General features: G+C 46.0%; 83 protein-coding genes, 4 tRNA genes, 1 other RNA gene and 1 CRISPR repeat array (2 of these 89 cut by a window edge). Of the genes, 10 read left to right on the top strand and 78 right to left on the bottom strand.

Annotation, left to right across the window (positions count from 1 at the left end; genetic code table 11):
• From infB to DWX61_RS11525, 36 genes are all read right to left on the bottom strand, one after another.
• Positions 1-1,597 carry the 5' portion of a translation initiation factor IF-2 gene (gene infB, locus DWX61_RS11700; protein ID WP_330575510.1) on the bottom strand. 1,049 nt of this gene lie to the left of the window's left edge, so 1,597 of the gene's 2,646 nt are visible here — the first part of the coding sequence; it begins with the start codon at positions 1,595-1,597; its stop codon lies beyond the left edge, outside the window.
• Positions 1,598-1,687: 90 nt separating this feature from the next.
• Positions 1,688-2,005: a L7Ae/L30e/S12e/Gadd45 family ribosomal protein gene (locus DWX61_RS11695; RefSeq protein ID WP_118513657.1), complete on the bottom strand. Its 318-nt coding sequence runs from the start codon at positions 2,003-2,005 to the stop codon at positions 1,688-1,690.
• A complete protein-coding gene (gene rnpM / locus DWX61_RS11690; protein ID WP_015525795.1) occupies positions 1,992-2,270 on the bottom strand; it encodes an RNase P modulator RnpM in 279 nt (92 codons plus the stop codon). The genes DWX61_RS11695 and rnpM overlap by 14 nt, the downstream gene beginning before the upstream one ends.
• Positions 2,270-3,463: a transcription termination factor NusA gene (gene nusA, locus DWX61_RS11685; RefSeq protein WP_114001441.1), complete on the bottom strand. Its 1,194-nt coding sequence runs from the start codon at positions 3,461-3,463 to the stop codon at positions 2,270-2,272. Before nusA ends, rnpM begins: the two co-directional genes overlap by 1 nt.
• A gap of 41 nt (positions 3,464-3,504) precedes the next feature.
• Complete coding sequence (gene rimP, locus DWX61_RS11680; RefSeq protein ID WP_021650312.1) at positions 3,505-3,969, bottom strand: ribosome maturation factor RimP; 465 nt, start codon at positions 3,967-3,969, stop codon at positions 3,505-3,507.
• A gap of 224 nt (positions 3,970-4,193) precedes the next feature.
• Positions 4,194-4,624: a CRISPR direct-repeat array (repeat unit 33 nt; unit sequence TATTTCAATCCACGTTCCCGCGTGGGGAACGAC).
• A 160-nt stretch (positions 4,625-4,784) separates the two neighbouring features.
• Entirely contained in the window at positions 4,785-5,075 is a 291-nt protein-coding gene (cas2, locus tag DWX61_RS11675) for a CRISPR-associated endonuclease Cas2 (RefSeq protein ID WP_118513659.1), read from the bottom strand.
• A gap of 9 nt (positions 5,076-5,084) precedes the next feature.
• Positions 5,085-6,116, bottom strand: coding sequence for a type I-C CRISPR-associated endonuclease Cas1c (cas1c, locus tag DWX61_RS11670; RefSeq protein WP_118513661.1), 1,032 nt, complete (start codon positions 6,114-6,116; stop codon positions 5,085-5,087).
• Entirely contained in the window at positions 6,113-6,778 is a 666-nt protein-coding gene (cas4, locus tag DWX61_RS11665; RefSeq protein ID WP_118513663.1) for a CRISPR-associated protein Cas4, read from the bottom strand. Before cas4 ends, cas1c begins: the two co-directional genes overlap by 4 nt.
• Positions 6,778-7,689, bottom strand: coding sequence for a type I-C CRISPR-associated protein Cas7/Csd2 (gene cas7c, locus DWX61_RS11660; protein ID WP_118513665.1), 912 nt, complete (start codon positions 7,687-7,689; stop codon positions 6,778-6,780). The genes cas4 and cas7c overlap by 1 nt, the downstream gene beginning before the upstream one ends.
• The gene (gene cas8c, locus DWX61_RS11655; protein ID WP_118513667.1) at positions 7,686-9,422 is read right to left on the bottom strand and encodes a type I-C CRISPR-associated protein Cas8c/Csd1; all 1,737 of its coding nucleotides are present in this window, start codon (positions 9,420-9,422) and stop codon (positions 7,686-7,688) included. Before cas8c ends, cas7c begins: the two co-directional genes overlap by 4 nt.
• The gene (gene cas5c / locus DWX61_RS11650) at positions 9,419-10,081 is read right to left on the bottom strand and encodes a type I-C CRISPR-associated protein Cas5c (protein ID WP_118513669.1); all 663 of its coding nucleotides are present in this window, start codon (positions 10,079-10,081) and stop codon (positions 9,419-9,421) included. Before cas5c ends, cas8c begins: the two co-directional genes overlap by 4 nt.
• 16 nt (positions 10,082-10,097) lie before the next feature.
• Positions 10,098-10,538 carry a hypothetical protein gene (locus DWX61_RS11645; protein WP_118625417.1) on the bottom strand — a complete coding sequence of 147 codons (441 nt, stop codon included), beginning with the start codon at positions 10,536-10,538 and terminating at the stop codon, positions 10,098-10,100.
• Positions 10,522-10,989, bottom strand: a complete 468-nt coding sequence (locus DWX61_RS11640; protein WP_118625415.1) for a DUF3990 domain-containing protein — start codon at positions 10,987-10,989, stop codon at positions 10,522-10,524. Before DWX61_RS11640 ends, DWX61_RS11645 begins: the two co-directional genes overlap by 17 nt.
• 312 nt (positions 10,990-11,301) lie before the next feature.
• On the bottom strand, positions 11,302-13,437 hold the full coding sequence (cas3, locus tag DWX61_RS11635; RefSeq protein WP_118513780.1) for a CRISPR-associated helicase Cas3': 2,136 nt from the start codon (positions 13,435-13,437) through the stop codon (positions 11,302-11,304).
• 150 nt (positions 13,438-13,587) lie between these two features.
• Positions 13,588-15,375, bottom strand: a complete 1,788-nt coding sequence (locus tag DWX61_RS11630) for an amino acid ABC transporter ATP-binding/permease protein (protein ID WP_118625443.1) — start codon at positions 15,373-15,375, stop codon at positions 13,588-13,590.
• Between the two features lie 71 nt (positions 15,376-15,446).
• Positions 15,447-17,183, bottom strand: coding sequence for an ABC transporter ATP-binding protein/permease (locus DWX61_RS11625; protein WP_118625413.1), 1,737 nt, complete (start codon positions 17,181-17,183; stop codon positions 15,447-15,449).
• 7 nt (positions 17,184-17,190) lie between these two features.
• The gene (locus DWX61_RS11620) at positions 17,191-17,574 is read right to left on the bottom strand and encodes a YbaN family protein (protein ID WP_118625411.1); all 384 of its coding nucleotides are present in this window, start codon (positions 17,572-17,574) and stop codon (positions 17,191-17,193) included.
• Positions 17,575-17,599: 25 nt separating this feature from the next.
• The gene (locus DWX61_RS11615; protein ID WP_330575512.1) at positions 17,600-18,400 is read right to left on the bottom strand and encodes an ABC transporter ATP-binding protein; all 801 of its coding nucleotides are present in this window, start codon (positions 18,398-18,400) and stop codon (positions 17,600-17,602) included.
• Positions 18,390-19,397, bottom strand: a complete 1,008-nt coding sequence (locus DWX61_RS11610; RefSeq protein ID WP_118625409.1) for a FecCD family ABC transporter permease — start codon at positions 19,395-19,397, stop codon at positions 18,390-18,392. The genes DWX61_RS11615 and DWX61_RS11610 overlap by 11 nt, the downstream gene beginning before the upstream one ends.
• Positions 19,398-19,402: 5 nt before the next feature.
• The gene (isdE, locus tag DWX61_RS11605) at positions 19,403-20,551 is read right to left on the bottom strand and encodes a heme ABC transporter substrate-binding protein IsdE (protein ID WP_207664992.1); all 1,149 of its coding nucleotides are present in this window, start codon (positions 20,549-20,551) and stop codon (positions 19,403-19,405) included.
• On the bottom strand, positions 20,538-21,656 hold the full coding sequence (locus DWX61_RS11600) for a heme-binding Shp domain-containing protein (protein WP_118625407.1): 1,119 nt from the start codon (positions 21,654-21,656) through the stop codon (positions 20,538-20,540). The genes isdE and DWX61_RS11600 overlap by 14 nt, the downstream gene beginning before the upstream one ends.
• Complete coding sequence (locus tag DWX61_RS11595; protein WP_182433988.1) at positions 21,653-25,111, bottom strand: NEAT domain-containing protein; 3,459 nt, start codon at positions 25,109-25,111, stop codon at positions 21,653-21,655. The genes DWX61_RS11600 and DWX61_RS11595 overlap by 4 nt, the downstream gene beginning before the upstream one ends.
• Before the next feature lie 245 nt (positions 25,112-25,356).
• Positions 25,357-26,097 carry a VWA domain-containing protein gene (locus tag DWX61_RS11590; RefSeq protein ID WP_118625403.1) on the bottom strand — a complete coding sequence of 247 codons (741 nt, stop codon included), beginning with the start codon at positions 26,095-26,097 and terminating at the stop codon, positions 25,357-25,359.
• A gap of 95 nt (positions 26,098-26,192) precedes the next feature.
• Positions 26,193-27,152, bottom strand: coding sequence for a magnesium chelatase ATPase subunit I (locus DWX61_RS11585; RefSeq protein WP_330674674.1), 960 nt, complete (start codon positions 27,150-27,152; stop codon positions 26,193-26,195).
• Positions 27,149-30,604, bottom strand: coding sequence for a cobaltochelatase subunit CobN (locus tag DWX61_RS11580; protein ID WP_118625401.1), 3,456 nt, complete (start codon positions 30,602-30,604; stop codon positions 27,149-27,151). The genes DWX61_RS11585 and DWX61_RS11580 overlap by 4 nt, the downstream gene beginning before the upstream one ends.
• Before the next feature lie 158 nt (positions 30,605-30,762).
• A complete protein-coding gene (locus DWX61_RS11575; protein ID WP_118625399.1) occupies positions 30,763-33,516 on the bottom strand; it encodes an immunoglobulin-like domain-containing protein in 2,754 nt (917 codons plus the stop codon).
• A 320-nt stretch (positions 33,517-33,836) separates the two neighbouring features.
• Positions 33,837-38,306, bottom strand: a complete 4,470-nt coding sequence (locus DWX61_RS11570; protein ID WP_118625397.1) for an immunoglobulin-like domain-containing protein — start codon at positions 38,304-38,306, stop codon at positions 33,837-33,839.
• A 263-nt stretch (positions 38,307-38,569) separates the two neighbouring features.
• Positions 38,570-39,403: a hypothetical protein gene (locus DWX61_RS11565; RefSeq protein ID WP_118513693.1), complete on the bottom strand. Its 834-nt coding sequence runs from the start codon at positions 39,401-39,403 to the stop codon at positions 38,570-38,572.
• A gap of 10 nt (positions 39,404-39,413) precedes the next feature.
• Positions 39,414-40,247 (bottom strand): metal-dependent transcriptional regulator, encoded by an 834-nt coding sequence (locus DWX61_RS11560; protein WP_118513695.1) that lies wholly within the window; start codon positions 40,245-40,247, stop codon positions 39,414-39,416.
• Positions 40,248-40,400: 153 nt separating this feature from the next.
• Positions 40,401-42,104, bottom strand: a complete 1,704-nt coding sequence (locus DWX61_RS11555; protein WP_118513696.1) for an AAA family ATPase — start codon at positions 42,102-42,104, stop codon at positions 40,401-40,403.
• A 45-nt stretch (positions 42,105-42,149) separates the two neighbouring features.
• Positions 42,150-42,560 carry an HI0074 family nucleotidyltransferase substrate-binding subunit gene (locus DWX61_RS11550; protein WP_118513698.1) on the bottom strand — a complete coding sequence of 137 codons (411 nt, stop codon included), beginning with the start codon at positions 42,558-42,560 and terminating at the stop codon, positions 42,150-42,152.
• Positions 42,547-42,837, bottom strand: coding sequence for a nucleotidyltransferase family protein (locus DWX61_RS11545; RefSeq protein WP_118513700.1), 291 nt, complete (start codon positions 42,835-42,837; stop codon positions 42,547-42,549). The genes DWX61_RS11550 and DWX61_RS11545 overlap by 14 nt, the downstream gene beginning before the upstream one ends.
• 74 nt (positions 42,838-42,911) lie before the next feature.
• On the bottom strand, positions 42,912-45,158 hold the full coding sequence (locus tag DWX61_RS11540) for a DNA gyrase/topoisomerase IV subunit A (RefSeq protein ID WP_118625395.1): 2,247 nt from the start codon (positions 45,156-45,158) through the stop codon (positions 42,912-42,914).
• Positions 45,159-45,278: 120 nt separating this feature from the next.
• Positions 45,279-47,204 (bottom strand): DNA gyrase/topoisomerase IV subunit B, encoded by a 1,926-nt coding sequence (locus DWX61_RS11535; RefSeq protein WP_110102015.1) that lies wholly within the window; start codon positions 47,202-47,204, stop codon positions 45,279-45,281.
• Positions 47,205-47,490: 286 nt separating this feature from the next.
• Positions 47,491-49,395, bottom strand: a complete 1,905-nt coding sequence (locus DWX61_RS11530; protein ID WP_244790951.1) for a GGDEF domain-containing protein — start codon at positions 49,393-49,395, stop codon at positions 47,491-47,493.
• Positions 49,382-51,061, bottom strand: coding sequence for a GGDEF domain-containing protein (locus DWX61_RS11525; RefSeq protein ID WP_118625393.1), 1,680 nt, complete (start codon positions 51,059-51,061; stop codon positions 49,382-49,384). The genes DWX61_RS11530 and DWX61_RS11525 overlap by 14 nt, the downstream gene beginning before the upstream one ends.
• Before the next feature lie 212 nt (positions 51,062-51,273).
• On the opposite strand from DWX61_RS11525, the gene DWX61_RS11520 reads away from it, so the two are divergent.
• Both DWX61_RS11520 and DWX61_RS11515 read left to right on the top strand, forming a co-directional pair.
• Positions 51,274-51,345: transfer RNA gene (locus tag DWX61_RS11520), tRNA-Glu, on the top strand.
• 226 nt (positions 51,346-51,571) lie between these two features.
• On the top strand, positions 51,572-52,735 hold the full coding sequence (locus tag DWX61_RS11515; RefSeq protein WP_118625391.1) for a ComEC/Rec2 family competence protein: 1,164 nt from the start codon (positions 51,572-51,574) through the stop codon (positions 52,733-52,735).
• Positions 52,736-52,806: 71 nt separating this feature from the next.
• Here DWX61_RS11515 and DWX61_RS11510 read toward each other — a convergent pair whose 3' ends face one another.
• Genes DWX61_RS11510 through DWX61_RS11490 form a run of 5 tightly spaced genes read right to left on the bottom strand, consistent with a single transcriptional unit; the run spans position 52,807 to position 60,313 of the window.
• Positions 52,807-54,960 (bottom strand): RNA degradosome polyphosphate kinase, encoded by a 2,154-nt coding sequence (locus DWX61_RS11510; protein ID WP_118608261.1) that lies wholly within the window; start codon positions 54,958-54,960, stop codon positions 52,807-52,809.
• A 16-nt stretch (positions 54,961-54,976) separates the two neighbouring features.
• Entirely contained in the window at positions 54,977-56,512 is a 1,536-nt protein-coding gene (locus tag DWX61_RS11505) for a Ppx/GppA phosphatase family protein (RefSeq protein WP_118513710.1), read from the bottom strand.
• A 34-nt stretch (positions 56,513-56,546) separates the two neighbouring features.
• Positions 56,547-57,866, bottom strand: a complete 1,320-nt coding sequence (locus DWX61_RS11500; RefSeq protein WP_330672014.1) for an ATP-binding protein — start codon at positions 57,864-57,866, stop codon at positions 56,547-56,549.
• Positions 57,867-57,887: 21 nt separating this feature from the next.
• Positions 57,888-59,018 carry a prephenate dehydratase gene (pheA, locus tag DWX61_RS11495; protein ID WP_118608260.1) on the bottom strand — a complete coding sequence of 377 codons (1,131 nt, stop codon included), beginning with the start codon at positions 59,016-59,018 and terminating at the stop codon, positions 57,888-57,890.
• Positions 59,015-60,313: a bifunctional folylpolyglutamate synthase/dihydrofolate synthase gene (locus DWX61_RS11490; protein WP_118625389.1), complete on the bottom strand. Its 1,299-nt coding sequence runs from the start codon at positions 60,311-60,313 to the stop codon at positions 59,015-59,017. The genes pheA and DWX61_RS11490 overlap by 4 nt, the downstream gene beginning before the upstream one ends.
• A 252-nt stretch (positions 60,314-60,565) precedes the next feature.
• Here DWX61_RS11490 and DWX61_RS11485 point away from each other — a divergent pair, with 252 nt between their 5' ends.
• The 3 genes from DWX61_RS11485 to DWX61_RS11475 all read left to right on the top strand — a co-directional run bounded on the left by DWX61_RS11485 (position 60,566) and on the right by DWX61_RS11475 (position 62,391).
• The gene (locus DWX61_RS11485; RefSeq protein WP_118625387.1) at positions 60,566-60,967 is read left to right on the top strand and encodes a putative ABC transporter permease; all 402 of its coding nucleotides are present in this window, start codon (positions 60,566-60,568) and stop codon (positions 60,965-60,967) included.
• Between the two features lie 69 nt (positions 60,968-61,036).
• Complete coding sequence (gene pyrB / locus DWX61_RS11480) at positions 61,037-61,960, top strand: aspartate carbamoyltransferase (RefSeq protein WP_118513714.1); 924 nt, start codon at positions 61,037-61,039, stop codon at positions 61,958-61,960.
• Positions 61,954-62,391, top strand: coding sequence for an aspartate carbamoyltransferase regulatory subunit (locus tag DWX61_RS11475; protein ID WP_118513716.1), 438 nt, complete (start codon positions 61,954-61,956; stop codon positions 62,389-62,391). Before pyrB ends, DWX61_RS11475 begins: the two co-directional genes overlap by 7 nt.
• Positions 62,392-62,574: 183 nt before the next feature.
• Here the strand turns inward: DWX61_RS11475 and rnpB are convergent.
• From rnpB to DWX61_RS11420, 11 genes are all read right to left on the bottom strand, one after another.
• Positions 62,575-62,925, bottom strand: an RNA gene (gene rnpB / locus DWX61_RS11470) — RNase P RNA component class A.
• Between the two features lie 56 nt (positions 62,926-62,981).
• Positions 62,982-64,355 carry a sodium-dependent transporter gene (locus tag DWX61_RS11465; protein ID WP_118625385.1) on the bottom strand — a complete coding sequence of 458 codons (1,374 nt, stop codon included), beginning with the start codon at positions 64,353-64,355 and terminating at the stop codon, positions 62,982-62,984.
• A gap of 159 nt (positions 64,356-64,514) precedes the next feature.
• Positions 64,515-65,549 (bottom strand): selenide, water dikinase SelD, encoded by a 1,035-nt coding sequence (gene selD, locus DWX61_RS11460; RefSeq protein WP_243119177.1) that lies wholly within the window; start codon positions 65,547-65,549, stop codon positions 64,515-64,517.
• Positions 65,550-65,764: 215 nt separating this feature from the next.
• Positions 65,765-67,432, bottom strand: coding sequence for a nucleoside kinase (locus tag DWX61_RS11455; RefSeq protein WP_182433987.1), 1,668 nt, complete (start codon positions 67,430-67,432; stop codon positions 65,765-65,767).
• Positions 67,433-67,505: 73 nt separating this feature from the next.
• Entirely contained in the window at positions 67,506-68,288 is a 783-nt protein-coding gene (locus DWX61_RS11450) for a Nif3-like dinuclear metal center hexameric protein (RefSeq protein WP_118625381.1), read from the bottom strand.
• Positions 68,275-69,003, bottom strand: a complete 729-nt coding sequence (locus DWX61_RS11445; protein WP_270427262.1) for a tRNA (adenine(22)-N(1))-methyltransferase — start codon at positions 69,001-69,003, stop codon at positions 68,275-68,277. The genes DWX61_RS11450 and DWX61_RS11445 overlap by 14 nt, the downstream gene beginning before the upstream one ends.
• Positions 68,996-70,123, bottom strand: coding sequence for an RNA polymerase sigma factor RpoD (gene rpoD, locus DWX61_RS11440; RefSeq protein ID WP_021651146.1), 1,128 nt, complete (start codon positions 70,121-70,123; stop codon positions 68,996-68,998). Before rpoD ends, DWX61_RS11445 begins: the two co-directional genes overlap by 8 nt.
• Before the next feature lie 39 nt (positions 70,124-70,162).
• Positions 70,163-71,956: a DNA primase gene (gene dnaG, locus DWX61_RS11435; protein ID WP_118625379.1), complete on the bottom strand. Its 1,794-nt coding sequence runs from the start codon at positions 71,954-71,956 to the stop codon at positions 70,163-70,165.
• A 19-nt stretch (positions 71,957-71,975) separates the two neighbouring features.
• Positions 71,976-72,986, bottom strand: coding sequence for a deoxyguanosinetriphosphate triphosphohydrolase (locus tag DWX61_RS11430; RefSeq protein WP_022426754.1), 1,011 nt, complete (start codon positions 72,984-72,986; stop codon positions 71,976-71,978).
• Positions 72,987-73,275: 289 nt separating this feature from the next.
• Positions 73,276-73,360 (bottom strand) — tRNA-Leu (locus DWX61_RS11425).
• A gap of 27 nt (positions 73,361-73,387) precedes the next feature.
• Positions 73,388-73,472: transfer RNA gene (locus tag DWX61_RS11420), tRNA-Leu, on the bottom strand.
• 768 nt (positions 73,473-74,240) lie between these two features.
• Between DWX61_RS11420 and DWX61_RS11405 the strand changes: the two genes are divergently transcribed.
• Entirely contained in the window at positions 74,241-75,560 is a 1,320-nt protein-coding gene (locus DWX61_RS11405; RefSeq protein WP_118625375.1) for an ATP-binding protein, read from the top strand.
• Positions 75,561-75,675: 115 nt separating this feature from the next.
• On the opposite strand, the gene DWX61_RS11400 is transcribed toward DWX61_RS11405, so the two are convergent.
• The 14 genes from DWX61_RS11400 to purF all read right to left on the bottom strand — a co-directional run bounded on the left by DWX61_RS11400 (position 75,676) and on the right by purF (position 94,759).
• Positions 75,676-75,760: transfer RNA gene (locus tag DWX61_RS11400), tRNA-Leu, on the bottom strand.
• A gap of 270 nt (positions 75,761-76,030) precedes the next feature.
• Positions 76,031-76,357 (bottom strand): cupin domain-containing protein, encoded by a 327-nt coding sequence (locus tag DWX61_RS11395; protein WP_015525755.1) that lies wholly within the window; start codon positions 76,355-76,357, stop codon positions 76,031-76,033.
• 287 nt (positions 76,358-76,644) lie between these two features.
• Entirely contained in the window at positions 76,645-77,868 is a 1,224-nt protein-coding gene (locus DWX61_RS11390) for an LL-diaminopimelate aminotransferase (protein WP_118625373.1), read from the bottom strand.
• A gap of 6 nt (positions 77,869-77,874) precedes the next feature.
• Complete coding sequence (gene gatB, locus DWX61_RS11385) at positions 77,875-79,314, bottom strand: Asp-tRNA(Asn)/Glu-tRNA(Gln) amidotransferase subunit GatB (protein ID WP_118062614.1); 1,440 nt, start codon at positions 79,312-79,314, stop codon at positions 77,875-77,877.
• Positions 79,311-80,783, bottom strand: a complete 1,473-nt coding sequence (gene gatA, locus DWX61_RS11380) for an Asp-tRNA(Asn)/Glu-tRNA(Gln) amidotransferase subunit GatA (protein WP_118625371.1) — start codon at positions 80,781-80,783, stop codon at positions 79,311-79,313. Before gatA ends, gatB begins: the two co-directional genes overlap by 4 nt.
• A gap of 15 nt (positions 80,784-80,798) precedes the next feature.
• The gene (gene gatC, locus DWX61_RS11375; protein ID WP_110102034.1) at positions 80,799-81,092 is read right to left on the bottom strand and encodes an Asp-tRNA(Asn)/Glu-tRNA(Gln) amidotransferase subunit GatC; all 294 of its coding nucleotides are present in this window, start codon (positions 81,090-81,092) and stop codon (positions 80,799-80,801) included.
• A gap of 14 nt (positions 81,093-81,106) precedes the next feature.
• On the bottom strand, positions 81,107-82,438 hold the full coding sequence (gene aspS, locus DWX61_RS11370; RefSeq protein WP_022426749.1) for an aspartate--tRNA(Asn) ligase: 1,332 nt from the start codon (positions 82,436-82,438) through the stop codon (positions 81,107-81,109).
• 122 nt (positions 82,439-82,560) lie between these two features.
• Entirely contained in the window at positions 82,561-83,115 is a 555-nt protein-coding gene (locus tag DWX61_RS11365) for an ANTAR domain-containing response regulator (RefSeq protein WP_118513738.1), read from the bottom strand.
• A 38-nt stretch (positions 83,116-83,153) separates the two neighbouring features.
• Positions 83,154-84,476 carry a type I glutamate--ammonia ligase gene (glnA, locus tag DWX61_RS11360; protein WP_118625369.1) on the bottom strand — a complete coding sequence of 441 codons (1,323 nt, stop codon included), beginning with the start codon at positions 84,474-84,476 and terminating at the stop codon, positions 83,154-83,156.
• Between the two features lie 227 nt (positions 84,477-84,703).
• Complete coding sequence (locus tag DWX61_RS11355) at positions 84,704-86,191, bottom strand: glutamate synthase subunit beta (protein WP_118625367.1); 1,488 nt, start codon at positions 86,189-86,191, stop codon at positions 84,704-84,706.
• Positions 86,192-86,204: 13 nt separating this feature from the next.
• Positions 86,205-90,749, bottom strand: coding sequence for a glutamate synthase large subunit (gene gltB, locus DWX61_RS11350; RefSeq protein ID WP_118625365.1), 4,545 nt, complete (start codon positions 90,747-90,749; stop codon positions 86,205-86,207).
• A 5-nt stretch (positions 90,750-90,754) separates the two neighbouring features.
• Positions 90,755-92,383, bottom strand: a complete 1,629-nt coding sequence (gene pyrG / locus DWX61_RS11345; protein WP_022426745.1) for a CTP synthase — start codon at positions 92,381-92,383, stop codon at positions 90,755-90,757.
• A 469-nt stretch (positions 92,384-92,852) separates the two neighbouring features.
• Complete coding sequence (locus DWX61_RS11340; protein WP_118625363.1) at positions 92,853-93,077, bottom strand: HPr family phosphocarrier protein; 225 nt, start codon at positions 93,075-93,077, stop codon at positions 92,853-92,855.
• Positions 93,078-93,364: 287 nt separating this feature from the next.
• Positions 93,365-94,759, bottom strand: a complete 1,395-nt coding sequence (gene purF, locus DWX61_RS11330) for an amidophosphoribosyltransferase (protein ID WP_118513750.1) — start codon at positions 94,757-94,759, stop codon at positions 93,365-93,367.
• Positions 94,760-95,136: 377 nt separating this feature from the next.
• On the opposite strand from purF, the gene DWX61_RS11325 reads away from it, so the two are divergent.
• Complete coding sequence (locus DWX61_RS11325; protein ID WP_118625359.1) at positions 95,137-97,239, top strand: glutamine synthetase III family protein; 2,103 nt, start codon at positions 95,137-95,139, stop codon at positions 97,237-97,239.
• Positions 97,240-97,534: 295 nt separating this feature from the next.
• On the top strand, positions 97,535-99,259 hold the full coding sequence (locus DWX61_RS11320) for an ammonium transporter (RefSeq protein ID WP_118625357.1): 1,725 nt from the start codon (positions 97,535-97,537) through the stop codon (positions 99,257-99,259).
• Positions 99,260-99,468: 209 nt separating this feature from the next.
• Here DWX61_RS11320 and DWX61_RS11315 read toward each other — a convergent pair whose 3' ends face one another.
• From DWX61_RS11315 to DWX61_RS11275, 9 genes are all read right to left on the bottom strand, one after another.
• Complete coding sequence (locus DWX61_RS11315) at positions 99,469-100,119, bottom strand: trimeric intracellular cation channel family protein (RefSeq protein WP_118513796.1); 651 nt, start codon at positions 100,117-100,119, stop codon at positions 99,469-99,471.
• Between the two features lie 217 nt (positions 100,120-100,336).
• Entirely contained in the window at positions 100,337-100,849 is a 513-nt protein-coding gene (locus tag DWX61_RS11310; RefSeq protein ID WP_118513756.1) for a transcription repressor NadR, read from the bottom strand.
• Positions 100,850-101,041: 192 nt separating this feature from the next.
• Positions 101,042-101,896, bottom strand: a complete 855-nt coding sequence (gene nadC, locus DWX61_RS11305) for a carboxylating nicotinate-nucleotide diphosphorylase (protein WP_118625355.1) — start codon at positions 101,894-101,896, stop codon at positions 101,042-101,044.
• Between the two features lie 102 nt (positions 101,897-101,998).
• Positions 101,999-103,258 carry an FAD-binding protein gene (locus tag DWX61_RS11300; protein WP_118625353.1) on the bottom strand — a complete coding sequence of 420 codons (1,260 nt, stop codon included), beginning with the start codon at positions 103,256-103,258 and terminating at the stop codon, positions 101,999-102,001.
• 72 nt (positions 103,259-103,330) lie between these two features.
• Positions 103,331-104,236, bottom strand: a complete 906-nt coding sequence (gene nadA, locus DWX61_RS11295) for a quinolinate synthase NadA (protein WP_118625351.1) — start codon at positions 104,234-104,236, stop codon at positions 103,331-103,333.
• Between the two features lie 349 nt (positions 104,237-104,585).
• A complete protein-coding gene (locus tag DWX61_RS11290; RefSeq protein ID WP_118625349.1) occupies positions 104,586-105,506 on the bottom strand; it encodes a sugar phosphate isomerase/epimerase family protein in 921 nt (306 codons plus the stop codon).
• Positions 105,503-107,611, bottom strand: coding sequence for a cytidylate kinase family protein (locus DWX61_RS11285; protein WP_118625347.1), 2,109 nt, complete (start codon positions 107,609-107,611; stop codon positions 105,503-105,505). Before DWX61_RS11285 ends, DWX61_RS11290 begins: the two co-directional genes overlap by 4 nt.
• 45 nt (positions 107,612-107,656) lie before the next feature.
• On the bottom strand, positions 107,657-108,490 hold the full coding sequence (locus DWX61_RS11280; RefSeq protein ID WP_118625345.1) for a sugar phosphate isomerase/epimerase family protein: 834 nt from the start codon (positions 108,488-108,490) through the stop codon (positions 107,657-107,659).
• A 202-nt stretch (positions 108,491-108,692) separates the two neighbouring features.
• Positions 108,693-109,697 carry a Gfo/Idh/MocA family protein gene (locus tag DWX61_RS11275; RefSeq protein ID WP_118625343.1) on the bottom strand — a complete coding sequence of 335 codons (1,005 nt, stop codon included), beginning with the start codon at positions 109,695-109,697 and terminating at the stop codon, positions 108,693-108,695.
• Between the two features lie 594 nt (positions 109,698-110,291).
• Between DWX61_RS11275 and DWX61_RS11270 the strand changes: the two genes are divergently transcribed.
• Complete coding sequence (locus DWX61_RS11270; protein WP_118625431.1) at positions 110,292-111,575, top strand: O-acetylhomoserine aminocarboxypropyltransferase/cysteine synthase family protein; 1,284 nt, start codon at positions 110,292-110,294, stop codon at positions 111,573-111,575.
• A 289-nt stretch (positions 111,576-111,864) separates the two neighbouring features.
• Here DWX61_RS11270 and DWX61_RS11265 read toward each other — a convergent pair whose 3' ends face one another.
• Both DWX61_RS11265 and DWX61_RS11260 read right to left on the bottom strand, forming a co-directional pair.
• Positions 111,865-112,875, bottom strand: coding sequence for a GGGtGRT protein (locus DWX61_RS11265; RefSeq protein ID WP_015525727.1), 1,011 nt, complete (start codon positions 112,873-112,875; stop codon positions 111,865-111,867).
• A gap of 40 nt (positions 112,876-112,915) precedes the next feature.
• Positions 112,916-113,608, bottom strand: coding sequence for an iron-sulfur cluster assembly scaffold protein (locus DWX61_RS11260; RefSeq protein WP_015525726.1), 693 nt, complete (start codon positions 113,606-113,608; stop codon positions 112,916-112,918).
• Positions 113,609-113,854: 246 nt separating this feature from the next.
• On the opposite strand from DWX61_RS11260, the gene DWX61_RS11255 reads away from it, so the two are divergent.
• Positions 113,855-114,592 (top strand): TraX family protein, encoded by a 738-nt coding sequence (locus DWX61_RS11255; protein WP_118514902.1) that lies wholly within the window; start codon positions 113,855-113,857, stop codon positions 114,590-114,592.
• 123 nt (positions 114,593-114,715) lie between these two features.
• Here DWX61_RS11255 and DWX61_RS11250 read toward each other — a convergent pair whose 3' ends face one another.
• Positions 114,716-115,343, bottom strand: partial view of an LbetaH domain-containing protein gene (locus DWX61_RS11250; protein ID WP_021651109.1) — the 3' portion only. 41 nt of this gene lie beyond the right edge of the window; 628 of the gene's 669 nt are visible here — the last part of the coding sequence; its start codon lies beyond the right edge, outside the window — the gene reads right to left on this strand; it ends in the stop codon at positions 114,716-114,718.

Genomic DNA, 115,343 nt, shown 5'->3' with positions numbered 1-115,343 from the left:
CTTCTCCTGTATGTGCGGACACCGGAACAAAGATGGTGCTTCCGCCCCAGTCCTCAGGAATCAGTTCATACTCGGAAAGTTCCTGTTTTACACGCTCAACATTTGCACTTGGTTTATCGATCTTATTGATGGCAACGATGATCTCAACACCTGCTGCCTTTGCATGACTGATTGCCTCTACTGTCTGCGGCATTACACCATCGTCTGCGGCAACGACCAGAACTGCGATATCTGTAGCGTTGGCACCACGCATACGCATAGCTGTGAACGCCTCATGTCCCGGTGTATCCAGGAATGTGATCTTCTGGCCCTTGATATTTACCACGTAAGCACCGATGTGCTGTGTGATTCCGCCGGCCTCGCCTCTGGTTACGTTTGTATTACGGATAGCATCCAGAAGAGATGTTTTACCATGGTCAACGTGACCCATAACACAGACTACCGGAGGTCTCGGAACCATATCATCCTCGTCCTCTTCGTCCTCTTTGAGGAGCTCTGCGATCACATCCACCTTTTCTTCCTTCTCAGCAATGATATCAAAGCCAAGTGCGATCTCCTCTGCCTTTTCAAAGTCGATCTCCTGGTTTACGGTTACCATGACCCCTTCCATGAAAAGCTTCTTAACGATCACTGACGGCTGCATCTTCATCGCATCCGCAAGCTCACGGATAGTAAGCTTCTCCGGAATGGTGATCTCCTTGATCTCCGGTTTCTTCTCTTCCTGCTTCGGCTGTGGATTCGGTTTCTGAAGTGCTTTCGGAATTCTGGAATTCGGTCTGCGTCCGCCCTGATTTGGTCTGCGTCCGCCCTGGGTACCTTTCTCGAATTCTTTCTTCTTGTTCTTATTCTCTCTGTCACGCTCACGCTTGCTGTCCTTGGATGTCTTGGTCAGCTCCGGGGTGAATACAGCATCTGAAGAGCCACCGCTTCTTCTCTGTCCCGGACGCTGTCCGCCGCCCTGGCCACCACGGTTTGCTCCGCCGAAACGGTTATCTCCGCCTCTTCCGCCTTCGGAACGTCCGCCCTGGCCTCCCTGGCCACGGTTTGCTCCGCCGCCGAAACGGCTTCCTCCGTCTCTTCTTCCTTCAAAGCTTCCGCCCTGACCACCCTGGCCACGGTTTGCTCCACCGCTGAAACGGCTTCCGCCTCTTCCGTCATTCTGGCGTGGGCCTCTGTTTCCCTCGCCCTGTCTTGCCGGACGTCCCTCGCCATTCTGGGAACGGTTTCCGCCAAAACGATTTCCACCGTCTCTTCTTCCTTCGAAGGTTCTTCCGTCACGATTTCCGTCTCTTCTTCCTTCCGGACGGTTGCCCTGCGTTCTTCCGCCCTGAGTGCGATTCTGTCCACTCTGACCGTTTCTCTGCTCACCGGCCTCACCGTTTCTTGTGTTTGCTCCTGTGCTTCTCTGACCGCCGTTCTGTGGACGTGCCGGTCCCTTTCTCTCGCCCGCTGCCGGTTTTCTTCTTCCTTTACCGCCATCGCTGGCATTCTGTGCATGAAATACACGGATGATATTTTTTTTCTTTTTCGGTGCTTCAGACTTGTTACCCTCTGTATTCACCGTTGTTGTCTTTTCTTCTGTTTTTGGAGTATCCAATTGTCTATATTGCTCCTTTCCCGATCTGTTGAATTTATCTTTTATCATTTCTAACGTCAAACCTCCTTACAGACGCCTGTATCATGCAGGTTATCTGCCGGATTCTTTTTCCAGCGCCTTCATGATCGCCTTTGCAAAATTTTCGTCCTGCACGGCAAGGCTGGCACGGAATTCTTTGCCCATTGCTCTGCCCAGGCTCTCTTTGTCTGAAAGGAAATATAACGGAACTTCATAATAGGTACACATATTCCGAAATTTCTTTTTTGTGTTTTCGGAGGCATCATCTGCCACCAGTGCCAGGAAACCATTTCCTGTTTTTACGGATTTCTCTGTGGAAAATTCTCCGCTCACTGTTTTTCCTGCTTTTGTCGCAAGTCCGATGAGTGATAAAACCTTATTGTTTTTCAATTGATCCAAACTCCTTTTTGAGGTTCTGATACACTTCATCCGGAACTGCCATTTTCAAGGAACGCTCCAGGCCATGGTTTTTGATAGCCTTTTCCAGGCATTCCTCTGAGAAACAAAGGTATGCGCCGCGTCCGTTTTTCTTACCTGTAGCGTCCAGGATGATCTCATTCTCTGATGTCCTGAGAACTCGTATCATTTCCTTTTTGCTTTTCATTTCCCTGCAGCCGGTACACTGACGCATGGGAATCTTGGTTCTCGTTTTCATTATTCTTCGGCATCTCCATCTGCTGTTTCTTCAGCTTCTGTTTCTGTCTCTTCTGTATCTTCCTCTGCTTCTTCAATCTCTTCGGAAACAGCCTCTTCTGTCATTTCTTCCTCTGCTTCCTCGTGTTCCTCATCGTAATCATCGTAGAAGTCACCGGACTCTCTTGCCTGTGTCTCGCTCTTGATGTCAATCTTGAAGCCTGTAAGCCTTGCAGCAAGACGTGCGTTCTGTCCTTCCTTGCCGATAGCAAGGGAAAGCTGGTAATCCGGAACTACGACCAGTGCGGTCTTCTCATCCGGGTCAGCCATAACTGCGATAACTTTTGCAGGGCTTAATGCGTTCTCGATAAGGATCGCCGGGTTCTCATCCCAGTTGATGATATCGATCTTCTCACCGTGAAGCTCGTTGACAACCGCACCTACACGGGCGCCGTTCATACCAACACATGCTCCCACAGCATCTACATCCGGATCGTTGCTCCATACGGCGATCTTGGTACGGGACCCTGCCTCACGGGCAATGCTCTTGATCTCAACGGTACCATCTCTCACCTCTGCAACCTCGGACTCGAAAAGTCTCTTTACAAGACCAGGATGTGTTCTGGAAACCAGGATACGTGGTCCCTTCGGTGTGTCCTTTACCTCAAGGATGTAAACTTTTACTCGCTCAGTCGGCTGGAATGTCTCGCCTTTTACCTGCTCGTTCTCTGTGAGGACTGCGTCTGCCTTACCGAGGTTGATGCTGACATTTTTGCCCATTACTCTCTGAACAATACCGGTTACTACTTCTTTTTCGATTCCGTAGTACTGATCGTAGAGAACTTTGCGCTCTTCCTCACGGATCTTCTGAAGAATGACGTTCTTTGCGTTCTGAGTTGCGATACGTCCGAATTCCTTGGACTGGATCTCAACTTTCATAACATCGCCGATCTCTGCGTTGGTGTTTGTTTTCTGTGCATCCACCAGAGAAATCTCAAGAGCTGGATCCTCCACATGCTCTACAACAGTTCTGTCAGCGTAAACACTGAAGTCACAGGTCTCCGGATCGATCATAACGTGAACGTTATCTGCCTTTCCGAAATGGTTCTTACATGCCTGGATCAGTGACTGCTCAATTGCCTCCAGCAGTGTATCCTTACTGATATTTTTCTCTTTTTCGAGAACGTCCAGCGCATCTCTTAAATCTCTGCTCATTTTTCTTTTTTCCTCCTGAATTTTACAGATTCGATTCTCTTTTAGAATTCGATCGCGAGACGAATCAGGGCAATATCTTTTTTATCAAAGGTACGTTCTGTGCCGTCTTCATCGATTGTCACACTGTTACTATCATATGCATTTAAAATACCGCAGAATTCTTTCTGTTTCTCGATGGGCCGGTAGGTACGGATCTCCACCAGCTTGCCAAGACTTCTCTTAAAGTCTTTTTCTTTTTTAAGAGGCCGGTCAAGTCCCGGAGAACTGATCTCCATAATGTAGCTGTCCTCGATGAAATCCTGCTCATCCAGTATATCACTGAATGCACGGCTTACGTCCTCGCAGTCATTGACTGTGATTCCGCCCGGCTTGTCGATATAGCCTCTGAGATACCAGGTTCCGGCTTCCTTGACATACTCCACATCTACCAGTTCAAAGCCCCTGGACTCCACGATCGGTGTAAGGATCGCCTCTGTCTTCTGTTCATATTCTTCCCGTCTGCTCATGCTTCCCACCTGCCTTTCCTGTTTCTGCCTGTTTCTGAACAAATTCCTTCTCAGCAAATAGGAGCGGGCTCTCGCCCACTCCTATGCCAACAAGTTCTTAGTTTCGTTCATTGTAACACCAATGTTCGTTAAATGCAAGTATTAATTGCGATTTCCGGTTTTTGTGGTTTTTGTTCCCGCATAGGGAACACCCCATGTACCACACCGTTTGATTTCCTCTTTGTTATTTCAATTCACATTCCCGCGTGGGGAACGACTACGGGAGAGGCTCTGGCTGTATGTTGCATAGTTATTTCAATCCGCGTTCCCGCGTGGGGAACGACGAGCTGCCGGATCTTCGGAAAATTCATCTTTATCGTTATTTCAATCCGCGTTCCCGCATGGGGAACGACAACTTCCATTTGGTACGCCGAAATGCAAAGAGTGATTTCAATCCGCGTTCCCGCGTGGGGAACGACTATTTTTTAGAACAATTCAGGTTATGTATCGTCTATTTCAATCCACGTTCCCGCGTGGGGAACGACCTTCCAGAAGTTCCATGAATCCGAATTATAAATATTTCAATCCACGTTCCCGCGTGGGGAACGACACACAGAGGGAGATATTGTTGTACTCCGTTTGACATTTCAATCCACGTTCCCGCGTGGGGAACGACAGCAAATTTTCACAAATATTCTTTGCTTTTTTATGCAATAAATATAATTTTTCTACTTTTTATTATCCCTTCTCTCTTTTCTTTGGTGTTATTCGTTTTACTTTTCTGATATTTGTAGTGCGAATCCTACCGATATTTTATGTGTACTTCTGATTCGCACTTACATAATTAAAGGTTGATCTACTGGAATTCCATGTTCTATCCCTACATGTTCTATTTTAGTTTGATAATTATTTCCGAGGTAATAAAAACGTAAGCTATCTTTATTTTTGTCAATGATATCCGACAAAATCGCCTTCAAAGTAACACATTGCGCACTGTCCAAAATACATTCGAACACAGAATTTTGTACCCTTCTTCCGTAATTTGTACATTGCTTCGCTACCTTACGCAAACGTGTCCTTCCTGCAGCTGTCTCCGTATTTACATCATAGGTAATCAATACTAGCATTTTGTCACCTCATTTCCATAAAAATACCGGATAGCTATCCAAATCTCCTCTCAGATATCTTGCCAGCAGCATGGCCTGTACATAAGGAACCATTCCCCATTCTACTTTTTCTTTCAGAAATGGATGAGTAATCGTTTCTTTCTTTTTCTTCTGCCATTCTACCAACAGTTTTTTTCGAATCTCATCATCCATCAGAACAGCTCCGTTTTCTTTTTTAGTAAAATTTTTTCCACTTACGATCTTTTTGTTAACAAGTGACAGTACAAAACGATCTGCCAGTACAGCTCTTAATTCCTCTATCAGATCCAAAGCCAGTGAAACTCTTCCCGGTCTTTCTGTATGAAGATATCCAACATAAGGATCCAAACCTACACACTCCAGAGAAGAAGCAATTGTATTCGTCAGCAGCGTATATACAAAAGACAACATTGCGTTCATATTATCTAATGGCGGTCTTTTATTTCTTCCCTGAAATGAAAAATCCTTTTTCTGCTGCAAGATCATTTCATCAAAAACTCCAAAATAAACACTGGCCGCTTCTCCTTCAAATCCTCTTAATTGTGCCTTCGATTCGCATATTTGAATCAATTCCAACGTATATTTTAACTTTTCTGATGCAGTTTTTATTTTCTCCACCTCTACCTGCATACCATGATCTCTGGCACAACGTTCCAATACCCATCTTGCATTATATACCTTTCCAAGTATACAGTTTTTTGCAATTTCCAGGCTGATTGCAGAATCCAAACAACTTGCATACTGCTGTTCCCTCAGAAGCACATTTCCTCTTGTCTTTCCATTTACTCGAGCAAGAAATTTTCCCTGCGGTGTCATAAAACAAAGCGAAATGTTTCTTTCTGCACAAGCTCCCATAAGTGCCGGACTGACACCACGGTATCCAAAAGAAACGATTCCCTCCAAATTATGTAACGGAAGTCTTCCTTTTTCTTTGTTGTCTTCAAAAACAACAATATTTTCTCCATCCAGTCCCAGATAACTGTTCTCAGAAGTTACATACAATGTATTCAAAAGTTTTTTCATGTCTCCCCCTCCTCCAACATCCGGACTATATAGCTCTTTACAGAGGCTGGCTTATTTAATTTTGGAAGACAAAGTTCCTTTAAAGAACAAGAGCTACACATTTTGCCTGTTTTTACCTTTGGCGTATAACCTCTGTTATAATACTGATGCATTTCTTCAAACATATCCCTGACTTCATTCCTCAAATCATCTGTAATTTCCACCACTTCTCTGCGTCTTGTTTCCCCATAGAAAAGCGCTCCTACCGGTACTACTGTAGAAAGCATTTCTTCCAGGCATAAAGCCTGCGCTACAAGCTGCAATCTATCCGCATCTGTTGATTTAGACTTTCCTTTTTTATATTCTACCGGATAAACAGAATACATTCCTCTATGTCCATGAAGCCGTATTCCATCTTCACATTTATGAAATTCCACAAGATCACATTCTCCACTCACTCCCATAATTCTTGAAGAAACCGGCAAAGCTCTTACCAAAATAGTATCTTTTCTTTTTTCCGTCAAATATGGATCATGTACCTTCTGGTGCATCAGTTTTCCAACAGCTGTATGAACATTTTCTGCCCACTGCTGCTCAACATGGATCAATGCCCACTGTCTTCTGCAAAATTTAAAATGCTGTATACCTGATATCATCAAATAATCATCTTCTGTATACTCCATCAAATCATCCTTTTTACTTCAACAGATTCCGGTATTTTATCATTATGAATTTCAACTGTATAATCCTGATATCTTCTCGGATATTCTACATTTTCTTTTCGTGCTACTTCAACTGCATCAAACAATTTATATGCCGGACAATCTCCCAATTCTTTACTGTGCTTAAACACGATCAGTTCACGTACTGACATTTTTCCACGGGCTGCTGAATGGTCATTTTCAAACATATTTATGATCGCATCCCACAGAAGTTCCAGATCTTCTTCTGTAAATCCTGTTGTTTTTCGTGCAAGATTTGCAGATATAAAGCCCTCTGCGCGATACAATGCATATGGCACAATACTCTTTCTTCCCATTTCGGTACTTTTATTTTCGGCATCTTTTTCTGTTGTGATTGCCACACGGGTAATTGTAACTTCCTGACTGATCACCGGATCGATACTTCTCGCAAATCCGATCTGAACCGGTCCTCTCACCTGTCCACAGTTCAAAGAAGCTTTTACAAAAGTAGTCATTACCGCGCCGAAAGTTCTGATATCATAATAATTTTCACACATGTAATCCCGCAATTTTGAATCCACATCCGGATCATTTTTTTTCAGTTTTTTTAATGCTTCCGTTACTTTCTTATCATCTGCTTCTTTGATTCCAATATTTTCACATGCAGTTCTGTCACTTCGATTCAACGGAACATCTTCTTTAATATAAATTTTGTAACCCTGTGCATCCTCTTTTACTGTTTCCACATAATTTCTTATTTTTCTTTTCAGGCAGACATCCGTAACAAGTCCTAAGCCGCTTTCCGGATCTATTCTTGGCATATTTCCTGCATCCGGGTCTCCGTTTGGATTTCCATTTTCTACATCAAATAAAACTACAAACTCGTATCTGTTTTTAATAACTTCGCTCATCTATTTTCCCTCCCGTTTTCCCAAATACCTTCCTGTTTCTGGTGGTAATACCCTAAAATAAATTTCCCTTGTTCCTCCAATGACAAACGTTTTGGATAGGATTCCAGCTTACTCACCAATTCGCCCAAAAGATCTTCATATTTCCTTTTCAAATACCCCTTATCTCTTTCTATTTTTTTTATATGACTATTCTTCAACTTAAACAATACCGGAAATACCGATGCCGGTGTTGCACATGCTGAATTAAAGTAGCGATCCCGAATCGTTGATTTTATTTCCGGATTTGCATCCGTCTGAATTGACTCCAAAACAGCAAATACCCTTCCCAGTACATACGCCACGTCATTAGATTCTTCATTTAAACCCATGTAAATTTCTCCTTCCATATTTTTATAATTTTTCATTAAAAAAGCTTTAAGAATGGAAGCTCGTCCCCAGGTTATCCGCCCCTGCTCAGCTCGTATTCTTATCAATGTATCTGTATACAGACTTGCCGGATACCTTGTATTTTGTAAGACAGAAGAAAACACCATAGCAGCCATATTGGAAATCGGTTTTTTATCTCGAGAATTCAGATTTACAGTTTCTTTCAGCATGTCCTCTATTCCAATATATTCACGTTCTTCCCGTTTGGGTTTTACCATCTTCATTCGTTCATAATGGCATTCCAGATTCTTTATGATATTTCCAAATGAATTCTGGTAAAAAAATCTTACGGATAATCTGGCAGCATTTGGTGCCAGACATAAAATATAAAACTTCTGAGATGGATTTAATTCAATGTCATCAATTATGATCTGTTCATCTTTTCTGAGTTTTTCAAAAAATGTATGCACCTCATTTTGATTATCTTTTATCGGATTTAACAATGCCAGAAGTACATCCTGATATTCTTTTTTTGCCTCCTCTGCCCAGTACACAATGATAGAATCTCCCAGTGAAAATGTATATTTTCTTTGTGCCAGCAAATAATTTAATGCACTTGTATAAGCAAACTCCGCATACTTTCCAACAGGTGCATTATAGCTCTGTTCTTTTCCATAAGATTCAAATGATGGTGCATTAAAAGAAACCAAAGCTGCACCACTGGATTGTGCTCCCGGAACTCCTTTTATGTTCCTGTGAATTCTTGAAATCTCTGTTTTTTTTCCTGTTACCAGACAGATTCCATCCATATCTGTTTCCGATTGGTTACTGCTGGCATCCCATAGTCTTTCTATTTCATCGTCATCCTGAGCATATTTTTCATTCATACAGAATATAAGATTTCCACCATCTGTAATCTCTTCCCAATTTTCTAAAACAGCTGTATTCTCTTTTGCTTCTTCCGGATTCCATTTATGAAAGAACGCACATATGGCCCGTGACATTTCCCCGGAAGTATTTTCCAATAATTTAATATGCTTTTCTTTTGCCGCTTCAAAACACTCTGTAATTCTTTTTCCTGTACCGTTCTTATCAATTCCAAGAAGATATTTCGAATTGTCACATAGAAAATTCGCAGCGACTCCGGAAGACCGCGTAAGCATTGTCGGAACTGTCATTGTTTTGGAAATCCAAATCTGCTTTTTTCCTGCCTGAACCTGATCTTTCAACCATATGATATTTTTTATATTTCCATCTATGGATAAATTAATCCCATAAGAAACTTTCGCCTGACACCATCCTTGCCTGGGCAATTTTCCTTGTTTTTCCAGATTTTCATAGTATTTTACCAATGCCTGCAGTATCATCGAACCACCTCGCAGTTTCGCACATCTATCACGCCCTGTTTCATAATTGCCCGAAAAAACATGGGACTAAGGTTTTCTTCATCCGAATAATCAATGTCATACAGCATAAATCCAAAATCTTTTTCTTCCACATCATCATAGGCTGTATGGATTTCTTCTTCCTTGCACAATTCAAAATTTGCAGGAAATTCCCGACATCCCAAATACGGCATATGATAACATTGACCTCTCGTCAGTCTCCTCATAATGATATCCTTAAACTTCCCCGGATTGTCAGTTACATTTGCTTTTTCGGTCATTTCAAAATGGGCTTCAATAACATACTCTACATCACTCAACAATAATGATGCTCTCTGCACGATTTCCTCTTTACTACTACAATATAAAGGTTTCTTACTTCCATTATAAGCTTCAAGCATCTTGTTTCGAGATATTTTACTCTTCACTTCATTTCTTCTTACACTGGTAAATTTAATTGGTTTTTTTACATAAATTTTGTCTATACACCACTTCATACCGGGATGCCAGTAAATTGCTTCCAAAATCCCCCGGGCTGCCGATGGTGTTATCACATCATAAGAGCACCTCTCTACTTTCATCTCCGGTCTGGAAAACAATGCATAATCTCCCCAGACTCTGACTTTTACTCCCATCCCCATAAGCGTTTCCTCTTTTCTATAATATTTCTCCTGCTTTATAGCATTCCGCTATATATTCTCTCGACTGATAATAAAAATCTGTATTGTAGTCTGAAATATGTGCATCGATCCAGGAATGATAAATTTCCCAGATTCCTTTTTCGATTTCTGTATCTTGATAGATATCTTCTATTAATCTTTCATATACTTCTCCAATGTCCCAGTAATCCGGAACCGTGTATTTGCACATTGATATATTGTCAAATTTTCCTTCTGGGATCTTACATTGCTCTATAAACTCCGTAGCAACTTTTTCTATTGGTTCACAATGAAACACATCCGCATAGTTATATATTCTCTTTATATTTTTCCTGCCAAGATAATCTACAATTTCACATCGACACTGTTTTCGCATTCGTCCTATATATTCAATCAAACTACATGTAAAAAACAGATTGTTATTATTTTTCCTTGCCATACACAACCTCACTTCCTATAAATTTCAAAGTATCCAGTGCAGAGATTGTATGAAAACTGATCTGATGTGTTGGATATTTAAATTTTACCAGTTCCCAGAAAGCCGCTCTTGAAATCTTGCCATCCAGATAATTTTGCAAATAGTTATAAATCGTATCATCTGCCATTGGGCCTTCCACAATATCATATTGATGAGATTGTCCATTCCGACAGGAGATAATAAAATCCAGCCATTTTTCTGTCATTTTTTCAAATTTAAGAATTTTCAATTCTGTATTTTCTGTATACTCGTACTTATTGATATATCCTTTGTCACCATATCTTGTTGCCCACCGTTCTGCCTGTTTTTCAATATTTGTGCAATAGAAACCAAAATAAAAATCTTTGTTAAATCTGGCTTTCCTAATCTCCGGATACTCTACGATTTCTTTGCTTCCATGATATAAGGTCATATACAGCTCCTTTTTTCTGCAAATTTATTCTATTTCGAACAAATTATCTTTTATATTTTTCTGTTATTCTAAATATACTACACTCTTCTCAAATAAACAATACTTATCACTAAGATTTTATATTTAAATTTATTGAAATTTTTATATGTATATATTATATTTATCTTATGTCAGGAATTCTTTCCAAACCACTGGATTGAAATAACGCCTGTGGATTGAAATAATAACTTTAAGTATAACAGTCAGTAGTACGTAGAACCGGGAGATTAAAGCAAAAAGCTTTAATCCCCCGGTTCTATTTCACAACTGTTTTTAACTAAAAATTCCCATACCATAGTCAATCTCAAGATTCAATCCTGTCTCTTCAGAATATTGATCCAAATCTATAAGTTCATAAAAATCCTGCATATCCTCCGAGACCGGTCTCAACATGCCTGCATCATTATATTTTTCAAATTTCTGTACATATAAATTCACACAGTATTGTGCCGCCCGCCTCATTCTCGATTTTGTAAATCCTTTATTTTTCAGGTCCTGTAATATCTGTTTCGCCTCTTCTTCCTGATTCACAAAAATTGTTACCGTATTTTCCTCTATTAATTTAAACTCTCTTCCTACTGTAGCAAAATTATGCCATCCCCCATTAAGTTCTTCACAGATTTTCTTCTTATCCAAGCTTTCTCCCCGCATATGATAAAGCATTTCAAAGTATCTTGTCACTGTCTGCAGATCTTCACTCTTACATTCATCTGTAAGCAATGCTTTCGAAACATCTATCTGCTGTCTCTGTCCCGGAACTTTTTCTGTATCATCAAACTGGAAAATCACCACTTTACTTTCTTCTATTGTACGCTTTCCCTCTCGATTGCATCTTCCTGCCGCCTGAATAATTGAATCTATCCCTGCAATCTGCCTGTATACCGTACAGAAATCAAGATTTACTCCTGCTTCCACCAGACTTGTTGAGATCACAATACATTTTTTCCCTTCATTCAGTCTTTCTTTTATCTGCTTTAGCATACGTTTTCTGTGTTTTGGATACATGCTTGTAGACAAATGATAAACGCCTTCACCTTTGATCGCATTATAAATTTCCTGTGCTTTCTTTTTGGTATTGACAATACATAATGCCTGTTTTTCTTTTACCAAACGTTCTTTCAATATTTTTTCTGATAACTTCCCGGCATTTTCAAACTGAACTCTTTGAAAAAATTCAAACTGTTCCTCTGTTCTCGGACAAAGTTCAGTAATATGCTTTATATCTTTAAAAAAAGGCTCCAACGCCGGCTGTGTAGCGGTGCACAATACTGCACTTACTTTATAATTTAGTATCAGTTCTTCTATTGCCGCCAGACAAGGCTTTAAATAATCATTGGGAAGCATCTGTGCTTCATCAAATATGATCACGCTGTTTGCTATATTATGTAATTTTCTGCATTTGGAGGATTTATTTGAGAATAAAGATTCAAAAAACTGTACATTCGTTGTGACCACTACTGGCCTATCCCAGTTTTCTGCTGCAAGCTGCATTGCTCTTAACTCTTCCGAACCTTCATAATCCACATTACAATGATTTTCCAGAACATTTTCATCTCCCAGTATCTTCCGAAAAACATCTGCATTCTGTTCAATAATACTGGTATACGGAATTACATAAATAATACGATCCATATGGTGTTTTACCGCATGTCTCAATGCAAACGCAAGCGATGCAACGGTTTTTCCTCCACCTGTAGGAACCGTTAACCGAAAAAGTCCTTTTTCTTTCTCTCCTTTTTCAAGACAGGCTTTCAAAATCTCTGTTCTTCTACCATTCACACTTTCTTTTTCTGTATTTTCCAGCCATTCTGCTATGTATTTTTCCAGTTTATCCAAGAGCACCGACATCTTTTGCCCCTGCTGCCGTCCTGACTTTCCCTCTGTCATGAATTCTTCTGTATCAAGAAAATCTGCATCAACAAGGCAGGAATACAACATTCTTGTAAACATGCTTAATGAAAAATTTACATCCACCATTTTCCCTACATCAACCGGTGGTGTTTTCAACTCCGGAATCTGCACTTCGCTTTTGTATGCCTGAAAATCTTCTATTTTCTTCTTTCTTCTTCCAAGTGTCGTAGGTGAATTTCCTGCATCCATACTGGTTCCATAATCAGACAGCCCTGCATGATGTCCGGCAATACACATCTCTAGAAACGGATACATTCCTCCAAGTTCCAGACAAACTCTCGCTCCTGCTGTCGCATGATCCACCTTTATTTCTTCTCCATGGATTCTTCGTTGAAATTTATCACTGTATTTTCCAATATCATGTAACATTCCACAGCAATATCCCCAGTCACCTTTTCCGAAAACTTCAGCAAAATCTCTTGCTTTTTCTGCTGTTCCCTGCAAATGATCTAATATACTCTGTTCGCGTCCTTCATCACAATGTGCAATATATTTCATACTTATCTCTCCCACCATTAACCCCCTCTTAGCAAAATGCCCCGTCAGATTTCTCCAACGGGGCAAATAAATTTACTAACTCGTAAGCTACTTTCTTATAAGTATAATAACTTACACAATTGCAAAGTCAAGCAAAAAGATCACATCCCTTCACGACACTCTCCCATTCTCCATCTCATACACCACATCTGCAACGTTCATTGTAGAAGTTCTGTGCGACACCAGCACGACGGTACGGTTGGCATTATCTTCTTTCAGGGACTTCAGGATGATGCCTTCGTTCAGGGAATCCAGATTGGATGTCGGCTCGTCCAGAAGAAGGAGTGGGCTGTCGTGGAGGAAGGCTCTTGCAATACCGATTCTCTGCTTTTCGCCGCCGGAGAGTGTGTCTCCCAGTTCTCCGACTTCTGTGTCATATCCTTTTGGAAGGGTCATGATGAAGTCATGGATGGAAGCTTTTTTTGCGGCCTCCATGATTTCCTCACGGGTTGCGCCTGGTTTTGCGATGGCGATATTGTTTGCGATGGAATCGTGGAACAGGTGGGTTTCCTGTGTCACATAGCTTTCCAGATCCCGCAGCCTGCGTGTCGGGATCTCTTTTACATTTCTGCTATCTACGAAAATGCTGCCTGCACTTACATCCCAAAAACGCATCAGAAGCTTTAAAAGTGTGGATTTTCCGGAACCGCTGGCTCCATGGATACCGGTGATCTTACCCGGTGCAAGTTTCAGGGAGTAGTCGTCCAGGATGGTTTCATCTTCATATGCGAATGTCACATGAGAGGCTTCTGCACCTGTAAATCCATCACCGGATTCATCTTGTTTCTCCACATCATTAAACCTTCCAACTGCGTGAAACTCGATTCCATCCGGAATCTCCTCCACCAGTGGTTTCTCCTCCAGGAGCGAAAGCACACGCTCACCACTTGCCAGAGTCTGATTCAGGTTATTGGAAAGACTGGACAGTGCCACAACCGGGCCAAAAGATCCCATCATGGCAATGGTACAGGTCAGGATTCCGTCAAAACCGATCTCACCTTTTCCATAAAGATGGATCGTCAGCGCCAGCATTCCAAAGGACGCAAGCAGGATCATAAGATTGGTAAATGATCTCTGGGAACCTTCCATCCGGCTTAAGTCTTCCTGCATTCCTGCAAGTTTCCGGGAGCGGTCAGACATCTGGCCTTTTCTCTTTTCACCCTGATTGTACTGGATGGTTTCATCAAGGCCGCGGAGAGAATCCAGCACAAAACTGTTCAGCTCACCAAACTCCGTACGGAATTCCATACCCTTCTGACTTCCATGCTTTCCATTCCACAGGGGAATCACCACACCTACGATCAGATAGGCGGCCAGAGCCAGAACTCCGGCAAGCACATGATATCTTCCGATAAAAACTACCATGATCACAGAAGTCAGTGTTGCAATAGCAATGGGGGAAATGGTATGCGCATAAAAAACTTCCAGAAGTTCAATATCCGTGGTGATAATGGAGATCAGGTTCCCTTTGTCACGACCTTCCAGCTTCGCAGGGCAGAGCTTACGCAAAACCGCAAATACCTTATGGCGGATGATCGCCAGAAGTTTAAACGCGATAAAATGGTTACAATACTGCTCCACATAATGAAGAATACCACGGAGCACCGCAATCAGGATCATAACGGCAATGATCCCTTTCACAGAAGTTCCGGCAAGCCAGGTACTCCTTATAACAACCTCCGGAATACCAGGAATCCCGGCACCTGCTGCACTTCCTGCCAGGCCATGGAGGATCACCTGTCCTGCCAGGATGGTCAGGAAAATGGCACATAGGTATCCCACGGTTCCTAAAAGAATAGCCGCCAGCATAATATGGAGAAGGGGTTTTACCAGCCCGATAAGACTTCTCATGATAGCAATGGCACTTCTTCGCTTTTTCGCTGTATCTGTTCCCGCCATGGCCATATCTGTCTTCTGCCTGTATATATTTTTCTGAGTTTCAGCCATTTCACGTGCGTTATTGTCACTCATCACACATTTCCCTCCTTCCCATAATTTTCCAGCGCACTCTGGCTCTCATACAGATGACAATAATCGCCACCCAGGGCCATCAGTTCCTCATGCTTTCCGCATTCTCTGATCTCACCGTTCTTCAGGAAGTAGATCTGATCGGACTGTACCACATTGGCAAGTCTGTGGGAGATCAGAAGTACAGTCCTGGTTTTTGCCATCTCATGAATAACATCCATGATCAGCTCTTCACTTTCCACATCAATGTTGGAGGTGGCTTCATCCATAATGTACACAGGGGCATCCGCAAGAAGTGCCCTGGCGATCACAAGGCGCTGGCACTGACCCCCTGAAAGATTTCCTGCCTTTTCCAGAAGGACCGTATCCAGCCCGTTCTGGGTATCCAGAAATCCAAGGAGATTGACCTTCTTAAGGACCTCACGCATTTCCTGATCCGTGGCATCCGTTTTTGCCATCTGAAGATTTTCACGGACTGTTCCCTTAAAGAGATAACTGTTGTGGCGCACCAGAACCACATGTTCCATCAGGTCATCTTCGTGAACGTCCCCAAGGGCAACTCCTCCGATACGGATATCACCGGAAAACTCCCGGTTCTTTCCGGAAAGGATTCCCGCAATGGTACTCTTACCACAGCCGGACTCTCCAACCAGGGAAACAAAGCTTCCCGCAGGAACCTGAAGATCGATCCCACCAAGGATCTCACGGTCCTTCTCATAGGAAAAATGCACATCCCGAAAAGAAATATCCAGACCGCCCTCCGGCAGAGTCTTCTCTCCGGCTTTCGGCTCTGAAATATCCAATATCCGGAAAATCTTATCACTGGCAGCCATACCGTTCATGGCAATATGAAAAAAGGATCCAAGCAGCCGCAACGGCAGAAAAAACTCACTGGACAGAAGCACAATGCAGAGGGTTCCGGAAAGGTTTAAATTCCCATGTAGAAACTCCGTCACCGCCACCGCCATACCAATGGCCGCACCGCCGTAAGCCACAATATCCATCACACTGGTGGAATTCAGCTGCATGGTTAAAACCTTCATGGTGATCTGGCGGAACCGCTGGGACTCCGCATCCATCTCGTCTGCTTTCTGCTGGTCTGCCTGATAGATCTTTAGGGTAGTCAGACCTTGAAGATTTTCCAGGAAGGAATCTCCAAGTCCTGTATAAATGCTCCAGTATTTGTTAAGAAGCTTCCTGGCGATCTTCTGTACCACCACAATGGAAATGGGAATTAACGGCACACAGATCAGAAGTACCACGCTGGCTTTTAAGCTCACCCGGCAGAGGATCACAAAGAGTGTTACCGGTGCGATCAGGCTGTAAAACAGCTGGGGGAGATATTTTCCGAAATAGGTTTCCAGCTGCTCCACACCTTCTGTGGAAACCTGCACCACCTCAGAGGAGGAAACCTGCTCTCTGTAGGAAGCACCCAGCTTCAGCATTTTTTCATAAATTTTTTCTCTGAGGATCCGCTTTACATCCACGCAGGCCAGATAGGACGACCTTGCGCCCATCCGCTCACAGAAGAAGCGGATTACAACAACCAGAATCAGTGTGAGAACTGTCCGTTCCACACTTTCTGAAGTAACAGAACCGTAAATCACTTTTTCCAGCAGCTCTGCAATGGAAAAAACGGCGATCACCTGGGACAGCAGGGCAAGCCACTGCCACAGGATCGTATACACGATATATTTTTTTGCATGGGACAAAAGTCCCACCAGTCTTGTCTTGATCATTGGCTTCTCACACCTCCGGCTCCACAGTTTTTACCCTGAGGAAGAAATACAGAATGTGGCATACCCACACAACGGCTATGCAGATTCTTCCCACAGGCACATTTTTCATGCAGATAAATCCGATGGCCATCACTACGGTCACCATGCCGATGATCTTGCATTTGGTTCCAAGCGTCATGGCTCTTTTCTGCACAAAACTGTCCAGATGTTTTTTATAAAGGTCTGTTCCTATAAACCAGGTATGGAGCCGTTCCGAGCTTTTTGCGAAGCAGAACAGCGTTGCCATATAAAAGGGAACCGTAGGCAGGATCGGAAGGACAATTCCGATGGTGCCAAGTCCAAGGCAAAGAAACCCCAGCAGGATCCAGAATATTCTCAATGGATTTCTCATTTTCTTTTCCTTTCTCATATGCGCTTTAGACAGTTAAAACGAACTTACGTCCATCTACTCTTGCTACTTTCAGATCAATGCCATAAAGTTCATGGATGCTTTCCTCTGTGATCACTTCTTCCGGCTCGCCTTCCACGATGACTTTTCCACCGGCGAGACCGATGATCTTGTCGGAAAAATAGATCGACTGGTTGATGTCATGAAGGACCATGACGATGGTCATGCCAAATTCCCGGTTCAGCTTCCGCACAAGCTCCAGAATCTCGATCTGATAACGGATATCCAGATATGTAGTCGGCTCATCCAGGAAAAGGATCTCAGTTCCCTGTGCAAGCGCCATGGCGATCCATACACGCTGGCGCTGTCCGCCGGAAAGCCTGGATAATTCCCTCTCACGAAACTGGGAAACATTGGTCACTTCCATGGCCCAGTTCACATACCGCTCATCCTCTTCTCCACGGATCCCCATCATACCAAGATGAGGCGTTCTTCCGAAAGAAACCAGACGCTCCACGGTGATGTCATCCGCCGCCGTATTGTACTGATGTACAATGGCCACTTTTCTGGCAAATTCATTCAGACGCAACCTTGCGATGTTTTTTCCTCCCAGAAGGACTTTTCCCTTTGCAGGGTCCAGGTTTTTGGTCATCAGGGAAAAAAGTGTAGATTTACCGCATCCGTTGGCTCCCATAATGGTAGTCACCTTGCCTTTTTCTATCTTAAGGGACGCGCCTTTTAAGATCTCGTTTTTACCATAAGAAAAGCATACATTCTTTACCTCCATGGCAGGTCGTTTTTTTTCCGTATTCTGTGTATCAGTCACCATATTTTTTTGACCTCCTTAAGAGAATGATAAAGAACGGACCACCTACCACGCTCATCACAACTGCCGCACTGATCTCATAGGGAGCTGCAATGGTCCTTCCGATGGTATCTGCCAGAAGGAAGGTAAAGGCTCCCGCAAGTGCGGAAAATGGAACCAGTGCCCTGTGGTCACTGCCCACCAGGATCCTTCCGATATGTGGCACGATCAGTCCGAGGAAACTGATGGCACCTGCGATGGCTGTGGAAATACTTGCCAGAAGCACCGCGATCAGAGAGATCACGATTCGTGTGGCATTGACGTTCAGTCCCAGGCTTCGCGCTGTCTTATCTTCCAGAGACATCAGGTTGCACTCTCCGATAAACAGGCACGCCAGGAAAAGACCTGCTACAACATAAGGAACCAGTGTTGTCACATCATCCCAGGTTTTCTGGGTGATATTGGCCTCTACGATGGAAGCCACGCCGGACATATTTCCGCCGCTCATGCTGTTAAAAGCACTGGAAAGTCCAGTAAACAATGCATCTACTGCCACACCGGTGAGGATGATACGAAGGGGACTTAAGCCGCCCTTCCAGGAAAGACAGTAAACCATCAAAAAGGCGACCACGCCGCCAAAAAACGCTACCAGCGGGGTAAAGAAATACAGTCCCGGTGCAAAGGCTGTGATCAGAACTGCCGCAAAGCTGGCACCGCTGGAAATACCAATGATACCAGGGTCTGCCAGTGGGTTTTTAAGGACCGCCTGGAACAGAACACCGGAAACCGCAATGGCGGCTCCAGCCAGCATGGAAATGATGATACGTGGAAAACGAAGGTCATAGATGGTTGCCACTTCGTCAATACGCTCCACAAAAAGTCCTCTCATCAGCTCTCCGAAGGAAACCTTCAGGCTTCCGATATTGATGGCTGCAAAAAACAGCACCATCAGAAGCACCGCCATGAGCACAAAGGAGAGCACTGCACGGAGCCGCTTTCTTTTTTCTCTGTTTTCATCCATTTTTGTCACTTCTCCTTTTCTGTGGTCTTTTTGGAATCTTCGGCTGCAGTTTTTCCGGATGTGCCGGATTTCTGTGCATCTTCATATTTCTGGGTCGCATTGGATTTCTCTGCATTTTTCTGAGCGTTTTCACTGTTCTTTTTCGCTTTTTCCAGATCCTCGTCACTTTCCGGATAAAGGATCGGCTGCAGCTCATCCAGTGCTTTCGGATAACGGAAGGTTGCGCTCATTCCGAAATTTTCATAAGTCAGGTCATACACCCTGCCATTTTTTACCGCGTCGAAATGTTTCCAGATATCATTGGTCTTGAAATCTTCGTTAAACATCTCCACGACCTGATCCGGAAGTGCGTGAGCCGCACGGAGGATGATATCCGGTTCTTTGGTCTTCATATCTTCGGTGTTTACCGTAAGAAACTCCTGATCTGTATCTGTATAAACATTTTCGCCGCCTGCCAGAGCCACAAGACTTCCCACGTAGGAATTTTCGGTAGCAATGATATAGCTGCCCGGAAGCCCCATCAGGATCAGCACCTTGGGATGGTCTTTTCCCTCGTTCTTCTTTTTGTATTCTTCGTAGAAATCCTGAAACTCTTTTACCAGCGTGCCTGCCTGCTCTTCCCTGTCAAAAATCTCTCCCAGTTCCTGAATGGAACGGTACATTCCCTGTACACTGCGAAGATTCAGGAATGCCCAGTCCACACCGATGTTTTCGTACTTGGGTTCAAGGTCTGACTGAAGGGAGATCGGGCTTAAAATCCAGTCCGGTTTCAGGGAAGCCACGATCTCCATATCCGGGCTCATGGCTGTACCCACGGTGGTTGCATCCTTATAACGTTCCGGAATGGTGGAAATGCTGCTGGAGCATACCCCAGCCAGATCCAGTTCCAGTTTGTCACAGATATCCGCAACTGCCGGAGAAGTGGCTACGATCTTCGGGGATCCCTCCATGGATCGTACCTTGGCTTTTGCCACTTCCACTGCCTGTTTTTCCACAGGGTCCGTAATCTCCAGCATGGACTCCACCGTCTCTGTCTGTGCGGTTGTCTTCGTGCCTTCCGGATGCTGATCCACACAGCCGGTGAGAAGAAGGGACGCTGCCGCCAGGACTGTGACAAAAATTCCTCTGCTGATGCAGGATTTAATATTCATCATCGTCATCATCCTCTCCGCCCCATCTGCGCCAGTTCTTACGGAAGTACCAGATGATCAGTGCAGTTACCAGGATCAGGACCAGACCGGATCCTGTCACTGCCAGGGCAATGGCAAAGACCGTATTGACCCTTACGCTGCTTTCGCCGTCAGATTTCTTTTCCCCGGAAGTGGTGCTGTCCTCTTCCGCTGTGGAAAGATTTAATCCCTGGGCGCTGTTCAGTTCCTTGTCTGTATCGGACTCGTCAGAGCTTTTGGAAGCCGCTGCCTGTTTCTGTGCTGCCGCTACGGTGTTCCCGGAATTCATGGCATCCGCATTTCCTGTGGAGCCGCTTTCTGCAGTGCTCTGTGCAGCTGCTGCCTGGGTGGCCGCCGCATCATTCTGAGTTTTCTCCTCATTGTCCTGCGCAGCCTCATCCGTACTTTCTGTTCCGTCCGTTTCCTGGGTATCCGCTGTTTCAGAGGCTCCGGCTTCCTGGGCACTTCCCGTATCCAGGGTACTGTTGGCAACTGCCTCGCCGCTTCCGGAAGCCTCGGCAGATGCTGCTTCTTCTGTTACAAAAGCAGGATTCATACCCACACTGTTTCCCTCGGAATAATCGCTTGGATACAGATAAAATGTAACGTCTCTTCCCATCGGGGTTACATACATGCTGACCCGGACGATGCAGTTCTCGCTTGGAACCTGGATACAGATATCGGAGGTGGTTCCGTTGCTGTCTGAACCATTTGCGGTTACCGCGACGCCTGTGCCGGACCAGCCGGAATCTCCTACATTCTGTACGCTGAAACTGTGACCGGACGTATAATCGATCAGGCTCATGCGGATCGTCAGATAATAATTGCCGGAGTCCGTCACTTCCATCAGACCACTTGCATAAACCGCACCTTCTACCATACCCTGCCCGGTGGCATAGGATGCCTCACCGCCGGAGTCTTCAATCTCTCCTGTCACCGGATGGGAATAACACCGGTTAATGGTACAGGAATACACACTTCCCGACTCCGCGTGAACGGAAGTTACCGGAAATCCCAGGGTTGCCGCCACGAAGAGTACTGCCGCTCCAAAACAGGCCAGCAGATTTTTTTTCCAGTTTTTCTCTCTCATTTCTTCTTTCCTGCCTTCTTTCTCAGGCTTCCCCCTCTGCTCTTGATCTTATAGAAAACACCTGCCAGTGCCGCCAGTGCGCTGACGGATACCGGAACTGCCACTTTTCTCATATTTCCGGAAGACTCCCCGGTACCAGTCTCAGTATCTGCATAAGCTTCGCCGGAAGTGGTTGTCTCCTGATCCTGATCTGACGCATCGGAAAGGCCGCTGCTGGTAAGCTTTGTGGTTCCTGTATCTTTGGAATCCGATTTGCTGCCGATGCTCTTTCCGGATTTCAGCGCAGTAGTTCCTGCTGATTTTTTTGTGGATGTGGATTTGGTGGTGGTTCCGGAAGATTTCAGGGAACCGCTGCTCTTTAAGGAGCTTCCTCCAGACTTGGAAGTACTACCGCTTAAGGAACCGTTGCTGCCGAGTTTGGAACCGCTTCCGCTGAGAGAACCGTTTCCAGTGCTGTTCGTTCCATTGTTACTGCTGTTATTTCCGCTGTTGCTTCCGTCACCATTGTTGTCATCATTTTCGAAACCAGGATCCTTGCTGTCCGTCTTTTTCAGGGTGCTCCAGTCCAGTTTCAGGAAGGCAGGCTGGGTTCCGGTGCCTTTGGTAATGGAATCCATAATGGGAACAAAAACCTGCAGTGGCACATAACCGTCATTTTTTGCCTCATCAATCAGCGGGAATGTGACCACATCCGGATAATTGGTTCCGAAGTTATCTGTCACCAGCTTGCCGTTAGTGTATTTCTGATAGGAATCCACCGTTACATTGCCAAGAGAACCGGATGGTGCGCCATATTTATCCAGCTTGTAGCCGGTCTTAAAATATTTCAGGGTACCTAAGTATCCAAGCTGTCCGTTAATGGTCAGACCCTTGAAGTCCATGGTAATGGAATATTTTCCTTTCTTTACCGTCAGCTTTATGGTGTGATTGATGGCTTCGTTGGACATGGATGCGGATGTTTTGTCGATTTTTACCATGGAGCCTGTGACGGAATACACACCGTCCGCCAGGTTCTTCACATCCAAGCTGCTGTTGCTGCCGTTATTATTGCTGTTGTTGTTATTGTTGTTGCTGTTATTACCGTTATTATTACTGCTGTTCGAACTGCTGCCGGAAGACTTCTTCTTCAGTCCGCTGACTGCCTTGGAAAGCTTTTTGATCTGTGTATTGACCTGGCTCTGGGTGGCACTGCTGTTATCATAAACCGTCTTTGCGGCAGTGATCGCAGAGTTTAATGTCTTCAGTGTGTCAGCCGTATAGGTATCTTCCCTGCCTGCCATATTGGAAGCCGTGAGAAGCATCTCATGAAGTCCGGTCTTATCCACCTTTGTCTGGGAAGCCTTCTTCATGTTTTTCATCACATAATCCAGGATACCGGTCTGGGCATCGGTTTCTTCCTGGCTGGACTCTTTGTTCCCGTAAACCGCCTTTGCCGTCTCATAAACAGAACGGAGCACATCCATATCTGCGGCTGTATAATGGGCTGTATCTTTCAGATAAGTTTCCGCCTTTGTCAGCGCTTTTTTGATCTCACGGCGGTCCGTTCCCTGGATGATCAGTCCCTGGATGGCATTGTCTATGGCAGTGACACACTTGTTGACTTCTGTCTGAGAAGCCTCCTCATTGTCATAGACCTGACTGGCCTTATCTCTTGCCCGCTGTAACGCCTCACGGGTCGATGTTTCATACTCTACATCCGTCTCATTCAGATAACTGTCGGCGGTCTCGATGGCTTTCTTAAGCTCACTCTTATCAGAATCTACCTTGACCTTGGTCACCGCATTTACCGCCATGGTAAGGGCTTTTACCTCATTGTCCACAACGGTCTGGTCGATGTTCATGTTTTTATAAACTGCCTGAGCTGCCGCAATGGCATCTGCAAGCATGGCAAGCTGCTCACCGGCATAGCCCTGGCTGTCCTGTTTAAGGGATTTCTGGACATTCTGAGCGTTTGTGATCTGTTTTTTCAGGGCCGCCTTGTCCGTTTCCGTTCCGCTGATCTGTTTCAGGTCATTCCAGTCCAGATACAGTTTTGCATACTGCTTTCCGCCACCTGCATTGATGGCTTCCATGACCGGAACATAGATCCTGGTCCATACGATGCTCTGGTTCAGCTCTACCGGAATGGTTATGTAATGGGGATATTTTTTCCCTTTTACTGTGGCATCGGTGCCTTTTTTCGGATCGTTGTAGGAATCATAAATGTCATAGTAGGATTCCACACCCACTGCTTTTGCTGTGGCAGCCTCTGCCGCCGGAGCTTCATTCTCATCCAGAGACTGTGTTTCTTCCTGAGCCGCAGAAGCCTCTTCTCCAGTCGCTGCACCATCGCTGTCCCCGGAAGCTTCCTCTCCGTCCATAAAAAGTTCGTCTTCTGCTGCATCCTCTGTCTGTGCCTGAGAACTCTCTTCCGCAGCTTCCGTCGCTGCGCTCTGCGCCTCTTCTGGATCTTCAGCTTCTGTCTCCGCCGCATTCTGCGCCTCACCGGTATCTACAGCCTGGCCTTCCTCTGCAGCCGCATAAGGCAGGGTGTCTTCACTGGTAAATCCCGGAAAATACCACATGCTTGCCAGATAGCCGGTAAAATTCTGCTTGCCAAGCTTGGTAGTCAGGGACGTACATTCGATCCGCAGATGGATGTCATTTCCTTTTTTTATCAGCTGAAAGGGTTTTACCAGTGCTGAGTTTCCCATGGAAACCTGATCTGCGGTAGCATGGTGGAGCAGTCCGCCGATCTGGTATACCCCGTCATAAACCGTATTGGAGTCCGTCTTCTGATAAAGTGCCTCCGCAGCCGCCTGAAGAAGCTGGATATGCTTATCCACCAGACTCTGTGTGGCAGACGGGTTTGCAGCCACCTGCTTTGCAGACGCAATGGCAGACTTTAACTGCTGTACGGAAGCGTCATCTGAACCGGAAGTATCCACCGCTTCCGCCTGGGTGATCAGGTCACTTAACACAGTCTTGTCGATACCGCCCCCAAGGTTCTCTTCTGCCTGGGCCACTGCGGATGCCGCGCCGTCGGTCTCTGCCTGGGTGGCATTGCCATCCTCAAGCACAGCCTGGGCCTGGGCACGTACCTGATCCAGTACTTCATATCCATCCTGTGTGCCGTCTGTGTATGCAGCCGCCTCCGAAAGGACCGCCTCCAGAGAAGACTTGTCCGCCTGAGCCACCAGACCATTTTCCAGGATTGCCTGAAGCATCATTCCGCCTGCCCCAAGCTCTTCCTCTGTTACATCTTCTTTTGAAAGAAGGTTCTCCGCGCCCTCAAGAGCAGCCTGAAGGCTCTCACAGCTCTCCGGTGTATACCCGGAAGTATCTGTGTTCTTCGCCTCTTCGATGATCCTGGAAAGTTCACTCTCATCCATGGCATAAACGCCGGATGTGCTCCCCAGGCACAGTGCAGCCGCCATAAAAAACGCACTGCTTCGCTTAAATTTTTTTATCTTCATACCCATCATCCTCCTATGAGCACTTGTTAGCCATTGTTAACCGTATCATGAGGAAAAGTTAATGTCAACATACTATCGTCCAAACCGTGCTCACAGGGAACGGTTCGATGATCTCAAAAATCCTTTAAATCCGCCATGTTCCTGATTTTTCGACAAAAAAAAGACCGAAATTTTTTCATTTCGGTCTTTAATCAAGATCCCGGATACACCTGGATATCCGGCTTTTTTTCACACAGAGCTTCCGGTCAGAGCTTCACATATTTCCCGCCTGCCGCATCGGATAACTGTCTGGCCAGCCCCATGCCGAACACGGAATTTTCCGTATCGATTACCAACACCGGCACGCCTTTTCGTTTCAGCTCCTCAGCCGCCTTAAGGGCAAGAGACCAGGGCTTTCCCTCCCGGGTGTCAAAGTTGGCCTTGCCGTCAGTGAGCATCACCAGAATCCCGGTCTCTTCCGGATTCTTCCGTTTTTCCGTCTCCAGGACTTTCAGGGCCTTTCGGATCCCCATGGCAAGAGGTGTATTCCCTCTGGCCTTCAGCTCTTCCATGGGCCTTGCCGCAAAATCCACACTTCTGGTAAAAGGCAGGATCAGTTCTGCTTTCCGGTTCCCGAAAACCACCATTCCTGCCCGGTCCCTGTCGCTATACGCCCGCCGCAGAATGGAAAGTACCGCACTTTTCGCAAAAGAAAGCCTCTCTTTTGCCCCCTGGGAACGACTGGCATCCACCAGAAATAAAACAGACACCTTATTTTTTCTCCGGAAGCGTTTCAGCCGGAGGTCACACGCTCCGATCTCCCGGTCCTCTCCCCGGATCCTGCCGCTCTCCAGCGCCGCCCGGACGGACGCCGGAAGATCCACCTCACCGGCTCGCAAAATCTCTTCCTGACCGGAGGGGATCACCAGAGAACCACTGTGTTTCCCACCCGGAAGCCATTCTTTCCGGGACTGCTGCTCTCTTTTCAGAAAGATCTCCTGTTTCATCCCCTCCAGAACTTCCAGTACCGAATACTCTCTTCCGCTCTGTTTTACAGGAAGGAATACTTCTTCAGAATCTGCCCGTCTTCCTTTCCCCGGATCTAGTCACCCTCCCCGGAAGCTTCCGGCTCCCTGGAGCTCTTTTTCCCGGCGGAAAGAATCTCTTCCATTACCTGAGGATCCATCTGTCCGTCTTCCAGAGGATTTTTCCGCATCCGGTGAGGCAGAACATACCGGGCAGCCCGCTCAAGATCCTCCCGGGAAGCCTTTTTCCGGCCTTCCAGTGCGGCAATGGTCTGTGCAGTCCGGATCATTCCGATATCCGCCCGGTGGCCGTCAGTGCCGTAGGCAACACAGATCTGTGCCGCCAGCCTTAACAGCTCCTTTGGGACACGCACCGTCGGCAGAAGCTCTCTGGCACTGCGGATTCTCTCGGAAAGCTCTTCCTGAGACTCCTTGTACTTCCGGCAGAAATACCCCGGATTTTTCTCATAGGCCATCCGGTTCTCAATGATCTGCACCCGCTTATCCACGTCTGTCTCTGCTTCCACATCCACCACCATGCCAAAACGGTCCAGAAGCTGCGGCCGCAGGTTTCCCTCCTCCGGGTTCATGGAACCGATCAGTACAAACCGGGCAGAATGGGTACAGGAAATCCCTTCTCTCTCCACGGTATTGCGCCCCGTTGCCGCCGCATCCAGTAACAGATCCACGATATGATCATCCAGAAGATTGATCTCATCCACATAGAGGATATTTCCGTCTGCCTCTTTCAGAAGACCTGGCTGGAACTGTTTTTCCCCGTCTTTCAGTGCGGCTTCGATGTCGATGGTTCCTGCCACACGGTCTTCTGTGGCATTGGCAGGGATCTCCACCACCCGGCAGTCCTTCATAAGTCCCGGGATAGCACGCACCGCAGTGGTCTTGGCCGTTCCCTTCTGTCCACGGATCAGCACCCCGCCTGCAGACGGGTTCACCAGATTGATAAGGATGGCCTCCTTCATAGGTTCCTGGCCTACAATGGCCGTAAATGGATAATCATAAGTTTTTTCCCGCATCATTCTTCCGCCTCTCCTTCTGCCTCCAGATATGCCTCACGGATCTGGGACAGTTCTTCTTCTGTTGCCTCAAAATAGCCCCGGTTGCTGGCTTCCATCAGCCGCTCCATCATCTTCATGTATGCCCATTTGTTGCTTTGCTGCATCTGTTTCCGGAGTTTTTCATCCCCGGCATAGCACCGGGTCATCCGGGAAAAGGTCTCGCCTGTCACCGCATCGGTGGAGGCTGCAAACCCCATCACATTCTCAAACCGTTTCGCGATCTGCTGCACACCGTGATAATCATGGCGCATCATCCCCTGAATCCATTCAGGGTTTAGAAGCCTTGTGGCGATCCCACGCTCCAGAGAACTCTTAAGATCCTGCACCTTCACCGCCTCACCGGTGGTATCTGCCACCAGCATGACCGGTTTGCTGCCTTTTTTGTTCTCCACGGCTCTGGCAAGTCCGCCGTAAAATTCATAATAGTGATCCAGATCTGTCAGCTCATACTCCACATTGTTGCGCACCTGGGAAATAAAATCCACATGGTCATACTGCCCGGCCAGCACTTCTTCGGCTTTCACTCCTCGCCTCCGGAAGGAATACCCGTAAGAGAGATCCTCAGTAAAAGAACTTCCGATCTCTGCCGCATCCTTCCAGCTGCCTTTTCGCACAACATCCGTAAGCCGGGTTCCATACTCCCCTTCTTTTGGGCCAAAGATCCTGCAGGATGCCAGATCCCAGGCTTCCCGTTCCTCCATTTCGGGATGGGATCTCTGGAGCTCTTCTGCCATCTTTCTGGTATTTGCCGTAAAATAACTCTTTTCCGGTCCTTCCTCAAGCCGGAGGATCTGCCGGAGCATGGCATTTAAGTTATCGATCAGGTTTGGATACATGTCCCGGAAAAATCCGCAGATGTGGATCACCACGTCCATACGTGGCCGGTCCAGCTCCTCGGTGGGAATCACCTCCAGCCGGTCATCGTAACTGCTCTTTTCCGTTTTCAGGCGGATGCCCAGATAATACAGGATCTGTCCGATAGTCTCACCCTGGCTTCTGGAAGTCTCCAGTCCCCAGAGGATCAGCGCCGTAGTATCCGGATACGTTCCCGTCTTCTCATGATAAGCCTCCACCGAAAGCTGCGCCGCCTTCATTCCCCGCTCACAGGCCGTTCTGGTGGGCACCAGCCTTGGGTCAAACTGCACCAGATTCCGTCCGGAAGGCAGGATCGACGGATTCTTTACCACATCTCCTGCCGTTCCCACCGGAACATAGCCGCCGTCCAGTCCATGTACCAGCCCGTTAAGTTCTGTCTCGTTGATCTCGTGAAGACCATCGGTGATCAGACTGTTTTCATACTCATAAAGCCTCTCTTCCAGAAGATCCAGATCTTTTTCCGAGCAGTTTTCTCCGGAATCTCCTTCCAGAAATCCGCAGCTCTTCCCTGCTTTTGCGATGTTCAAAAGAAGATCCCCGCACCGCTCCGGTGCACTCTGGATGCTCTCCCGGTACTCTCCGATCATTTCCCTGAGTTCCTGATAATCTCCATACAGACCGCTCTTTTTAAGCTCCGGTGCCTGATAGCTTACAAGCGTTGCCAGGGAACGGCGCTTGGCGATCATGGCCTCCGAAGGATTTCCTATATAATAGTAATAGAAATGTGGGATCTCTCCCACCAGCTGATCCGGCCAGCAGCTTCCGGTCATGCCGTTATCTTTTCCGGGCAGAAATTCCAGTGTGCCGTGGGTGCCGAAGTGGATCATGGCGTCCGCCTGAAATCCCTCACGGATCCAGTGATAAAAGGCCTGATATTCCCCGGAAGGCTTCCGGTTCCGGTCGTGATATCTTCCCGGATCCCCGCTTTCTCCCTCCGGGTCGCGAAGGGGCTGCAGTCCCAGAAAAACATTTCCCACACAGATCCCCCGGATGGGATATTCTTCTCCCCCAAACTCCCAGGTGATCCCTCCTTCCCCTTCCTCGCACCATTGGGGCAGGTTGCAGTGTCCGCCTGTGACAAACACTTCCTGAAGCTCTTCGGGAGAGCGTCCCTCTGTATCATAGCCGGCCTCTTTCAGCCCCTCAAGCAGTCTGGATGCCGAGGCAAAGGTATCCAGAAATGCTCCTCCGAACACATTGCTCTCCCCCGGGGGATAATTATAAAAGATCACCGCCAGCCGCTTCTCTTCCCGTTTTTTCTTTCTAAGTTCCAGCATCCGGAAAAGGCGCGCCACAAAGATATCGACCCGCTCCGCTATGGGTTCCAGCTGTGGAAAGACAGAATCTTCTCCCTCTGTGCTTCCACTTCCCATAACCCCTACCGGAAATGTAAGGATCCCGCCGTCCAGCTCCGGAAGCAGGATGCTGATAAGAAACTCTCCGGGATTCACGGCATCCGCCCTCTCCCATTCCTCCCCGGAAGCTCTGGTCAGGCAGAAGGGTTTGAAATAGGGAACATCCAGTTCTTTCAGGATTTCCACCGCCTGATCCGCATCTCCACCCATGGGCCCTGCACCCAGGCGGAAGGGCATCAGATTGACCACTGCCGAAACCGGTGTTTTCTTCTGCATGAGAAATGCCCGCAGTTTCTTCAGATCCCCGTTCTCATTCTGGGAAAATGCAATAGGAAGCAGGTTGTACCTCTCTCCCAGTTTCTCTGCCAGAGCCTGTACTACCGGCAGAAAATCATTGGGATAGGAATGTCCGTAAAAAAGCAGAGCCACGGTTTCCCGCTGACTGTCAAAAGCCGCCTTCTTCCAGAATTTCGCCGGTGTATCCCAGGTTTCCATGGAAAAAGGATCTTTCAGATAGACGCCGTACTCCATGGTACAGGGTTTCTCCTTCGGGAGAAATTTTCGTCCGCCGTACTGCCGGAGGATAAGATACATAAAAGATTCCATATCTGTCCTGGTGGCCTGCTGCCAGTAATCGATCAGAAGAAACACGTTCTTCATATCCCGGGTGACACCAAAAGGCAGCACATTTCCCATCATCATTGCCATCCGCCGCATCCGGTGCATTTTTGTAAGTGCACCGGCGGATGATTTTTTCTCACCGGTGCCGGATACCTCTGTGCCGTCGGTCCCGGACGTCCCGGGCACATTCCCGGGATCTTTTTTCCCGCCGGAGCCTTTCATCATTTTTCCCATGGCACCCATGGAAAAAGAACCCAGGCGGATATAGTCCCTAAGTGCGTTTCCAATGACGATCCGGTGCCCCCTACAGGCTTCGAGGCCCTTTGCCACGATCTCCTGAAACTCTTCGGAAGCCCCCATGGTATCCACCACCGCCACATCTGCCGTAGCGATATCAGTTATAATCTTTTCCGGTTCCAGAACGTATCGCTGTTCCTGTCCCGCAACATAGAAACAGACGATGGTCAGATCATCCTCCGGGTACTGCTGTTCATAACGTTTCCGGAATGCCTGGATCTGCCGGAGAGCAGGTACGGAAACCGCTGTTATCGTAATCTTCATAAAATCCCTTCTCCTGTCTGTATCGATCTGTAAAAACTCCTCCGCTGTATCAAGTATAACATACCCTCTGCAAAAAATCCCCCTCTGTCCTGCCGTATGCCAGGGGAAGCATGGGCCGGATGAGGGGGAAATTTGTCAGGTTATCAATTTTTCAGAGCTTATTTCACTCTTACAGTAACAAGAACTGTCTTTGTTCCTGCATTGTAGTTTGCAGTCGCTTTTGCGGAAATCTTCACTTTGATCTTGTAGGTACCTTTCTTCAGGCCCTTCTTTACCGTGATCTTTCCGTTTGTCTTATTTACGGTAAATGCAGAGTTTCCTGCTGTTTTTGCATAGGTCAGTTTTCCCTTGCTGGTCACGGAAGTGCCAAGAGTGAACGCCTGTGCTTTCTTACGAAGTGCACTGTAGGAAACATTTTTGGATGTAATCTTTGTCTTCAGGACCGGTGCTGCCTTGGCAACTTTGACAGTCAGGGTCTTTGTGGCAGCTTTGTAACTGCTGGTCGCTTTTGCAGCGATGGTGATCTTTGCGGTTCCGGCAGCTTTGATAGTCACTTTACCTTTTCTGTCTACAGTGGCAACTTTTGTGTTGGAGGACTTGTAAGTCATGGCTGTCTTTGCCTTTGCTCCAAGGGAGAATGCCTTGTCACCGTATTTTTTGGAAACCACATTTTTGGTGTTCTTTACTGCAACTGTGATGCTCTGTGCTGCCTGTTTCTTGATGGTGGAAGGATCTGTCGGAGCCTTCTCAGTCTCAGCGAAATCTGCATCTGCATCTGTGGTCTCTTTCAGTGTGGAATAATCCAGGCGCAGATAAACGTTCTGTTTTCCGGAACCAGGAGTGATGGCATCCATGATCGGAACGAATACCTGAAGCGGGATCTCATTATTTCCTTCCAGAGCCTCTTCGCACAGCGGGAACGTAATATCATTAGGATAATCCGTTCCGAAATCATCCTTCAGAGTCTTTCCGTTAGAGAACTTCTGAAGAGAATTTACAGTTACCGGAACCAGAGTTCCGCTTGGCTCTCCTGTCTTGGAAACCTCATAACCACTCGCATAGTAGTTCAGATCCTTCAGATATCCCTTCAGAGAAGTGATGGTCAGGCTGTTGAAGTTCATGTTCACATATGGAACACCGTTCTTTACTACCAGTTTGATGTTGTGGTTGATGGCATTGTTGCTCATAGACATATCCACCTTGTTTACCTTTACCATCTCACCGCTAAGCTTGTAAACACCGTCGGAAAGCTTTGCAAGCTCTGTTGCGCCGGAATCCTCAGAAAGATTATAAAGAGTATCCCAGTACAGAGTAATGGTGGAATTGATGTTGAACTTACCTGCGTCAAAGTATACACCGGAAACTTCGCCGTTAAGGTTTTTCATAGCTTCCACATAGAGATATACGTTATTCACATAGGTCTGGCTGATGCCGTCAAGAGGAACTGTGATATCCGTAACAACCGTGCAGTCACCGATGGTCGGAGCTGTTGTGCTCTCTGTGGAATATGTTACGCCTTCTTTTGTAAGAGGCTGTGTAGTATCACCGTTTGGATAATATCCGTTATAGCCAAGAACATACAGCGGCTCTCCGGTCGTTCCGGAAACCATCTTGTAGGTCAGCCACATTTTTCCATCATTGTCCACACGAAGATATGCGCCGACTTTCTTGCTCTCGCCAACCAGTCCATGATCAACCACGTCTGTACGGTCTTTCATCTCGATGTAGTAAAGACCTGGCGCCGGTTTTTCTGTCGGGGCATCCGGGATCACTTCCTGCTCGATCTTTACACCAAGGGCATTCATGGTGGCGTTCTTTATGGCGTTGGAAGAATAGGTTGCTCCGGAAACAGTATCCAGATCGTTGAGCTTCTGGGCATCGTTCATATAGAGGCCGGTAAGCTTTTCCTTCATACCCTTTGTGCTGCCAAGACCATTGATGGCCTTGTTCAGGTACATCTGGTTATCGTCCGCATGGGTTCCCTTGAAATCATTTCCTGCAAGGGCAACATCGGTAATACGGCCATCCTTTACCGTCACCTGGGAGGTAACATTGTAATTACCAAACTGCTCCACCTCGGCTGTGCTGATCTCTGTAGTAAAATTCAGAGACGGATCTCCGGACTCCTTGGCTCCTGCATAGTCAATCTGAAGATAAGCATCCGGCGCATAGCCCATGGCATCTACATACATGCTTAAGTATACGCCTGTTGTGTTGTACGCATCTTTCGGAATGGCAAAGGAGATGGTTTCCGGAACTTCATGGTTTCCGTTTCCATCTGCCTTGGCTACCGTCTGTGCTGCCACGATATCCGCAGCCACCGTCTCCCCAGACGACTTTGTTCCCTGATAGATCTTGAAATCATAGGCATAATCGGTAAGCGTTCCCACGGTTACGCTTCGAAGGTTTGTGGAAATCTTCGGAGTTCCGTCTGCGTCAAATGTCAGGGTTCCGAATTTACCCGGGCATGCAACTGCCGCACTGTCCTGCTCCAGATTGTGGGCATTTTTCAGAGTCAGCGGAACGATGTAGGTTTTTGCAGTATCAAAAGCAACTCCGTTAAGAGTCACTGTTCCGGCTGCTTCTGCTGCCGGTGCGGTTCCATCGGTAAGGCCGAAAGGATCTGCCTCATCAGAATCGCTCTCTAACGTATCCTGGGAAAGATCCAGAGAATCTGCATCTTCGCTCTTCTCCAGCTCTACAGCGTCCCGGGAATCTTCTTCTTGGGATTCCTCTTCTGCCGGAGCTTTTGTCTCCGCTTCCTGCACATCGGTTTCTTCTTCAAAAAATCCCTGGTCCTGTGTCTCTTCTGCGCTCACTACGTCAGGCTGATCCTCTGCCATGGCCGTTACCGGAACCATGGAAGTTGCCATCATGGAGGCAAGAAGAACTGCGATTACTTTCTTTTTCATTCTTTCTCTGCCTTTCTGTTATTTGTGCTTTTGTGCCCGGACAAATAGCCGCTTGTTGTCTCAGGCTAACTCTATACTGGCATTGTAACCACGATTGTTAGTCTCAGTCAACTGTTTTTTCGCCTTTGGTTCCTTACGGGAACGGTTTTAAAATTTTAAAAATGCTTTAAATACAGGCTTTTCCGGACTTTCGGCACAAAAAAAGGCCGATTTTTTTTCATTTCGGCCTTTAATCGATATTGACAAAATCCCCCGGCTTTCAGGAGAAAAAGCCGAGGGATTTCACATAAGTGGAATCTGTTGATCCGAAGATCCGTAAATTATTTAACTCTTACAGTTACGGTTACAGTTCTGCTTCCTGCAGTGTAGTTGCCTTTTGCTGCGGATTTGATCTGAACTTTTACTCTGTAAGTGCCTTTCCTGAGGCCTTTTTTAACTGTGAGCTTACCGGTCTTGCTGTTTACGGAAACTGCTCTGGATCCGGAAAGTTTCTTGTAAGTTAAAGTACCTTTGCTGTTTACAGAAGTGCCAAGTGTAAATACCTGTGTTTTCTTCTTCAGAGCGTTGTAAGAAAGGTTCTTGGTTCCGATCTTTGTCTTGATGGTCGGAGCTTTCTTAGCGATCTTGATAGTCAGTACTTTGGCTGTTGCTGCTTTATAAGTGCTGGTTGCTTTTGCGTTGATGGTGATCTTTACAGTACCGGCAGCTTTGATGGTAACTTTACCTTTTCTGTCTACAGTTGCGATCTTTGTGTTAGAAGACTTGTAAGTTAAAGTAGTCTTCGCTTTTGCTCCAAGGGAGAATGCCTTGTCACCGTATTTCTTGGAAACCACATTTTTGGTGTTCTTTACAGAAACGGTGATGGACTGTGTTTTCAGCTTGACAAGTTTTGCCTTGGCATCGGTAAGAGCCTTGGTTGCTGCTGTTACCTCTGTATCGGAGAAATCTTCACCATTCAGGACTGTCTCTGCGGCTGTGATGGCTGCTTTGTATGTCTTGTAGGATGCTGCGGTGTAGTCTGCTGCTTTTACCTTTTTGGCTGCTGTGATGGCAGATTTCAGAGCGTTGATAGAAGTCTCTGTAGCTACCGGCTGAAGAGCGGTTACTGCATCGTTGAATGCTTTGATCTGCTCTTCTGTGATATCCTCATCGATTGTTCCATCCAGTGTGTCATAGAGATCTTTTGCTGCCTTGTAGCTTGCCTTAGTGTAAGCAGAAGCATCCAGAGCTTCAAAAGCTCTCATGTTTTTACCAAAATCTGTAGATGCTACTGAGAAAGAACCATCTTCGTTCTTGGTAATTGTATACTGGGCAGCTCTTACTGTATTTTCAAGAAGGGCCTGTCCATCTACAGCATTTCCGTCTTCATCCTGCGCTCCAAATGTCCATGTACTATCCTGAACATATGCAGCGCCGGAACCTATTGCCGGATTAATTACTGTTGTTCCAATAATTTTAGTACCATTGATAACGTATAATTTACCAATAGAAACATACTGAAGCACTGGTGTTTCACAAGTTACATTATCAAGAATCAGGCCAGAGTCAAAATTCTGCTGAGAAGTAAATGCCCATCCATTAGCCACCAATTTTCCACTCTTATCTGCAGAACTGTCAATCACACGGCAAGTTCCACTGAAAGAAACCATTCCCTGTGCAAGTGTCAGTGTATGTCCATTCAGATCCAGTGTCATATTCTTGTAGTTTGTTTCAGAACTTGTGCTGATATCTTTGTTCAGTTTTACTGTCTGTCCTTCACCGGCAAAAGAAACGATCAGGTCTGCTTTATCCTCTCCCAGTTTCTCTGCTTCACTGCCATCTGCATTGTAGATGGTTGCTACCGGATCTGCAACAGTTCCATCCAGATCATCTACCAGTGTATAATATCCAGCATAATCACCTTCTGTTACTTCTCCCAGTTTTTTATTTGCAGGAGTTTTGTATGAATTATTATTTACAAGCTTATTCGCACTCTTGAAATAACCACCTTCGATTACTACCGGTGCTCCAGACGAATTGATTGCATAGCCTCTCTTACCTTCAGAAGTGTAAACACCGCTTTTGATTGTTACAGTTCCTGTTCCGTATGATTTAACAGCTGCTCCACGGGAGTCATTAGTTGAAACATCCATGTTTTCCAGTGTAACATCACCATTACCACTAAAGGTTATACCATTGCTGATTTTATCAGCTCTGACCGTGAGTTCATCTGCTTTAATAGTAACACTACCACTTACTGTATTACCGGTAAATGTTGCAGCACCACCTTCATTACTATACTGACTATAGCTCCACAGTGTTGAATTTGTAACCGAAACTTTTTCTCCCACACAGGAGGAAACTTCCATTCCCTTATCAGATGTACAATTATCTACTGTCACATCAATTCCGTTGGACATATTACTAAAATATACATTATTATTACTTGTAGTATTGCCTACAGCTTGTAATGTATTAACCAGTGCACAGTTTTTCAGTGATACCGCAACACGAGGAAGTCCAGCCAGATAATTCAGTGAATTATAAGACATTGCATTTCCAATCTGTCCGTCAATCGTAACACCTTCTGCAGACAAGGATCCCTTTTCTACAGTAATGGAAGCACTGGAATTCGTATTGCTTACATATTTCTCACGGGTGAGCTTACCTGTTTTTTCCGTACTGCTGTCGATGATCGTTACATCACCTTTGATACGGATCAGGTTGTCTGCCTGGTTCAGTGCATGACCATTGAGATCCAAGGTACCGCCACGGATGATCAAGTCATCACTGAGAGTCACATCTGCATCCAGTTTTACAGTACTTCCTGCTTTCATGTTCTCAAGCTGTGTCTGTACATCCGGTGCGATCTCGTAAGTTTTTTCTACGGTAGAAGTTGCACTTGTATCATCGCTTACTTTCTTTACATTATTCCAGTCAAGGCCAATGCAGGCATCCTGATAAACGCCCATGATCTCAATGTGCATACGGGTTGCAACTACGTTCTGTTTCAGATCCGGCACAGTAAAGCTAATCTTGGTCGGTTTTCTCTTTCCTCCAAGGATACCCAATTTATCTACATGTGCTTTATAACGGGCACCTTTAGCAGAATTTGCAGTTCCATTGAGGAAATCCTGAGTATTTTCATAAATGGACCAGTCATCTGCACCACCGGACTGTGCAGATCCCAAAGCATCAGAAGTAACTGCTCCTAAACCAGTTGTAAGAGTTGCAGTTCCATCTTCATGGATTACCAGAGTTGCATCTCCTGTGAAGCATCCGGATGCCATGGATGTATGTTTCATGTAATCTTTGGTTGTATACTGCTGTGTAGCATCAATATGTCCTGCATTCAGAAGATTGATCGGAAGGCTGTAGGTTCCAGGTGTGAGTTTCTTTACGAAATCTCCACGTCCAACTGTCACTTCCATGGAAACTGCTATCAGTTTATCCATTGCTGTTTCCAGTTCATTGGCAGCACCTTTTACCTCATCTTTACTTCCACGATTGTCAATGACATCTTTTGCTCTCTGAATCACAGCTGCAAGGCCTGCCTCTTTCCAGCTGTCTTCCGTATAATCTTCCTCTTTCAGTGCCTCTGCTTCTGTAAGCTTCTGTAATAATACTGTTGTATCGTAAGCTTTTACCAGACGTCCTATCGGAGTGTTCAGAAAACTTTTCTTGCTTGCAAGAACCTTTTCTGTCTCACGGCCATTGATTGCTGTTTCCGCATTTGTGATCGAAGTCTGAAGATTTTTCCACCACTGCTGTACACTTTCTACAGTATAATCTGTTTCTACCATTGCTTTTGCCTGGTCAAGAAGTGCCAGAAGTTCTGCCGGGTCACCAGCTGCTTCAAGTTTGCTTACTACATCTGCCAGTGCAGTATTCGCCGCATCCACAGCCTCCTGAGATTCTTTTTTCTCCAGTGCTGCTTTGGCTGCTGTCTTAGCTGCATCAATGGCATCCTTATTTCCGTCCCAGGATGCCTTGGTGTATGCCATCTCATCAAGGGCATCTGCCTGTGCGATGGTTGCCTCCAGTGCGGATGTGTCTACTGCTGCGGCATCCTTCTCTGCGTTTGCATAATCAGCTTTCAGAAATGCATCCTGTGTTCTTCCTGCTGCCATAGTCATGGTTACATATACGCCGTCCTGGGCTTTATCCGGGATTGCGAATGTAATGCTGTTTACATTTCCGTCTTTATCGGTTGTATACTCTGCTGCTGTCGCTTCCGTTCCTACAGCTCCCTTGTATACCTTCCAGTCTGTTGCATAAACAGTCTGTCCCATCATGGTGATGGCCTGGATCGGTACGGTCAGTTTAGCGCTTCCGTCTTCTGCTACTACCAGAGTTCCTTTTCCTGCGATGCAGGCGTTTGCCATGGATGCTGCTGTGGTATCGTCTGCCTTCATCATGGATACCGTTACTTCGTAGCTGCCTTTTTCCAGATTGGTGTTTGTGCTTCCAAAACCAGTCTGTACCGTACCGGTAAGTTCAGCTGCCGGGCTCTCCTGTACCAGCGCCGCATCACTTTCTCCGTCAGAGAAGCCGTCCTCGACAGCAAGCTCAGCCTCTGCTGCGTCTTCTGTCTCTCCCTGCTCTGCATTCTCGTCGGTAGCAAGTGTCACGTCCTCTGTCTCATCGCCAGCTGCTTCCTGTACTTCTTCTGCAGCTTCCTCTGCAATGTCTGCGGAAGCTTCATCCTGGAAATCCACTTCTGCCGCAGATACCGGCACGATGGATGTTGTTGCAATCAAGGCTGCCATCGTACAGGATGACAGGCGAAGCCATAAATTCTTTCTTCTCATTTCTTTCCTCCTTATGTGGTAAGGTGTCGCACACCCTTCTTTTAAGCAGGCCAGGGCACATTCTCTCCTGTTACCCATGTCTAACTCTCTGCTGTCATTTAATCACAAGTGTTAGTTTGGGTCAACTATTTTTTCGTTTTCCGTTCCCTGCGGGAACCATTTATATTTTTCAAAAATCCCGTAAACATGGGCATTTCCGGATTTTTGGCACAAAAAAAAGCCGATTTTTTTTCATTTCGGCTTTTAATCGGTCTGATTATTTTCTACAGCCAGAACATCAGAAGTGCGGTGCTCTCCGGCATATGGGCTTTGCCTACGCTGCAGGTAACGGTGATGGAGACCATTCCCTTTACGTTTCCCAGGTGGGTCTTCATGAAGCGGCAGGCACTTAGGGGAATGCGAACTTTGCCCTCCCGGATGGCGGCTTCGTAGAGCTGGCCCTGGTCTACGTATTTCAGGGATGAGAGCCTTCCCCGCATATCTGCCCCGTCGATCCGGGAATGGGCGTGCATCTCACGGGTGGTCAATTCCAGCCAGCTTCCTCGGGTATTGTTCCGGATGCAGGCCAGATGCTCGAACCCGTTGTTTGCCATGGAAAGCTTCGTTGTGCCTTCTGTGTTCAGCTGATAAATGGCAATTCCTACTTCGAAGCGGCCTTTTTCCAGCACATGATCCAGATAATAGAGGCTTCCTTTTTCTGCATTTGTCTGGTTTCGGGATTCCTTTACCTGGCCGGAATTTCTGGTCATTGTCATGAGAAGGCTGTAATCTACGTTCTCAATGAGCTGTCTTGTTTTTTCGGGGATCTCGGATGCCGCGATCCCGATCCGTTCCAGATAGGCGCCGACTTCTTTCAGGATCCTCTGGTATGTTTTCAGTGCGCGGGTACCCTTTTCGGTAAATTCATAGCCTTCACTCAGGTATCCTGCACCAATGCATTCTTTAAAAAAGCGGCTTACCGGGCCATGGCTGACTCCGCAGGTATCGGCGATCAGCGCCACGCTGCCTCGTTTTTTGCCTATTTTTGCCAGTTCTGTCAGATAGCGAATCTGCAGCATGGATGGATGGAGCAGTCCTTCAGTGTTTTCTTTTTCCATAAGATTCCTCCTACCAGATATGTACATCCAGCTCCCGGCTGTTCCACTCCATGGGGTTCTCTCCTTCTCTGGCAAATGCCACCAGGGCGGTTCCTTCTATGACCGGATCGTGATGCCGGAGAAAATATTGAAATACGCCAGTAGGGATCAGCGGGTTGCCGTCTTTTTCGGCAGCTTTCATCCAGCCGGTCTCCGGATCCCGGTACCAGAGATCCAGACGGTTCTTGGTCTGGTCTGTGCGGAGGAGTTCGAAGCAGCTGTCTTCTTCTTTTACGTGGAGGCTGATCTGTTCCCGGTAGTCTTTAAATTCTGTGGTCAGTCTTCTCGGGCAGGTTTTTTCCATGTAGTAGATGCCCATCATGAAGGTGTAGTCTCCCGGTTCGTAGTAATACCGGAGGTCTGTTTTTTTCATGACACGCTCAAAGGTGCTTCCGTAGTTGATGAAATTATGGATCTGCTGCACGGTCTCTTCGCTTGCCACATGTTCCATGCGGCAGGCGTCTTCTTCTGCAGTTTCGCTGTTTACGCCTACATACTCCAGAAACTGGGTGAAGGTTTCATGACGGTGGCAGCATTCTTCTCCGCGGATGCATCCCAGCTCTGTAAGACGGACGTAGGATTTGTTTTCTTCTGTTTTTACATAGCCCCGTGCGGAGAGCTGTTTCAGATAGGCCAGCACTTCCCGCCGGGTCATCTCCATCCGCCCGCAGATCTCCGGAATGGTGATCCGGGCGTCCTTTTTTGCAAGAGAACAGAGCTCTTCCAGCATGTCTTCCTCGGTTTCTCTTTTGGAAGAAGGCATGCTGTGGCCCAGTTCTTCTGTGAAATCCTGATCATTTTTCATGGTTTTTCTATACTGAACTTTATTTGTATTTGCGGCTATGTTAGTTCAGGCTAATTGTTATTATAGGAGATGGGGAGGTTTTCTGTCAAGAGGGCAAAAAAATCCCCACCGCCCGGGGTTGGTTTGTACCTGGTCGGTGGGAATATATATTGCTTAATGATCTGTATCAACATCAGCAAGCATTACCCGGCATCTTTTTTTATAAAATGCAATCCCATATTTTAAAATATGTTCAACGCCTTCATCGAGAAGTTCTTCTTCGTACCGCCGCAGATTTATCTGCCGTAACGCTTCTCGGCAGGATTCATCCAGTTTTCCATCTTCCGCATATTTCAGTTCCAGAATAATGCCGGTTTCTCCATCATCCGTTTCTACCAGAATGTCACTGTAACCATCACCGAACTCTTTGTTAGAAGAAACGCTCCATGTATCCGCAAATCCCAGGATGCCAATCAGAATACCATGATAAAAATTCTCCTTCATCTGCCTTTTTACAAAGGTGTCACGAATACTGATGGTCTTTCTCAAATATTCTCCCAGCAGACGTTCCACACTCTTTGCGTCCCCGTTTCTCAGGGCCTGGCAAAAATTCCTCAGGGCTTCTCCGTTTTTGGGAACACTTTCTTTGAACAACTCCATGATCTGTGAAGTGAAGATTTTTCTGATCTCAACATTCGGGATCACCAACCGGAAGTTATCTCCGTCTGGCTTTCCCCTCTGGGTAAGATATCCCGTTGTGAACAGGACACTCCACAAATTATCAATGGAATCATACATATCTTTATATGTCAGTTCCTGATGGATTTCCTTCGTGATCGCCTCTCCTGCCACAAGATTTTCGATTTCCCGTCTGGTGGCTGCATGATCTGACTCCCGGATAAATCTTCGAACCGCCTCGTTACTGCTGGTGTTCAGCCAGTAATTCCTCGGCTGTGCATCCGGATCTGCTTTCAGAGTGTCACAGTAATTGATCACATCCCACGGGCAGTACACTCCGACATTTCCAAACTGATAACCATCATACCATTCTTTTACCTCATCATACCTGTCAGAAAAGCCGTAATAATCCAGCATATCCTTTACTTCCTGATCTGTGAAACCAAAGTATTCATCAAACTGTACGTCTGCCACAGACAGAACTTTAATATTGTTCAATCCTGTAAAAATACTTTCTTTTGAAATGCGCATACACCCGGTCAGTACCGCAAATTTCAGACTGTCATTTGTTTTCAGGGCATACTCAAACATATTTCGGATGAATATGACCATCTGATCATAATAGCCTCGCTCAAAAGCTTTTGCCAATGGCACATCGTACTCATCGATCAGCAGAATCACTTTGCATCCATGATGTTTTTCAAGAAGCTCAGACATAATTTTCAGGCTGCTGCATAAAAGATCCTCTCCCATATCTGCCCGCAGCAGAGAAGCAAACACTTTCTTTTCATAAGCGGTCAGACGTTCGCTTTCCAGAAGGTACTGAAAACGCCTCGCTTCACTCTGAATCACCTGCACCGCCATTGCACATGCCTTCTCGTAAGATTCCCCATTTATTCCTTTCAACGAAATTGACACTACCGGAAACTTTCCCATGTACTTCTCACAAATTTCCGTTTCCCCTGAGATTGCAAGTTTTTTAAATATTTCCTTATCTCCACCCGGTTCAAAGAAATATTTCAGCATACTCATATTCAAAGATTTTCCAAATCTGCGCGGGCGCGTAAAAAGATTTACTTTTGACCACTGCATCAGTAAATCCCTGATCAGATTCGTCTTATCCACATAATAAAACTCCTCTTTCTGCAGCTCTTCAAAATTTTCAATTCCTATAGGCAGCTTCTTTTTTTTCATTGTCATATGATCACGCTCCTGTTTGTCCTGTATCTTTCAGGATCACTGCTTTTACGTCCAGTCGCTCTCTGCTTCTGCCAGCTTCTCCTTCAATGTTTTCTCAAGAGCCACAAATGCCGGAATGAAGCTGTCACGGATGAGAAGGATCATCTCATCTACTTCCTGCTCATTATATATATGGACAGATGTGTTACGCTTTTTCAGCATGAGCAGCCACACTGCTGAATCGTTTACGAAGCCCAGCTTATAGCCAAGCTGCAGGATTTCTCTCGGTGAACCGGTGTCTGCTTCTTCTGCCCCGTGGAGCCGCAGGATCTCCTGAAGTGCTTTCCAGGTAAGCTCGAAAGTCAAGTTGAACTGTCCGATCACGCCGGTTCTGTAAATATCGTTGTTATCCGCAAGTTTGAAATCTGCATTTCTTAATATAGTAAGACAATTAGAAAAATTATCAAGCTTTTTCATAGATCACAACTCCATCCTTTTTAATTTCTTTTTTGAGTTCTTCAGAAATTGAATCATCTGCATTAATTACATCAAACATCAGAAGTGAATGGATATTTTCTTTGATATCCCAGTAAAAGGAATCAAAATCTCCTCCATATACAGCAATATCTACATCACTTCTTTCTGTATTGTTTCCTCTTGCACGGGACCCAAAGAGGATGATCTTTCTGACAGAATGTTTTGTGGCAAATGAAAATAGTTCTCTTATAACTCTTTCCGGAAGATCATATCGCATTTTTAACGCCTCCCATTTTCATATAACCCTATCATATCCTATCTGCCAGTTATCCGCAATCCTCTTCGCGTCTTTTATATCCTCGGCTTCACGCCCTTCGTATCTCTCTTGGCCAGCTTCACTTTATTCAGTACATACGGCTTATCATGATACTCAATGGCATATTCCTGGCGGCTTTCCAGGAGATAGGCGTGGTGGATACGGTCTTCGCCGGTAAGCTTCATGCCTCGGACACCCAGAGCGTTTTTCTTGGTGACGGAGATCTCGGTTTTCAGGATACGGAGGAAGTAACCTTTCTCAGACTGGAACACAACCTGATCCATCTCGTCGGCTGCTCCTACGAATACAAGGCGGTCATCCTCTGCAAGCTTGGTGGAAACAATGGTACGCTTGGAAGCACGGAACTCTTCTCCTTTTACCAGCTTGCACATGCCATTCTCTGTAACAAAGAGTACTGTGGAGGCTGCTACCTGACTCAGCGGTGCCACATAGAGGATCTGCTCGGAAGTACTGTCATAATTACCCAGATTATCTGCCGGAACACCTTTATCACGGAAACGCACCAGCGGAATATCCTCTGCCTTCACTGTGTGGAGCTTGCCGGTATCTGTAAAGATACAGATCTTGTCCGTATTCATGCAGGTAAAGACATAACGGCTCTCTGCATGAGCAGCTTCTTTATTACGCTCGTAGGCATTCTTGTCAATGAGACGCATATATCCGAAACGATCCATCAGGAAGCAGACTTCGGTCTCTTCCATCTTCTTCTCCTCATAAACAGCTTCCTCTGCATTTTCAATGGAAGTCTTACGCTTACTGCCGTATTCCTTCTTGATCTGATCCAGTTCACCCATGATCACTGCTGCCATGGAGTCATAATTATTCAGGATATCCTCATAAGCAGCAATGTTCTTCATGGTTTCCTCATGCTCCCTCATCAGAGCATCGATCTCCAGTCCGATCAGCTTGTAAAGACGCATGTCCAGGATAGCTGTGGCCTGTTTCTCTGTGAATTTCAGGGATCTTGCCGCTTTTTCGGATGTCTTGGTCTTGAATTTAATCCCTTCTGTGATACCGTCGGTCAGACATTTCTTTACCTGGTCGCGACTCTTGCTGCCACGGAGGATCTCGATGACCAGGTCAATGACATCACAGGCTTTGATAAGGCCTTCCTGGACCTCCCTTTTCTCCTGTTCCTTGGCAAGAAGGGTTGTATATTTTCTGGAATTTACTTCAAATACAAAGTCCACATGGTGAGCAATGATCTGCTTCAGTCCCAGTGTCTCCGGTCTTCCGTCTGCAACTGCCAGCATATTGACACCAAAGGTATCCTCCAGTCGGGTCTTCTTATAGAGCATGTTGGTAAGGTTCTCAACATCTGCGTCGCGCTTCAGTTCCAGAACGATACGGATTCCTTCTTTGGAGGACTGATTGGAAATATCCACGATATCTGTGGTCTTCTTGGTTTCTACCAGAGTTGCGATATCGTTTAAGAATTTTCCGATGTTGGCACCGATCATGGTATATGGGATCTCTGTGATCACCAGCTGCTGACGGCCGCCTTTTAATTTCTCCACTTCCACACGTCCACGGATACGGAGCTTGCCGGTTCCGGACTCGTAGATCTTTACAAGATCGTCCTTGTTTACCACGATGCCGCCGGTAGGAAAATCCGGTCCCTTGAGATAGCGCATCAGTCCTCTGGTGCTGATGTCGTTGTTCTTCATATATGCCTTCACCGCATCTACCACTTCACCCAGGTTGTGCGGCGGGATGCTGGTTGCCATACCAACGGCGATTCCGTCGGCTCCGTTTACAAGAAGGTTGGGAATACGCACCGGAAGTACTACCGGCTCCTTCTCTGTTTCATCAAAGTTCGGCATAAAGTCCACAACGTTCTTATCAAGATCTTCCAGAAAAACCTCCTGGGTCAGTTTCTCCAGGCGGGCCTCTGTGTATCGCATGGCTGCAGCTCCGTCGCCTTCAATAGAACCAAAATTTCCATGTCCGTCCACCAGTGTACGACCCTTTTTAAATTCCTGCGCCATGACTACAAGCGCATCATAAATGGAGCTATCACCGTGGGGATGATATTTACCCATGGTATCTCCTACAATACGGGCACATTTACGGTACGGGCGGTCGTAGCGGATGCCCAGCTCATACATATCGTAAAGGGTACGGCGCTGTACCGGCTTCAGTCCGTCACGTACATCCGGCAGCGCTCTGGAAATGATAACGCTCATGGCGTAATCGATATATGATTTCTGCATGATCTCCGCATAGTCAGTGCGGATGATATTGTCCTGTTTCGTATTCATTGTTCAATTCTCCCAATCTAATTCCGGGTTACAATTCTCGGTTTTTCTGTGACCTTCGCTCACAAAAACCACCTCGCAGAATATTCCCTATGAACAGTAACAAATCCTGCTCATTATCTATCAGATATCCAGTTCCGCATCTGTCGCGTGCTCATAAATGAATGCCTTACGCGGCGGAACATCGCTTCCCATCAGGATCTCTGTCACATCGGAGGCCATGCGGGCATCTTCGATCTCCACACGCTTCATCATTCTTGTCTCAGGGTTCAGGGTAGTCTCCCAGAGCTGCTGGGCGTCCATCTCACCGAGACCTTTGTATCTCTGGAGTGTGAAGCTTCCTGGTTTATGACTCTTACGGTATTTCTCAAGGGCCTTATCATCGTAGAGATATTCCTCCTGTCCCTTCTTCGGCATTACCTTATAAAGAGGTGGCATGGCAATATACACATGTCCCTCATAGATAAGCTCCGGCATAAAACGGTAAAACAAAGTCAGAAGCAGAGTAGAGATATGAGCACCATCCACATCCGCATCGGCCATGATCACGATCTTGTCATAGCGAAGCTTCGTGATATCAAAATCATTTCCGTAGCCCTCGGAAAAACCGCAGCCAAAGGCATTGATCATAGTCTTGATCTCTGCGTTGGCCAGCACCTTGTCGATGGTAGCCTTCTCTACGTTGAGGATCTTACCGCGGATTGGAAGGATTGCCTGATAGTTACGGTCTCTGGCTGTCTTGGCCGAACCGCCGGCGGAATCTCCCTCTACGATAAAGATCTCACACTGTGACGGATCCTTCTTCTCACAGTTGGCCAGCTTGCCGTTGGAATCAAAAGAATATTTCTGTTTGGTAAGAAGGTTTGTTTTGGCACGCTCCTCGGTCTTACGGATCTTGGCCGCTTTTTCCGCACAGGAAAGGACGGTCTTCAGTATTTCCAGATTTCGGTCAAAAAACAGTACCAGCTGTTCTCCTGCCACCTTGCCGGTGGCTCTGGATGCGTCCTGGTTGTCCAGCTTGGTCTTGGTCTGTCCCTCAAATCGGGGTGCCGGATGCTTGATGGAGACTACAGCAGTCATTCCGTTTCGGATATCTGCACCTGTAAAATTGGGGTCTTTATCCTTCAGTACACCGATTTCACGTGCGTAGGTGTTCATTACCGTTGTAAAGGTAGTCTTAAATCCGGTCAGATGAGTTCCTCCCTCTGCATTGTAGATATTATTGCAGAATCCCAGAACATTCTCACGGAACTCATTGGTAAACTGAAAGGCAACTTCCACCTGGATCCCGTCTGCCTCTCCTTTAAAATAAACCGGATCATGGAGCGGCTGTGCATTCTTGTTAAGGTCACGGATAAAGCCTACGATTCCCTCCGGCTCATGATACTCGATATCCTCAGGAGTGTCCCCTCTTCGATCCTCAAAATGGATGGTAAGCTCCGGATTCAGATAGGCAGTCTCATGGAGACGGCTCTTTACATCCGCTGCTCCGAATCTTGTTTTCTCAAAAATCTCCGGATCCGGAAGGAAATTCACGCAAGTTCCAGTACCTCTGGTCTTCCCTAATTTGGGGAGAAGTCCTGCTTCCAGTTCAATGGTAGGGATTCCTCTCTCATAGTGGTCATGATGTATATAACCATCACGGCTGATCTTAATATCCAGATACGTAGATAATGCGTTCACTACGGAAGAACCTACACCATGAAGTCCGCCGCTTGTCTTATATGCGGAATTGTCAAACTTACCGCCTGCATGAAGAGTTGTAAAAACAAGACGCTCCGCAGATATTCCCTTGGCATGCATATCCACCGGGATCCCTCGTCCATTATCTTCTACTGTACAGGAACCGTCCTTCTCAAGAACTACATGGATACGGCTGCAGTACCCTGCAAGGTGCTCATCCACCGCATTGTCTACGATCTCATATATTAGATGGTTCAGTCCCTTTCTGGATACGCTTCCGATATACATACCGGGGCGCTTTCGCACGGCCTCGAGGCCCTCCAGGACAGAGATACTGCCCGCATCATAAGTGTCTTTTTTTGCCATTCCACTGATTCCTTTCTTTTTATAATCGAACGTTTGTTTGTATTATACTCAAAATATATGTACTTGTAAAGTCCACATGATCATCTTTTCTCTGCAATTTTTCCAAAAGATACTCGTGGCAGTTCAAGGAACCGGTCTTCCGAAAAATCGCTTTCTTCAGCCGCCACAGCCTATCTATTCTATCAAAAGTATCTGTAAACTTCAAGCAATTTGTGTCTGTCAGAATGCAACAGGCGGAAAACCCTGCTTTTTATGGAAGCATGTTTTCCGCCTGTTTCTGATCATTTCAGGAAATTTTTTCCAGAAGCTTCTCCTCGCACAGGGGCCTGGAAAAATAATATCCCTGTATCATATCCACGCCCCATTTTTCCAGAAGCTTTACCTCCTTTTCGGTCTCAGCACCTTCTGCGATCACCTTATATCCCATATGCTGCAGGATCATGACAATGCTGCGATAAAAAGTAGCTGTCTGAGGATCGCTGCTGATCCCGGACAAAAGAGAACGGTCCATTTTTACCGCTGAAAACGGAATGCGAAGAACTGCGTTCAGATTTGCATAACCGGAACCGAAATCATCCAGACACATATGGATCCCCACTTCTGCAAAATCATCAATGGCTGTGCAGAAGCTTTCGCTGTATTCGGTTGCCACGTTTTCCGTGATCTCAAACTGAAAATATCCCGGATCTAATCCATACTCCTGTATGATCCCGATAAGCACATGGCTGTATCCGGGTTTCATCAGTTCGGAAGGAGAAAGATTGAATTTCACATTCCGGATCTTCTTCATGATATATTCATGTTCTTTTATAAAACGGCAGACCTTGTGAAGCTGAAGACATCCCACTGCAGAGATCATTCCCTGTTTTTCCGCGATCCCGATAAACACATCCGGCGGAATCATTCCCAGAGCAGGATGTTTCAGCCGACTCAGTGCCTCCAGAGTAATAAAATCCTTGTTTTTTATGGAATATACCGGTTGATAATATACCTCGAACAGATCCTCTTTCACCGCTTTCTGAAGAAAATGCTCCACTTCCTGCTCATAGCGGAAGCCCTCCAGGATCTTGCTGTCCGACTGGATCAGGACCGTATCCTGCCGGTTCTGTATCAGAGATATCATATATTCGATATAAGAAAGGATACTATCCTCTTTTTCCAGTTTTTCCGCATTCATGATCCCGCAGATCGCAGCATGGAACGACACCTTTTCGTTTTCGATAAAAAACGGCTTTTTCAGAAATTCTTCTATTCCGTCTCTGGCTTTTTCATAATCTGTCAGAGAGTCCAGCACTGCCAGAAAGCAATTGCCTGTGATACGAAAGATCTGCACCGAATCCGTGATCTCCCGGAACCCCTTCGCCGCCCGGATCAGCAGCTGATCTCCCACTCTGGTCCCGTAGATCCTGTTGATCTGCTTTATATTGCAGGCATCCACAGCAAGCAGATGAAAGCTTTCTTTTCGATAGAGCTTTTCTCCGATCCATTTGTCAAAATACTGTTTGTCAAATAAACCTGTCATACTGTCCGTATATTCACCCGGATTGTTCATGGTAAGATAGATCAGCCAAAGTCCTACAGAAAGTCCGAAACCGGTAAGCAGTATTCTTTCCGTGGCAATCTGAAGAAACAGGCAGGCTGCTTCGATAAACCAAAATCTCCATATGGTGCGCCGTGTTTCTTTTTCTGCTGTTTTTCCATAACGGAACATAAATGCAACGATCACCAGCATAAAAAAGAATACATATCCATAGATCAAAAAATGAAAACTTCCCCGGATAAATCTACCTTCCTGGTTAAAATAAAAAAGCCATCCCGTCCGTAAGTTTGCTGTAACTGCCAGCAGCATTGCAGCCGGCAGGACCACCCAGCAGGTTTTCAGCCATTTATATTTCTCCTTTTGTCTTCCGGTGACGATCCGAATGTAGCAGAAAAGCCCGTAAGTAAGTATGACATCACAGAAATAATAGAGAGTCAGGACCAGCGCTGAACCTCTGCAGCCTTCACTGCTGCCGCCTCCTGCGATTACCGCACTCAGCATATCCAACACCACGTAAACGCCGCTGAAAGCCAGAAAACATACAAAATTCCTGTTTTCCGCATTGTTCAGTCTTTTATGAGAAAAATAATGTATTGCGATCATCGTCACCAGAACAAGGGATGTAATCTGAAAACAGTTAATATACTCCATTTTTCAAATCCCCCTTCTTTTTGTTCTCATAAAGCTTCCTGTCTGCCTCATATTTCCATTCTCCCATGGATTTCAGAGAGCCATCCTTATTTCGCAGATGGCTGCCTCCCAGGGACAACGAAAAACGATGCCTGCATCCTCTCCCGATATTCCGGAGCTCTTCTCTCAGGCGTTCCGACCAGAATTCGTCCGGTACTTCCGGATCATAGACCAGAACCGCAAATTCATCCCCGCCGATGCGGTAGCAGGTTCCTTTTTCCCGGAAAACGTTCTCCACACATCTGGCAGAGCTCACCACCATCTCGTCTCCTGCAGCCCGTCCGTACTCTTCGTTGATCACGCGAAGCTGATCGATATCGATATACATAAGAAGGATATCCCGGTATCTGCCCATATCTGCGGAAATACTTTCCAATTTTTTCTCAAAATTAACTCTCGTCTCAAGTCCTGTCAGCCCATCCTCTCTGGACAGTCGTTCGTAAGCCTGGGATTCCAGACGGTAACGAACGTTATCTGTCATCAGCATGACTGCGTCTGCAATGACAAGCACAAGAAACACAAGATTTCCCAGTTCAAAAATAGATCCATAGTAGGAAATCTCGAACAGCCAGTACAGGATCAGTGCTATGATACCGCTTGCTCCCACGACGATATATGCAATGAGAAGCAGACGTATCTCACGCTGTTTATGCTTCCGGTACTCCCGGATCAGAAGTACCGCTGATATCAGGACCCACACAACCAGCAGAATATGCGTTACAAACAGCATATCCTTAAATTCAAAGGCTCCCAGGATCACCAGGACTCCCTGTAAAACAGCATTCAGATAAAATGTAAAGATTCCAAGATCCAGGATCCTGTATTTTTTCATGTTTCCGATGTTCTGCAAAAAACGCAGCATCGGAATTGCCAGCAGCATGAACATATAAAAAGAAATAAGACATAATGCTTCGGGGCATCTGCTGTAGCTCTGTGCCAGTGATGAGTCCGTCACCAGCCAGATACTGCACATCATAAGGAACAGTGCCACATCCCGGAACCGACTGTCCGGCATCTGCCTTATCCTCATATAGATGCAGATACACAGAGCGATCATACTTAATACGATCATGATCGCTGCCGCCCCTAAAGGAATGGCTGCTTTTCTGATCTGATACCAGGCTATTGCCCTTCCGGTTCCTATGCATACCGGTTCTATAACATATTTTCCTCTCTGAGGCGCAGAATAGCTAAACGTCAGGACTTTTCCCTCTGTGTCATTACCCAGAGCGGCAATGCACTGCACCTTGGAACGCATCTGCACATTTTTGGAAAACATGGCCTCCTTATATTCATACAGGATCTTTCCATTCAGGCGTATCACCAGATCATACTGGGCTCCTGTAGAAACCACGGTCATTCCTCTGCTTTCCGCTCCCAGACTTTCATTGTACAGGATCAGCTTTTCGCCTGTTTTTGCCGGAATTTCCGCAGGCAGGGTGATCTCCTGTTTTTTTCCGTCTTTTATGTAGTACCAACCTTTGTTAAGAAACTGTACACTGTCCTGATGCTGGATCAGCCCCCCTGTGTGGGTCGCTGCAAAGATCGCGCCAAAAACCAGCAGCACCACACCAAAAAGAACGGCTTCTACCTTCCATATCAAATTTTTCTTTTTTCTGTCATCCATACTCTTCCTCTTTATATTTTTTATTCCATTCCGTTTTGTATCTATCATATCATCAATAGATTTTTCCGTCAAAAAAAATGTCAAAAAACAGAATGAAAATTTTTTTCAAAAAAGTGAAAAAAGTGCTTGCATTTTGCAAGAAAGTATTATATACTAACGAAGTCGGTTGCGGAAAACAACAGAAAGCTAACGCAAACGACACAAATGAATATGGCCAGTTGGTCAAGGGGTTAAGACGCCGCCCTCTCACGGCGGAAACACGGGTTCGATTCCCGTACTGGCTATTAGTTGAAAGCAGTTAGGATTTTTATTCTGGCTGCTTTTTTTGTGATTGTTGTACTTCACTTTTTCCTGTTATCACTTTCAAACTTTGTTCTGAGCATTGCATGTAAAAATCTCGTTCTTCCTGTTTATCTGTTTTCTGTATTTTCACATATATTATTTTTGCATTTCTTTCTCTTCTGTTTTATAATTTCCCCTGAAAATACTTAAGATAAGGGGTGACTTCTCATGCATCACAAACGTTCTTTTCGCAGAAAGCTGCAGACGTTTTTTCTTTCTCTGCTGCTTGTTCTGCTGACAGTCGCAGGAGTTCCCTCTGCTGCTTATACAGCTGAGGCTGCTTCTGCTGACACAACAATGGCTGTACACTTTCTGGATGTGGGGCAGGGGCTTTCGATCCTGGTCCAGTCACAGGGGCAGAATCTCCTGTATGACGGCGGTGACCGGGAACATTCCAGTTTCGTGGTTTCCTATCTGCAGAAGCAGAATATTTCCATCATCGACTATATGATCTCCTCCCATTATGACGAGGACCATGTGGCTGGTCTTGTAGGATGCCTGGACAGCTTTTCCGTAAAAAATGTGATCGGTGCAGATTATGTACAGGATACAAAAATCTATCAGTCTTTTGAAAACAGTGTTGCCGCTCAGGGATTAACTGTGCAGCATCCGGAGCCCGGAACGGATTTTGCTTTCGGAGGCGGGAAATTTACAGTTCTTTCTCCTCAATCGATCAGCAGCAACGATAACGACAATTCTGTTGCGATCCGGCTGGAAAACGGAAACAACCATTTTCTTTTTACCGGGGATGCAGAATCTGCCGGGGAGGAAGCGATCTGCAATCTGGGGCTTGATCTTTCCTGCGATGTGATCGTTCCGGGACATCACGGTTCTGCCACTGCCACCACCTGGGATCTGCTCCAGCAGACTGTTCCGGAGTATGCAGTGATCAGCTGCGGCGCCGGTAATTCCTACGGACATCCTCATAAGGATACCATGGATAAGCTTGCTGATATGGGAATACAGGTATTTCGTACTGATGAGCAGGGCACGGTGATCGCAGTCAGCGACGGAAGCAATATCCAGTGGAACCAGAGTCCCTGTAATGATTATTCTGCCGGAGATGAATCGGATACCGGCACACAGCCTTCCTCCGCTTATAAGGATTCCGGTGCGTCCGGCTATGGATCTTCTGCTTCGGCTGCTGCAGATCCTCAGACCGGAGTGCAGGCTGATCCGGAGTCAGTGGGTGATATGGTCTGGATCTCCGCTACCGGGAGCAAGTACCACCGGATCCCTAACTGTGGAAATATGAATCCGGATAATGCCACAGAGATGACACGCTCCCAGGCTGAAGCTGCAGGGTATGAAGCCTGCAAGAAGTGTTATTAGAAACGTCCGCAGGCGCGCTGACGCAGGACAGCCTATCATAAATCGATATGACAGGCTGTCCTTTTCTTTTACTATTTTATAATATCCTCCGCCGGTTCAGCCGGTACGAAAACTCTCTTCTTTTCTTTTTTCTCCTTTTTTGCTGCCCTGGCCCGCTCGGTAGCCTCCCTGCAGAATTCCATCTGGGAATTTATCAGCGTTTTGCCACGTTTGTCCTGCTTCTCATACAAACCGGAGGGCTGCAGGATATGTGCTTTTACATTGTCACGGAATTCCAGATCCAGCACATGCATGATCTCTTCCTTGATCCGCTCATCTTCCACAGGGAAAACAATCTCCACACGACGGTCAAGGTTACGTGGCATCCAGTCCGCACTTCCCATATAGATTTCATCGGAACCGCCATTGCGGAAATAGAAAATACGGCTGTGCTCCAGGAAATTGCCGACGATCGAACGCACGTGGATATTTTCGCTGATACCCGGAATGCCCACCTTCAGGCAGCAGATGCCGCGGATCAGAAGATCGATCCTTACGCCACAGGAAGAAGCATAATACAGCGCTGCTATGATCTCAGGGTCACACAGAGAATTCATCTTTGCCGCAATGTGAGCCTCTTCTCCCTTTTTCGCATGCTCCGCTTCTCTTTCGATCATTTTTACAAAACGGTCCTTCATCCAGATCGGTGCAACGATCAGGCGATTCCAGCGCTTCGGCTCGGAATATCCGGAAAGCATGTTGAACACAGCAGTTGCATCCTCTCCAAACCGTTCGTCACAGGTAAATATACCGCAGTCTGTATAAAGCTTGGCTGTGGAATCATTATAGTTTCCGGTTGCCAGATGCACATATCTGCGGATCCCGTTTTCTTCTCTTCTCACAACAAGAGTGATCTTACTGTGTGTCTTCAGCCCCACCAGACCATAGATCACATGACAGCCTGCCTTTTCCAGCATTTTTGCCCAGACGATATTGTTTTCCTCATCAAAACGCGCCTTCAGTTCTACAAGAACGGAAACCTGCTTGCCGTTTTCTGCAGCCTGAGCAAGTGCCGCAATGATGGGTGAATTGCCGCTGACGCGATACAGGGTCTGCTTGATTGCCAGTACATCCGGGTCCTTTGCCGCCTGACGCACAAAATTCACCACCGGATCAAAGCTCATATACGGATGATGCAGGAACACATCACCCTCCCTGATCACCTGGAAAATATCTTTGTCATTCTGAAATGCCGGCACTGCTGCCGGTTTGTATTTCGGTTCCTTGAACTGGTCGTATCCGTCAATACCATAAACCTTCATCAGCATGGTCAGATCCAGCGGTCCGTTGATAAAAAAGATATCATCTCCATGAACCTGAAACTCCATTTTCAGAATATCCAGGAGTCGCGGATCCATCTTATCTTCCACTTCCAGGCGGATCACCTCTCCCCACTGGCGCTTTTTCAGCTGTTTCTGGATCTCAACCAGAAGATCCTCTGCTTCATCCTCGTCAATAGGAAGATCCGCATTACGCATGATCCTGTACGGATGGGCACAGATCACATCATAGCTTAAAAACAGCTTGTCGATGTTGCGCTCGATGATCTGTTCCAGAAGTGTTACGGTTGTATGGCCTTTTTTCTCAGATGGAATGATCACTACTCTTGGAAGTACAGAAGGCACCTGTACAGTGGCAAAATCAATCTCTTCTTTTCCTTTTTTGGTATCTTTTTTGGAAAGAAGTGCTCCGATATTCAAGGTTTTATTACGGATCAGAGGAAACGGTCTGGAAGAATCCATTGCCATTGGTGTCAGGACCGGATATACATTGTCCTCAAAATACTGATCCACAAACTCTTTCTGCTTCTCGGAAAATGCCTCGTGCTCAAAGATCACATGAAGTCCTGCTTTTTCAAGTGCAGGGACCAGAGACCGGTTTAATGTACTGTACTGTACGTGAACAAGCTCATGTGTCTGCCGGCTGATGGCTTTCAGCTGTTCCTTGGCTGTCATTCCTGCAATATCCGTTTTTTTGTACCCTGCATGAACCTGATCCTTCAAGGATGCAACACGGACCATATAAAATTCATCCAGATTGGATGAGGTGATACTCAAAAATTTCATTCTCTCAAACAGAGGCAGATTTTTGTCTCTGGCTTCACTGAGCACACGATCATCAAATTTGATCCAGCTCAGTTCTCTGTTTACAAAATATTCCGGTTTGTCAAATTCCTTAAATTTCATACAAAAGCCTCCTCCGTTATCTTTTTCCCTTCCGTCTCATTACAAGCCGGATGCCAAACACCTCTTCAAAAAATTCCTTTTTATCTTTCAGAAGTCCCAGCTCCAGCGAAACATCCCTTGCGGAATCCACCACCAGGTAAAGAATCCTGTCTTTTAAGGTTACATTAAGCGCTTTTACCTTCTGGTAATGGCTTCTGTCCATAGCATTGGCCAGACGGAGAATTGCGGTCAGCTTCGCAGTCAGGAGATAATTTTCCCTGCTCATGGATGTTTCACGGTTGATCTCTTCGTAGCAGCCGAATTCTCTGGTATTGTACCTTACCGCACTGGCGATCACCTGCCGCTCCTCTGTGGAAAGACCTATGATCTCCGTAGCCATGATGATTCGGTAAGAGCATTCTGCCACCTCACTCATACTGATATATTTTCCGCAGTCATGAAGAAGAACTGCGATCTGCAGAAGAAGCCGTTCACGTTTTCCCATGCCGTGGATCTTCCTTGTGCTGTCAAAAATATCCAGTGCCACATCGGTAGTTCCTGCAATGTGGTTCTTTCCGCTGGAGTACCTTTTGGCAATGTTCCTGGATGCCACCAGGATATCATTTTCAAAATTATGTACACTTTTCAGATATTTATTTTTTTCCGCATGGTCATAGGCGATCCCGTCCAGAAGAGAAACACCCGGGATCCAGAGTGCTTCTGCCTGAAAGATTTCTATAAAGTTTCGGATGATAACCATGTTCGGCACGATCAGAGACGCATATTCCGGTTCCAGCTCCATGGATTCGGCAAGGTCATGATCGGACATGTTTACAATGGTCTCGTATTTCTTCAGGAATTCCTCCTTTGTAATGATATTCTCTCCGGATCTGTCCTGAAAGATCGTATCTGTGAGAAAATCTCCCATCAGGATCAGATTTGAGATTTCCTTGTCTTTAAGATAAAGGCGTTGAAAGCTTATCAGATCATTTCGGATAAATTCCTCTATCAGCCGGTCATAATGTGGAGTTGTTTTCTCCAGTTCTTTCAGACGTTCGCGGATACGAAGACTTCCCATACGGATACTCTGGGTCAGCACCAGAGCATCTTTGTCAAAGAGAGAAATCTGCAGATTTCCTCCTCCGATATCCAGGATTGCCGTACCCTTCTGAATAGCCTTTTTGAAGCCGGATTCAATGGCAGCAATGGATTTATATCCCAGGAAATGCTGTTCCGCATTACTCAGGATCTCTACCCGGATACCAGTTCTCTGATATATCTGCTCCAGGATGATCACCGGATTTTCCAGCTCACGGAGAGAGCTTGTTGCACACGCACGCCAGCTTTCCACCCCAAATTCAGCCATCATGCGTTTAAAATCATTAAGGATCCCGCAGAGCTCATCCACAGTCTCCATCTCCAGCCGTCCTGCAGCGTAAGTTCCACGGCCCAGCTCCAGCTGGTAACGGACATCATTGATCTCCCGGAAGCCGATCCGCTTTGACATTTCAAATATCTTCATACTGACTTCATAGGAGCCTATATCAATTGCTGCAAAGGTTGTCACCGCCATAGTTTTTCATCCTTTCCCCCAATACATAGGTAAACTATTTCTTTTTTTCTTCCTCTGTTCCCACAATGTAATCAATAAACTGCTGTGCTGCACGTCCGGTCAGTCCGCCGTGAGAAATCTCCCACTGGTTGGCTTTCAGAAGCAGTTCCTCCTCCGGCATGGTAACTCCATAACGGGCTGCCAGTGTACGGACGATCTCCTGGAACTGTTTTTTGTCCGGTTTGCCAAAGTAGATACGAACCCCAAAACGATATACCAGAGAAAGCTTCTCCTGTACGGTATCGGAGGAATGCAGATCATTGTCATCTGCGATCTCCAGCTTGTCTGTGGCACGCTCACGGACAAGATTACGCCGGTTACTTGTGGCATAGATCAGGACATTGTCCGGTTTTTTCTCAAGCCCGCCCTCGATCACTGCTTTCAGGTATTTATATTCAATTTCAAATTCCTCAAAGGAAAGATCATCCATATAAATGATAAAACGATAGTTACGGTTTTTGATCTGGGCGATGACTTCATTAAGATCCTGGAACTGATGCTTATAGGCCTCAATGATACGAAGTCCCTGATCATAATACTGGTTCAGGATTCCCTTGATACTGGAAGATTTGCCGGTTCCCGCATCGCCAAAGAGCAGACAGTTGTTCGCCTTTCTCCCCTGTACAAATGCCTCTGTATTATCAATGAGCTTTTTCTTGGCGATCTCATATCCTACCAGGTCATCGATCTTCACATGTGCGATTCTTGTGATAGGCTGGATCTCCACCTTTCCCTCTTCATCGTGGCCGATGCGGAATGCCTTATGAAGGCCAAGCTTGCCAACACCGAAATCTTTATAGAAGGATACCATGTCATCCATAAATTCTTCGGTTGTGGTGGCTGCTGCCAGGGTTTTGCTCATCTGGCAGATCCGGTCACGGATCCTGGTGTTAAAGAGCTTGCTGTTCTCATCCGGTGTCTGGTAATCACAGATCACCCTGCAGCATACAGTTCCGAACACTTTGTCAAAGACCGTGATGTCAAAATCATACAGTTCCTTGAAAATCTGGAAATCATTTTTTGCCAGTTCATTAATGCTGCCCTTGATCGCTCCCCGGATCTCGCTTGCCATACTGAAAGCGTTCTCATGATTTACCAGAAGGAAGGTAAGATATGTATGCCAGATATTTCCGGAAAAGCCGTACATTCCTGCCAGCTCCACCAGCCCGTTGACACTTTTGAAAAACTGGTCTTCTCTTGCCTTGAGTGCTTCTTCATCAGCTTCATAAAGATTGATAAGCTCTGCCATATCGTTCAGTATCTCGCCGTTTGAAAATTCACGGTAAAGGATACATTCCTGAATTCTTGCCAACATAATAATTAACTCCTCTGTATCTTAATAATTTCCAAGAACACGGAGAACATTCGCCTCCGCCTCGATTCCTCTTAACGCATTTTCCACAGCGCTTTCGCCAAGCTTCCCCGTGAAATCCACGAAGAAACGGTATTCCCAGGATTTTCCCGGAATCGGACGGGATTCGATCTTGGTCATATTCAGACCGTTGTAAATGATATGGGAAAGCATGTTGTAAAGAGTTCCGCTTTCATGAGGCAGTTCAAAACAGATGCTGATCTTCCCGGCCTTTTCCTCATATTCCGGTTTCCTGCTTACAATAATAAAACGTGTGGAGTTTGCTTTTTCTCTGCAGATATTTTCTGCAAGGACCTTCAGACCGAATACCTCACCAGCCTCACGGCTTGCGATAGCTGCCACACCTTTGTCTCCCACTTCACTGACCTTTTTTGCCGCTCCTGCGGTGTTTTCCACTTCTTTCTTTTTCCAGGAAGGGTTTTCCTCCAGAAACGCTTTGCACTGGGCAAGTCCCTGGGGATGAGAGCATACTTCCCTGATATCCTTGATCTGTGCATCCGGCATTCCCAGAAGCACATGATCCACACGGATGATCTGCTCGCCCACGATATACAGCTTGTATTCCATAAGAAGGTCATAGATATCAGCCACGATACCTGCAGTAGAATTCTCAATAGGAAGTACCGCATAATCGGCCTTGCCATGGGTTACATCCTCCATAGCTGTCCTCCATGTTTTTACATGGTAGCTTTCAATATTTTTTCCAAAGTACTGCCGCATAGCCGCATAGCTGTAAGCTCCCTCTACACCCTGAAACACAACCGTTGCGTTTTCAAGGGGAACATGCTTCACAGTTGTGAAATTGCGCTCTCCGTAAATCCCATGCTCTGTCAACAGCTGGTACTGTCTCTTACGGCTGATGGCCATGATCTGACGGAAAAGCTCCTGCACGCCAAGGCTGTTAAAGTCCCCGTGGGCCTTGTTTTTCAGCGTATGGATCTTCTGGCTCTCACGTGCCGGATCCAGTACCTGCTTACCGGTTTTTATTTTATATTCAGCGACTTCCTCACTCACCTTCATTCGTTTTTCAAAGAGGCGTACAATCTCACTGTCGATCTCATCGATCTCGTCTCTGTATCTTTCCAAATCCGTCATTGGTTTCCTCCGTTATGGTTCCTGATAATTTCTGTAAGGTCCCCCAGGAACGCCAGGGAACCAAAAGCAATGATCACATCCTCTTTTCCTGCCAGATGATAGGCCTCTGCCACTGCAGCTTCGATGTTGTCAAAGGGTCTTACATCAGAATGAAATTCCCGCACCGCATCTGCCAGTTCCTGCGGGGTCAGAGCCCTGGGGTTATCCGGTGCAGCGATCGTCAGGATGGTATCTGCATATTTTTCTGTTTTCCGGATGACCTTTCGGTAATCCTTGTCACGGAACATTCCCATGATGTAGATGATCCTTTTCCCCTTAAAATACCGCTCAATGGACGCAGCCAGCATGTCTGCTGCTGCAGGGTTATGAGCTCCGTCAACCACAAAATCCGGTTCTGTCCCGAGAAGTGCAAATCTTCCTGGCCAGGTGGTACGCTTCAGTCCATCCTGTCTCTGGACCAGTGTTGTGGGATATCCCTGTTCATTCAGGATTTCCAATGCCCGGAGCGCTACCACCGCATTTTCCTTCTGATAGGCACCTGCCAAGGATATTGTATATTTTTCTCCTTTATAAAGAAAGGTCTGGCCGGTTATGGATGCTTCCAGTACCTCTGCGCTGTCCTGGTCTGCTGCCTCGTATGGCACATTCTGTTCTGAGCATATTCTTCGTATGACTGCCTCTGCCTCCGGCTGCTGCTTTACAGTTACCATATGACTGTTCGGTTTAATGATGCCGGCCTTTTTTTCTGCTATCTCGCCCAGGGTATTTCCAAGAAATGCCGTATGATCCATACTGATGGATACCAGAATGGAAAGAACTGTAGTACGTATAATGTTGGTGGCATCCAGATCGCCGCCCATACCAACTTCCATTAATACCAGATCGCATTTCTCATCCTGAAAATAAAGAAATGCGGCTGCAGTTTCAATTTCAAATACTGACGGATGCGGTTTTCCCTCTTTTACGATCTCATCGATCACCTCCGCGATCCTTGTCACATATGCTGCAAATTTCTCTCTGCTGACAGGTTCTCCGTTAACCTCCATCCTCTCTCTGTAGGAATAGACCGCCGGGGAAATATATCTTCCGACCCGGTAACCTGCACCTGATAAAGCGGAATACAGATATGCGATCACCGAACCCTTTCCGTTAGTTCCCGCTACATGAACATACTTCAGTTCATCCTGGGGATCTCCAAGCCGCCTCATCATCTCTCTCATATTTTCCAGGCCCAGAACAATTCCCTTTTTCAGTTCCGCGGCTCTGATGTAGGCACGACTTTCTTCATAATTCATCGTCTGTTTTCTCCTTCCGCATGTGTTGATGATCCATTACTGCTTTTTCACTTTGCAGTAATAATTTTGTTCATTATAACCCACGTGTATATTTTTTTCAAGGCAGGGAAGGCTATTAAAGACGCTTTTCCACGTTAAATATATGTAAAGTCCAGGCGGATATTCACAACCCCGCAGGGAACTTTCTTAATCCAGTTAAACTAACATTTTCCGGAAAGCGCAGGATTTCTGCTGATGAGAAGGAGCTTTAAAATGCAAAAGAAGGATTTTTTTCTGTGCGGTTTTACAGGCTGGTGTCTGGAGATCTTATGGACAGGACTGCACTCTCTTGTCACCGGACATTTTACTATGATGGGCAAAACCTCTCTTCTGATGTTCCCTGTTTACGGACTTGCAGCACTGATCCGTCCGGCTTACTACAAGCTTGCCCGCTTTCCGGTTATAGTACGGGGGATCATTTACAGCTGCGGGATTTTTTTCGTGGAATTTTTAAGCGGATCTTTTTTTCAGAAGCTTCACATCTGTCCCTGGGATTATTCTCATGTTCCGCTTCAGTATAAAGGAGTGATCCGACTGGACTATGCTCCTCTGTGGTTTTTTACCGGTCTCTTTTTCGAATGGCTTCTTCGACAAAATCCTCGGAAAGTCTCTTGAAAATCTCACAGTTATATTATATGATAACTGAAAGGAATCTTATTTCCAGTAAATAATTGGAGGTACAACATGAGACATTTAATGAGTCCTTTGGATCTCTCGGTCGAAGAGCTTGATAAGCTTCTGAATCTCGCCGACGACATCGGGAAAAATCCAAAAAAGTATGCGCATACCTGTGATGATAAAAGGCTTGCGACATTGTTTTACGAACCAAGTACACGTACACGTTTAAGCTTCGAAGCAGCCATGATGAATCTTGGAGGAAAGGTTCTCGGTTTTTCTTCTGCTGATTCCAGCTCCGCATCCAAAGGCGAGAGCGTTGCCGATACGATTCGCGTTGTTTCCTGTTATGCAGATATCTGTGCTATGCGCCATCCGAAAGAGGGTGCTCCGCTTGTAGCTTCTATGTCATCCAATATTCCGGTGATCAATGCCGGTGATGGCGGCCACCAGCATCCTACCCAAACATTAACCGATCTTTTAACTATCCGTTCCCTGAAGGGCAGACTTGACAATATTACCATCGGCCTCTGCGGTGACCTGAAATTCGGTCGTACCGTTCACTCTCTGATCGAGGCTCTGGTCCGTTATGAAAATGTGAAATTTGTTCTGATCTCTCCGGAGGAGCTTCGTATTCCAAGCTATATCCGTGAGGATGTTCTGAAACGCAACAATGTCGAGTTTGTCGAGGAGGAACGTCTGGAGGATGCACTTCCGGATCTGGATATCCTGTACATGACCCGTGTTCAGAAGGAACGTTTCTTCAACGAAGAGGATTATGTCCGCATGAAGGATTTCTATGTTCTGGACAAACAGAAAATGGAGCTTGCACCGAAGGATATGTATATCCTCCACCCACTCCCACGTGTTAACGAGATTTCTGTTGAAGTGGACTCTGATCCGCGTGCCGCTTATTTCAAACAGGCCCAGTATGGTGTGTATGTCCGTATGGCCCTGATTCTTACATTACTGGAGGTGGAACTGCCATGTTAAACGTAGGTGCTCTTCGTGAGGGTTATGTTCTGGATCATATCAAAGCCGGCAAAGCAATGACGATCTATCACGACCTGAAGCTGGATAAGCTGGATTGTACTGTTGCTATTATCAAAAATGCCCGCAGCAAGAAAATGGGAAAAAAGGATATCATCAAGGTTGAATGCCCCATCGAGGACCTGGATCTGGATATCCTTGGTTTTATCGATCATAATATTACCGTAAATATCATCAAGGACGAAAAGATCGTTGCAAAGAAAGAGCTGAAGCTGCCGAAGCAGGTTGTGAACGTGATCAAATGCAAGAATCCTCGCTGCATTACTTCCATCGAGCAGGGACTGGATCAGATTTTTGTTCTTGCAGATGAAGAGAATGAGGTTTACCGGTGTAAGTATTGTGAGGAGAAATATCGAGGTAAACGGAATAAATAGGAATTCAGGGATTCCTGCGGGAATTATTGACAAACGGACGCGTACGGCTCCTGCGAAGGCCTGAATATCGAAGCGGGGACCGGGCGCTGTGTTTTCATAGAAAAGTTTTTTACAAAAAAGCAACTGATATTTTACAGAACATATCTGCAAAATACAGTTGCTTTTATTATGTGCTTATTATCATACACAGTCAGACCGATAAGCCGGGTTATGTCGTTGGGTGATCATCTATCTAGGCCTTCCGTTGCCAGAAGGCTCCAGCGACCTACCTGAAAGCACGACGGGCCGCCGTATGGCTTTCTTCTCGGTCTTGCTTCGAATGGAGTTTACATGTGCCCGCTCTGTTACCACAGCGGCGGTAGTCTCTTACACTGCCTTTCCACCCTTACCCCGCAAAACGGGGCGGTTTATTTCTGTTGCACTGGTCTGGGAGTTACCTCCACCGGACGTTATCCGGCATCCTGCCCTGTGAAGCCCGGACTTTCCTCGTCTGGACCCTTTCGTCTGTCCAGCCGCGATCACCTGGCCTGGCTGCGCACCTGCTATTTTAACACAGGTGTATAGACTTGTAAAGTTGGAATTTATTTCTGCTACATGGAAATCCATCCAAATGCATTTGCCACAGAGCTGAAAAGAATAATTGCCGCAAAGATTGGGCAAAGATACCGGATCATAAAATTAAAGATTCGTTTTCTGCGGAAAGTGCCACCTTCCTGCAGTACTTCATCTTCAATCTTCTTTATACCGACTACTCTGGATATCAGAATACAGGTAGCAATCGCTGCAATCGGCATCATGACAGAGTTCGTCAGGAAATCAAAGAAATCAAGGAACTGCATTCCAATGACCTTAACACACGCCAGAGGACCATAGCCAAGAGAAGAAAGACTTCCGAGAACAACCATGATAACTCCGATAAATACTGTTGCCTTCTTGCGTCCCCATTTCAGTTCATCCTGAAAAGTAGATACTGCACTCTCAGTCAGTGCAATAGAACTGGTCAAGGCTGCACAGAGAACCAGTACAAAAAACAGGATTCCAACCAGAGTTCCAAATCCCATGCTTGCGAATACCTTCGGAATCGTAATAAACATCAGTGCCGGTCCTGCCTGTAACGTATCCGGTTCTCCACCGGAGAATGCAAACACTGCCGGAATGATCATTAAACCTGCCATCATTGCGATCGCTGTGTCAAAAATTTCTACATTTTGTGTAGAACCTTCAATAGATACATCCTTTTTCATATAAGAACCAAAAGTTACCAGAATACCCATTGCGATCGACAGGGAATAAAACATCTGTCCCATTGCCGCAACCACTGTCATCCAGGAGAAGTTTTTGATATTTGGTATCAGAAAATATTTCACGCCTTCCAGTGCTCCTGGTCTTGTTACCGAATAAACGACAATGACTATAGACAAAAATACCAGTATCGGCATCATTAATTTGGAAACTCGTTCCACGCCATTCTGCACACCTGCATAAATGATCACCAGCGTAAGCAGTGCAAAGAACAGGAAACAGGTTTCTGTAGAAAATCCATCCGCTATAAAAGCAGAAAAATATCCGTCTTCGGCAAGAGTCTGACTGCCTCCCTTTACATACTCCACCAGGTATTTAATTACCCAGCCACCGATCACGGAATAATACGGCACGATCAGAACCGGTATGATCGCATTGATCCAACCGCCCAAAGACAGCCACTTTGATTTACCAAAAGCTCCAAACGCACCTACCGGACTTTTCTTTGTCATGCGTCCCAGAGCTGTCTCTGCCACGATCATAGAATATCCGAAAGTCAATGCCAGAATGATATAGATCAGTAAAAAAATCCCACCGCCGTACTTTGCCGCCAGATAAGGGAATCTCCATATATTCCCAAGCCCTACTGAAGCACCGGCTGCAGACAGCACAAATCCGATCTTCCCGGAAAATGTACTTCTCTCATGTTTGTGTTTCTCCATAATTCTTCCTTTCCCGTCACATTTTTCATATTCTTTCTTTATGTCTTCTCAATTTCCGCCCATATGATGATACCACGCTTTTATCTCTCAGGCAAACAATATATAAAAAAATACAGAGCTTATATTTTCCTGCCAGGCGTCCGCTCGTCAATTCAAGCCCTACCGGAGCACCAACGTCCACTCCTGTCGATCCACAACCTCACCGATCACCCCGGCCTGCAAACCAGACTCATCCAACCGCTTCATAATCTCCGGCACATCCCTCTCCGGAACCGCCGCCAGCAATCCCCCGGAAGTCTGCGGATCAAACACCAGATCCTCCCTCCAGAGCTCTGCCACACTTTTCACTCCGGTTTTCTCAGCAAACTCCCGGTTCCTGTAAGCCCCACCCGGAATCAATCCCATAGAAGCAAACTCCTCCACATCCGGAAGCACCGGCAGCTTCTCCGTATCGATCACAATCGTCCGGTCACTGGCCACAGCCATCTCCGTAGCATGTCCCCCAAGACCAAACCCCGTCACATCTGTACAGGCATGAACCTCAAACTCTTTAAAAACCTCACAGGCATCTCGGTTCAGTTTCTTCATGGAATCCAAAACCGCCTTACGTGCACCTTCCGTCACCAGATCCGCCTTGATCGCCGTATTCACGATCCCCGCACCCAGCGCCTTCGTCAGGATCAGCTTATCCCCGGTCTGCGCTCCAAAATTCTTCCAAAACTTCCTCGGATCTACAAAACCCGTCACACTGAGCCCATACTTTGGTGTGTCATCCTGGATCGTATGGCCACCGGCAAGAACCGCACCAGCCTCCATCACCTTATCCGCACCACCACGCAGGATCTCCCCGAGGATCTCCACATCCATATCCTTCGGAAACGCCACAATATTCAAAGCTGTCTTCGGAGTTCCACCCATAGCATACACATCACTCAATGCATTGGCCGCCGCGATCTGCCCGAAATCATAAGGATCATCTGCCACCGGAGTAAAAAAATCCAGTGTCTGGATCAGTGCCAGATCTTCGGAAACCTTATAAACGGCCGCATCGTCTGAAGTGTCCGTTCCAATCAGAAGATCCGGATCACAGAACTTTGGCAGCCCGCCAAGAACTCCCGCCAGAGTCCCCGGTCCTACCTTAGCTGCACAGCCACAATTTGGAGCCAGTTTTGTCAGTTGTACTTTTTCTTTCATGATCACTTTCCCTTTCCTTTAAGCCCTGTAAATCCCGTCGTCTATCCGCAGTACCACAGAGGACTTTACCTTTTCCGATTCACCCTCAAAAGACTCCACACACCACAGATCCCATGCACAGAGAAATCCTGATCTTCTCATCTTTGCACCAACCGATATCTGCATTGCATAGAGCCTTATATCTACACATAGCTTTTTTTATTTATACAATTAATTTATACATTAAAACAACTACCGCCAATAAACTCTCTCAGAAGCGAATTAAATGGAACACCTTCACTGGGCACCGGCACAAAATAATCCAGGAACTTCAAAAGCCGCTTCGCCTCCTGATACTCAGGTTCACTCTTGTCAATTCCAAAAAGCAGCGGTTCCGCATAAACCTTCAGGCAGGCAAGCTCATACACAAGAGCAGAATTAAACATCACATCTGCTTCCTCCTGGAACGGAAAAATATTCTGCTCCTCGCCTCTCCGTACAGAAGGCCACCTTGCAATGGTATCCTTTGCGGAAGTTCCACGTGTACGTGCATCACGGACAATTCGGCGGATCAGCCTTCCATCCGTTGTGGGAATCCGGTTATGCTCATCAATGTTTAGCTGTGTCAGCGCACTGATATAAATCTTAAACTTACTCTCTTTTGGAAGGGCATAACTCAGTTTGTCATTAAGCCCGTGAATGCCTTCGATGACCAGGATATCATCTTTTCCAAGCTGAAGCTGGTCTCCTCGGTATTCCCTGCATCCGGTCTTGAAATTAAATGTAGGAAGATCCACAGTTTTTCCCGAAAGGAGATTCAGCATATCTTCATTAAACTGCTTCGTGTCAATAGCTTCCAGACACTCATAATTCTTTTCTCCGAATTCATCCAACGGCGTATGTTCACGATCCACAAAATAGTTATCCACAGCAATAGGATGCGGCTTCAGACCATGAGCAGAAAGCTGAATCGATAATCTGTGAGAAAAACTGGTCTTTCCGGAAGAAGACGGGCCTGCGATCATTACGAACTTTACATTGCCTCTTCTCCGGATTTCCTCTGCGATCGAAGAAATCTTGGCCTCATGAAGTGCCTCCTGGATCAGCATCAGGCTCTGCACACCTTCTCTTGTGATCCGGTCATTGAGATCTCCCACAGTGGCAACATCCAGCTTATCGCCCCACTCTTCCGATTCCTTCTGCACACGAAAGATCTTATCCTGGGGTTCAAAAGGCTCCAGCACATCCGGGTTCTTCTGCCTCGGAAGGATCAGCACAAAGCCTTCATCATAAAGCTGCAGATCAAAATACTTCACATAGCCGGAATCCGGTGCCATAAATCCGTAAAAATAATCCTCGAAATTTTCCAGGCTGTAAATATTCACTCTGGAAACCCGCCGATAACGGAACAGCTTTTCTTTATCATACATATGATGCCTGTGGAACATGGAAACGGCATCATCCGTGCTGACACTGCGTTTGCAGATTGGAAGCTTTTGGTCTACCAGTTCCCGCATCCGCACCTTCACCCGGTCAAGAAGCTCCTGATCCAGGGTAGCACTGCCTTTCATGGTAAAATAAAGAGCATTTCCAATAGAATAATGGATCACAACATGATCCACATTCTCTTTTCCGGCTACATCAAAAATTGCCTTCAAAAGAATAAAGATCGCACTTCTCCGATAGGTTTTTCGACCGGCACTGTCCTTTGCGGTTATAAATCCCAGTGTACAGTCATGCTGAAGCTTCTTGTGAAGCTCACGGAGCTTTCCGTTCTCAGTCACAAGGATCACCGGATACTCTGTTTTGCCCTCATAATCCCTTATGATCTCAGAATACGGTGTCATTTTGGGATATTCCCTTGTTTCTCCGTTTATGGTCACTTTAATCATTGTCTGTTCCATAACGATCACCTCCACAAGCTTATATTTGTACTGCTGTCACATATCATGAACGCGATCCTTTTACGATCTGTGTTCATAAAACAGTATATGGATTTTTCACACTGGCGCAGGTTGTCTTAAGAGCAGGGAATGCCTCATTCAGCTCCCTCTCCATAGCTTCCGCAAAAATATACTCCGTACCGTAATGTCCGGCATCTACGATCGCCAGACCATCTGCCATAGTATCGATGGCAGTATGATAATCAATATCTCCTGTCACATATACATCCGCACCGGCGGCCATCACATCACCGATCATACTCTTTCCGCTTCCTGTACAGATCGCCACAGTCTCGATCTTCCGGTCCAGATCACCGTAAACCCGCACATCCGGAATATGATTGCATTCTTTTACATATTTTCCAAACTCACCAAGAGTCATAACATGGGGAAGCTTTCCCACTCTTCCGAATCCCTCCGGCTGCTCCCCGGATCCATCGGTAACTGTAAGCACCCTTGTATCCTGAAGCTTCAGATGATCTGCGCTTAGATCTGCCATTCCGATCACATCATAATTGGTATGCATGGCAAAATACGGGATATCCTCCTTTATCAGACGGAGGATCTTTCTTCCGGTAAAGGTATGATTGTTGATCTTTTTGATCCCGGAAAAGATCATTGGGTGATGGGTAAGGATCATGTCCGCACCGGACGCAACCGCCTCATCCAACACCGGTTCTGTAAGATCCAGTGCAAGAAATACATGGGAAATCTCTTTCTGGTCATCTCCCACCAACAGTCCCACATTATCCCAGTCCTCCGCAAATTTTTGCGGATGGTGCTCATTCAGCCATTCGATCAGTTCATATGCTTTCATATCGTTTCAGAGCTGTATGGATCAGCTCCATTTCCTCCTTTACTTCTGCCAGACGAGTTTTTGCGGAAACAGATTCTGCCCCGGAAAGACAGGCAAGTATTTTCTTACGGATCATTTCCTCTCGGAGAAGATACTCTTTAAGGACCGGGTGACGTTTTTCCAGAAGGAGCGGTCCAAACCAGGCCTCTTCCTCTGTGTAAACAGTCTTTTTTCCCGAATTGTTGCGTACCGCTTTCATCATAGGATAAAATTTTCCGTCTTCTTTTATCATTTCTTCCCTTACGATCTCCCAGCCGATCTCAGAAAGAAAATGCCGGAAATGAGGAAGGTCCGACTGAGGCTGCAGGATCAGTTCCTGAAACCCCTCCCGGACCTTCGCTCCATCCTTCAATATCCTTTCCATCAGAGGACCACCCATTCCCGCAATCACCAGGGTATCACCTTCTCCCGGCTCAAGCTTCGCAAGCCCGTCGCTCAAACGGGTCTCTATGTAATCTTCAAGGCCATAACGGGTAATATTCTCCCTGGCTCTTGAAAGCGGTCCCGGACGTACATCCATGGCAATGGCTGACGGAACTGTTTTTTCACTGACAAGCCAGATCGACAGATAGCCATGGTCACATCCTACGTCTGCCAGCCGGTTTCCTTTTGTTACCATACCGGCAATAGCACGAAGACGCATGGAAAGCTGTACAGATATATTTTTATCAGTCAAGATAATCCTTCAGCTTGCGGCTGCGGCTGGGATGACGCAGCTTGCGCAGAGCTTTTGCCTCGATCTGACGGATACGCTCTCTTGTGACATTGAACTCTTTACCAACTTCCTCCAGAGTTCTGGCACGTCCGTCGTCCAGTCCGAAACGGAGGCGGAGGACCTTCTGCTCACGGTCAGTAAGCGTACTTAAGACTTCTACCAGCTGCTCCTTCAGAAGTGTAAATGCAGCTGCATCTGCTGGTACCGGAACATTATCATCCTGGATGAAATCGCCAAGATGACTGTCTTCCTCCTCACCGATAGGAGTTTCCAGAGATACCGGCTCCTGGGAGATCTTAAGAATCTCACGTACACGGTCCACCGGCATGTCCATCTCCTCAGCGATCTCCTCCGGCGTAGGTTCACGTCCAAGCTCCTGGAGCAGCTGACGGGAAACACGGATCAGCTTGTTAATGGTCTCAACCATATGCACAGGGATACGGATGGTACGTGCCTGATCTGCAATGGCTCTTGTGATAGCCTGACGGATCCACCAGGTTGCATAGGTACTGAACTTGTAGCCTTTTCTGTAATCAAATTTTTCAACGGCTTTGATAAGACCAAGATTTCCCTCCTGGATCAGATCAAGGAACAGCATTCCACGTCCAACATAACGCTTTGCAATGCTGACAACAAGACGGAGATTGGCTTCTGCCAGACGTTTCTTGGCAGCTTCATCACCCTTTTCCATTCTCTTGGCAAGCTCGATCTCCTCATCTGCACTTAACAGACTGACTTTACCGATCTCTTTCAGGTACATACGGACCGGATCCTCAATGCTGACACCTTCCGGTACAGAGAGGTCGATCTTATCAAGCTCTACCTCTTCTTCATCTTCCATCCCATCCATATCCATATCGTTATCAAGGAGGAGTTCGTCACCGCTGTTTTCTGTGATACGGAGAACGTCCACACCGCTGGCCTCCAGGAAGTCAAAAACCTTCTCCATCTGATCCACTTCCAGTGGAGAGTCCTTGAAAAAGTCGCTGATCTCCTGATATTCCAGCACATTCTTTTTCTTTTTCGCAAGTTCAAGAAGCTCTACAAGTTTCTCGCTGAATTTTGCCATATTCATTTCCATAGGTGCTCTATACCTCCATATAGTGTTTATATTTTATCCTTAATTGAAAGAAATATGCAGCTGCTGCCTCTTTCTTCCAAGGTCTTCCAGTTCTTTTTTTGCTTTTATCAGTTCCTGAAGCCCGGCCATGTCTGACGGGTCCCAGGTACGGTTTTTTTCTTTGAGGCTTTCTTCCTTGATCCGAAGCAGCGCATCGGAAAAAGCCCTCTGCTGTTCTCCTTCGTTTTCCAGATGAATGGTAGCGTTAAAAAGAGATGCCACCTCCCGCTGCTCCTCACTGTCTGTAAAGGCATTGAGAAGCTTTCCCGGATTGGTCTCTCCCTCCTTATGCTGGTCAAACAGCATCTGAGCTACCTCTTTATACAGCGGTACCACAAAATCGGAAGGGGAAATGTATTTTTCCACCTGTTCGAAAATACCCGGATAATTTACAAGCCAGGTCAGCATCAGCTTCTGTGCTTTGTCTGCGGCGGATTCCTTTTTCTTTGTTTCCGGAGTCCCGGACTTTGGCTGGATCCGTTTCTCTGCAGGCGTCCCCTTCAGAGCCAGTGTGTTGACCCTTTTCCGGATATCCTCCGTGCCCACTCCATAGCGGCCATATTCCTTTACGATGGCTTCTATATAAAGATTCCGCTCCAGTTCATCGGAAAGCTCCAGGAGCATCCCGGCACACCGCTCAAAAAACTGATTCTGTCCCTGGGGTGCATCCATGGCAAATTCCTGTTCCGCAATGTGCACACGGAACATAAAGCTGTCCATGGCATGATTGAGCCGTTCTTCAAAAGCCTCTGCTCCTTCATTCTTAATAAACTCGTCAGGGTCTTTCCACGGTTTCAGGCTTACTACCCTGGACGTTACCCCGGCTTCACGAAGGATCGGGATCGCACGAAGTGCTGCCCGGATCCCTGCACCGTCACTGTCATAAAGAAGCAGAACTTCCTTGGTGTAACGTTTCACAAGACTTGCATGTCCGGAGGTCAGTGCAGTTCCAAGCGACGCCACTGCATTGGTAAAGCCAGCCTGATGCATGGCGATCACATCCATATATCCCTCACAAAGGATCAGATAATTCTTCCTGGTGGTCCTGGCCACATTCAGCCCGTAAAGATTCCGGCTCTTATCAAAGATCTTCGTCTCCGGTGAATTCAGGTACTTGGGCTTGCCATCTCCCATGACACGACCTCCAAAACCAATGACCCGGTTGTTTACATCCATGATTGGGAAGATCACACGGTTCCAGAACTTATCATACATGCCTCGCCGCTCATCTACATTGAACAGGCCGGATTCCCTGAGAAGTTCATCACTGTAGCCCTTACCCTTAAGATATTTGTACAGATCATCACTATACTTGTCTGAATATCCAAGACCAAATTTACGGATGGTTTCCTCGGAGAGACCTCTTCCCGTGAGATATCCGTAAGCCGTCTTTCCGCCTTCTCTCCGGAGCTGATAATAAAAATACTGTGCTGCCAGCTTGTTGATCTCCAGAAGATTTGCTCTCTGTTCTGCTTTTTCTCTGGCTTCTCTGGAATACTCGATCTTTGGAAGCTCTACCCCTGCCCGGTCAGCCAGATGTGACAAAGCCTCACCAAACGAGTAATTCTCATATTCCATGATAAAATTGTATACGTTTCCTCCTGCCCCGCAGCCAAAGCAGTAATACATCTGCTTGGATGGTGTTACGGAAAAGGAAGGGGTTTTCTCATTATGGAAGGGACACAGCCCAAAATAGGAGCTCCCCTTCCGTGTCAGTTTCACATACTGGGATATCACGTCTACAATGTCGTTTTTCATTCGGACTTCTTCTATGATGTCATCTGAATATCGCATGCTTATCCCTCTTTTCCATTTAATAGACCTCCCAGGCTCTCGGTATATAGATCTCCCTGAATTTCTCCATGGAATACTGATCCGTCATTCCCGAAATATAATCACATACTGCCTGTTCCTTAGGTACTCCCCGGTATTCCACCAGTTCTCTGTATTCCCGGGACATTGCCTCCGGATGGTCGGTATAATATCCGTACAGTTCACTCAGCATCTGGATCACTTTATCCTCTTCTTTCCTGGCAACCGGATTCTCATAGACATTCCGGAACATCAGTGCCCGAAGCTCCATCATCGCCTCAAAAACATCCGGCGACATGGAGATGCTGTCTTTCCCCATACTGTTCTCTATAATATTATGTACGAAAGTATTCAGCCGTTCTCTCGTGGTATAGCCCAGAAAAGTTCTCATTGTGACCGGAATATCATCTTCTGTGATGATCCCTGCCCGCTGGGCATCGTCCATATCATGGTGGATATAGGCGATCTTGTCAGAAAAACGTACCACCTGTCCTTCCAGTGTGAAAGGATTTCCGCTGGTGCGGTGATTCATGATCCCATTGCGGACTTCCCAGGTAAGGTTCAGCCCGTTTCCGTTTTTCTCCAGTACTTCCACAACCCGGACGCTCTGCTTATAGTGGGCAAAGCCACCCGGATGTACCTGATCCAGCGCTCTCTCTCCTGCATGTCCAAAAGGCGTATGCCCCAGATCATGTCCCAGAGCGATCGCTTCCACCAGATCTTCATTTAAGCGAAGTGCCTTGGCAATAGTCCGGGCGATCTGCGATACCTCCAGTGTATGTGTCAGTCTGGTCCGGTAATGATCTCCCTGTGGTGCCAGAAACACCTGTGTCTTATCCTTCATACGGCGAAAAGCCTTACAGTGAAGGATCCTGTCTCTGTCTCTCTGATACGTTGTCCGCACATCGCATTCCTCTTCCGGGTGCTCCCGGCCTCTGGTATCTGCGCTGTGAGAAGCATAAGGACTCAAAAGCTCCCGTTCTCTCTGTTCCATGCTCTCTCTGATGTTCATAAGCATTTCCTCCACAGTCTGACAAACAGCGGCGACAAAATACCCTCTGTTAATTATATTCTACACAAAACCACAAATTCCTCTTTTCTGAAAAAATAATTCAAAAAATATTGGAGTTACGGTCTGATCAGCCCTTAAGATGTCCAAAATTATCCTATTGTATATGAAATGAATACAAATATATCACGGAAATCTTCCATTTCAGCTTCTCCGTCAGTACAGGCAGGCAATAATTTACTTTCATATAGCCAAAAACAGAGCTGCGATTCACAGCTCTGTTTTAAAGTCATGCGGAAGATGGGACTTGAACCCACACAAGCGCAATGCTTACAAGATCCTTAGTCTTGCTCGTCTGCCAGTTCCGACACTTCCGCATATCGCATTTCATTGGAAACTTCCAATGCGGAAGATGGGACTTGAACCCACACGAGCGCAATGCTCACAAGATCCTTAGTCTTGCTCGTCTGCCAGTTCCGACACTTCCGCATGACCGCATTTCCTTGGGATTTTTTATTTTCTCCCTCGCGACAAGTGATAGTATAGCAAAGTGGATCTTGTATGTCAACACCTTTTTTCAAAAGTTTTGTATTTTCTTGTTTTTTCTGTTATTTTGTCACTTTTATCTTTGGCCCTGCTCCTTTTGCTTTCAGGAGTTTTTTGTATGCAGTTACTTTGGATGCCGGCACTTTGAACGTACAGTTGGAATGTTTTCTATCCTGTATTTCCTTTTGAAAGAAAAAGCGCCCACTTCTGTCACAGATTCCCACACACCACATACAAAAAAGAATCCCGCCTGCAAAGGATATCCTGTAGCAGAATCAACCGTGCTTACAAACAGCAATCATCCAAACGGCAGATCCGATTCAAAAAAAACAGCATTCTTCTTTCTATTATCGATCGAAAAAAGGTATCTCTGGCATACTATCCTATGCAAAAGAAGGAATCCGGCTGTGATTCCGGACAAAGAGAGATTATACTCATTTTTTATTGCATTGTCTCGATGTGCTTTACTGTTGTTCCATTTGGTCAGGGATTTAAGGATATGTCTCCACCGACAAAAGAACTCATGAAGCTAACGCTGGAGCAAAAGCTGGCTCACGGTGGTCATCCGGTGCTTCTGTCTACGATGATAGAAGCATTCTCTTCTTGTAAAATGCAAAAATTGTCGAATTTTAATAGTTTCTGCATTTCAGTGCATAAACTTGTTTTTTCTGTAAGTTTATGCTATACTCTTTTCACAAGGAGGAATACCAAATGATAGATACTCACGAACTCAAAAAAAGAGATTTATACTTAAATAAGATTATAGCATTTCAAGATACCGAGCCAGTTAAGGTTGTAACTGGAATTCGTAGATGTGGCAAGTCCAGCCTACTCAAACTAATGACTCTTCATTTGAAAGAAACCGGAATCACAGACAACCAGATCCTTGAAATGAATTTTGAGTCACATAAATTTAAGAACATGACTAGCGATTCTCTCTACGAATACGTCAAGCAGCACATCCAGCCAGATAAAAGAATGTACCTTTTCTTTGATGAGGTTCAACGGGTTCCTAACTGGGAGGATGCAATCAACTCTTTCCGTATTGACTTCAATTGCGATATCTATGTCACTGGTTCGAATGCTTATATGCTCTCCTCTGAATATGCTACCTATTTATCAGGCAGATGCGTAGAGATAAAGATGCTTCCATTGTCTTTCTCTGAATTTTTAACATTCCATGATTTTGAAATAAGAGAAACCAAAAGTGCGTTAGGTGGCACACGCAAGCAAGCATTTGATAAAACCGGCGAACACTATGAACTCCGAGAGGTTTTCGATGCTTACATGCGTTTTGGCGGAATGCCGGGAATTGCTGATGTTGGACTGGACCAAGAAAAGGCTCTGGTGCTACTTGAGGGTATCTACTCAACTGTTATTATGAGGGATATTCTCGAACGTGAAAATCGCAGAGGTCAAAAGAGAATCACCGACCCTGTGCTTTTGAAAAAGATTGTCATGTTTCTTGCAGATAACATCGGAAGCAGTATTTCTGTTTCTTCCATTGGCAACACCTTAGTTAATGAAGGTCTTCTAGAAGATGGAAAGCGAAAAGGAACTCCAAGCGCTCACACCGTTCAGGCCTATGTGAATGCACTACTAGAAGCATACTTCTTCTATGACATCAAGAGATTTGATATTAAAGGAAAGGAATTCTTACGTACTCTTGGAAAATATTACATCGTTGATATCGGACTTAGAAACTATCTGCTTGGATTCAGAGACCGTGATAGCGGACATGCAATAGAAAATGTTGTTTACTTTGAACTGCTACGTAGAGGCTATGATGTCTCTATCGGCAAAGTGGATAATTCCGAAGTGGATTTTATCGCAACAAAAGCAGATGACAAACTTTATGTTCAGGTCACGGAATCCATGACCAGCGAAGAGGTTCGCAAACGCGAATTAGCACCACTCCAGAAAATCAGCGATAACTACGAAAAAATAGTTCTATCCTTAAATACCGGAATGGATTCTTCCTACGATGGTATTAAATCCATCAACTTGATTGATTGGTTGATTTCAGAATAAAAAAGAAATTTTTAAGAAGGGGCTGTCCTGAAAATGTAGTTCAGCGATAACCTATAGATAAGCAAAACAAAAAGCCCCGTAAACCATCAGATTTACAAGGCTCTCAAAATAATAATGCGGAAGATGGGACTTGAACCCACACGAGCGCAATGCTCACAAGATCCTTAGTCTTGCTCGTCTGCCAGTTCCGACACTTCCGCATATCGCATTTCTTTGGGATTTTTTATTCTCTCCCTCGCGACAAGTGATAGTATAGCAAAGTGCTTTTTGTATGTCAACAGTTTTTTCTAAAAAAATCCAAAAATATTTTTTGTTTATACAATTAATACATTTCGTTCAATACCAATCTGAGACAGCTAATCTTTCATCCCAGAATTTATACTCCGACACCGGTTACGCCTCAGTCGTAAAAAGAGCAGCCTCTTCAAAAAGGCCGCCCTTCTGTCTCACTTCTGTTTTTTCTATATGGATCAGTCAAAAATGATCAGTGCCATAAACACAAGATCTGTGTCGCCTGTATTTGTAAGACCATGTCCTTTTCCATCCGGTGTGATGGTGATGTCGCCGGCCTTTACCGGACGTTTCACACCGTTATCGTCGTACTCGCCTTCACCGCTTAAGATATAGTAGGTTTCTGTCTCGCCATGATGCTCATGGTATCCCAGAGAACATCCTTTTTCGATGGTAACCTGTGCGTAAAGTCCGCATTTTCCCTTCAGCTCGTCTCCCTCAAGAATGTCTTTGATGATCACATGGCCTTTACCGCCGCACATATTTTCTACTCTTCTGATACCCATGATAAAATCCCCTTTCGTGATTGCGTAAATTTGTGAATTTTTATGAACACAGGCTTTCTGCGGCCTGCGCCCTACTTCCTGTACAATTATAAATGATATGATAAATTTTCGCAATCCTTATTGTTATTTTCACAAATTAACTTACAGGCAAATTTTCCCCACTGTTTATTGCTTTTCGCAACCCTGCCGGGAGCTTCTATTCGCAATTGAAGCAGGATACTTCTTTGATTCGGTTAAAAAACGAAGCAGCTCTTTTCCAAAGACCTGCTCCGCAATTTATACCTATATTACAGATTTTTAATTCTCTCAATTGCCTCAAGTGTATTCTCATAGCTTCCGAATGCAGTCAGACGGAAATATCCCTCGCCATGTGCACCAAAGCCTGAACCTGGTGTTCCTACGATGTGTGCTTTCTCAAGAAGATAATCAAAGAACTCCCAGGAGGTCATCTGATCCGGTGTTTTCAGCCAGATGTATGGAGCATTTTTTCCACCGGACACGGAAAATCCTGCTGCGGAAAGTCCCTCCAGGATCGTCTTTGCATTACGCATGTAATAAGCGATCTGCTCCTTCAGCTGTGCTTTTCCCTCCGGAGAGTAAACAGCCTCGCCCGCTCTCTGTACAATGTACGGAGCACCGTTAAACTTGGTTCCATGGCGTCTTGCCCAGAGACTGTGAAGCTCTACGCCATCACGCACCAGTTCCTTCGGAACAATGGTAAAGCCAAGACGAACGCCTGTAAAACCGGCATTTTTAGAAAAGCTTCGAAGCTCGATGGCACAGGTTCTTGCACCCTCGCACTCATAAATGCTGTGAGGGACATCCTCCTCGGAAATATATGCCTCATATGCTGCATCATAGATGATCACGCAGCCGTTTTTGTTGGCGTAGTCAACCCACTCCTGAAGAGCTGCCTTTGTGATCGCACCACCGGTGGGATTGTTCGGGAAGCAGAGATAGATCAGATCCGGTACCTCATCTGCCGGAATTTCCGGAAGGAAACCATTCTCCTCCTTGCAGGGCATGTAGATCACACCATCAAAGTTCTCACGCTCTTTGTTATAAAGGCCAGTACGTCCGGCCATAACGTTGGTGTCTACATATACAGGATAAACCGGATCGCATACCGCAACCCTGTTATCCAGTCCGAAAATCTCCTGGATGTTTCCGGAATCACTTTTTGCTCCATCGGAAACAAAAATCTCGTCTGCGCTGATGTTGCAGCCTCTGGACTGATAATCATTTTTTGCAATGGCACTTCTTAAGAATTCATATCCGAGATCCGGAGCATATCCGTGGAAGGTTTCTGCGTGTGCCATCTCGTCTACGGATTTATGAAGGGCATCGATGATCGCCGGTGCAAGCGGCTGTGTCACATCACCGATTCCAAGACTGATCACAGAATCCTTAAATTCCGGATTGGCCTCCTTATATGCGCTTACCTTCTTTGCAATATTGGAAAACAGATAGCTTCCCGGAAGTTTTAAATAATTCTGATTTACTGTAACCATAGTATTTTATCTCCTTCTCTCAATTTCCTCTGCCAGTGCTTTTCTGACGCTGTCAGGATTTGCCTTGCCTTTCAGCTCTCTCATCAGCTGTCCTACGAAAAATCCCATAACCTTATCCTTGCCGCCCAGAAGCTCTGCCAGCGGTCCGGGGTTTGCATCTACGATCTTTTTCACAGTTTCGGTGAGAAGACCTGTATCTTCTACGATTTTAAGACCATTCTCTTCTATATATACAACCGGATCAATATCCTCGTCAAATACTTTTTCAAACACTTTTTTGGCATTCTGTGCGCTGACCTCTTTTTTTTCCACCATGGAAAGAAGATCTGCCAGATGCTTCGGTGTAAAGTTTACTTTTTCCGGATCAAGACCTTTGTCCTTTGTCAGGCGTAGAACTTCCACCATAAACCAGTTGGCTGCTTTTTTCGGATTTCCCAGAAGAACGGCTGTCTCCTCAAAAAGTCCTGCCAGATGTCTGGATTCCGTAAGGATTCCCGCATCGTAAGCCGGAAGCTCGTACTCTTTCTGATAACGTTCCATCTTGGCTTCACGCAGCTCCGGAATGGAAGCACGCAGCTCTTCGATCCATGCATCTGAAATATGAATCGGCGGAAGATCCGGATCCGGGAAGTAACGGTAATCCTTGGCATCCTCCTTGGAACGCATGGCATGAGAGGACTCTTTGTTATCGTCCCATCTTCGTGTCTCCTGAACAACGGCTCTGCCTTCTTCCAGAAGCTCGATCTGACGTTCTCTCTCTCCCTCGATCGCTCTCGCAATAGCCTTAAAGGAGTTCAGGTTCTTCATCTCCGTTCTTGTTCCGAAGGTCTCACTTCCCACCTCACGGACGGAAAGATTGACATCGGCACGCATGGAGCCCTCCTGGAGCTTGCAGTCAGAAACTCCAAGATACTGCATGGTGCAGCGGAGCTTTTCCAGATATGCGATGACCTCCTCGGAGCTTCTCATATCCGGCTCAGATACGATCTCGATCAGCGGTACCCCGCTTCGGTTGTAATCCACCAGTGAGCAGTCTTCCCACTCATCATGGATCAGCTTACCGGCATCCTCCTCCATATGCATCTCATGGATACGTACGGTCTTTTTGCCTGCGGAAGTCTCGATCTCAACAGCTCCGTCATAGCAGATCGGCAGATACAGCTGAGAGATCTGATAGTTCTGGGGGTTATCCGGGTAAAAATAATTCTTACGGTCAAACTTACAGTACTGATGGATATGACAGTTTGCCGCAAGACCTGCCTTGATGGCAAACTCTACCACTTTTTTGTTGAGGACCGGAAGAGAGCCCGGCATACCGGTGCAGACCGGGCAGGTATGTGTATTTGGTGCGCCTCCGAATTCTGTGGAGCATCCGCAGAATATCTTTGTTTTTGTGGCAAGCTCCACATGCACCTCAAGTCCTATGACTGTCTCATACTGTTTCATGCCTTTTTTCCCCCTTCCATTGCCGTTCCGAAATCACCGCGTTTTTTCTCATAGGCGTGTGCTGCGCGGAACAGGTTGTTTTCTTTGAAGCAGTCACCGATCATCTGGATTCCGATCGGAAGTCCTGCTGCGTCCTTTCCGCATGGAACTGTGATTCCGGGAAGTCCGCACAGGTTTACTGCTACCGTATAAATATCGCCAAGATACATGGCAAGAGGATCTTTCAGGCTCTCTCCCAGCTTCGGCGCCGTAAAGGGTGATGCCGGAGCAAGAAGAACGTCATATTTGGAAAAGGCCTGATCAAATTCCTTTTTGATAAGGGCTTTTGTACGAAGTGCTTTCAGATAGTAAGCATCATAGTAACCGGAGCTTAACACAAAGGAGCCAAGCATGATACGGCGCTTTACTTCCTCGCCGAAGCCTTCGGTTCTTGTCTTCTTGTACATATCATGAAGTCCCTCGTACTCTTTTGCACGGAAGCCGTACTTCACACCGTCAAAGCGCTCCAGGTTCGAGCTGGCCTCTGCACTGGCAATGATGTAGTAGGCAGGGATCATATATTCTGTTGTCTTCATGGAGAAAAATTCCACCACAGCGCCCATCTCGGTAAGGCCCCTCAGCGTATTCATAAAGGCCTCTTTTACCTCCGGGTTCAGTCCCTCTGAGAGATATTCCTTCGGCACACCGAATTTCATTCCCACGATCTTATCTGTCATAGAAGCGGAAAAGTCAAGATCCTCTCTCTTCATGGAGGTGCTGTCCTTGGCATCGTGTCCGGCGATGATCTCAAGAAGTGCCGCACAGTCCGCAACATCCTTTCCCACCGGTCCGATCTGGTCCAGAGAGGATGCATAGGCAACCAGTCCGTAACGGGATACCGTTCCGTAGGTCGGTTTGATTCCGGTAACACCGCAGTAGGAGCTTGGCTGACGGATGGAACCGCCGGTATCAGACCCCAGTGCCAGGTAAGTCTCTCCTGCTGCCACTGCCGCACAGGAGCCGCCGGAGGAGCCGCCCGGAACATGCTCCAGATCCCACGGGTTTCTGGTAACACCGTAAGCAGATGTCTCTGTGGTACTTCCCATGGCGAACTCATCCATGTTTGTCTTTCCGATGATCACAAGACCTGCCTGTTCCAGACGGTCAATAACCTCGGCATTGTACTGCGGCACAAAATCCTCAAGGATCTTCGATGCACAGGTAGTTGTTTTTCCCTTGATGCAGATATTGTCCTTAATTGCAACAGGTACGCCGGCAAGAGGTCCGGTATAGGTTCCGTCCTCAATGCCCTTCTGTACCTCTTTTGCTCTTGCATAGGCTTCTTTTTTGTAAGTATCAAGATAAGCGTGGACCTTGTCCTCTTTTGCTTCGATCTGATCAAAAACGTATTTCACACCGTCCAGGACGCTTATCTGATGCTGCTTGATCTTTTCCGCAAGCTGTAATGCGGTTAATTTTCCCAAATCCATGTCCTGTCTCCTGTCTTATCCAATTGTTTTCGGAACCTGATACTGGTTTTCTTTCTGCTTCGGTGCATTGGCAAGCATTGCCTCATGATTGTCTCCGTTTGTCACAATATCTTCACGGAATACGTTTTCGTCCTCAAAAATATGGGACATGGGCTCTACGGAAGAGGTGTCAAGCTCGTCCAGCTTGTCTACATAGTCCAGCATCTTCTGCATATCCTCTTTTGCTTTTTCCTTTTCATCCTCTGTCAGAGAAAGCTTCGCAAGGATGCAGACATTTTCCATTGTTTCATCATCGATTATCTTTGCCATCTTTTTTCTCCTTATTACGGCTCAAGTCTGTTCATATCACGCGGGAACAGACAAGTCTCACGAACATTTTCTTCTCCGAGGATCTGCATGGTAAGACGTTCCAGCCCGATTCCAAGTCCTCCATGAGGCGGCATTCCATGCTTGAAGGTATCCAGATACTGCTCCATACCCTCTTCATCCATACCACGGGCTGCGATCTTATCCTTCAGCATCTGATAATCATGGATACGCTGTCCGCCTGTAGTTACCTCAAGTCCCTTGAACAGAAGGTCAAAGCTTAATGTAAATTTCTCATCTGACGGATCATCCATTGCGTAGAACGGACGCTTCTTAGACGGATAATGTGTGACAAAAACAAAATCAGCATCATATTCTTCTTTAAAATATCTTCCGATCAGCGCTTCTTCCTCCGGCTCCAGATCATATGGGTTGCGGATCTTACGTTTATATTTTTCAGCTACCAGCTCTTTGGCCTTGTCAAAACGTACTGCCGGGATCTTGTCCACCTTCGGAAGCTCCACCTTCAGAATGGAAAGCTCATGGGCGTAGTCTTTCTTAAGAAGCTCTACTGCGTACTGGAGAAATCCGGTTTCCATCTCCATGATATCCTCAAATCCGTTGATATAGCCCATCTCAAAATCAAGGCTTGTATATTCATTCAGATGACGTTTTGTGTTATGCTTCTCTGCACGGAATACAGGGCCTGTCTCAAATACACGGTCAAAAACACCTACCATCATCTGTTTATAAAACTGCGGGCTCTGTGCAAGAACAGCCGGTTTATGGAAATAGCTCAGCTTGAACAGGTTTGCACCACCCTCCGCACCTCTGGCTCCGATCTTCGGTGTGTGGATCTCGGTGAACCCCTTCTCATAGAGGTAATCACGAAACGCCCGCACCAGAGCCTCCTGGATCTTGAATTTTGCACGCTCCTGCACATTACGCAGGGCAATAGGACGATAATTCAGCTTTGCCTCCAGGGAAGTGTTCAGCTTCCATTTGTCGATGGCCAGCGGAAGAGGCTCTGCAGGTGAGGAAAGGATCTCCACATGGCTGATGCGGAGTTCTCTTCCGTGAGGCGCTCTTTCTTCCTCATGAAGAGTTCCTGTAAGGCGCACACACATTGCCTCCTTCAGATCATGAATGGAAACATTTGTCTTGTCGTTTTCATATACGGTCTGAAAAAGCCCTTCTTTTTTTCGGAGTATCACAAATGCCACGTCCCCCATATTACGGATGCTGTGTATTGCACCTTCCACTGTCGCTTCCTGGTCTTTCATGCTCTCAGAAAGAAGCACATCCCAGGCACATTCTCTAGTCTTACAGATTCCATCCATAAATTCCATTCCCTCATCCTCCAATTCAAAGTAGTTTCACCGAATCAGGAAATTCCCTGAGGAATTTTCCCCGATCCGGTGTGATATCAGGCATTCAGCGCAGATCATTTCTGTCCGCTCTGTTGTTTTTTTTACACAGAGTCATATAAAAGCATCAGAACCATCTGGGCTGTCTCCACCATATTAGTCCCGGAATCCATACTGCATTTCTGGATATAGCGGTATGCGTCATCCTCGCTCAGGTGATTTCTTTCCATTAAAAGCATCTTTGCATTTGAAATATAATTCTGTTCTTTCCATGAACGCTGCTTCGGCTTTTTCTTATCTTTTTTCCAGCGCCTTTCGATCTGGGAAAGCATCATGCTCACCGTATTTACCAGATCTCCGGCTTTCAGAGGCATTCCCACGCATAAAATGGTGGTTGGTGCCTCACTGATCACTCCCTGGGAGGCCATAAGCAGCATTTCAAAATAATCCGGCATATAGTCCAGAAGATCACGATAGTACATATCCTGAAGATGATAGCCGCAAAGCAGAACGCCGCCATCAAGCTCCGAGATACTGGCAAGGGCGTTTGCACCCGAATTGCACACCGCCGCCACCGTGAATCCATATCGGTTAAGGACTGTGCGGATCTTTTTTGCATCTTCTATTTTCGGTAATGCAATCACGATACTCGTGTTCATAAGCCGCCACTCCCTTTCGTCCCATTATGCCTCGTTCATCAGATCCGATACAGATACTCCTCGATCTCCCAGTCGGAAATCTCCTGGGAATAACGCAGCCACTCTTTTCTCTTGGCCTGCGCATACTGTTCGCAGAAAGTCTCCCCAAGGATTTCTTTCATCCAGCTGCTGTCCTCAAACAGCGTGATCGCTTCCCGCAGGTTCTCCGGTAAATTCTCGATACCCTGTTCCTTCTGATCCGACTCGGAAAGAGAACGGTCAGAAGCTTTTGTAGGATAGATCTTCTTCTGGATTCCATCCAGGCCCGCTGCCAGGCATACCGCAAAAACAAGGTATGGGTTGGATGCAGCATCCGGGCTTCGAAGCTCGATCCTGGTATCAGCACCATTGACTCTCGGGATCCTTACCAGTGAATTCTGGTTATTTCTCGTCCAGGTCAGTTCTGTAGGCGCATCAAATCCAGGCACAAGACGCTTATAGGAATTTACAAGCGGATTGGTGATCAGAGTCATCTCACGGCTGTGAGCCAGAAGACCTCCGATAAAATAGTATGCCTCTTCACTTAATCTGGACGGATCCTCCGGATCCGCAAAAATATTTTTTCCATTTTTAAACAGCGAAAAATGGATATGCATGGCTGAACCATTTACTTCCCGTCTTGGCTTCGGCATAAATGTCGCATGAAGTCCATGACGTTTGGCTACAGTTCTTACTGCCATCTTAAAGGTCATAACTTCGTCTGCCATCTCACGTGCTTCTCCGTAATGAAGGGCGATCTCATGCTGTGCAGGTGCTGTCTCATGATGAGAGGATTCCACCTCAAATCCCATATCCTCAAGAGTCAGTACCATGTCACGTCTTGCATTTTCGCCTAAGTCCACCGGACTTACATCCAGATATCCGGCCTTTTCGTGAGAAACCGTTGTAGGCATTCCGTTATCATCAATATGAAACAGGAAAAACTCGCATTCCGGGTCAACATAGCAGGTATAGCCTGCCTCTTCTGCTGCCTGCGCTGTTTTTTTCAGAATGTATCTGGAGCTCATCTCATGCTCTGATCCGTCTGCACGGCGCATATCGCAGATCAGTCTTGCAACCTTTCCCTGCTGAGGACGCCATGGAAGAATTGAAAAGGTATTATAATCCGGATACAGGATCAGATCCGGCTCCTTTTCCCCCACAATGCCCGCAATATGAGAGCCATATACAACGCACTGGTTATCCAGGGCTCTTGGAAGCTCTCTTGCTGTGATCGCAATATTTTTCAGAGTTCCAAACATATCTGTAAACTGGAGGCGGATGAACTCTACGTCTTCCTCCTCTGCCATTGCAAGAATCTCTTCTCTGGTATAATTCCCCATAGTATTCTCTCCTTTATTTCCTCATCACACAAATAATTACCCTCAAAATCAGAAAAAGGGTGCACTTCAGAGAGCTTTCGCTCCTGAAGAACACCCTTGTTCATGGACGTAATTATAGCAATCGGTCAATTCTTTGTCAACCATTTTTTAAAAGGGGCAAAAGTTCAAAAGCTTTATCGCGGAAACACGAACAGTTTTTTGATCTTTTGCCCCTGGTATCTGTTATTTTACTGTAAATATGAATAGCTCATCAGTGATTCATCCACTGCTTTCGCAGCCTCACGCCCTTCATGGATCGCCCATACTACAAGAGACTGTCCACGATGCATATCACCTGCTGTGAATACACGGTCCACGCTTGTTGCATACTGCTCCGGTTTTGTTTCCACATTGGTTCTTGGTGTAAGCGCTACACGGAAAGCATCTGTCACATATTTCTCACTGCCAAGGAAGCCGGCCGCAATAAGGACCACATCTGCAGGGATCACTTCCTCACTGCCTTCAACCGGTACCATATTGAATCTTCCGGTCTTTTCATCCTTTACACTTTTCAGTTTTACGATCTTGGCCTTGCAGACATTTCCTTTTTTGTCCTTGACAAACTCGGTAACGGTTGTCTGATAGATCCGAGGATCATGGCCGAATACTGCAATAGCCTCTTCCTGGCCGTAATCGGTTTTCAGGACCTTCGGCCATTCCGGCCATGGATTGGAAGGAGTTCTTGCTGCAGGAGGCTGCGGCATCATCTCAAGCTGTGTTACAGATTTCGCACCCAGACGGATGGATGTTCCCACACAGTCATTACCGGTATCGCCACCGCCGATGACCAGAACATTTTTGCCCTTTGCAAGCTCATATGGGAATTTTGCAAAATCTGTATCCAGAAGACTTTTTGTTACCTGCTTCAGGAAATCCACTGCAAAGTAAATTCCCTTGGCATCTCTTCCCGGAACCTTGATATCTCTCGGATGAGAAGCTCCGCAGCAGAGAAGGACACGGTCATAATCCTTCAGAAGCTGTTCTGCAGTGATGTCAACACCAACATTGATATTGGTAACAAATTTCACGCCCTCCTCTTCCATCAGCTTCAGTCTGCGGTCAATGACCTTTTTCTCCAGTTTCATGTTCGGAATGCCGTAGCGGAGAAGTCCTCCGATACGGTCGTTTCTCTCAAATACAGTTACGCTGTGGCCACGGCGGTTCAGCTGCTGTGCTGCTGCCAGTCCGGAAGGTCCGCTTCCGATAACTGCGATCGTCTTTCCTGTACGGACAGGCGGAATCTGCGGTTTCACCCATCCTTCTGCATAGGCAGTCTCAATGATCGCTTTCTCATTCTCCTTTGTGCTGACCGGATCTCCGTTCAGGTTGCAGGTACATGCCGCCTCACAGAGCGCCGGACACACTCTGGATGTGAACTCCGGAAAACTGTGCGTCTTGTTCAGACGAAGGAATGCCTGTTTCCAGTTTCCTGTGTATACAAGATCGTTGGTCTCCGGAACCAGGTTGTGAAGCGGACAGCCGGAAGCCATTCCGCCGATCATCATACCTGCCTGACAGAAGGGAACGCCGCAGGCCATGCAGCGTGCTCCCTGAAGTTTCTGTTTTTCTTTATTTAACGGAATACGAAATTCGTTGAAATTCTGAATACGTTCCTTTGGCGGCAAAACCTTTGCCGTTTCTCTTTTATAATCTAAAAATCCAGTTGGCTTTCCCATTTCCTCATCCTCCTTAATGTTTCACGCCGATGCTCTCATAGAACGCTTCCATCTGTGCCTGCTGGCTGGTCAGACCTTTTTCTTCCAGCTTTGCACTTAATGTGATCATTCTCTTGTACTCATCCGGAATGAGTTTTTTGAAGTGAGGCAGATAGGAATCAAAATCAGCCAGCACCTTCTTACCGATCTCGGAGCCTGTTGCTTCCACATGAGCCTCGATAAGATCACGAAGCTCTTTTTTATCATATTTATTATCCACTTTTTCAATGGAGATCATTGCTTTATTGAGGTTCTTGTAAAGAACGTTATCCACATCAAGGACATAAGCGATACCACCGCTCATACCTGCTGCAAAGTTCTTTCCTGTTTTTCCAAGAACTACCACACGGCCACCTGTCATGTACTCGCAGCCATGCTCACCAACACCCTCAACAACTGCAACCGCACCGGAGTTACGTACTGCAAAACGCTCACCGGCAACACCGTTGATAAATGCAGTTCCGCTGGTCGCACCATAGAGTGCCACGTTTCCGACGATGATGTTCTCTTCAGCCTTGTATCCGGCCTTCTCCGGAACCTTAACGATCAGCTTTCCACCGGAAAGACCTTTTCCGAAGTAGTCGTTGCTGTCACCGGTCAGTTTCAATGTCAGTCCTTTCGGGATAAAGGCACCGAAGCTCTGTCCGCCTGCACCTGTACAGTTTACAGTTACCGTATCCTCCGGAAGTCCATTCTTATGATTTCTTGTGATCTCAGATCCGAGGATGGTACCAAATGCACGGTCTGTATTGGTAACGTTTACATCAACAGAAACTTTCTCACCCTTCTGGATCGCCGGTGCACATTTCCTGACCAGAACTTTTTCATCCAGAGTTTTCTCAAGATTGAAATTGTATACAGCCTTCGGATCAAAGGTTACTTTGCCCTTTCCTGCATATGGGTTATTCAGGATGGCACTTAAGTCAACCTTACCCTTATGCGGCTCCTGCACACTGTCAGAAACTGTAAGAAGGTCTGTACGACCTACCATCTCATCAATGGTGGCAATACCAAGACGTGCCATGTACTCTCTCAGCTCCTGTGCGATAAAGCGCATGAAGTTCTCCACATACTCCGGTTTTCCGCGGAATCTCTTACGAAGCTCCGGGTTCTGTGTAGCCACACCTACCGGGCAGGTATCCAGATTGCAGACTCTCATCATCACACAGCCCATCGTTACAAGCGGCGCTGTTGCAAAGCCGAATTCCTCTGCACCGAGGAGTGCTGCAATGGCAACGTCACGGCCGCTCATCAGCTTACCGTCTGTCTCGATACGTACACGGTTACGAAGTCCGTTCATGATCAGCGTCTGATGTGTTTCTGCAAGTCCAAGCTCCCATGGAAGTCCTGCATTATGGATAGAGCTTCTTGGCGCTGCTCCTGTACCTCCGTCATATCCGGAGATCAGAACAGTCTGTGCTCCAGCCTTTGCAACACCGGCTGCAACCGTACCAACGCCCGCCTCAGAAACCAGCTTTACGGAAATATCCGCATATTTATTGGCGTTTTTCAGGTCATAGATCAGCTCTGCCAGATCCTCGATAGAGTATATATCATGATGTGGCGGCGGAGAGATCAGACTGACTCCTGGTGTGGAATGACGGGTTTTTGCGATCCACGGATATACCTTCTTTGCAGGAAGATGTCCGCCCTCACCCGGCTTTGCACCCTGTGCCATCTTGATCTGGATCTCTCTTGCGGAAACCAGATAACGGCTGGTAACGCCGAAACGTCCGCTGGCTACCTGTTTGATCGCTGAGCACCGGTCATTGTCTGTTCCTGCAGAATCCAGACGCTCATCGCTTTCACCACCCTCACCGGTATTGGATTTTCCATGGAGATGGTTCATGGCAATAGCCAGTGTCTCATGTGCTTCCTGGGAAATAGAACCGTAGGACATGGCACCTGTCTTAAATCGTTTTACAATGTCCTCAACACTCTCAACCTGGTCGATCGGAATAGGCTCCTTGGCAAACTTGAAGTCCAGAAGACCTCTTAAGTTTCCATGTCCCTCGTCATCTACCAGCTTTGTATATTCCTTGAACATCTCATAGCTGCCCTGTTTTGTGGACTGCTGGAGAAGATGAATGGTACGCGGGTTATATTTGTGCTCCTCACCCTGGCTTCTCATCTTATGGGCACCTACGCTGTCCAGTGTAAGATCTGTGGCAAGTCCAAGGGGATCAAATGCCTCAGAATGAAGTTTTTCTACATTATCCTCGATATCTTCCAGTGTGATTCCGCCTACGCGGCTTACAGTTCCTGTAAAGTAACGATCGATCACATCCTGGGAAATTCCGATCGCCTCAAAGATCTGAGATCCCTGATAGGACTGGATAGTGGAAATACCCATCTTGGAAGCGATCTTTACGATACCGCTGATCACCGCATGATTGTAATCATCAACGGCTGCGTAATAGTCCTTATCCAGCATATGTGTATCGATCAGCTCATGGATAGTATCCAGTGCCAGATACGGATTGACTGCGCTTGCACCATATCCGAGAAGTGTTGCGAAATGATGAACTTCTCTTGGCTCACCGGACTCCAGGATCAGGGCAAGGGAAGTGCTCTTCTTTGTTTTTACAAGATGCTGATGTACTGCGGAAACCGCCAGCAGGGACGGGATCGGCATATGGTTCTCATCCACGCCGCGGTCAGAAAGAACCAGGATGTTTGCTCCCTCACGGAAGGCTTTGTCTACCTCTACGAACAGACGGTCAATGGCACGTTCGAGCTTTGTGCTCTTATAATATAAGGTAGAAATGGTCACAACCTTGAAGCCGTCCTTTTTCATATTCTTGATCTTTAGCATATCGGTGTTGGTCAGGATCGGGTTGTTGATCTTCAGCACCTGACAGTTCTCCGGCTTCTGGATCAGGAGATTTCCGTCTTTACCTGCATATACACTTGTAGAAGTAACGATTTCTTCACGGATCGCATCGATCGGCGGGTTTGTTACCTGGGCAAAAAGCTGCTTGAAGTAATCGAACAGCGGATAATGTTCCTTGGAAAATACTGCAAGGGGAGTATCATGTCCCATGGCTCCGATGCTTTCTGAGCCGTTTAATGCCATGTTTCGGATTGAAGTACGGTACTGCTCATAAGTATATCCGAAAGCTTTCTGAAGGCGTGCTCTCTCTTCCGGAGTGTATTCGACAACTCTTTGATTCGGGATCTTGATATCACGAAGCTGTACCAGATTGCTGTCCAGCCACTCACCATAAGGCTGTTTTTTCGCATATTTTTCTTTGAGCTCATTGTCATCGATGACACGACCCTGAACGGTATCAACCAGGAGCATTTTTCCCGGATGAAGACGTTCTTTTAATACGACCTTCTCCTCATCCACAGGAAGAACACCAACCTCGGAGGAAAGGATCATATAGCCATCAGATGTGATATAGTATCTGGATGGACGAAGACCGTTTCTGTCAAGAACTGCTCCCATCACATCACCATCTGAGAACAGAATGGACGCAGGGCCGTCCCATGGCTCCATCATGGTCGCATAGTACTGATAAAAATCTCTCTTCTCCTGAGAGATCGTATCGTTGTTTGCCCACGGCTCCGGAATTGTGATCATCACTGCAAGTGGAAGATCCATTCCACTCATAACCAGGAATTCCAGGGTATTGTCAAGCATTGCGGAGTCAGAACCATTGCGGTTAACTACAGGAAGGACCTTGTGAAGCTCATCCTTCAGATACGGAGACTCCATATTTTCCTCACGGGCAAGCATCTTATCGGCGTTTCCGCGGATCGTGTTGATCTCACCGTTATGTACGATGAAACGGTTCGGATGTGCTCTCTCCCAGCTTGGATTCGTGTTGGTACTGAAACGGGAATGTACCACTGCAATGGCAGACTCGTAATCCTGGCTCTGAAGATCGCCAAAGAAGGTACGGAGCTGTCCTACTAGGAACATACCTTTGTATACGATGGTACGGCTGTTCATGGAAACCACGTAAGTATTATCATTACTCTGTTCAAATTCACGACGTGCGATGTAAAGCATACGGTCAAAAGCAAGACCTTTTTCCACATCCTCCGGCTTTTTAACAAATGCCTGCATGATGCACGGCATGCACTCTTTCGCTTTATGACCGAGAACCTCCGGGAAAACCGGCACTGTACGCCATCCCAGAAGTTCCAGACCCTCTTTTTCCACGATGATCTCGAACATCTTCTTTGCCTGGGCACGTTTGATCTCCTGCTGCGGGAAAAAGAGCTGGGCTACACCGTATTCTCTCTCTCCGCCGATATCAAAGCCTTCTTTTTTACAGACCTTCTTAAAAAATTTGTGGGAGATCTGAAGAAGGATACCGACACCATCACCGGTTTTTCCTTCTGCATCCTTACCAGCACGATGCTCAAGATTCTCTACGATCTTAAGAGCATTGGCAACTGTATCATGTGTTTTCTTTCCTTTTATATTAACAACGGCTCCGATACCGCAGTTATCATGTTCAAATTCAGGGCGGTAGAGGCCCTGCTGCCGATTTACTACTTCTCTCATTTTTCTCATCCTTTCATTGCAGCTTCTTCTGCCGTCTTTTTATCAACTGCCGCCTGCACAAATCCACGGAACAGCGGATGTGCATGGTTTGGTCTGGATTTAAATTCCGGATGTCCCTGTGTTCCCACAAAGAACGGATGTCCGGCAATTTCGATCATCTCAACAATGTGAGCATCCGGGGATGTTCCTACAATGGACATTCCCTTTTCGTCCAGTTCCTTACGGAATGCGTTGTTTACCTCATAACGATGTCTGTGACGTTCCTGGATCTCTTTCTTTCCAAAAAGCTCATAGGATCTGGAGCCTTCTGCAAGCACACACGGATAGCTTCCAAGACGAAGGGTTCCTCCAAGATCTTCCACATCCTCCTGATCCGGCATCAGGGCAATGACCGGATGTGTTGTTTCCGGTGCCAGCTCAATACTGTTGGCATCTTCATATCCAAGCACATGGCGGGCAAATTCCACAATAGCCATCTGCATTCCCAGGCAGATCCCGAGGTATGGGATCTTATGAACTCTTGCATACTGTGCCGCAAGGATCATTCCTTCTGTACCACGATTTCCGAATCCCCCCGGAACCAGGATTCCATCTACAGAATGGAGAGTCTGATCCAGATTTTTTTCATTGAGTTCTTCGGAGTCCACCCAGGTGATATCAACCTTTGCACGGCAAGAGATCCCGCCATGCTTCAGTGCTTCCACAACACTCAGGTATGCATCATGAAGCTGTGTATATTTACCAACCATGGCAATCTTCACAGTTTTATCCGGATGGCGGAGATTTTCTACCATATTTTCCCAGTCTGTAAGATCCGGTTTGCGATTCTCCAGTCTTAAGCTCTGCAGTACTACGTCTGCAAGCTTTTCTCTCTCCATTGCAAGAGGAGCTTCATATAAATATTCCACATCCAGGTTCTGAAGCACATTGCTTACAGGCACATTACAGAACAGGGCAATCTTTCCACGGATATCCTCGGTAAGAGGATACTCACTTCTGCATACCAGAACATCCGGCTGGATCCCCATTCCCTGAAGTTCTTTTACACTGGCCTGGGTGGGTTTGGTCTTCATCTCTCCGGAAGCACGAAGATATGGGATCAGAGTTACATGGATAAGGATCGCATTGTCATGTCCCACATCATGCTGGAATTGACGGATGGATTCAAGGAATGGCTGGCTCTCAATATCACCGACTGTACCGCCAACCTCAATGATCGCAATTCTGTCTTCGTCTGCGGATTTTGCTCTGTAAAAACGGCTCTTGATCTCGTTGGTGATATGCGGGATCACCTGAACGGTACCACCGCCGAAATCGCCATGACGCTCTTTCTGGAGAACAGACCAGTAAATCTTACCGGTTGTCACATTGGAATTTTTATCAAGGCTTTCATCAATGAAACGCTCATAATGTCCAAGGTCAAGATCTGTCTCTGTACCGTCATCGGTTACAAAAACCTCTCCATGCTGAATGGGATTCATAGTTCCCGGGTCGATATTGATGTAGGGATCAAATTTCTGCATAGTCACCTGATATCCTCTGGCTTTCAGAAGGCGCCCAAGAGACGCTGCTGTAATTCCTTTTCCCAGACCGGAAACAACTCCACCCGTTACAAAAACATACTTTACTGCCATCTTCGATTTCCTCCTCCATTTTGTGTTCCACAACAAAAAGGCGTCCGGAACAGGTTCCAAGGGGTGAGAACTCCCCTGTGGTATCCGTTCCTGACGCCTTTGTCAGTTATCTTTCATATAAAATATGGTTTACTATAAACTATTTTTTTTTATTTGTCAATAACTGATTTGTTACTGTTCACTCCGTTCTCAGCAACACGCTTCGCGATGCACAGAATTTATGCTAATCGCATAAATTCGCGCGGTATGTCTCGGGTTTTCTGTGACCTTCACTCACAAAAAACACCTCGCGGAATATTACCAGTGAACAGTAACACTGATTTTTCATATAGTCTGCGGAATTTCTTCCTATGAAATGGTTGTAAAGAAAAAAGCAGACGCCTGCCGGGGATTTTCATCTGATCTCCCGTCTCTGCAGTCACGTCTGCCTTTTCTTTTTATGATATCCTATCTGTCTCTGCACTGTCTGTCAGGCAACTGCATATTTCTGAAGGAAGCAGTTAAACTCATAATCCTCTCCATGACAGGTTACTGTAAGAACCTTAGTCAGATCCATGCTGAGGATTCCAAGAATAGATTTTGCATCAATTAAAATTCTGTTATATGAAATATCTACATCAAAATCACATTTACTTGCAGCCTTAACAAATTCTTTAACATCCTCTGTCGCATTCAATCTAATTTTTTTAGACATAAATATCATCCTCTCTTTTATCTCGGCAAAAAACCGGCCTTATTTCGACCGCGCTATTTTCCTGTATTTTCCAGACCAGCGATCTTTTCTTATCTGGTCGTCCCACATTATGTCTCATATTGTCAGATTTGTCAAGTTGATGTTTTTTATCGTTTTTAAGAGTCCATCTATAAAAACCCAGATTTTGCATAACAAAATCCGGGTTTTTATATGTTTATTGTGTAGTTTTCACATTTTTGTTTTTCAATCCATTATTTTTTACTGTGAGATTAATTCCACATAGTTTATTAATCCTGTTTGATTTCTGCCGGTATTTCCATCGGATAATTGCCATCAAAACATGCTTTGCACAGCGGAAGTCCGCCTGCCATGCCTTCCAGATAATCGATCTGCATATAACCTAGGGAGTCTGCACCGATCATCTTACGGATTTCTTCCGTGCTGTGCTGTGCTGCGATCAGCTGGTCATTGGACGGCACATCGGTACCAAAATAACAGGGATGTAAAAATGGCGGGGAGCTGATACGTACATGGACTTCTTTTGCTCCTGCTTCTTTCAGCATGTGGATCAGATTGGCAATGGTAGTTCCGCGGACAATGGAATCATCCACCAGAACGATTCTCTTCCCCTTAACCACAGATTCCAGAACGCTCAGCTTCAGATGGACACTGGACTCTCGCTCCTGCTGTGTAGGCTTGATAAAAGTTCTTCCAATGTAACTATTTTTATAGAATGCAAAGCCAAACGGGATTCCGGATTCCTCAGAATAGCCTTTTGCTGCCGGAAGTCCGGATTCCGGTACACCGGTTACCAGATCCGCTTCTACCGGATAGGATTTTGCAAGAGATTTTCCTCCACGGATCCTTGCATCATAGATTTTCACGCCGTCCATGGTGCTGTCCAGTCTTGCAAAATAAATATATTCAAAAACACAATGAGCATGCTTTTTCTTCTCAGTCAGTTTGCTGGATTTCAGTCCGTTCTTGGTGATCGTGACGATCTCACCCGGTTCAATATCACGGATAAATTCCGCCCCTACAGATGTCAGCGCACAGCTTTCAGATGCAAGGACATAGGCATTATCTCTTTTTCCAAGACAGAGGGGTTTCAATCCGTAAGGATCACGAGCACCGATCAGCTTCCGAGGGCTCATGATCACAAGAGCATATCCTCCACGTATCTTCTCTACGGTTTTATGTACTGCTTCCTCTACAGTGGCAGAATGCACACGTTCCCTTGCAATATGGAACGCGATAACCTCTGAGTCGGTAGTTGTATGGAAAATTGCGCCTGTCTGGATCAGCTCCCATTTCAAAGCTTCTGTATTAACCAGATTTCCGTTGTGCGCAAGTGCCAGACTTCCCTTGATATAAGAAAGTACCAGCGGCTGTGCATTCTCTGCAACAGATTCTCCGGTTGTGGAATAACGAACATGCCCGATTCCGATATCACCATTCATATTATGTACAACATCTTTTCGCAAAACTTCGCTTACCAGTCCGAGATTTTTATGGAACTGTACGTTTCCTCTTTCTCCGTCCGTCCTTGAAACGGCCATTCCGCAGGACTCCTGTCCCCTGTGCTGCAGCGAAGTAAGACCATAATAAATAGATGGTGCAATATTCCCTCCATCCAGATCATAAATCCCGAATACGCCACATTCTTCCTTTACTCCTGACATATTTTCCTCCATCTGTTCTTTCCGTGTTGTGTGTCTTGGTTACTGGTCAAAAAGCTCTTTCTATAGAAATCAATGACTTTTCAACTGTATAACTACGATATCAGATTATAATAAAAAGACAAGATTTGTCAACCCTGCCTATTTTCCGACAGTCCCATCGCTCCGGTCGATTTTTTAGATTTTTTTCAAAAAGCTCTTGACATTATTTTATTTTGGTGTATACTGCATCACATAAAGCAAAGGCGCTTTGGATACGACAAGTATCTGAAGCGCTTTTTTTGTTTTCGGTCCGTTTATACCCGGCTCTTCCGGCTGCGGCCCTTATAAAATAATTAAAAATTATAATGAATGAGTGAAATCGAAAGGAGTGTACCTATATGGCACAGAGTATCCCTGAAATGTATGGCAGCCTTGTATTCAATGACAAAGTGATGCGAAGTAAACTGCCAAAGGACATGTACAAAGCATTAAAGAAAACAATTGAAAACGGAACTCATCTGGAACTGGATGTTGCAAATTCCGTAGCAGTTGCAATGAAAGAGTGGGCTACTGAAAATGGTGCGACACATTACACACACTGGTTCCAGCCGATGACAAACGTAACTGCTGAGAAGCATGACAGCTTCATCTCCCCTACAGGTGACGGACAGGTGATCATGGATTTCTCCGGTAAAGAGCTGGTAAAAGGTGAGCCGGATGCATCCAGCTTCCCGTCAGGCGGACTTCGTGCTACTTTTGAAGCAAGAGGATATACAGCATGGGATCCTACTTCACCTGCATTCATCAAAGATAAAACTCTTTACATTCCTACTGCATTCTGTTCCTACAGCGGAGAGGCACTGGATAAGAAAACTCCTCTTCTTCGTTCCATGGATGTTCTGAACAAAGAAGCGGTTCGTATCCTTCACATCCTCGGAAACAAAGAGGTCCGTCACATCGACACAACCGTAGGACCTGAGCAGGAATACTTCCTGGTTGACAAGGATCTTTACAAAAAGAGAAAAGACCTGATCTTCTGCGGCCGTACTCTTCTGGGCGCTTCTGCACCAAAAGGACAGGAAATGGAAGATCATTACTTCGGAGCCCTGAAGCCTCGCGTTGCTGCTTACATGCATGATCTTGACGAAGAGCTCTGGAAGCTTGGCATTCCGGCCAAAACAAAACATAACGAGGTTGCTCCTGCACAGCACGAACTGGCTCCTGTATTTGATACCACAAATGTTGCTGTTGACCACAACCAGCTGACCATGGAGATCATGAAGAAGGTTGCCGACAAGCACAACATGGTCTGCCTCCTTCACGAGAAACCATTTGAGGGAATCAACGGAAGCGGTAAACACAACAACTGGTCCATGAGCACAGACACAGGTGTAAACCTTCTTGATCCGGGAAAAACACCGGCAGAGAATACACAGTTCCTGGTATTCCTGGTAGCTGTCATCAAAGCCGTTGACGATTATGCCGATCTTCTCCGCGTATCTGTTGCAAGCGCCGGAAACGATCATCGTCTCGGAGCAAACGAGGCACCGCCTGCGATCGTATCCATCTTCCTTGGAGATGAGCTGACAGACGTACTGAAATCTATTGAAAACGATACCTTCTTCAGCAATAAGCATGCGATACAGATGGATATCGGAGCAAAGGTACTTCCGCACTTCATAAAGGATACCACAGACAGAAACCGTACTTCACCATTTGCATTTACCGGAAACAAATTTGAGTTCCGTATGCTTGGTTCTGCAGCATCTGTTGCAAACCCGAACATCGTACTGAATACCGCTGTTGCAGAGGTCCTTGCAGAATTCAGCGCATCTCTTAAGGATGTTCCGGAGGAAGAAATGGAAAGCGCAGTACATGCACTTCTTAAGAAGACCATCGAAGAGCATAAACGCATCATCTTTAACGGAAACGGCTATACAGACGAATGGGTTGAAGAAGCTGAGAAACGTGGTCTCTACAATCTTAAAACAACTCCGGATGCACTTCCGCATTTCATTGCTGAGAAGAACATTGAGCTGTTTACAAAGCATGGCATTTTTACAAGGGAAGAGCTCTTCTCCCGTTACGATATCTGGCTTGAGAACTATTACAAGACCATCAATATCGAATCCAACACTCTGGCTGAGATGATCCAGAAGCAGGTAATTCCTTCTGTATATACATATGTTGAAAAGCTTGCAGATACTGCAGCTGCAAAGAAATCCGTAGTAGCTGATATTTCTGTAGCAAGTGAAGCTGCTCTGATCTCCAAACTGAGTACACTTGCAGACACCATGGCAAAGGATCTGGAAACTCTGAAGGCAGATACAGCAAAAGCTCTTGCTTCTTCTGACGATGTACTTGCATGCTCTAAGGCTTATCAGGAAACTGTTCTGGAAGATATGGAAGTTTTAAGAAAATCTGCTGATGAGGCAGAGGCTCTGATCCCGGATGAGTTACTTCCATATCCGACCTACGACGAGCTGTTATTCTCAATCTGATCACGGATATCAGATAAAAATTTCATACGGTAAATACAGGGGATATCCCTTATGAACTCTACTTCATAATTCATTATCGATTTCCTCATCCATTAATCACACGATACAGATATCCCCTGTTTTACATATACCTATTTTGATTTCGTAAAGGCGCGGAAGAGAATTTCCTCTCTCCTGCGCTTTTTCGTTATACTGATGCTGGATAAATTCTGTCTATTTTTTCTGTCCGGTATTACAAAAATTCTTTCTATACATAATAATAGGAAAGAAAAAAATTGGGAAAGGGAGTGTTACTATGTATTCTTCAGTAAACACAACTTGGGTCCTCGTCGGCGCAGCACTGGTCTTCTTCATGCAGGCTGGATTCGCAATGGTCGAAACAGGATTCACAAGAGCAAAAAACGCAGGCAATATCATTATGAAAAACCTGATGGACTTCTGTATCGGTACACCGGTCTTCTGGCTGGTTGGATTTGGCATCATGTTCGGTGCAGGAAACGGTTTCTTCGGCAAGATCGGCGGAATCGCCTCAGAGGCAAACTACGGAAACGCAATGCTTCCGGATGGAGTTCCTTTCTGGGCATTTCTCATCTTCCAGACTGTATTCTGCGCTACCTCTGCTACCATCGTATCCGGTGCCATGGCAGAGCGTACCAAGTTCATCTCCTACTGTATCTACAGTTTGCTGATCAGTCTCGTTGTATATCCGGTATCCGGTCACTGGATCTGGGGCGGCGGATTTATCAGCCAGATGGGATTTCATGATTTTGCAGGTTCCTGTGCTGTTCATATGGTTGGTGGTGTTGCTGCACTCATCGGTGCCATCATCCTCGGACCTCGTATCGGAAAATATTCCAAATCCGGTAAATCCAGAGCGATCCCGGGACACAACCTTACTGTTGGTGCGCTTGGTGTATTCATCCTCTGGTTCTGCTGGTTCGGTTTCAACGGTGCATCTACTGTCAGCATGGAAGGCGACGCCATTGTAAGCGCCGGAAAAATCTTCGTAACAACAAACCTTGCCGCTGCTGTCGCTACTGTAACAGTCATGCTGATCACATGGATCCGCTACAAAAAACCGGATGTTTCCATGTCCCTGAACGGTTCTCTTGCAGGACTGGTAGCCATCACCGCAGGCTGCGATACCGTATCTCCTACATCTGCAGCTATCATCGGAATCCTCGCCGGATTCATTGTAGTATTTGGTATTGAATTTATTGATAAAGTTCTCAAAATTGATGACCCGGTTGGTGCTGTTGGCGTTCACGGTCTTAACGGTGCTTTCGGAACTCTTGCTGTAGGTCTTTTCTCCGACGGTGCAGGTACCGGATGGAAAGGTCTTCTCACAGGCGGTGGTTTCCATGGCTTCGGTGTTCAGTTTATTGGTATGGCTATCACGATCGCATGGGTTGCTGTTACTATGACAATCATCTTCCAGGTGATCAAACACACTATCGGACTTCGTGTTTCCGCTGAGGAAGAGATCGCAGGTCTGGATATGAAAGAGCATGGCCTCGCAAGTGCATACGATGGATTCTTTGTACAGGATACCATGACAAAGGCTCCGACTCCAATGGGAACTTCCGTAAAAGCCCCTGTTGTAAAACATGCTCCTTCTGCTCCTGCTGAATCTGTTCCTGAGATTCCTGCAGACGGCGTACATAAACTGACAAAGGTTGTTATCATCACACGTCAGAACAAGCTGGATGAGTTTATGCAGGCTATGAACGAGATCGGCGTAACCGGTATCACTATCACAAACGTTATGGGATGTGGTGTTCAGAAGGGTGCTCCAACCTACTATCGTGGTGTTGAGGTTGACATGAACCTCCGTCCAAAGGTTAAGATCGAGATCGTTGTAAGTCTTGTACCGGTTCAGAAGGTTATTGATACTGCCAAAGAAGTTCTTCATACCGGTCAGATCGGTGATGGTAAAGTCTTCGTTTACGATATTGAAAACGTTGTCAAGATCCGTACCGGCGAGGAAGGTTTCCTGGCTCTGCAGGATACAGACGCATAATCCTCTTATGATCAAAACAGATAAGATTTTTCTACGCAATATAAACCAAATATAAGATAAAAAGCTCCGGAACATTATTCCTTAAATGATCCGGAGCTTTTCATATATCCATTCCTGTTATCCGGCAGCAGCCCTTCATTATTTCAAACGGCTGCCTCATCTGACCATGCAGATCGGGTATCTGCATTTCGATATCAACATTTCTTTTTTTATTCTCTCCTCAGTCTCGGCAGATTCCACCGGTAATGTGCCGCCAGATACCGGATCAGGATCACTACTATCGTTCCGATCACCATGGCAGGCACTCCTCCCCACAGCCTGTATGTCCAGACACAGGCAATAGCCCCTACAATGGATGCACAGGCATAAATATGGCGCACAAAAATATATGGCGGTACTCCTGCCATCATATCACGGATCAGACCGCCTCCAACTCCTGTGACAGTTCCAAGAAATACAAGAAAAAATATTCTTCCCATATATCCCTGGGAAATCCCCTTATCAACACCCATGACGGTAAATACGCCAAGTCCAACCGTATCCATCACCAGCATCACCTTATCATAGACCAGACGGTTCCCGCCTTCCAGAAGCTCCTGTTTCCAGTACATCACTGCAAAAACAATACAGGACGTCACTGTTGCCACAATGGTATACAGCGGATTCTGAAACATCCCCGGTGGCACGATTCCCAGAATAATATCCCTGGTAGCTCCACCTCCCACTGCAGTTACCACGCCAAGAACGCAGACCCCGAAAATATCCATTCCTCTCTGTGCTCCCACCATAGCTCCGGAAGCAGCAAACGCAATAGTTCCTGCCATCTCCAGCATAAATGTAAACATACTCTGATAATCCATTTTCCCCTCCATACATGTCCGACCGTATTTTTTCTCACCCTCATATCTGCATCCTGTTTTCCCTGTCTGTACATTTCCGCAGGGTGCACATTTCTGCAGGGTGCAAGAAGGAACCCTGCCATGCAGGATTCCTTCTCCTATTTTCGTGATCACTATATTTTCATATTAACAGAATTTTCTCATTCTGTATATCTTTTCTTTTTGTTTCAGACTTCTGCTATTCTGCTTCGATCAGAAATCCTCGCCGTTTCAGCATATCCTGAATCATATCCAGGATTTCCTCGGATTCTGCTTCTACTTTATGATAATGATAATCAGATGTGATATTCTTCAGAGGACTGGACTTGCCGCTTCGGATATCCTCCATAAAATTCTCAACCTGGCGTCTGGAACTGATATTCAGTTCTGCCTCGATATGTCCGTAAATTCTGTGATTCACCATTACGTTGATCACTTTTCCGCCAAGATCCACAATCCCGCAGAGCTCGTTCTCCAGATCCGCATCTGTATGATGCACCTTGAATATCCGGCTCACAGTATGGGGAGCAGTAAAAATATATCCTCTGTTGGTGGAGATCACGTCATTCCCCTCCGCGCGTATCAACGCAATATCCTGCACGATCACCTGTCTGCTGACCTGAAATGTTCTGGCCAGAGCACTTCCTGAGACCGGCCGGTCACTATTTTTAATTTGATCCATGATCGCTGTCCTGCGTTCTGAACCAGTCATTTAAGTTCCCCTTTCCTGGCTGTGCCTGTACTTTTTGTTCCGGTACCTCTCTCCTTCATTCTCGCAATATCTCCCACCCGGTTCAGATATTACCTGTTATGCATCTGCTTCCGACAATTCTCGCTTCTTTTTTTCTGATATTCCGGATATTTCCTGTCACAGCACTCGGTATTTTGCAAAATTCTGTGATCTTCAGGAAAGCGGATGAAGATTCTTAAGCGAAATATCAAGGATCGGTGCGGAATGTGTTAATGCACCACTTGATACATAGTCTACACCAACATCCCTGATCTTTGCAATATTTTCTTTTGTAACATTTCCGGAACATTCTGTTTTCGCTCTTCCGTCAATGAGCTTTACTGCTTCTTTCATCATCTCCGGAGTCATATTGTCAAGCATGATGATATCAGCTCCAGCCTCAACAGCTTCTTTTACCTGAGCAAGAGTTTCCACCTCAACTTCGATCTTGCGGACAAAAGGAGCGTACTCCTGCGCCATTTTTACAGCATTCGCAACGCTTCCTGCTGCTCCGATGTGATTGTCTTTCAGAAGGACTCCATCTGAAAGATTATATCTGTGGTTCTGTCCGCCACCTACACGAACTGCATATTTCTCAAAAATACGCATATTCGGCGTTGTTTTTCTGGTATCCAGCAAAGTGATCCCTGTTCCCTCAAGAAGAGACGCAACCGAATGTGTGTAAGTTGCGATCCCGCTCATTCTCTGAAGATAATTCAGTGCCACACGCTCGCCGGAAAGAAGCACGCGGATATCTCCTGTAACTTTTCCCATTTTCTGACCTTTTTTTACTTCATCGCCGTCCTTACAGAACAGTTCCACTTTTGTGTCAGCATCCAGAAGCGTAAATACACGGCTGAAGATTTCCAGTCCCGCAATGATTCCATCCTCTTTACAGATCAGATCTACCTCTCCCGGAACTGCTTCTTTCATAACAGAGTTTGTGGTAACGTCTTCGCTTGAAATATCTTCCTTTAAAGCCTCCAGGATCAGGTGATCTACCTGAAGTGTCATTGTAATTTTATTCATTTTACAATACCTTCTCTTTCTTAATTATCATAGCAGCCCCGTTCTCTGAAACAAGGCTGCTCCCGTCTTTCATAATACGGATATTTATATTGCAGGCTGCATTCACGCCGCACCTGCAGCGCTTTTCTTTTCTGCTGAGATTGCTTTGGCTGCACGTTTTGCAAATACAAGACTTTCCAGCAGGGAATTACTTGCCAGTCTGTTCGCGCCATGTACACCGTTGCAGCTGGTCTCTCCCACTGCATAAAGCTGATCCATGCTGGTCTTGCTGTCAGAATCCACCCAGATACCGCCCATGAAATAATGCTGGGCAGGAACAACAGGGATGCATTCTTTTGTCACATCATAGCCTTCTTCCAGGCATCTCTGATAAATATTCGGAAAATGGTTCAGAATCGTATCTTCATCAATATTTTCCATGGAAAGCCATACATGGTCTGTTCCTTCTTTTTTCATTTCTTCCCGGATCGCATTTGTTACTACATCTCTTGGAAGAAGTTCATTGACAAAACGCTCTTTTTTGCTGTTATAAAGCACTGCACCTTCTCCGCGGACTGATTCTGAGATCAGGAATCTGCGGCCTGGTCTCTTGGAATACAGCGTTGTCGGATGGATCTGCACATAATCCAGATGTTCCAGACGCACATTGTGTTTTTTTGCAATATCAAGAGCATCCCCTGTAAGATGCGGATAATTGGTGGAATGAGCATATCTTCCTCCGATCCCGCCGCTGGCCAGGATCGTATCCTGTGCATAAATCTCTACCGGGATCTCTCCGCCAGGCTGGATCTCTTCCTGGGTTTTCACTGCTTTTCCGGCTTCCATAGCTTCGAGACGTACCCTGTTCGCTTCTGAAGAAACTGCCTTCAGGCCTGTACATTTGCCATTTTCCACAAGAATATCCTGCATGGTAGTATATTCCAGAATTGTTACATTATCAAGCTTCAGCACCTGCTGGAGAAGCTTTTCGGAAATTTCTTTTCCTGTGATATCCTCATGATAAAGGATCCTCGGTCTGGAATGTGCACCTTCTCTTGTATAGGCAAAATCATCTCCATCCATCTTGAAATCCACGCCATATCCAACAAGGTCATTAATGATGTCCCTGGAGCCTCGGATCATAATGTCTACCGACTCTTTTCTGTTTTCGTAATGTCCTGCCTTCATGGTATCTTCAAAATAACTGTCGTAATCATTTTCATCACGGAGCACGCAGATTCCACCCTGCGCCAGGAAAGAATCACTGCTTCTCATATCCTCTTTTGTGATGATCACGATCTTTTTATCCCGCGGAAGCTTCAATGCACTGAACATACCTGCAACACCTGTTCCTACGATCACTACGTCTGTTTTAATCCTCATTGCTTTTCGCCTCTCTGTCTTGATTTCTCTTTTCAGCCAACTCAGACAAATCTTTATACAAATGTGTTTTCTTTATTTTGCCAGTTCCAGCATCCGCTCCAGCGGTCTCTTCGCGTTTTCACGTGTCTCGTCTGTTACATGGACCTCATTCTCCCCGGTTTTCAGAACGTGGAGGACTTTTTCCAGAAGTACTTTTTTCATGTTTTTGCAGACCGGTACGGTTTCTGTGAAGTAGAATTTTTTATCCGGGCAGGTAGTTTCCAGCTTGTACTGAACGCCGCATTCTGTGCAGATTATAAATTCTTTGTTGTCACTTTCCTGTGCATATTTGATGATCCCCGATGTACTTCCGATGTAATCAGCCTGTTTCAGAACTGTCTGAGGACATTCCGGATGTGCCAGAACCAGTGCATCCGGGTGCGCTTCTTTTGCTGCTTTTACTTCTTCCGGATCCATAAATTCATGGACAATACAGAAACCTTCGTTATAAATAAAGTTCTTCTCAGGAACCTGTTCTGCAATAAAATGTGCAAGATTTCTGTCCGGGATAAAAAAGATGTTTTTGTTCGGAAGCGCTTTTACGATCTTTACTGCATTTGCGGAAGTAACACATACATCAGAAAGCTCCTTCAATGCAGCTGTGGAATTAATGTAACAGACAACTGCCACATCATCATATTCCTCCCGCACCTTGCGGATGCCTTCTTCTGTTGCCATATGAGCCATCGGACAGTCTGCATCCATGGCAGGCATCAGAACAGTTTTATCCGGACTTAATATCTTCGCGCTCTCTCCCATAAATCCTACTCCACAGAACACGATCGTCTTCTCTTTCGCGCTGGCAGCGATCTTGCTGAGATAAAAGGAATCTCCTATATAGTCAGCTACATCCTGCACTTCCGGACGCACATAGTAGTGTGCAAGGATGATGGCATCTTTTTCTTTTTTTAATTTCTGGATTTCTTCTGCAACTGTCATTATCTTTCACCTTTCCTGCAGGATTTCTTTTTTTGAATTCCTGCTTTTGCTGTACTAGTCTTTATTATGCAGATGCTTCTGATCTGCTTTTTAATTATCATGCAACTTTTTTCAAAACATCTTACACATAATACCACAGTACTTTACATGTGACAAGACAGTTGTTTGATATATGTAAAGTTTTTTTATAAAGAAAGGCATCAAAAACACGGTTTCCACAATGAAACTTTCATCCTGAAAACCGTGTTTCTGCACGCGTTCATTATTTTATCAGTCTTTTTCACCGTTCTGCGTACTGTCAGCTGCTCATTTATTGCAGCTTTCTTTCTGATCTGCCGCGATCACCCGATCATTTCCCCAGCAGTTCTCTCTCAATCCTCTCTCTTGCTTCCGGTGCCTGCTTATCCATCTTTTCCGGAAAACCAAACATGGAAACGCAGGCAATGTTATCGCCGCCGGCTTTCGGTGCATCCGGTTTCAGCTGCTTGCTGGCAAAATCCATTTCTCTCAATGTTTCAAAAATACCATCAAAATCCACATCTCCCTCACCCATTGCAAGATGCTGATGCACCGTCACATCCGCTTTTCCACGGCCATTCAGCCACGGCGGATTTAAAATGTACCTGCAGTCCATGGTCTGGTTAAAGGTATCCGCAAAAAGTACATGGGTCAGTTCATCTCCCGCATATTTCAGCATGGACCGCACATCACCTTTACCCTCATCGTAGAAGAAGCCGTGAGGAGAAGAATACACATAACCAAGGTTTGGAGAACGAAACGATTTCACCATATCACAGGTCTCATTATTCAACTCACAGAAATCATAAGGATGAGACTGGATTTCCACGCGGATGCCCTCACGCTCGATCAGCGGAAGCAATTCCTCCATGGATTTAAACCACATTCCATTGCAGATTTCCTGCTGGTTCGGATCACCCGAAAGTTCTGTATTGATAACCTTCACTCCCATATCTCCGGCGATCTGGATCATCCGTTTCCAGTTTGCAACTGCAAACTGTCTCTGTTCCTCCGTCGGACCAGACCAGCGATACACCACGATAAAAGAAGAAATCTCTACACCGGTTTCCCGCAAAGCCTGTCTGTATTCCCGCTCACACTCTTTTGAAAACAGTGGATGCTTATAGAACGGATTGATTCTCGGATGCGGGGACTGTTCAATATATTTATATCCCCAGTCCGCCACCTGATGGACCATACGGTTGATATCCATCTGTTTTGCAAGAACATCTACGTCAAATGCGATCTTCATGATGCATTCCCTCCTTTTTCCTCTTCTTTATTCCGGATATAATCCAGGATCAAACCGGCCGCTCCGGCTGCACCTGTTTTGGATACATTGATCACCATATCGTAACAATGAGGATCATCTCTGCGGATTCCGGTAAACTTCTCATAGTATTCATTTCGGATCTGATCACGTTTCTTCAGTTCTCCAAGAGACTGGCCTTTATAATATTCCTGCCCCTCTTTTTCCCGGTAATCATCATCTGCATAAACGAAAAAGCTGTATGTATGCGGCTCTCCACGAAGCACATAGTTGGCACATCTTCCCAGGAATACACCTGGTCTTCTCTCAGAAAGCTCACGGATGATCCGGCTCTGCACCTCAAACATCTGAACACCTGTATAATCTGCTGCCGCACCTGCCGATGAATGTCCATACGGAGAAAACGTAAGCTCAGAGTCCTCATAATTGTAGGAATCCAGATACTGCCTTACACTTTCCAGATCTGCTTTTTCCATACCGAACTTTTCTGCCATGAGGCAGATGATCTGACGATCATAAACCTTGCAGTCCAGTGCTTTTGCAACATCCTCGGCGATCTTTCTTCCACTGCTGCCATACAATCTTCCGATCGCCACGTTGATCCGGTTTCCGAAAACTGCCGGTGACGGCATGGACTGGATCTCACCCGGCACAGAGACGCTTTCATCTCCAGCTTCTCTCTGGATCAGTTCACGCATCATTTTGTCATAAACTTTGTCCAGCTGGTAGCATGCTGCGATCACAAACATCACTACCCAGATTGCTATCGGAACATACAGATAAAATCCCTTGATCACGCGGATTGCCTCTGCAGACTGCTCTGCCGCTGTCGCCTTTGTTCCGTCAAAGTATGCCGCGGAAAGAATTCCTCCCATGATAGCAGAAGTTAGTCCTGAACCGGCTTTCTGACCCATGCTCATAGATGAAAACATCAGCCCCTCCACACGCTTGCCTGTTTTCCACTGGCCATACTCAATAGCATCGCTTGGAAGAGAATACTGCACACCATAGAAAGGTGCGATTCCGATACCTCTCATGATACAGGTTACAACACCAAGCGAAACACTGGTAATATTCATCAGGAACAGAAGCTGTCCTGCAACGCCCAGGATGCAACCGGCACAAATGAGATTTCTTTTTCCATAACGGGGAAGCACCTTCGGCAGAAGGGCAATTCCTGCCACAGTTGCCAGTTTCTCAGCTGCAGAAAGAGGCATGACGAGGTCTACATTTCCAAGTACATACTGGCAGTAATAGGTAAGATCCGTTCCGATAATGATCTGATATGCGGTATAAAAGATCATCAGCCCCAGAGCGATAAGGAAATACCTATTGGTAACGGTTGCTTTAAATGCTTCCACAAAAGGAATATCTTCCTTTTCCTGTTTCGCTGCAGAAACACGCTCTGTACAGACCATATAAGTATTCACAAGTACACCGACAGAAATGATCGCATAACCGGCAGTTACCAGAATCCAGGCCATCTGCTGATTACCGGTAACATTTGCTACGATATTGATCAGCGGCAGCGTGAACGCAGTAATGATCATACTTGCCGTGATAGACAATACCATGCGGATGTTACAGATCACATCACGCTCACGGCGGTCACGGCTCATCAGAGAGCCCAGTGCATGGAACGGCTGACTGATAGCAGTGTATACAACCGTATTCATGATATTATAGGTAACAAAAGCATAAATGATCTTTCCCATATTTCCCATTGGCGGCATAGTGAACAAAAGCACCGCTGCCAGCGCATAAGGAACCGCAAGCCTTAAAATCCAGATCCTTGCCTTTCCATATCTGGAATGAGTCCGGTCGATAATAGTTCCCATCAGCACATCGGAAAATCCATCAAAAACACGGGACAATAGCATGATCATTCCTACCGCACCTGCTGATATTCCAACAACGTTGGTATAAAAATAGATCAGCAGAGTTGTAGTCATGGTATACATCAAGGTCAGTGCCGGATCGCCAAAACAGTATGCCAGCTTTTCCGACAACGGAACCTTGATGAATTCATTCAAGTCTTTCCCCTTCTGCTTGTAATTCAACAATTCAGGGATTCCCTTACCAGCCATAGTATCTACCTCCTATCGGTTTAAGGTCGGACCTTTCTGAATGAATTATCCGAAATATTTCTGTACAAAATCTCTGGTGACTTCTGCAGCTTTTTTCACGTTGTCCTCATGGCTCATCGCGTAGTACTCCGGACGGAACTCTTCGATAGTGCAAACGCCGTCAAAGCCGATCTCCTTCAGTGCAGCTGCGATTCCTGCATGATCCACAACACCCTCACCCGGCCACAGTCTCTTGTCGTCTCCGCAGGAGCCAAGCGGAAGATCCTCACAGTCATTTAAATGGTATGCAAAAATCTTCTTTCCATCCGCAGCTCTCAGGTCCTCAAGGCGGGAGCACATCTCATGGAAATGGAAGGTGTCCACAGTAACGCCTACATTATCTCTGTCTACTGCTTTTACCACATCATAGGCTGTTCCAAACTGGTTGATGGAGCAGTTCGGTGCACCGCAGAACTCCAGAGAAATTTTCATGTCTGCGCCAACCTTATCGGAAAGATAACGAAGACGTGCAACTGCTTCTTCTTTGATCTCACTGACAGATTTGTCTTTTACGTCGAAGCTCGGAACTGTGATCAGCATTTTCATTCCGATCGCTTTGGAAACCTGCAGGATAAAATCAACCTCTTCGTCGATTTCTTTTTCCCCTGCCTCATCTCTCTGGTTAAAGAAGATCAGAGTGTTATATGCCCATGGTTTCAGATGATGGTTCTTAAACCAGTCTGCAAGCTCTTCCAGTGTATGCTCTTTGAGATAATCCTTTACGCAGTCAAAACGGATCTCAATATAATCAAAGCCATATTTCTCACACATCTCCAGGTCTGCCATAAGAGACTGTCCTTTGCATTCCAGTGCAGTTGCTTCATTAAATCCTAATCTCATCTTCAATATCCTCCATATATTCTTACTTTTCAGCCAATTTTTCTGATCAATCTCACCGGCAGGTTTTCCGCCGCAGTTTCAACAAAGCCGAAGCGGAATCGGAGCCTGCCGGTAACTGCCGCCGCAGACTCATTGGGGAAGCCTGCAGCAATAAGTTGGTATGATAACTCACACTTGATGAGGGGGAGCTCGTAAAATATATTTATTTATAAAATTCCGGCTTCTCAACTGCTGTAACGATCTTCTCGATCTGTCCGGTTTCCTGCGCTTTTACAAGAGCATCTGCAGTGATCGCTGCCAGGTATCCATCCCATGCATTCGGTCCTGTGATCACTCCTGCCTCTGCGTTATCAACCCAATCCTGAACCTCTTTATCATAAGCGTCTTTAAATCTTACGAAGCAGTCTGTGTCAATAGCAGTGGACACTGCCGCATTCTTGCGGATAGACGGGTAAGCCGGCTGTGCCATTTTGAGTGCACCATCCTCGCATACAACTTCACAATTGATATCATATCCGAACTTGCAGTTTACAAATACTTCTACATCAATGCATACACCTTTTTTAGTACGAAGCATCATAATCTGCGGATCTTTCAGCTCAGAGTGGGAATATTTCGTCACTCTTGGCATTACTACCTGTGCTGATTCATACTCATCATCTACAAGCCAGTGAAGAACATCGATCTCATGGATTGCGGTATCGTGCACAGCCATTGGTGTGTTGTAATTGGTACCTACCTCCGGATTTCTGTGTGTACAGTGAAGGATCAGCGGCTCGCCGTACTCTCCTGTTGCAAGTGCTTCCTTGATCTGCTGGTATCCCTTGTCATAGCGTCTCATAAATCCAAGCTGGATGAGGTGTTTGCCGGCTGCCTCCTCTGCCTTTACTACTTTCAGGCAGTCCTCAGCAGTTGTACATAATGGTTTCTCACAGAAAATCCTCTTACCGGCCTCAATTGCCTGAAGAAGAGAATCTACATGTGCGAAGCCCGGAGATACGATAAATACTGCATCTACGTTCTCTGCATTGATGAGCTCCTTACTGTCTGCATAGACTTTTGCTCCGCAGATCTCGGCTGCTTTCCTGGCACTTTCCTCAAATACATCGGAAACAGCTACTACTTCTGCTCCCTGGATCTTCTCTGTCAGTCTTCTGATATGATCTCTTCCCATTCCGCCGCATCCGATAACTCCTACTCTTAACATTTTAAATTCCTCCGTTCATTTTTTTATTTTTTATTGTTTTCTGTTTTTGTGTTCTTTTTGATGATGTTATATTATCATTTTGTGCACGTGAACGCAATATCTTTTTTGTACAAAATTTCCATTTTGTTTTTATGCGATTTTCACCATTTGTTACTTTATTCACATATTTTGTTTGTTTTACAGTGTTTTTTCGGCATTTGCTCATATTTTCGAATCTATAAAATGACTTACTATGTTATTACGAACGTTGATCATATGGCATTTTATCATGTGCACCAGAACGCAATATTTCATTTCCCCTATAGCCTAGTAGAGTTTATGTAGAATATTGTTGTATTTCAACACATAAAGAGTTATACTTATATGTAGTTTTATTTAAAATACACAACTGTACTTTTCATATTTTATTTAGCCGAACTATAAGGATCAAAGCTTCTCTCAGAAATCCCTGAAACGCATAATACAGGAATGAAGTATCCGGAAATACAGGAAGCTTCCTTAATCCAGATCAATGGGGTATCCGCATCTGAAGCAGCAAACTTCCCTGATTCGGTTAAATTCATACGAAAAACACAGCAGAAAGGACTTATCCCTATGAGCGACTATAATTTAGAGACTAAATGTATCCACTCCGGCTATACCCCATCCAAAGGCGAGCCCTGTGCACTTCCTGTCTATCAGAGTACCACTTACAAATATGACACCACCGACGAAATGGGCCAGTTATTTGATCTGAAGGCAGACGGATATTTTTACACCCGTCTCCAGAACCCGACCAACGATGCCGTAGCCGCAAAGATCGCAGATCTGGAAGGCGGTGTTGCTGCAATCCTGACTTCTTCCGGACAGGCAGCCAACTTCTACGCAGTTTTTAATATCTGTGAGGCAGGCGATCACGTTGTTGCCGCTTCTACCATTTACGGAGGAACCTTCAACCTTCTTGCCGTCACCTTCAAGAAACTTGGCATTGACTGCACCTTTGTTGATACCGATGCAACAGAAGAAGAGATCGCTGCCGCATTTAAACCGAACACAAAGGTTCTCTTTGCAGAAACCATCGCCAATCCGGCTCTGGTCGTCCTGGACATCGAGAAATTTGCACACGTTGCACACCAGAACGGCGTGCCTCTTATTGTGGATAACACCTTTGCCACACCGGTAAACTGCCGTCCCTTCGAGTGGGGTGCAGATATCGTTACCCACTCCACCACCAAATATATGGACGGACATGCCGTTCAGGTAGGCGGCGCCATTGTCGACAGCGGTAACTTCGACTGGGATGCCTACGGCCATAAATATCACGGCCTGACAGAGCCGGATGAATCCTATCACGGCGTCATCTATACAAAGCAGTTCGGAAAAAAAGCTTACATCACTAAGGCTACTTCCCAGCTGATGCGTGATCTGGGTTCTATTCCGTCTCCGATGAACTGCTTCCTTCTAAACCTCGGTCTGGAAACGCTTCCGCTGCGTGTTGAACGCCATTGCTCCAACGCCCAGAAGATTGCAGAATACCTGAACGCACACGAAAAGGTTTCTCATGTAAATTACGCAGGACTTCCGGAGGATAAATATCACGCACTGGCTCAGAAATATATGAAGGATGGTCGTACCTGCGGCGTTATCTCCTTTGAACTGACCGGCGGCCGTGATGCAGCAGTCCGTTTTATGGATAGTCTGAAGCTTGCCACCATCGCAACTCACGTTGCCGCTTCCATCACTATGGTCCTTCACCCAGCCAGCCATACCCACCGTCAGATGAACGATGAGCAGTTGGTTGAAGCAGGAGTTTCTCCAGGAATGATCCGTCTTTCCATTGGTATCGAAAATGTGGATGATATTATCAAAGATCTGGAACAGGCACTGAAAAATGCATAAATAACCAATTCAAAAAAGAAGGATACATCTGCTCATGCATGATGTGTCCTTCCTTTTTATGATATATTTTCTCCGAATCTCAATTATGGCATTTCCGCAAATTACCTTCATCCTGTTCTGAGCGGCTTTCTTCTGGCGCATAAATTCCAAAAAAAATGTTAGCCACGTGTTCACTATTACTGTTTTTCCGCACTTTTTAAGAATATTTTGTTCTATTTTTCTCCAGGCACAAAGAAAGGCGCAAACCCTTGAGTTTGCGCCTTTTCCTATGCTTTTCAGCCTATGTGTTTTAGAACTTTCCAGCGTCAGCAGCTTCCTGTACGGAAACAGCTACAGCAACTGTCATACCAACCATCGGGTTGTTTCCAGCGCCGATAAGACCCATCATCTCTACGTGAGCCGGTACGGAAGAAGATCCTGCGAACTGAGCGTCAGAATGCATACGTCCAAGTGTATCAGTCATACCGTAGGAAGCAGGACCTGCTGCCATGTTGTCCGGATGAAGTGTACGTCCTGTACCACCACCGGAAGCAACGGAGAAGTATTTTTTACCTTTCTCGTTGCACTCTTTTTTGTATGTTCCTGCTACCGGATGCTGGAAACGAGTCGGGTTTGTGGAGTTTCCTGTGATAGAAACATCAACGCCCTCTTTCCACATGATAGCAACACCTTCCGGAACGCTGTTAGCGCCGTAGCAGTTAACTTTTGCACGAAGACCCTCGGAATAGGATTTACGGAATACTTCTTTAACCTCGTTCTTATATGGATCATACTCTGTCTCTACATATGTAAAGCCATTGATACGGGAGATGATCTGAGCAGCGTCTTTTCCAAGACCGTTCAGGATAACACGAAGAGGTTTTTTACGAACTTTGTTCGCTTTCTCAGCGATACCGATCGCACCCTCAGCTGCTGCGAAAGACTCATGTCCTGCAAGGAAACAGAAGCAGTCTGTCTCTTCCTCAAGGAGCATCTTTCCAAGGTTTCCGTGTCCAAGACCTACTTTACGTGTGTCTGCAACGGATCCCGGGATACAGAAAGCCTGAAGGCCTTCTCCGATAGCTGCAGCTGCATCAGCGGCTCTTCTGCAGCCTTTTTTGATTGCGATTGCAGCACCTACTGTGTAAGCCCAGCAAGCGTTCTCGAAGCAGATCGGCTGAATGCCTTTGATCTGATCGTAAACGTTCAGTCCTGCGTCTTTAGTGATTTTCTCAGCTTCTTCGATAGAAGCGATTCCATAGCTGTTTAAAACAGAATTGATCTTGTCAATTCGTCTCTCATATGATTCAAATAAAGCCATTTCCTGTAACCTCCTGATATTTTTACCTTACGAAGTGTAATTACTCTTTTCTTGGGTCGATGATCTTAACAGCATCTGCAACACGGCCGTACTGACCTTTTGCTTTCTCCCATGCTGTGTTCGGGTCATCACCTTTCTTAATGAAGTCAGTCATTTTTCCAAGGCTTACGAACTGATATCCGATGATCTCATCGTTCTCGTCAAGAGCGATACCTGTAACATAACCCTCAGCCATCTCAAGGTAACGAGGTCCTTTTTTCAGAGTTCCATACATTGTACCAACCTGAGAACGAAGTCCTTTTCCAAGGTCCTCAAGACCAGCTCCTACTGCAAGTCCGTCCTCGGAGAATGCAGACTGGGAACGTCCGTAAACGATCTGAAGGAAAAGCTCTCTCATAGCTGTATTGATTGCATCACATACAAGGTCTGTGTTCAGTGCCTCCATAACAGTAAGTCCCGGAAGGATCTCAGAAGCCATAGCTGCAGAATGAGTCATTCCTGAACATCCGATTGTCTCAACAAGTGCCTCCTGGATGATTCCCTCTTTAACGTTAAGGGAAAGCTTACATGCACCCTGCTGCGGAGCACACCAGCCAACACCGTGTGTAAATCCGGAGATATCCTTTACTTCTTTTGCCTGAACCCATTTTGCTTCTTCCGGGATCGGAGCGGCACCATGATGTACGCCCTGTGCCACTGGACACATTTCTTCTACTTCGCGTGAATAAATCATTTTAAAACTCCTTTCAAGTATAGATTGACCGATGTTATTGAGAAAAAAAGTTCTATAACACCCTACGGCTATTTTCTCACAAAACCTTTGTTTCGTCCAGTCATATTTGATAAAATTTTGCCATAAAACGCATAATATTGGTAGTTATTCCGGCAGCATTGCATGCCCAACTGTCAAATATTTCTGGCAACTACCGTATGTATGTGATAATATATTAGCAAGTTCGACCCGGGAGGTATATTTTTCATGAATGCATCTGTGGATTATGTTTTTCCAGAAAAATACCGTATTCTCAGCGGAAGCGCTCTGAAGATGATCGCGGTCATCACCATGCTGATCGATCATATCGGAGCTGTGCTGCTCAGTATGTATCAGCCCGCACAGAAAATCCTGTTTACGCTTTTCGGCAGAGAATATAACGTATATCTTATTTTCCGTGATATCGGCAGGGCTGCTTTTCCCATCTTCTGTTTTCTCCTGCTGGAAGGCTTCCGGCATACACGGAGCCGGTTCCGCTATGGAAGAAATCTTCTTTTTTTTGCACTGCTCTCAGAAATTCCGTGGAATCTGATGTTTACAAATACGCTGCGTTACGAAAGACAAAATGTGTTTTTCACGCTTTTTCTCGGATATCTGGCCTTTTGTGCCATCGAATATTTCCTGACCAGACCTTCGATGCAGCTTCTCTGCATCCTGGGACTGCTTGTTGTTTCCATTTTTCTGAAAGCAGACTATGGATGGCGGGGCTATATCTTCCTGCTGATCATGTACTATATGCGAAACGATAAACCAGGCCAGGCAATCCTCGGGAGCTGCTGGCTTTACTATGAATGGAGGGCCGCTTTTGCCTTTCTGTCCATTAACCTGTACAATGGAAAAAGAGGCTTCATCCGCGGAAAATCAGCAAAATATTTCTTCTACTGGTTTTACCCAGTCCATATTATGGGACTGGTCATACTCCGACAGCTTTTGTTTTTATCTTAATCCCGCCCTCTCCCTGTCGGTTCAGCCTTCCACAACCAATACCGTTGCATCCATCACCCCATCAAAAAAGGCTGCACTCTCTCAAAAGTGCAGCCTAAATGCATGTCCGGAAAAATCTGTTTCTTATTTTTTCTTTACGATCTCTTTTGCATTTTTATAAATGGAATCTGCAGGAACACATCCACGTACCGGTGACAGCGGGTAAATATTGGAATTCCGTCCGATCACAGTACCTGGATTCAACACAGAACCACATCCGACTTCAACATGATCTCCGAGCATCGCTCCGAATTTCTTAAGACCGGTTTCGATCTTTTCATCCCCGTCTTTTACGACAACCAGTTTCTTGTCTGATTTTACATTGGAACAGATCGATCCGGCACCCATGTGGGACTTATATCCCAGCACAGCATCTCCAACATAATTATAATGAGGAACCTGAACCTTGTTAAACAGCACTGCATTCTTAAGCTCTGTGGAATTTCCCACAACTGCGCCCTCACCAACGATAGCCTTGCCGCGGATAAATGCACAGTGGCGCACCTCGGCGTCTCTGCCAATGATAGCCGGTCCGGTGATACTTGCAGTCGGCGCAACTGTAGCGGATCTTGCGATCCATACATTTTCGCCTTTCTCCTCATATTCAGAAGGATCCAGTGTTTTTCCAAGCTTAATGATGAAATCTCCGATTTCCGGAAGAACCTCCCACGGATAGGTTTTTCCCTCAAAAAGTTCTGCTGCAATGGTCTCA

Origin of the sequence: Ruminococcus sp. AF20-12LB, from assembly GCF_003478985.1 — a bacterium.
GTDB lineage: Bacteria > Bacillota > Clostridia > Lachnospirales > Lachnospiraceae > Blautia_A.
The sequence above is the reverse complement of the archived record's forward strand: the minus strand, read 5'-3'. Positions and strand labels throughout refer to the sequence as shown.

What these genes read in the sequence shown, in the direction of transcription:
- DWX61_RS11290 (WP_118625349.1), bottom strand. Translation starts at nt 105,506, where the DNA reads ATGAAGATCGCATTTGACGTAGATGTTCTTGCAAAACAGATGGATATC.
- DWX61_RS11570 (WP_118625397.1), bottom strand. Translation starts at nt 38,306, where the DNA reads ATGAGAAGAAAGAATTTATGGCTTCGCCTGTCATCCTGTACGATGGCA.
- DWX61_RS11540 (WP_118625395.1), bottom strand. Translation starts at nt 45,158, where the DNA reads ATGAATACGAAACAGGACAATATCATCCGCACTGACTATGCGGAGATC.
- DWX61_RS11320 (WP_118625357.1), top strand. Translation starts at nt 97,535, where the DNA reads ATGTATTCTTCAGTAAACACAACTTGGGTCCTCGTCGGCGCAGCACTG.
- DWX61_RS11545 (WP_118513700.1), bottom strand. Translation starts at nt 42,837, where the DNA reads ATGCGATATGATCTTCCGGAAAGAGTTATAAGAGAACTATTTTCATTT.
- dnaG (WP_118625379.1), bottom strand. Translation starts at nt 71,956, where the DNA reads ATGCGATATTCAGATGACATCATAGAAGAAGTCCGAATGAAAAACGAC.
- DWX61_RS11550 (WP_118513698.1), bottom strand. Translation starts at nt 42,560, where the DNA reads ATGAAAAAGCTTGATAATTTTTCTAATTGTCTTACTATATTAAGAAAT.
- isdE (WP_207664992.1), bottom strand. Translation starts at nt 20,551, where the DNA reads ATGATGAATATTAAATCCTGCATCAGCAGAGGAATTTTTGTCACAGTC.
- DWX61_RS11625 (WP_118625413.1), bottom strand. Translation starts at nt 17,183, where the DNA reads ATGATCAAGACAAGACTGGTGGGACTTTTGTCCCATGCAAAAAAATAT.
- DWX61_RS11280 (WP_118625345.1), bottom strand. Translation starts at nt 108,490, where the DNA reads ATGAGATTAGGATTTAATGAAGCAACTGCACTGGAATGCAAAGGACAG.
- cas7c (WP_118513665.1), bottom strand. Translation starts at nt 7,689, where the DNA reads ATGAGCGAAGTTATTAAAAACAGATACGAGTTTGTAGTTTTATTTGAT.
- rpoD (WP_021651146.1), bottom strand. Translation starts at nt 70,123, where the DNA reads ATGGAAATGAATATGGCAAAATTCAGCGAGAAACTTGTAGAGCTTCTT.
- DWX61_RS11590 (WP_118625403.1), bottom strand. Translation starts at nt 26,097, where the DNA reads ATGAAACAGGAGATCTTTCTGAAAAGAGAGCAGCAGTCCCGGAAAGAA.
- DWX61_RS11515 (WP_118625391.1), top strand. Translation starts at nt 51,572, where the DNA reads ATGCATCACAAACGTTCTTTTCGCAGAAAGCTGCAGACGTTTTTTCTT.
- DWX61_RS11600 (WP_118625407.1), bottom strand. Translation starts at nt 21,656, where the DNA reads ATGAGAGAGAAAAACTGGAAAAAAAATCTGCTGGCCTGTTTTGGAGCG.
- DWX61_RS11450 (WP_118625381.1), bottom strand. Translation starts at nt 68,288, where the DNA reads ATGAAAGCATATGAACTGATCGAATGGCTGAATGAGCACCATCCGCAA.
- DWX61_RS11455 (WP_182433987.1), bottom strand. Translation starts at nt 67,432, where the DNA reads ATGGAACAGACAATGATTAAAGTGACCATAAACGGAGAAACAAGGGAA.
- nusA (WP_114001441.1), bottom strand. Translation starts at nt 3,463, where the DNA reads ATGAGCAGAGATTTAAGAGATGCGCTGGACGTTCTCGAAAAAGAGAAA.
- cas3 (WP_118513780.1), bottom strand. Translation starts at nt 13,437, where the DNA reads ATGAAATATATTGCACATTGTGATGAAGGACGCGAACAGAGTATATTA.
- DWX61_RS11255 (WP_118514902.1), top strand. Translation starts at nt 113,855, where the DNA reads ATGAATGCATCTGTGGATTATGTTTTTCCAGAAAAATACCGTATTCTC.
- gltB (WP_118625365.1), bottom strand. Translation starts at nt 90,749, where the DNA reads ATGAGAGAAGTAGTAAATCGGCAGCAGGGCCTCTACCGCCCTGAATTT.
- DWX61_RS11525 (WP_118625393.1), bottom strand. Translation starts at nt 51,061, where the DNA reads ATGGATGACAGAAAAAAGAAAAATTTGATATGGAAGGTAGAAGCCGTT.
- DWX61_RS11630 (WP_118625443.1), bottom strand. Translation starts at nt 15,375, where the DNA reads ATGGCGGGAACAGATACAGCGAAAAAGCGAAGAAGTGCCATTGCTATC.
- cas1c (WP_118513661.1), bottom strand. Translation starts at nt 6,116, where the DNA reads ATGAAAAAACTTTTGAATACATTGTATGTAACTTCTGAGAACAGTTAT.
- gatA (WP_118625371.1), bottom strand. Translation starts at nt 80,783, where the DNA reads ATGGATTTGGGAAAATTAACCGCATTACAGCTTGCGGAAAAGATCAAG.
- DWX61_RS11645 (WP_118625417.1), bottom strand. Translation starts at nt 10,538, where the DNA reads ATGGCAAGGAAAAATAATAACAATCTGTTTTTTACATGTAGTTTGATT.
- rnpM (WP_015525795.1), bottom strand. Translation starts at nt 2,270, where the DNA reads ATGAAAACGAGAACCAAGATTCCCATGCGTCAGTGTACCGGCTGCAGG.
- DWX61_RS11610 (WP_118625409.1), bottom strand. Translation starts at nt 19,397, where the DNA reads ATGGATGAAAACAGAGAAAAAAGAAAGCGGCTCCGTGCAGTGCTCTCC.
- DWX61_RS11475 (WP_118513716.1), top strand. Translation starts at nt 61,954, where the DNA reads ATGTTAAACGTAGGTGCTCTTCGTGAGGGTTATGTTCTGGATCATATC.
- DWX61_RS11465 (WP_118625385.1), bottom strand. Translation starts at nt 64,355, where the DNA reads ATGGAGAAACACAAACATGAGAGAAGTACATTTTCCGGGAAGATCGGA.
- DWX61_RS11500 (WP_330672014.1), bottom strand. Translation starts at nt 57,866, where the DNA reads ATGTTGGCAAGAATTCAGGAATGTATCCTTTACCGTGAATTTTCAAAC.
- nadC (WP_118625355.1), bottom strand. Translation starts at nt 101,896, where the DNA reads ATGAATAAAATTACAATGACACTTCAGGTAGATCACCTGATCCTGGAG.
- DWX61_RS11270 (WP_118625431.1), top strand. Translation starts at nt 110,292, where the DNA reads ATGAGCGACTATAATTTAGAGACTAAATGTATCCACTCCGGCTATACC.
- DWX61_RS11310 (WP_118513756.1), bottom strand. Translation starts at nt 100,849, where the DNA reads ATGACTGGTTCAGAACGCAGGACAGCGATCATGGATCAAATTAAAAAT.
- DWX61_RS11565 (WP_118513693.1), bottom strand. Translation starts at nt 39,403, where the DNA reads ATGGAAAAAGAAAACACTGAAGGACTGCTCCATCCATCCATGCTGCAG.
- gatC (WP_110102034.1), bottom strand. Translation starts at nt 81,092, where the DNA reads ATGGCAAAGATAATCGATGATGAAACAATGGAAAATGTCTGCATCCTT.
- selD (WP_243119177.1), bottom strand. Translation starts at nt 65,549, where the DNA reads ATGAAAGAAAAAGTACAACTGACAAAACTGGCTCCAAATTGTGGCTGT.
- DWX61_RS11575 (WP_118625399.1), bottom strand. Translation starts at nt 33,516, where the DNA reads ATGAAAAAGAAAGTAATCGCAGTTCTTCTTGCCTCCATGATGGCAACT.
- DWX61_RS11555 (WP_118513696.1), bottom strand. Translation starts at nt 42,104, where the DNA reads ATGACAATGAAAAAAAAGAAGCTGCCTATAGGAATTGAAAATTTTGAA.
- DWX61_RS11300 (WP_118625353.1), bottom strand. Translation starts at nt 103,258, where the DNA reads ATGAGGATTAAAACAGACGTAGTGATCGTAGGAACAGGTGTTGCAGGT.
- DWX61_RS11595 (WP_182433988.1), bottom strand. Translation starts at nt 25,111, where the DNA reads ATGAAGATAAAAAAATTTAAGCGAAGCAGTGCGTTTTTTATGGCGGCT.
- DWX61_RS11355 (WP_118625367.1), bottom strand. Translation starts at nt 86,191, where the DNA reads ATGGGAAAGCCAACTGGATTTTTAGATTATAAAAGAGAAACGGCAAAG.
- DWX61_RS11615 (WP_330575512.1), bottom strand. Translation starts at nt 18,400, where the DNA reads ATGGTGACTGATACACAGAATACGGAAAAAAAACGACCTGCCATGGAG.
- DWX61_RS11485 (WP_118625387.1), top strand. Translation starts at nt 60,566, where the DNA reads ATGCAAAAGAAGGATTTTTTTCTGTGCGGTTTTACAGGCTGGTGTCTG.
- DWX61_RS11285 (WP_118625347.1), bottom strand. Translation starts at nt 107,611, where the DNA reads ATGGCTGGTAAGGGAATCCCTGAATTGTTGAATTACAAGCAGAAGGGG.
- DWX61_RS11430 (WP_022426754.1), bottom strand. Translation starts at nt 72,986, where the DNA reads ATGAACATCAGAGAGAGCATGGAACAGAGAGAACGGGAGCTTTTGAGT.
- DWX61_RS11315 (WP_118513796.1), bottom strand. Translation starts at nt 100,119, where the DNA reads ATGGATTATCAGAGTATGTTTACATTTATGCTGGAGATGGCAGGAACT.
- DWX61_RS11530 (WP_244790951.1), bottom strand. Translation starts at nt 49,395, where the DNA reads ATGGAGTATATTAACTGTTTTCAGATTACATCCCTTGTTCTGGTGACG.
- cas8c (WP_118513667.1), bottom strand. Translation starts at nt 9,422, where the DNA reads ATGATACTGCAGGCATTGGTAAAATACTATGAAAATCTGGAAAAACAA.
- pyrG (WP_022426745.1), bottom strand. Translation starts at nt 92,383, where the DNA reads ATGGCAGTAAAGTATGTTTTTGTAACGGGTGGAGTTGTTTCCGGTCTG.
- aspS (WP_022426749.1), bottom strand. Translation starts at nt 82,438, where the DNA reads ATGGAATTTATGGATGGAATCTGTAAGACTAGAGAATGTGCCTGGGAT.
- pheA (WP_118608260.1), bottom strand. Translation starts at nt 59,018, where the DNA reads ATGACGGATTTGGAAAGATACAGAGACGAGATCGATGAGATCGACAGT.
- DWX61_RS11340 (WP_118625363.1), bottom strand. Translation starts at nt 93,077, where the DNA reads ATGTCTAAAAAAATTAGATTGAATGCGACAGAGGATGTTAAAGAATTT.
- DWX61_RS11275 (WP_118625343.1), bottom strand. Translation starts at nt 109,697, where the DNA reads ATGTTAAGAGTAGGAGTTATCGGATGCGGCGGAATGGGAAGAGATCAT.
- DWX61_RS11260 (WP_015525726.1), bottom strand. Translation starts at nt 113,608, where the DNA reads ATGATTTATTCACGCGAAGTAGAAGAAATGTGTCCAGTGGCACAGGGC.
- DWX61_RS11490 (WP_118625389.1), bottom strand. Translation starts at nt 60,313, where the DNA reads ATGAATTATGAAGAAAGTCGTGCCTACATCAGAGCCGCGGAACTGAAA.
- DWX61_RS11535 (WP_110102015.1), bottom strand. Translation starts at nt 47,204, where the DNA reads ATGGCAAAAAAAGACACTTATGATGCGGGCAGTATCTCTGTCCTGGAG.
- nadA (WP_118625351.1), bottom strand. Translation starts at nt 104,236, where the DNA reads ATGACAGTTGCAGAAGAAATCCAGAAATTAAAAAAAGAAAAAGATGCC.
- DWX61_RS11580 (WP_118625401.1), bottom strand. Translation starts at nt 30,604, where the DNA reads ATGAAGATTACGATAACAGCGGTTTCCGTACCTGCTCTCCGGCAGATC.
- cas5c (WP_118513669.1), bottom strand. Translation starts at nt 10,081, where the DNA reads ATGGGGATGGGAGTAAAAGTCAGAGTCTGGGGAGATTATGCATTGTTT.
- DWX61_RS11510 (WP_118608261.1), bottom strand. Translation starts at nt 54,960, where the DNA reads ATGAAATTTAAGGAATTTGACAAACCGGAATATTTTGTAAACAGAGAA.
- DWX61_RS11620 (WP_118625411.1), bottom strand. Translation starts at nt 17,574, where the DNA reads ATGAGAAATCCATTGAGAATATTCTGGATCCTGCTGGGGTTTCTTTGC.
- gatB (WP_118062614.1), bottom strand. Translation starts at nt 79,314, where the DNA reads ATGAAACAGTATGAGACAGTCATAGGACTTGAGGTGCATGTGGAGCTT.
- DWX61_RS11505 (WP_118513710.1), bottom strand. Translation starts at nt 56,512, where the DNA reads ATGGCGGTGACAACCTTTGCAGCAATTGATATAGGCTCCTATGAAGTC.
- cas2 (WP_118513659.1), bottom strand. Translation starts at nt 5,075, where the DNA reads ATGCTAGTATTGATTACCTATGATGTAAATACGGAGACAGCTGCAGGA.
- DWX61_RS11405 (WP_118625375.1), top strand. Translation starts at nt 74,241, where the DNA reads ATGATAGATACTCACGAACTCAAAAAAAGAGATTTATACTTAAATAAG.
- rimP (WP_021650312.1), bottom strand. Translation starts at nt 3,969, where the DNA reads ATGAGCAGACGGGAAGAATATGAACAGAAGACAGAGGCGATCCTTACA.
- DWX61_RS11640 (WP_118625415.1), bottom strand. Translation starts at nt 10,989, where the DNA reads ATGACCTTATATCATGGAAGCAAAGAAATCGTAGAGTATCCGGAGATT.
- DWX61_RS11365 (WP_118513738.1), bottom strand. Translation starts at nt 83,115, where the DNA reads ATGAACACGAGTATCGTGATTGCATTACCGAAAATAGAAGATGCAAAA.
- purF (WP_118513750.1), bottom strand. Translation starts at nt 94,759, where the DNA reads ATGTCAGGAGTAAAGGAAGAATGTGGCGTATTCGGGATTTATGATCTG.
- DWX61_RS11325 (WP_118625359.1), top strand. Translation starts at nt 95,137, where the DNA reads ATGGCACAGAGTATCCCTGAAATGTATGGCAGCCTTGTATTCAATGAC.
- DWX61_RS11585 (WP_330674674.1), bottom strand. Translation starts at nt 27,152, where the DNA reads ATGATGCGGGAAAAAACTTATGATTATCCATTTACGGCCATTGTAGGC.
- DWX61_RS11265 (WP_015525727.1), bottom strand. Translation starts at nt 112,875, where the DNA reads ATGGCTTTATTTGAATCATATGAGAGACGAATTGACAAGATCAATTCT.
- DWX61_RS11390 (WP_118625373.1), bottom strand. Translation starts at nt 77,868, where the DNA reads ATGGTTACAGTAAATCAGAATTATTTAAAACTTCCGGGAAGCTATCTG.
- glnA (WP_118625369.1), bottom strand. Translation starts at nt 84,476, where the DNA reads ATGGGGAATTATACCAGAGAAGAGATTCTTGCAATGGCAGAGGAGGAA.
- cas4 (WP_118513663.1), bottom strand. Translation starts at nt 6,778, where the DNA reads ATGGAGTATACAGAAGATGATTATTTGATGATATCAGGTATACAGCAT.
- DWX61_RS11560 (WP_118513695.1), bottom strand. Translation starts at nt 40,247, where the DNA reads ATGAAAAATGATCAGGATTTCACAGAAGAACTGGGCCACAGCATGCCT.
- DWX61_RS11395 (WP_015525755.1), bottom strand. Translation starts at nt 76,357, where the DNA reads ATGGGTATCAGAAGAGTAGAAAATATGTGCGGCGGTAAAGGCCATGTG.
- pyrB (WP_118513714.1), top strand. Translation starts at nt 61,037, where the DNA reads ATGAGACATTTAATGAGTCCTTTGGATCTCTCGGTCGAAGAGCTTGAT.